The organism is Enterococcus sp. DIV0240d, from assembly GCF_051711245.1.
Lineage (GTDB): Bacteria > Bacillota > Bacilli > Lactobacillales > Enterococcaceae > Enterococcus_D > Enterococcus_D casseliflavus.
This window is the reverse complement of the sequence record NZ_JBIOMG010000001.1, coordinates 292,672-408,014: the sequence shown is the minus strand read 5'-3', so window position 1 is coordinate 408,014 and position 115,343 is coordinate 292,672. Positions and strand designations below refer to the sequence as shown.

Sequence of the window (115,343 nt, the reverse complement as noted above, 5' to 3'; positions counted from 1 at the left end):
TGCTTGCCCCTTTGCCATCGCCTTCAAATACACCTTCTGTTTGTGGGCCACTAGCGGCTGACCCCCACCAAAAGCCTGCTGGAAATTGATAATCCATCTTCATTCACTCCTCATTTTTTCTTTGCTGCCCTAATCATAAAGGAAGCAGTTACAAAAATCAATCTTTTTTAAAATAAATGTATAGACATTTAAAATAAAACATGATACATTATCAATGTAATCGATTGCAAAAAGAAATTTAAGGAGTGAACTAATAATGAATGGTTTTATGGACAAGTTATCTGAAAAGATTTTGCCCTTGGCGAATGCCTTAGGACAAAATCGCTACCTGACCGTCTTGCGGGACGCGTTTATGCTTTCGTTCCCAATCACTATGTTTGGATCGATCGTGGTCGTTTTAAACAACCTGCCCTTCTTCAGTGATGCCACTAAAGGAACATTAGGAACACTGTTTGGCAATGGGCAAAATGCAACAATGAGTATCATGACTGTTTTCGTTACTTTCGGTATTGGCTATTATTTATCAAAATCATATGATGTGGAAGGGATTTTTGGTGGTGCCGTTTCGTTTGCCAGCTTTTTGATCTTGACTCCTTTCTTTATGACCACTGAATCTGGCGAAACGATCTCCGGTGTGCTGTCTCTTGATCGTCTTGGCGCAAAAGGGATGTTTATCGGGATGATCGCAGCATTTTTGGCAGCTGAAATCTATTGCCGCATCACAAAACGCGGCTGGCAGATCAAAATGCCTGATGGGGTACCACCAGCAGTTTCTAAATCTTTTGCCGCTTTGATTCCAGCAATTATCACCTTAACGGTATTCTTAGTGATCAATGCCATCATGACGGGTGTCTTCAATGCCAACTTGCATGACCTGGTTTATGAATTGATCCAAAAACCATTGACTGGACTAGGCAGCAGCTTGCCAGCAACTCTATTGGCTTTGTTCTTTGTTCAATTCCTTTGGTTCTTCGGTCTACATGGTCAAATCATCGTCAACTCTGTGATGGACCCGATTTGGAATACATTGATGTTAGACAACTTAGAAGCGTATCAAAATGGGGATGCACTGCCGCATATCGTCACAAAACCATTTATGGAAACCTTTACTGTTGGATTAGGCGGTTCTGGTATGACGTTAGCCGTTGTTATCTTGATGGCTTTCGTATTGAAGAAAAAACAATACCGCGATGTGGGTCGTTTGGCTTTAGCACCAGGGATCTTTAACGTTAACGAACCAGCCATCTTCGGTATGCCGATCGTCTTGAATGCGACGATCCTGATTCCTTGGGTCGTGGCACCTCTTGTGGTAACGACCTTCAACTACTTAGTGATGGCGGCTGGACTTGTTCCTGCACCAACTGGTGTTTCTGTTCCTTGGACCGTTCCAGTGGTCTTCAGTGGTGTCTTAGCAACCAACTCTTGGTTAGGTGGTTTGCTGCAAGTCATTGACGTGGTGATCGTCGGCTTGATCTGGTATCCATTCTTACGTGTTTTAGATCGTCAAGCAGAACCATCGATCGATTAAGCGCAACGGCTGGCTGAATTTTTTCAGTCAGCCGTTCTTTTTATAAAAAAACCAAGGTTTGATTGTCGAAACCGCTTTTTTCAGCTATACTTCTTGCGAGGTGATCAGATGCCAAAATACCAAGAAATTGCCAATATTTTACGCACACGTATCAAAAACAAAACGTATCCGCCTGACAGCTTACTGCCGAACCAAACTGATTTAGTCGAGGAATTCGGAGTCAGCCGGATGACCGTCAAAAAAGCCATCGGTATTTTAGCCATGGAAGGACTGGTTTATTCTCAGCGGGGCGCTGGAACAAAAATATTGAACCACCCATTCTTAAAAAAAGACACCACTGCTTTAACGGTCTATGAAGGCTTGTCAACGGAAATGGGCAAAGCTGGCCGCAAGCTAGTCAGTCAAGTCATCGATTTTCAAGTCGAATTTCCTGACCAAACGATCCAAGAAAAGTTGATGTTAACGGAAGAACAGCCGATCTATAGTATTGTCCGCTTGCGGATTCTTGAAGACCAGCCGTTTATTTTAGAATATACCTATATGCCCGTCCATTTGGTGCCCAATTTAACTCGTGGCCATTTAGAAAGTTCTATCTACCGTTATGTCAAAGAGGAACTAGGGGTCCAGTTTGCTGGCGCCTACCGCACCCTCGCCGCTGATAAAAGTACCGCGTACGATCAACAGTATTTGGACTGTAAAGCCGATGATCCGGTCTTAGAGATCGAACAGATCGTCTATCAGAAAAATGGCTCACCCATCGAATTTTCCCGTAGTCGCAACCGTTATGACGTGCGGGCCTACTCTTATTTAGATGTCCAGCACTAAAAAGACCTACCCACGATTTTCTTCCATCAGAAACCGTGGGCAGGTCTTTTTGTTGGTGCATTCGTTGCTTCGTTTACTTTTTCGCTGAGGGTTGGAATCGTTTCAGCCGCAAGGCATTTAATAAAACGGATACCGAGCTGAAGCTCATAGCCGCCCCAGCGATCATTGGATTGAGCAAGGGACCACCGAAAAGATGCAGCACACCCATTGCGACAGGGATGCCTAAGACGTTATAAGCAAAGGCCCAGAAAAGATTTTCTTTGATGTTTTTGATGGTTGCCCGACTTAACTCGATCGCTGATGGGACGTCCATCAGATCGCTGCGCATCAGTACGATGTCTGCCGATTCGATGGCGACATCGGTACCGGAGCCGATCGCGATCCCTACATCGGCTTGGGCTAACGCGGGCGCATCATTGATCCCGTCACCTACCATCGCAACCTTTTGGCCTTTGGCTTGCAGGCCAGCTACTTTGGCGGCTTTATCTTCTGGCAAGACGTCACTGATCACTTCATCGATACCGACTTGTTTGGCGATGGCTTGGGCCGTTCGGGCATTGTCGCCCGTGATCATTGCTACGTACAAGCCCATTTGATGCAATCGGTCAATGGCTTTTCGACTGCTTTCTTTGATAGTATCTGCCACAGCGATGATCCCGATCGCTTCGCCGTCTTTGGCAACATACATCGGTGTTTTCCCTTCTTGAGCCAATTGTTGGGCTTGCTCGATCAGGCCATCGATGGCAACGTTTTGTTTTTCCAACCATTTCTGGTTGCCTAATAGGACTGGACTGCCAGCGATCATTCCTTGAATCCCATGCCCTGGGATCGCTTCAAACCCGTCAACTTCTTGTAGGGCGAGGGCTTGCGTGCGGGCTTCGATCACAATGGCTTCGCCTAATGGATGTTCTGAGCCTTTTTCAACAGAAGCCGCCAGCTGCAACAATTCCGTCGGCGTGTGATTGCCAGTAGGCAGGAGATCTGTTACGACTGGTTTGCCTTCTGTGATCGTGCCGGTTTTATCAAAGACGATCGTCGTCACGTTTCTAGCTGTTTCTAACGCATCGCCGCTTTTGATCAAGACGCCATTTTCTGCCCCTTTGCCCGCACCCACCATGATGGCGGTCGGTGTCGCTAATCCTAAAGCACACGGACAGGCAATCACTAATACAGAGATCGTAATGGTCAATGAGAAGATCCAGGTTTCTTGTCCTAAGAAAAACCAGGCAAGTCCTGCAAAAACCGCCAAGACCATGACGATCGGGACAAACACACCCGAAACTTTATCTGCCATGCGGGCAATCGGCGCTTTGGAGCCTTGGGCATTTTCTACTAACTGAATGATTTGCGCTAACGTTGAATCTTCTCCCACATTGGTGGCTTCGTATTGAAACGAGCCATTTTTGTTGATACTAGCGCCGATCACCCGATCACCGACTTGTTTTTCGATAGGTAAGCTTTCTCCGGTGATCATTGATTCATCGATGGCAGAGCGTCCTTGGGTAACGATCCCATCCACAGGAATCTTTTCACCAGGTCGTACGACTAAGATATCGCCGGCTGCGACTTCTTCAATACCCACTTCGACTTCTTCGGCTTGATGCCCGCTGCCGCGAAGCACGCGGGCTTTTTTCGGTGCGAGATCCAACAACTTCTTGATTGCTTCGGAGGTTTTGCCCTTCGAGACCGACTCAAGGTATTTTCCTAAGGTAACTAATGCCAAAATAACGGCGGCCGTTTCATAGTACAAGTGCATCGCATAGTGGGTCGTGCCCAGGTAGACCATCACGGTCCCATAAATACTATAAAAGAAGGCAGCACTGGTTCCCAATGCGACGAGGGAATCCATGTTGGGATGGCCTTTCCAAAGCGCTTTGAAACCAGCAATGTAAAAGGCGCGACCGAGGACCATCACCGGTAAGACCAAAAGCAATTGAGTGGTAACGAAATTGACTGGATAGGCCATCGGATCTAAAAAGCCAGGGATCGGCAAACCGATCATTCCCCCCATCGTCAAATAGAACAAGGGGATCGTAAAGAGCGCTGAAAGCCAAAACCGTTGCCATAAAGCACGAATCTCTGCCTGTTTTGAATCCGCCTTGTCGGCAGAAGCGGTCGGCAGCTGTGCATCATAGCCCGCCTCTTTCACGGCAGCTGCGATCTTCGCGGCGGTCACTTGATCTTGTTGATAGCTGACCGTCAGTTTTTCTGTTGCCAGATTGACGGAGGCTTGCTCCACACCCGCTAATTTTTGAACGGCTTTTTCTACTGTTTGGGCACAAGACGCACAGGTCATGCCCGAGATGGCAAAGGTCTCTTGTCTTTGGGAGCCTATCAGTTGATAGCCCGCTGCTTTGATGGCCGCAGCGAGTGTTTCTTCGGTGAGCTGCTGCTCATCATAACGAATATGTAATTTTTCAGAAGCCAAATTGACAGCTGCTTGGTCGACCCCCGTCAGCTTGCTGACTGTTTTTTCGACGGTCTGGGAACAAGACGCACAGGTCATCCCTTTTACCCCATAATTCTTTTCGATCATTGTTTCCTTCCTCCTTGCTTGCTATGCAAACCCATTAACCTTTTATGTTTACAGTTGTAATCTTCTTCTACTTTACAATTATCGTTTACACTTGTCAACGATAATACTCAAAAAAAGGACGTTCTCCTTTGAAGCGGCCCAAAACGCGAGACTTTTGGTCTACCTTTGGGCAGTCGCTACAGGTGGAACGTACTTTTTCTAAGAAACGATCACTGCCGTTGCAGGGGTCGTTTCGCTTATTCAGGTATTGGTTTTAGGAGGCTAGCACTCTTGCCCGTTGGTTTTGATCAGCTCTTGGTACCAGTAGAAGCTGTCTTTCTTGTAGCGTGCCAAAGATCCTTCTTGCGTTTCATCTTGGTCAACATAGACAAAACCATAGCGTTTTTGGTAGCCGTTCAACCAGCTTAGCAAATCAGTGAAGGACCAGGTGCAATAGCCAAGAACTTCCGCGCCGTCGCTGATCGCTTCTTTGATGGCATGGACATGCCCTGCTAAATAATCGATGCGGTATTGGTCATGGATTTGATGATCGTCGGTTAGTTTGTCGTATTCACCAAGTCCGTTTTCGGTAATGATCACAGGCACCCGATAACGGCTAGTGATTCGTCGTAAAGCGATCCGCAGCCCTTGAGGATCGATCTCCCAATCCCAATTCGTCCGTTCCACAAATGGATTTTCGGCTTTTTTGAACATTCCTGGTGTCCCGGTTTCTTCGGAGCTGCCTTTTTTCCCAGTGGTGTTCATTTTCCCCGCTCCGACACCATCTAATGGATTGTAGGCATTTGTTGCTGTTTGGTAATAGTTGATCCCTAAGAAATCTGGTTTTGCTGAACGCAGCAAGTCCATATCTCCTGGTTCGATCGTTGGTGCGATCCCTTGCTCTTTCAAGTAATTCATTGCAGCAATCGGGTATTCGCCCCATAGATAGACGTCTAACCAATAATGCGCCATCAAGTCTTCCGCGTTTTCAGCTGCCAAAATATTTTTCGGGTCGCTGTTGATTGGGTAGTTTGGTGAGTAGGCGAAACTTGGTCCGATTTTCCCTGGGATTTTCATCTCATGGAACTTGTTGATCACCGAAGCATTCGCCAAGTTAGCGATATGATTGACTTCATACATCCGTTTAGGATCGGTCACTCCTGGTGGATGGGCAGCTAAAAGATAACCTAAAGAAGTAAAGATATTTTGTTCATTCAAGCTGACCCAATAGTGGACTTTGCCGCGAAAGGCTTCAAACAATACGGCCGCATAGTTGGTGAAATCTTCAATGATTTTGCGAGATTCCCAGCCACCGTATTCTTCTTGCAAGGCTCGTGGCAGATCCCAATGGTACAAGGTCACCATCGGTTCGATCCCTGCTTTTATCAGTTCATCGATCAATGCTAAATAAAAGTCTAACCCTGCTTGATTGACTTCTCCTCGTCCTTCTGGAAAAATCCGTGTCCAAGCAATGGAAAAACGGTAGGTTTTCAATCCTTGTTCTTTCATCAAGGCAACATCTTCTTTGAAGCGGTGGTAATGGTCGACTGCGACATCTCCGTTAGTTGCTTTAAAGGTTTTTCCTGGAATGCGGACAAAATCGTCCCAAACCGAAGCGCCTTTGCCGTCTTCTTGCCATGCGCCTTCTACTTGATAGGCTGCTGATGCTGAACCCCATAAGAAATCGTTGGGGAATTCTTTTAGTTGTTTATGATCCAATTGTTTCCCTTCTTTCTGTTTGATGATACCCCTTTCTTAAGTATACCGATAATTGCCTGATTTGTCATAAGAAGATTTTGTACCTATGCCAAGAAAGCCGATGGCACGCAAAAAATATCCTTGCAAGCAGTGGCGTTCTCCTTGCAAGGATGTGGACTAGCTATGGATCATGCATCAAATTGTGCCTGATAGAGTGCGGCGTAACGCCTCTCTTTGGCTAATAACTCTTCGTGGGTCCCTTGCTCTACGATATTCCCCTGTTCCACCACGAGGATCGTATCGGCATGTCGAATCGTGGACAAGCGATGAGCGATCACAAAGGAAGTTTTGCCTTTCATCAATTTGGTCATCGCTGCTTGGATCAGCAGCTCTGTTTGCGTGTCGACATTCGATGTGGCTTCATCAAGAATCAACAGATCGGCATCCAACAGCATTGCTCGTGCAATCGTCAACAGCTGTTTTTGCCCTTGTGAGATACCGGTTCCGTCTTCAGAGATCAAAGTATCATAGCCTTTTGGCAGGCTCATAATAAAGTCATGGATATGGGCGGCTTGTGCAGCAGCTTGGACTTCTGCCAACGTCGCATTCGCCTTGCCGTAGGCCAAATTGTCGAAAACCGTTCCCGTGAACAACCAGGTATCTTGCAGCACCATCGCATAGCTTTGCCGTAAGCTGCGGCGTGTCGCTTGGCGGATATTTTTACCGTCTAACCGAATCGCTCCTTGGTCAGGGTCATAAAACCGCATCAAGAGGTTCACGATGGTGGTTTTCCCCGCTCCGGTCGGTCCGACGATCGCGACCAAGCTGCCAGCTGGTACTTGTAGCGAAAGGTCTTTGATGATGGGCTGCTGTGCTTGATAGCCGAAGGTCACATGGTCAAAGGCGACATCACCAGACACCTCGTGGTATTCGTAGGCTCCAGGAACATCAGAAACTTCAGGTTCTTCATCCAGCAAACGGAAGATCCGTTCTGCCGCCGCCAATGCCGATTGCAAATCACTGAAGATGTTGGCTAACTCATTGATTGGTCCTGAAAATTTTCTGGAGTAAAGAACAAAGGAAGAAACATTCCCTAATGTCAGATGACCGAACAAAAACAGCAAGGCGCCAAACATACTGATCAAGGACAACGACAGATTGTTGATAAAGTTGATGGAAGGACCAGTCATACTGCCGTAGTACTCGGCATTGTAATAGGCATCCACCGCTTCTTGGTTTTTTTCGTCAAAACGGCTGATGATCGCTTCTTCTTGGTTATACAGCTTGATCGTTTGCTGACCAGAAATAATCTCTTCCACAAAGCCGTTCAATTCGCCTAATTTGCGGGAACGACGGCGAAACAATGGTTGAAATTTGCTCATCAAAAAGCGGGTCAAAAAGATCGAAGCGGGAACCGTTACGACAAAAATCAGCACCAGCAGCGGCGAAATCAAAACCATCATCACAAACGAACCAATGATCGTCACAAGACTGCTGAGGACTTGAATGGCATCGCTGGCCAATGACGTATTGATGGTATCGACATCATAACTGATGCGACTGATGATATCCCCAGTGGCGACTCGGTCAAAATACCCCACTGGCAGTTCGGTGATTTTATCAAAAATCGCCTTGCGCATCGCTGCTACCACCCGCTGACTCAAGCGGATCATCATGAGCGAAATCAGATAACTAAGAAGGGAAGACGCAAGATAAAACAGCAGCATCAGCCCACAATAAAAGAAGACTCGGTCAAAAATGACCTTGCCGGGACCCGGTTGAATGGCATCAATGGCGTATCCTGAAAGCAACGGGCCCACCAAGGCGAAGATGTTGCTGGCCATCATCAATACAGCGGCTGCCAGCAGGAGACCTTTGTACTCGTAGAGATAGCCCCACAAACGCCGTAGTGTTTTCTTACTATCCTGCGGTTTTTCCGTTTTTTTCTTCGGCATCGTCGGCACCTCCTGTCTGACCTTGATAAATGGCTTGGTAGATCGCATTTTCTGCTAGTAATTCTTGGTGACTGCCAAAGCCGTTCATTTGCCCGTTTTCCAGCACCAAAATTTTGTCGGCATGCTGGATCGAGCTGATCCGCTGCGCGATCAAGACCGTCGTCGTCTGTTGAAACTGCTGTCTCAGGACCTTGCGCAACTGAGCGTCGGTCCGATAATCCAGCGCACTGGCAGAATCATCCAAAATCAAAATCTCTGGATCCCCCGCCAAGGCCCGCGATAACAAGACCCGCTGCTTTTGACCCCCGCTTAAATTGCTGCCTTTGGCATGCAATGGATGAGCTAAGCGCTTGGGTAGTTGATTGATAAACTCCTTGGCTTGGGCGCGAGCCGCCGCTTCTTCGATCTGTTCTTTGGAAAACCGCCGACCAAAAGCGATATTTTCTTCGATCGTTTCCGCAAAAAGCACGTCTTTTTGTAAGACGACACCGAATAACTGATGCAGCTCCGTCGGATCGATGGAGCGAATGTCGCGACCAGCGATGCGAATCATGCCCTTCGTTGGGTCATAGAGACGCAGCAGTAGTTTGACGATCGTTGATTTTCCACTACCAGTCGCACCGATGATCCCTAAGGTTTCTCCCGGCTGCAAGGAAAAATCGATGTCTTTCAGCACCTGGGTACCGTTAGGATAGGTGAAGGAAACTTTTTCAAAAACGATATGCGCAGACTCTTCTTTGACAGGCGCCTCAATGACTTGCATATTTTGCGGCAGGCGCAAGACGGATTGGATTCGATCGGCAGAAGCCAGCCCCTTCGACACGATCACAAAGATGCGCGTGATACTGAGCATGGCATTCAAAATGATCGTAAAATAAGTCAAAAAGGCGATGATGACGCCTGGTTGGGTCAATCCTTGATTGACGCGAAAGGCACTGACGACGATCACTAGCGTCAGTCCGATATTCAAAAATAGGTCCATCAGGGGTGGTGTCGCAGCCATCGTTCGATTAGCGGTAGTTTCCGCAGCTACTACGTCTTGGTTGACGTGGTCAAAGCGCTTTTTCTCGTAATCTGCTTTGGACAAGGCCTTGATCACCCGAGCCCCAGTCACATTTTCACGGACAGTTCGCACCAACACATCCACTTGCTTTTGTAATGAAGCAAACAAGGGGATCCCCCGTTTCGAGATCGTGACTGCCGCCACTAAAGTGAAGGGCAAGACGCCTACTAAGACCAGCGTCAACACGGGATCTAATGTGGCAGTGATCATGATCCCCCCTAATAACAGAATCGGGGCACGAATCCCCATCCGTTGGATCATGCCTACCGTTTGATGGATGTTGTAAGTGTCTGTCGTCAAGCGAGACACCAAGGAAGGGATCCCGACTTCTTCGACTTGCGGAATCGACAGATAGGAAACTTTTTCAAATAAATCATGGCGTATACTGCCGGTGGTATCGCGAGCAACACTGGAGGCCATCCGATTGGCGATGATATTGGTGACGACTGCGATGATGGAGCAGACCACCATCGCCCCACCCCAAGCAAAAATCGCAGATACCTGCTTCGTGGGAATCACAGAATCGATGATATACGCCAAAATCCAAGGCAATAGCAAGTCCATCAGGGAGCCGAAGAATTTGATACTGACGCCAAGGGAGATGCGGCCGATATAGGGTTTTAAATATTGAGTCAAAAGATTCATTCCATCGCCTCATCTTTCGCTAAAAGCCGCTGGGAATTTTCTTTGACGATTTCCAGATCGGCGATCAACTGCTGCTGTTGGGCAGCAGAAAAACCTGCTACGACTTGTTCATTCCAGCTTTGAAGCAGCTGTTGGATTGCTGGTTGGACGGCGAGTGCTTTTTCGGTTGGATAAACCAGTAATTGTCGTTTGTCGGTGGGACTGCTGGTTCTAGTGACAAATCCTCGTTCTTCTAGGATTGCTAGTTGACGGGCAACATTGCTTTTATTCACAAAAATCTTCTTGGCTAAGGCTTCTTGACTGATCCCCGGTTGGCGGCAAATGTTTAAGATATAGGTATGATGCATCCCGCCTAAACCAAATTTTTTCAGTTCTTTTTCCCGATAAAGGGTGGCGAGACGGGCAATATGATTGATTGAGCGGATAATGGCTTCCATGAGCACTCCTGCCTTTCTTAGTTCTTCAAAGTGTCTAATCTATTATAAGGAATAATCGTTGCGTGCGCAACGATTATTGTTTCTGACGAAAAGCAACAGGTACACTGTTGTTGATCAGCAAAAAAAGAACTTCAGCCCTCTCGCTGAAGTTCTTTTCTGATTCATTTTATTCAGATTCTTTCAATAAAGCTTGTACGACCTTACGACGACGGTACAGCTGTCTGGTTTTCCAGCTGATAAAGCCGATGAGTAAAGCGAGCCAAGAAATGATCGTCAGCCATAAAGCTCCGTCGAAAAACCAAGGCGCGTCGTAATCAACGACTAAGACATTCTCCCCTGCTTGCTGTTGGACAGAAACGGCACCAATGGCACTCAAAGAGACATCTTTTTCAGTTAGCGGCTGCTGATTGAGGGTCAATTCAGTATATCGGTAATTGATGATCGGTAACGCCTTCCACGTCTCTTTATCACCTTGCCAACGTAAAGTAAGCTTCCCGTTTTCTACGGTTTTTGCCACGGTATCATTCTTTTCAATGATTTCTTCCCCGTACAAATTGTATTTGTTCTTCTTGGTCTCTTGATAGAGGGGCAGATAATCTGGCGTAGAACGTTGATACAGCGCTAAGGCTAAGGACTTGTCGTTACTAAAATAGGCTTCCTTCAATTGCGCTTCAGATTCCGCCGACAGATAGGTGTGGTTTCGCAGTGAAACCGCCGCTTCATCAGAGTGCCAATCCTGCATTTTGACCGTGTTTTGGATCAGGATTTGACCAACACTCAAGACTAAAACGAGGACGAACCAACGCGGATTTGCCAATGGCTTGCCCCGATAATAAGGAACTAGCAGGCACAAACCGACTAAGATCAAAATCGTGGCAGGAACAAAGAACCGAAAAGGAAATTGCAGTAAATTGATCACACCATTGTCCAGACTGCCTAGCCATTGCCAAGGAACAGCGTTCGATGATAAAACGAAAAAGACTGCTGCAGCTGCCGTCATTAATTTGAAGCCGCCAGATAGACGCGGCCATACACGGATCGCACCGCAAAAGAACAAAGCACATAAGATGGGCAGCAGGTACGGAGTCGTCCACCAATAGCTGCTGGTTCCAGTAATGGTATTGTTCTGCATGTTGCGATTCACAAAAGGCGCGATCAACGTGTTACTCGTATAGAGATCCAACATCCCTAACCAAATATTGGCGGTTAACAGTAAGAAGATCCCGATCGCTCCTGCTAAGCGCAGCTCCAATTGTCGTTTTTCTTCGCCGGAAGTTCCAACAAAAAAGGCGCGTAAGAAAAAGGGCACATATAAGAGCACTAACAAGATGCTTGAAAACACATGGATTTGAAATAAGACCGCCACGGAAACCCCTACCGCAAAAGGCCGCAACCGTTTATGTTCCCCTAGTGCGATCAGTGGAATCAGACACAGCGGTAACACGGCCGCTCCCCAAGCAGAAAAGCCCTGCCGCTCAATCCAATACTGGACAGAATAGGTCGCCATAAACAGGATGCTCATCCCCACTGACAGCCAGCCATTGACTCGTAGTTTCTTTAATAAGCCAAACATCGAAAACCCTGCTAGCAGATAGAGCAGCCCATTGGCGAGCAGTTGGTAAGAAAACCACGAAGGACTCAGCAAGACCAGCAATCCTTGGAAATAGGCAAAAAAGGGCCCGTATAATGCATTGACGATACGAGCAGATTGCTGAAACCCGTAGATAGAAAGAAAATATTGAAAATTGCCCTCTTTGATCTGCTGGCTGGTCTCATAAAAACGATTGAAGTGAAAGACCACATCAGAGCCCAAAATCATGCCTTGGCCTAGGATCTGCGGTAATAAAAAAACACCACTCATTGCAATCAGAATCACCACTTGCCAGAAAAGCGGCTTTTGTACTATTTTTTGTTTCAAAAAAAAACCTCCTTGCACCTTTTCGGTACGCTCATAAAAAGAGTACCAGATAGGGACGAGGAGGGGAAAAAGAAAGCTTAGTGAAAAGGGATACATGGTAAAAATTTAACCAATTACTAAACTTTTCTAGGTTTTAGGTGGTCGTTTCTTTGCTTTTTCTCAAATTTATTGGGTGATCGTTTGCCAGCTTTCCAGTAGTTCGCTTAAAAGCGGGACGACCGTTTCTGCAGGGGCTGCCTCTTTTTGGACATTGGCACTGACTAGCTGATCGTACATATAGCCATACAGCTGATCGAGATCTTCAGCGATAGCGCCGCCTTGCTCACGGTCTAAAGAGACCCGTAATTCCAATAAAATATTCTGCGCCTTGACAAATTGCTGATGAGCTTGGCTCAAATCTTCTTTTTCCAATGCGATCACTGCTAATTTGATATTTTTGATCGCTGCTTGCAACAGCATTTCAATCAGTTTGTTGGGGGAGGCACTCATTACTTGGTTCTGCAAATAGTTGTTTTGCATTTTTTGATAATTCATCTTTTTTTCCTCACTATAAATCAAATTCGACGAAGGCGGCACTGTCTTCTTGCTGCAAATACGTTTTGACAAGATTGTTTTTGCGGTTCAAACGCCCCAATTCTTGTTTGATCTCTTGCTGCTGGGCTTTGACCTGGTCTAAGAACGCTTGATACGCTTGGATCACTTGTTGCGCCAATGCACTGGTTTGTGGACTATGGCTCTGTGCTTCTGCTTGCATGGCTGCTATGACCGCTGCATTGGCTGCCATCAAACGACTGGCTTCTTCGCTGTCGCCGCGCCATTGGGCAAAACCAGTTAAAATCTGATTCAAACGTTCATCTAATGATACGTGTGGCTCCATAGGTTGTTTCCTTTCATGTTGACGAGGGTTTCTTATGCGAATGAAAAAATGACTGCTTTAATCGGCTATCTAGCCTAGTTTGACGTATTGGCAAACTGATTGCTTAGGTAGCTCAGCTGATTTTCAGCCTCCATCATCACGGAGTCTAACTTGGTAAACATTGTGATGTAACGCTCTTTTTTCATTGCCAAAATATCATCAAACCGTGTGATCTGCTTGTTTAAATCCTTGATGGTACTGTCATAGGTCGCAGATTTGGTGGCAATGATCCCTTTATTGGCTGAAGTATTGACGACATAGCTGTTGGCTAATTCTTTTAGGGCTAGTGTATAGCCAGTCTCTTTCGTGCTCGCAGTGCCATCGGCTTCTTTGGTTTTCGTACTTGCATAAAAGAAAGACTTCACAGCAGCGGGATCTTCCGCTAAGGCTTCTTTTAACTTTGTCGTATCCTGTCCCAATGTACCATCATTATCAACGGTGGAGATGCCTAGCTTATTGGCGGTCAGCTTTGAGCCGCTGACGGCTGGAATGGTGATCAAATTTCGCAATTGGGTCTGTAGACGGGTCAACGCACTGTCTCCCACCAAGGTCCCCGTCTTGTTGTTTTCACTACTAGGATCTCCCACGGTCAAATTGTCGCCGATAAAACTCATCAAGCCATTGTATTGATCCACTAATCCTTGCACTGCATCAACGACTTTCGAGGTATCATTGGCTAAAGAAAGCGTCACATGCTCCTCGCTTTTTTTCGCTAACGTCAGCGTGACACCATCGATAACATCCGTCACACTGTTGCTGTCGCGAGTGATCTTCATGCCGTCTAGCTCAAAAATAGCCGGTTGGCCTTGCGTCGTTGTCGCAGTTGAACCGATCCCTAACCCTTCGGCAGCATTGCCGTCGATCAAGAAATTTTTGTCGCCCATTTTGGTGTTCGTTAAAATCAAACGGTTATCCACGATGCTCGCCGCGACGAAGGTCGTCTTGCTTTGGCTATTGATCTTGGCTGCCACATCTTTTAAGCTGTCTTCGGCCGTGATCTCGATCGAAGCGGTGATCGGTTTGCCATCTTCATCGACTTCCGAACTGGTCAATGACAGCTGACCACTGACATTTAGGGCCGCTTTGCTGCTTTGAGCTACTTGACTCCCGGTCACCTTCGTGGCTGTTGCTAGTTGGTTGACTTTTAGATCATAGGTGCCTTCTGGAGCTTCCGTTGTTCCTGCAATTGAAGCGATGCTGCTATTGGTGGTCGTCGCTTTTTTCGTTTGATAAGCATCATCTTTTTGTAATGCATCGACTTTTGACAAAAAGTTAGTCAAGCGAGTGCTGATATCACTCCACGCCGTTTTTTGTGCTTTTAGCGACGTGATTTTATTCTCAGCGCGGGTCTTGTTGATCGCATCTGCCGCCAATAATTTTTCAATATCCTCTGAAGTCACGCCAGAATAACTCCCTAGCGTTGTACTGATTCCTTAACTGCTGGTTACACTTGCCATGTTTTCATCCCTTTCGATCGACCGCGATGCCCATGTCATCCCATATTTTCCCAATCACGTCTAGCATGTTGGCGGGCGGGATCTCTTTGATCACTTCGTTGGTCTGCATATCCACTAAACGCACCATGGTACGCCCTGTGCGCTCATGTACTTCATAAGCCAATTTCATATCTTTGCCAAGTAGTCGCTGATTCACTTCCTCCACGGAGGCTGCGATCTTGTGCTGATCGGCTACTGAAAAATAGTGGATCGGCGGTTCAGTTGCCGCTGTCTGTTCCTTTTTCTCCGCCAGTTTCCCCTCTTGGTGTTGCGGCTGAAGGTTGGCGGTCTCTTGATCTAGGGATTCGATCGGACGTGCTTTAGCGACCGACGCAACGGCTTCGATCGGGTGTATTCCTGACATTGGCTGAATATCCATCAGAGCTTCCTCATTTCTAAGCGTTTTTGTGCTGCTATGTAAAACACAAGAACTGCGCTTCCCCTAGGCAGTCCTTGTGTCAGTGGTTCACTTGATCAAAAATTATCCTTGTAACAAGCTCAATACGCTGTTAGGCATTGAGTTTGCTTGTGCCAACATTGAAGTTGCTGCTTGAGAAAGGATGTTGCTCTTCGTAAAGCTCATCATTTCTTGGGCCATATCAACGTCACGGATACGTGAGTTTGCTTCAGATAGGTTTTCTTGCGTTGTACCTAAGTTGTTGATTGTGTGTTCTAGACGGTTTTGCGCCGCACCAAGATCCGCACGTTGTGCAGAAACTGCTTTGATCGCTTCATCGATTTTCGTGATTGGGTTGTTTTCAACGCTGACAGTTGCCGCTGCTGCTTTGCCTTCATCAGAAGCGGTAAATGTTGCTAAAGCATCATCGTATGTTTTTTGAGCTGTTGCTTTTGCTGTATCATCCGCTGCTGTATCGATGGCTGTTTGTAATTCAGCAACTGTTTTACCAGCTGCCGCATCAACTGTGCCGTCCGCTGCATATTTTGTTGTAGCATCTGCTTTGAAGGCAGTCGCTACTGCTTTATCTTTTGCTGCAGCAACAGCTTTGGCATCGCTTGTGTCAATGGCTTGTGTTAAATCTAAGCCTTTTACTTTCAAGGCAGATGAGCTCATGTTGTTGATTGAAACGCTCATTGTTTGGTTTGCATTGGCACCGATTTGGAAAGTGAATGATTTCGCATCATCGCCTTCACCAGTTAACAAGCTTTTTGTATTGAATTCAGTGGTATTGCTGATACGGTCGATTTCATCAGACAATGCAGTGTATTCTTTGTTGATCGCACTGCGGTCGTCATCACTTAACGTACCATTTGAACTTTGTACCGCAAGATCACGCATACGGCCTAAGATGCTGTGGGTTTCATTTAATGCACCTTCTGCTGTTTGGATCAATGAAATACCATCTTGTGCGTTGCTTTTTGCTTGTGACAAACCGCCGATTTGGCCTTTCATTTTTTCAGAAATTGCTAAGCCAGCTGCGTCGTCCCCAGCTTTGTTGATGCGTAAGCCTGAAGATAATTTAGACAAAGAATTGCTTTTAGAAGCATTTGCTGCCGTTAGGCGTGAGTAAGTATTCAATGCTGAAACGTTTGTATTGATTCTCATGTGTAGTTCCTCCTAATTTTTATTCGCTAAGGTTTCCCTCTGCTACTATTTATCGGAAGAAACCGTTCAGGGTTAAGCCTTTTTTCTAAAAAAAATAAAAAACTTTTGCTCTCAGCAAAGAACAAAAGTTTTTGGGTTAATTTAAATAATCTAGAATGGACATCTGCATGATCTTTGTTCCCTTCGCTAGTGTTGAACGGTAGGCAGTCATTTGATTTTGATATTCCATATACTTTTCCGCAATATCGACGTCTTGTTTGTTGGACAGTGTTTCGGTCAAGTTCAGCTTTTCCGTCTCATTTCGATCAGCTGCCGCTTCCAAGCGATTGTAGAGGGTGCCGATCTGCGCCCGTACATTCACCACATTAGTGGCATGCTGGTCATGAGCGGTTAAAAGCTCGCCCCCTAAGGCATCTTTATCATCACTGCGCAACGCAGACAACAAATCATTGAAATAGGTGCTTAAATTTTGGGGATCCTCAGCTGTGCCCGTCTCGTTCATCAGACGATCACCGCTGGCTAACAGATCCACCGAGACCCCATTTGCGATTTCTCGCGGCAAGTCTTCGCTGGTGCCATTGTATTTGATACCGACGATGGCGTCATTTTCTTTTACGATCTCAAAAGGCGCCGTCGTCGTATTCGTTCCGCTAAATAGATAGCGGCCATCAAAGTTGGTGTTTAATGATTCAACGATGCCTTCGATCTCTTGCTCGATCTCTGAACGATTTGCCCCTAATTCCTCACTGCCAGCTGTCGCATTGGCAGAAGATTGAACCAACGAGCGAATCCGCAGCATCGAAGTACTGACGCTTTCTAAAGCAGAATCTTGGGCTTTTGTCCAAGAAATACTGTCTTTGATCGTATTGTTGTAAGTTTTGTTTTGATTTAACGACACATTGAGATCCATGATTTTTGAAACCAGCAGCGGATTATCCGAGGACTTGCTGACTTCTTTTAAGCTCGATAGCTGATTCAACGTGGATTGGACTTTGGAGGCGTTGGTTCCTAGATTTCGTAAAAAATCATTGTAGGTGATTGAATTGGAAATACGCATGGTCTACACTCCTGTTCGATTGATCAATGTGTCTAACATTTCAGAAACGACCGATAATATGCGGGCATTGGCCTGAAATCCTTGTTGGAAACGAATCACATCTGACATTTCTTCATTTAATGAAACCCCAGACACCGATTGATTTTTGTATTCTAGTTGATTCAGCAGCGACAATTGGGCACTGACTGTATTGTCGGCTTGCTGTTTTGAGATCCCGTTTTTGGTGACGATGCTGTTAAAGTAGCTGCTGACACTCATGCCAGATGCTGCATTGGCAAACGTCAATGTCTCAGAATCAAAAGAAGCGATCGTCTTTTCTGACAACGGGAAGTCCAATTTGGCACTGCTGAGTTTCGCCATTGCAGCAGCTCTTGAACCATCTCCTGCTGCATTGCTCGTTCCGCCGGTCACCAGACTTGGGTTATCTAACAGTGCTTGGCTGACCCGAATCGTCGTCGCTGTACCAGTATCATCTTGGCCGATCTCAAATAGTCCGCTAGTAGGAGAAGCGCCGCCAGTAAAGACCATGTTCATGGCTTGCGCGATCGTCGACGTAAAGTTGTTCAATTCCGTCAAGCGGCTGCCGATCTCCCCAGATGATGCTTGCAGGCCACCGATCGCGCCTTCTTTGATTGGCAATTCTGTATAGGCGGTTTCGCCATTGTCGGTGGTTTTCGTCAACAAGACGGTTCCAGCTGGATAAGACCCTGTAATGGTTTCGGCAGGATTCAAGGCGTTGCCGTCTTTGGAAACCAAGGCGCCTGTGTCGCTTTGTCCCACCACCACACTAAGGGTATTGCGTTCCTCCGCACTTAAGATCGTCTGTCCGCTCATGGATACAAACCCACGGCCATACTGATCGGTCTTGGTTTCGATCCCTGCTAGACCCGAGAGATCTTTCAACAGACTGTCTCGACGATCCAAAAGATCATTCGGTGTCTCACCACTCGTCGTCAACCCATAGATCTGTTCATTCAAGGATTGCAGCTGTTTGACCTTCTCATTGAAGTCCAGCGCGGATTTTTCGATGGTATCCAGCGTGTCGCTTTGCAGCTGCGTCATTTGTTTGCCCATTTGGTTGATGGTATCGGCAAACGTACTGCTGTTTTCCAGCACAAGGGTCTTAGACGTATCCAGTTCAGGATTGTTGGCTAATGCGGTCCAAGAATCAAACATCGTTGCCAGCTGTTTGGACAGTCCATTGTCAGAAGGCTCATTCATTAAACTTTCCAGCTGTCCTAATATGTCTGCTTTTTGTTCATAATATGTATAGGTAGAATTGGCATTGCGTACTTGTCCAATGACAAAATCATCGACGATCCGTTCGACACTGCCGACTTTCACACCCATACCGATGCTGCCAACACCCGCTAGATGGTAAGACGCTTCGGCTTGCAAGTTGACTCGTTGTCTTGAGTAGCCATCTGTATTGGTATTTGCAATGTTGTGGCTGCTGGTTTGCAACGCTGCTTGATTGGCGGTCATGCCCCGGGTTGCGGTGCCTAATGAACCAAATAGTCCTGTCATAGAAGTACTCCTTACATTTTTTGATCGATGATCGCTGTTGAGACAGCTTGTTTTTCTTGGTATTTCGAATACGTATTTGCCGGTGTCTTGATATTTTCTTTGACTGCATCCATCAAAACAGTTTGGAAACTAATGGCTTGCTCCGTCAGCAGGAGATTTTCGGCTTGCTGCACTTGGATCTGGCGGATGAGTTCTTTGATCGTCACTGAAAGAGTTCCTTCATACGTGGAAAAAACGGGTACGAAGGCGGTTTTTTTCTCGACGAGTTCTGGTAATTTTTCTGCTTGATTTTTGATCAAGCAGGTCTTTTCTTTTTGCAGCAACCGCAAGAACTGCTGAAGCTGACGCTCAAATTCCCGTTCTGTCATCTAGTCGACCTGCTTTTCATCTTGTTGCAGCATTTTATCTGCGATCGTTTCGGCAGATACTTGGTAGGTGCCTTCTTTGATCGCTCGTTTCAATTCTGCCACTCGCTCACTACGACTGGCTGTTTGATTGGCACTCTTTTGAATGGCTTGAGCTGTTTCGGATAATTGAACATCGACGGTTTTTTCTGTCTGAGCAGCAGTTGGCTTTTCTTGTTTGACCGCTTCACGTTTGATGGCCTTGTCGCTGTATTCTGCGTAACCTCTTTCGATTTTCATAGGTTCTCCTCCGTTCTCATTCTTCTACCCTCTACTATCGGTCAAATCACAAAAAAGTTAAACCCATATGTTTAACTTTTTGCGATTTCTTCAAATTAATGCAAATTGTGGATGCGTTGTTTTTGCGAAAGAATGTTGGTGATCCGCACACCGAAGTTTTCATTGATGACCACGACTTCCCCAGTGGCGATCAGCTTGCCGTTCAACAAAATCTCTAGCGGTTCATCCGTCAGTTTTTCCAGCTCGATGACGGACCCCGTATTGAAAGATAAAATGTCCTTAATGGTTTTTTTGCTGCGGCCTAACACGACACTTAGATCCAATGGCACATCAAGAATCAAGTCCAAATTATCCCCATCGCTCACTCCGCTGGAGGCCAATGTTTGAAACGCCGGTTTGCTGACTTCCACGGGCTTTGATGCAGCCGCTGGTTCTGGCGTAGGTGCAGCAACGGGTGCCGTTGGCTGCGGTGTTGGTGTTTCTCGAGTAACGACAGTCGCTTCATCGGACAGCATCGCACTGGCGATATCGTTGACCACCGGATCCGTAAAGATCTGCATGATTTTGCTTTCGATCAGACCTTCGACGCGCAAAGAAAATGAGATACAATAAATCTCTTCCTCTGCCTCGATCCCGCTATACTCAATGTTTTCTGGTGTCTCCCATAGTTTGACGATCGGCGGTAAGATATCCACTTTACGGCTGATCATCGTCGCCATCGAAGTCGAGGCAGTCCCAATCATTTGGTTCATGGCTTCTGCCACAGCACTTAGCTCTAATTCCGTAAATTGGGTGTTGCTGGTTTCACCGGTTCCCCCCATCATCAAATCAGCGATCACGATGGCATCTTTGACTTCTAACAGCATCAAATTACTGCCTAAAAGGCCTTCTTTAAATTCAACTGTCGTTGCTACTTTTGGTGCAACGAGGTCGTTTAAGATCTCACCAAATTTGATTTTAGACACCCGGGGAGTTGTGATGCTGACCCGACGATCAAGAATGGAAGACAACGTCGTCGCCGCTTGCGACATGGAGATATTGCCAACTTCGCCGATAATGTCGACTTTGACTTGCTCTTCTAATCCTTGCGGCTGGGTTGGGGCACTTTGATTCAACAATGCATCGATTTCTGCTTGGGATAAACGTTCACTCATAGTTCTTGCTCCTCTTCTAACTTGTCTAATAATTCAATGGCTAAATGGTCCTCTTGCTTCCCAGGTTTTGCTCGGAAGTAAGGTTTTCCATCGATGAAGGTCTCTAATGGTTCAGTAATTTTTTTGTCTAGTTTGATGACATCGCCTTCTTCTAAGTGGAGAAACTCAGAAAGACTCATTTGAGCATGGCCCAACAGAACTTCTAGATTCAATCCGACCCCATTCAAACTTTTTTGCAACTCGCGGCTATCGTCTTGGTTGACTGGCTGATTGCTATCAAACCAATTGCGGAAACTTAATTTATCAATGATCCCTTCAAAAAAGACATACGGGATACATAGATTGATAAAATGTTTCACTTCAAAAATTTTGATAGTAAAGGTCACTAATACGACGGGTTCGTTGGGCGACATGTTTTGCATCAATTGCGGATTCGTATCGATTCCATCCAAAACCGAATCCAAGGCAACGATGTCCTTCCAAACATTTTGGTAGACCCGTACAAATTGTGCTACTACTTCTTCCAAGATCGCTGTTTCAATATCAGTAAAACTTTTTTTCTCGCTAAAATCCATTTCGATCGGCTTGTTTTGATAGACATCCAAGCCGCCGCACAACAACTCCACCAACATCATACACAGTTGTGGGTTCATCTCGATCATTTGAATCCCGCTCAAAGGCTGCGAATGAAAGAGCCCCAACAAAGTAAATTTTGGTATCGAATGGATAAATTCGTCATAACTGACTTGTTCGATAGCTGCCAACTGCAAAGAAACATTGGTCCGCAGTTGGGTAGAAAGCATGCTGCTGCTCATCTTCGAGAAATCCTCGAAGATCATGTGCAGGGTATTGACGTATTCTTTCGACAGCTTTGTTGGTCGGCGAAAATCGTAGGCTTTCACTTTGGCTTGTTTGTCTTCTATCTCAATAATTTCTTGATCGATCTCTCCGCTGCTCATCGCATTCAACAATAAATCAATCTCTTGCTGCGTCAATACCTGATCCACACTAATCCCCCATTTTTTTAAAAAATCATGTGATCGATTTGAATCACACTGGCTACTTTTTCACCGATCGTCACGACCCCAACGGCATGTTCTGTCTCTTGATTGCTCAGTTGGATATCGTCTTCGGTGATATCAAGAACTTCAATTACTTCTTCTACGAGGACCCCTTTGGTCTCCTCTTGCTTCTTCATGATCAATATGTTTTTTTCGTAGGCTGGTTCCATGATGGGAATCAATTTTGCCAAACGAATCACCGTTACGACAGACCCCCGCAGATTGATCAACCCTTCCACCCACTCTGGTGCTAAGGGCACCTTCGTAAAGGAAGGGGCATCAATGACCTCGTCCACCGAGTCCGCCGAGATCAAATAGTACTGCTGAGCCATTTTGAAAAGAATCATCTGCATGTCGCTATCCTCCTAGGCATTAGGCAAAGGCTTTGTCGATGGCAGTGATTACGCGGTCCGTGTCAAAGGGCTTCACGATAAAGTCCACCGCACCGGCGCGAATCGCATCCATCACCATTCCTTGTTGTCCCATGGCACTGCACATTACGACTTTGGCCTGCGCATCAAACGTGCGGATCATTTTTAATGCCTCTAAGCCGTCCACTTCTGGCATCGTGATATCCATAGTCACTAAGTCTGGTGTCGTTGCTTGGTATTTTTCAAAAGCCTCTTGGCCATTTTGGGCTTCCCCCACGACTTCATAGCCGTTTTTTTCTAAAATATCCTTTAATTTCATGCGCATAAATACCGCATCATCCACGATCAATACTTTTTTTGACATTGTATTTGCCCCTTTCAAATTCCTAATGAATCAAATATGTTTTCTAGTACACCGATTTCTGGAATCAAAAATAACGATGCCTCTAATGTTTCTTTGGCGTAGACGAACTCATTACGAATCACCATCACCTGCTCATCATACTGGGCCATCGCCAGATAGATGGAGCTGATCGCTGCGCCAAAGAAATCATAGCTGGCGCTTGGTAAAGACGCACTCAGCTGGGTTTCCAACAGTTGCCCGATCGCGATCAAAAAAGAATTGGTAAGAATGTTGGTCAACTCGTTGATGACCGATTGCTTCAATTCTTCAGACGGATCGCTTTCTTGGATCATCAACTGACGCAATTTTGCGGCGGATTCATCCGTTAAGACAAACAAGAAGATCCCCCGAAACGCCCCTTCGATTTGGCTCATCACCACATGAACTTCTTTGTCTTCCGCCATGATCTGCTGATACAGGTCCTCATAAGCTAGAATCTCGACTTCCGGTACCCGCATATCGATCGGTTGTTGGACGAGCTTTGATAAACTAGTCGCAGCGTGACCACCGCCGATATTGATCAGTTCTTTTAGGCCATCGATCTGCAGCGCTGTATAGCTCATAAGCGGTCATCCTTTTTTTCCTGACAGATGGCATGAATGTCTAGGATCAGTGCGATCGAGCCGTTGCCCATAATCGTTGCTCCTTGATAGCGATTCAGCTTTTGCAGCAGCGGATCGATTTTCTTGATGACGATTTCTTGCTGGCCGATCAGCTCATCTGCCAAAATGCCGTGAAATTGTTGGTCATTGTTGACGATGATGGCGAATTTTTTCTCAGATGGATCGCCTTCGATCGCTAAGAGTTGATCGGTCCGAACCAAGGGAATCAACTCCTCTTGAAAACGATAGACCTCATCTGAGACCGTCTGGATGATCTCTTCTTCTTTGACCATCACCACGCGTTCGACGAGATTTAGTGGGATCGCAAAGGTTTCTGCTCCGACGCGAACCATCAACGCTTGAATGATCGATAGAGTCAATGGCAATTTGATCACAAACTGCGTGCCTTTATTTGGCTGGCTCTTCATTTCGATCGTGCCCCCTAGTTGGGTGATCTTGGATTGCACGGCATCCATCCCGACACCGCGCCCAGAAATGTTAGTCACTTCTTGCGCAGTTGAAAAACCAGGATGGAAAATCAGCTGCTGCAACGCTTCATCGGAAAGACCTTCCGTTGCTAAGCCTTTCTTTTCAGCACTTGCTTTGATTACTTGCGGATCAAGGCCTTTGCCATCATCCTCTAAAGTAATGATCACGCGATTGCCTTCTTGATAGGCCGCCAAGCGAATCGTGCCCTTGCGCGGTTTGCCCAGTTTTTCCCGAACATCGGGTGCTTCGATGCCGTGATCGACAGAATTACGTAACAGATGGACCAGAGGTTCGCTCAACTCAGAAACCACTGTTTTATCCAATTCCGTTTCTTCCCCAAAAATGACAAGTTCCATTTCCTTTTGCAGTTCATTGGATAAGTCCCGAACCATTCGTGGAAAGCGACTAAAGACGACATTGACTTGCTGCATGCGGATCCGCAAGACCAAATCTTGCAGCTCAGAGGTCAATCGTGAGACTTGCTCTAAGGGGTCTTTGACTGCTTCGATGTTTTCCCGCTCACTGACATCTTCCAATTGATTGCGATAGACCACCAATTCGGACACGAGATCCAAGAATGAATCTAAGCGATTCAAGTCGACTCGGATCGATTGATTTTGGGCGGACGCATGATGCACGGGCGTCGGCGATTTTTCTTTCGTTTCTGTTGTCGCTTGCTGAAGAGCAGAAGTCTCTGACTCTGGGGTCGGCACTGGTTGGAGCAGCTCTTCTGCCTCCTCCAACACAGCCGCTGAAGGATCAAACGGTGCCACCACGAAGGCTTCGATCTCACTGTTGCTGGCGATGTTTTGCTCGACATCAGCCAGTGTTTGCTGCGTCAAATACAGCAGTGAAAAATCTGATTCAAAGGTGCCTTCTTCGAGTGTTTGGGCATCTGGTTCTGTATAAAGAACTTCCCCTGCTTGGCCAAGCTTTTCCATGATCAAGAAGGCACGAGCACCTTTTAACATAGATTGGGCATCTAAGCGAACAGCAATTTGGACCGCTTGATAGCCATCTCCAGCCGCTTGCTCGATCACATACAGATCAGAAGGATCGATCTGTTGAAGCTGTGGGGTTAACGCGCCCACTGCGGTGGGGTTTTGGCTTGCTTCTGTCTCGGTTGATATACCGCCAGAATGTTCCGTTTGGTCAAGTTCGGCCAATAAATCGGCAATTTGAGCTGGCTGCAGGTCGCGTTCTTCCCGCAAGTCCTCCACAAGTTCTGACAGGCGATCCAGACATTTGAAAATCAATGAGATCGATTGCTGGGTCACTTGCAAGGTCCCAGTTTTAAATAACTCAAAAATATTTTCCATTTTATGGGTCAGCTGCGTCATGACGTCATAGCCCATCGTTGCCGCCATCCCTTTAAGGGTATGGGCAGAACGGAAAATATCATTCAGCAAGGCGCTATCTTTTGGATCGTTTTCCAATTGCAAGACATGATCATTCAACTGCGCTAAATGATCGTCTGTTTCTTCAAAGAAAAGGGTACGATAGACACTATTGTCATCCAAATGGGTCCCTCCTTTACAAAATTATACTTTTTGATAGATAAACGAATCGATTTTCTTGAGACCGAATTGTTCCGCAAAATTGATCGTTTCTGTCGCTCCCGTAAACAAAATGCCCCCTGGGACCAATGCATCGCTGAATTTTTGATAGACGGCATCCCGAGCATCGCTTTTGAAATAAATCGTCACATTGCGGCAAACGATCACATCAAAAGGCCCATTGTACGGGTCTTTCAAAAGATCGTGTTGCTTAAAATGAACCCGCCGTTTGATTTCCGGTTTGATCTGAAACTGGTTCTTTTCTTTTGCATCAAAAAAACGGGCACGTTCTGCCGCTGAGACATTCCGCAATTCGTGGTCTCGATAGAGTCCTTGCTTGGCTTTTGCCAAAATTTGCGTATCGATATCGGTAGCCAAGACATTGGCTGCGGCAATTTGGTTTTTTTCTAGCAGCATCGCGATCGTATAGGGTTCTGCCCCAATCGAACATGCGGCACTCCAAATTTTGGGCAGCGTGGTTTTCGGGAGAACAATGGTTGTCAAGACGCGTTCAAAGGCGTCAAACAGTTCTTTGTTGCGATAAAATTCCGTTACGTTAATGGTGATATGGGCTAAAAAAGCCGCCCGCACCCCGTCATCGCCTTCGATCAATTGCTGGTACTCCCTCAACGTTTTTGCCCCGCTGTTTTCCATGATCGTAAGGATGCGGCGCTGCATTTGATTTTCTTTGTATGCGGCTAAGGGAATCCCTAATCGGCGATCCACCCACGCATTAAATAAGGCAAATTCTTCTTCCATCTTCTTCACCTGACCATCTGTGCAATTTTTGCTTCAATGCCCTGCAATGGCAGGACTTCATCCACGACTCCTTGTTCAATGGCATACCGCGGCATCCCAAAGACTGTACACGTTTCTTTGTCTTGAACGATCGTATAGCCCCCAGCCGCTTGGATCTGTCGTAAGCCAGCGGTGCCGTCTTTTCCCATCCCCGTCAAAACCACTGCCGCTAGTTGCGGGCCATAGTAGTCAGCTGCTGAGGAAAAAAGATAATCGACGGTTGGCCGCGTCCCATGCCGTTTTTCTCGCTGGTCCAACTGCAGGTGCCCTTGTTGGACCGTCATGTGGTAATCCCCTGGACAAAGATACACTTGATTTTCGATCCGCATGCCGTCGACTGCTTCTTGTACTCGGACGGTTGTCTCTGTGTCTAAGCGTTTTGCAAAGGAAGCCGTGAAGCCCGCTGGCATATGCTGAACGATCAAAATCGGGCAACGCAAACGTGCAGGCAAACGGCGAATAATTCCCAGTAAGGCACGTGGTCCGCCTGTTGAAGCACCAATGACTAGCGCATCAAGTGATACCGGCAAGCTGTTTTGTGTCAGCTTAGTGGGCTGGGCAATCGTTGGCACTGGCGGGTGAACCGTACCGACTTCATGATCCATCGCCAAAATCTTTTGATGAAATTCAGCGATCTATTCTTTTTCGATCATCGATAGACTGACGGGTTTTTCCACAAAATCTCGGGCGCCAAGCGCCAATGCCTCAATCGTGGTTTCTTGATTGGTTAATGAACTAAGCATGATGACGGGAATGGCTGATTGCTGTTTCATCCTCCGCAAGGTCTCTAATCCGTTCATCACTGGCATCTCCACATCCATTACTACCAAATCGATCGCTTCTTTGGTCAGATAGTCCAATGCTTGTTTGCCATTGCGGGCAGCGACGGTCACCTCGATATCAGGCAGCTGATTCAATAAATCTGTCACTACTTTCCGCATGAATGCCGAATCATCGACGATCATTACTTTTTTCATGTCCCTGTACTCCTTTTACAAATAAACGATTTCTTGTTTGACTTGCCGAACCATGGTCTTGAAATCCTGAAGATCCACGATCATCGTTCGACCAGCGCTGCCGCCAACATGTTTGGCTACGATCGGAATGTTTAGCCGAGCCAAGACTTCCTCGACGGCTTCAATATTGCGCTGACCAATATTGCTGGCAGCGTTAAGCGTCTGGAACTGAAACATATTGGCGCCGCCAACGATTTTCGCTTGAAAGCGAGGCCGACGGATCTTTTGTTCCAGCTCAGCCACCATCGCTGGCAATGCCAAGTCCGCAAACTTCTCGGGCTTGATTTCCCGCTTGTGCAAAAAAGGCTGACTATCTGGCAGCATAATATGACTCAAGCCGCCGATATGACTGGCTTCATCGTAAATGATCGTGCCGATGCAAGAACCTAAACCCACCGTGATCAAACGCGTCGGCGCTTGGGCGATCTTATACTCCGAGATCCCCACATGCAGTTCCTCATTCACGGTCATCATTGTCATGGTCATTGGCGGCTGCCAATTCCTCTGTCTGATAGGCGTCTAACTCCGCCGTCATCTCAGCGGCTTGTTCATAGCTGAAGAGAAACGGCAGCTCCAATGCCAGCACAAGTTCATCGTCTTTTTTCAGAAAGGCTTCGATATAGTTTTGCTTGAGTCCTGATGTATTTAGTTCCGCATTGCTAGGACTTTCAACGAGCGGTAAAATGCCGACGATCTCTTCCACGTAAAGGCCGATCGCCTGCTCTTGCCAGTGACACAACAAGACCACATTTTGCCCAGTTTCCGGTGTAAATTCATCAAGCAGCTTTTTGCGGATGTCAATGATCGGCACCATCGCCTCTTCAAAAGGCTGGATCCCCAGCACGAAATCCGCCACTTCTGGCAGCTGGGTAAAAGGAGCAGCCTCAATGACCCGTACCACATAGTCGATTCGCAAGGCAAAGAGTTGTTGATGACTTTTAAATACAACGTATTGTTCCATTGGCGTCACTGCTCCTTTTTAGAATTTGAAACTATCCACTTGGAATTTAAGGATAGTGGCGATCGTTTCGATCTCTTGCACATTCCGTTCAAAGTCTTCGATGACTAAGTAGAAGTCTTCTAAGTTTGCCGTTACTTCTTGGGTGCCGGCAGAGGTTTCCGAAACAGCAGCCGAAATGTTGCTGACGGAAACTTGAACCATGTCTTTTTTCTCAACGATCCCGGTAATATGGGCTTCCACGGCTTGAATACTTGAAACCAATTTTTCAACAATATCAGAGATCTCATTGGCTGATTCGATCGCTTTGTTGATATTGTTGGTTTGTTTTTCGCCGCTTTCAAAGGAATCCGTCACTGCAGAGACCACTTTTTCCGATTTTTTGCGGATCGTTTCAATGATCGAACGAATGCTTTTCGTTGATTGACTGCTTTGTTCCGCCAAGCTGCGGACTTCTTCCGTAACGATGGCAAACCCTCGGCCTGCTTCTCCAGCTCGAGCTGCTTCGATGGATGCATTCAATGCCAGTAAGTTGGTCTGATCAGAAATGTCATTGATCAGCTGAACGATCTTACCGATGCTTTGGACATCTTCGTTCATGTCGTTCATGCTTTCTACTAATTCTGCTTGGTTTTGCCGTTCGATCTCCCAGCTTTCAAATACATGGAACATCATTTCCGAATTGTGGACATTGCTGCTTTGGGATTGACCGACATAGCCATTCATCAATTCGATCTCTTTGTGGATCTCTTCGATACTTAAGGCTAGCTCGTCCATATCAAAGGAGGTTTGTTCCGCTTCGGAGGCTTGTGAACTAGTGGCATCTGCGATGGCATTCATCGTCTGACGCACATTTTCAATTGAATTTTTGGCATTTTTTGAGGTTGTCGTTAGGCCGCCTACCATTTTTTCCATTCGGCTGCTTTCTTCGTGCATGCCAACGATCACCGCTTTGAAGGTGTTTAAACCCCCTTGAAAACGATTTTGAACTTGCCCAAAAAGAGAAGTCTGGTCACTGCTGCCGATCTCATCGATATGCGACAGATCGCCAGAACCAACTGCTTCTAGTTCTGTCAATAACGTATCCATGCCCGAGTGGGTCTCTTTTTTTACCAAATAGGTCATTCCTACTAACACTGCGATTTCTAGCAGCAGTACGATTACTGAAAAAATAAAGAAACTTTTTGCTGCTTGTCCGTCTCCGTGGGTGCGGATCACGAAGAAATAGCATCCTAATAATACGATCAGGGTAAATCCTAGCGGAATCAACGCCGCCAAGCGGATTTTTTTGATGATAGCTTGTACCTTCTTCTTCATAACAGTATCCTTTCCTATGCAAAATGATCAGTCGTGCTGTTTATCAAGATTCGCTCTTCACTTGATAATCGTTGAGTCACTCCTTCTTTATCCGATTATGAAAACAATCTTCTAGTTCTTTAATCGGATCTTTTGCTAGAAAAGTTAAGCATCTTCACCAGACATATGTGTCTTTTGGATCAGCAAAGCGCGTATAGCCGCCTTGGTATTCATCACGAACCAAACGACCGTTTTGCAGCTCGACTACTCGATTACGGACCGTATTGACCATCGTACTGTCGTGGGTCGCCAAGAGGATCGTGGCACCGACTTGATTGATCCGCAAGAGCAGTTTCATGACTTCGACGGCTGATTTGGCATCCAGATTGGCGGTGGGCTCATCGGCGATCAAGACTGCTGGCTCTGTGACGATCGCCCGCGCGATCGCTACTTTTTTGCGCTGTCCCACGGAAAGCTCCTCAGGATAGTGATCCTTTTGAGAAAACATGCCCACCAGTTGCAGCGCTTTGGCGGTTTTTTCCTGACGCAGCTTGCGGGGAGTGCCTAGTACTTGCAGCGCATAATCGACGTTTTTAGCAACCGTCAGATAAGGAAGCAAAAGGTCCTCTTGTCCGACGATACCGACTTGTCGTCGAACCATATAGAGATGACGGTCTTTGAGTTGTTCCAACAAGACATTGCCGACTTGGATAGAACCAGCCGAAAGCTCTTCTTCTTTCAAGAGCAATTTGAATAAGGTCGATTTGCCCGCACCGCTGGGACCCACCACATAGATAAATTCTCCTTGAGGGATCGCAACAGAAATATCGGCCAATGCCAACGTGCCATTGCTGAATTTTTTACTGACCTTGGTTAAGCGAATCATGTTCTTTCTCCTCTAATCTGTAAAACGATTGATCACGGACCACATCTCATCGGCTGTCTGCATGGCTTTCGTGTTCAATCCATACGCACGCTGGGTCGTTAACAAGTCTGTCATGGACGTCGCTAGATCCACCGTCGACTGTTCTAACTGTCCTTGCAAGACGCTGCCAAAGGCTGCTGGATTGGTTTGCGAAGTAAGCAACGCTTGATCACCGGCACGGTACAGTTGGTTGCCCACTGGCGTGATGTTTTCTGTATTCGTCGGCTGATAAAGGGTCAGCTGTCCCAACACGCGAGTCTGACCATTTTCTTCCGTCGTCAGCTGACCGCTGGCATCTATTGCGATTTGCTGCGCATCTGGCCACTGAGGGGTCGGTACGTTTGTGGTCATTGCCACAGGGTACCCTTCACTATTGACTAATTGCTTGTTCTCACTTAAATGAAAATTGCCTGCTCGACTCAGCAGCAATTGACCAGTTTGGTCCCGGACCCCGAAAAAGCCGTTGCCTTGGATCGCGAGATCTAATGGCTGAGCGTTGCCCGCCAGATTGCCTTGGGCAAAACTGGTAGTCGTAGTCGCTTTTGCCCCCATTGACGCACCATATTGGGCGGCGTTGCCATTAAATAGCGTTTCTTCTGCACCGATGGCATTTTCCATCAATGCTTGAAAATGGGTCGTTTGTGCTTGATAGCCATTGGTATTGACGTTGGCGATGTTGTTGGCTGTCGTGTCTAAGTTTGTCTGCAAATGATTCAACCCAGAACGGCTGATTCCTAATAATCCACTGATATTCATTGACTCATCCTCAAATCTTTCCTAATTCGTTGACCGCTTTTTGCAATGTCTGATTCGTTGAACTCAAGGCTTTCTGATTGGCTTCAAATTCGCGAGAAGTCTGGATCATCGCTACCATTTCATCGGCAACCGCTACGTTGGCTTGTTCTAAGGCACCTTGCTGGATCACGGGTGCATTCACCGTGGTTCCTGCTGCGTTGCTAGTCACATAGTTTTGACCAGCTGTAGTCAATGCTTCTGGGGGGAATGTTTGGATCTGAAAGTTCGCTGATCCCAAGGCGCTGACTGCTTGTCCATTGGCACTTAAGACAAGATAGCCTTCTTGTGTCACGTATTGATTCTGCTGATTGACGGTAAAGTCGCCATTTCTCGTATACAACCGCTGCCCCACATTGTTTTGAACGACAAAGTAGCCTTCGGAAAGCAGTGCAAAATCGCTGGCTTGTCCCATCTGTTTGACAGCGCCTTGGTCTTGACTGATGGTACTGCCTGCCAATTGGGTTCCTAAAGACAATCCACCGATATCACGGCGGGTATCCGCATTGGGCCCGCTTTGGTAATTATGCAGCGCCACTTCATCTAGCGCCGACTGGAACAAAGTTTTTGCTTGATACCCTGTTGTATTGACATTGGCAATATTGCCGCTCGTCGTCTCTTGTCGCTTTTGTAATAATGAAATGTTCCGTGATAAGACATCCAATCCTCGAATCATGCCAGTTCCTCCTCAATCAATGTGCGCAATTTGGCAATCGTTTTGCCGTGAATTTGTGAAACTCGTGGAATCGAGACTTCTAAGATTTCAGCGATTTCTTTTAACGTCAGTTCCTCGGTATAGTACAAACTTAAAATCAATTGTTCTCGTTCCCCTAATTTTTTGATGCACGCCACCAAGGCGGTGCGTTTTTCTTCAGCGACCAAGGTATCTTCGACATTTTCGGCTGGATCCCGAACCATATCTTTTAAGGTCATGCCTTCTTCTTGGTAAGCAAACAAGGTATCTTCCAAAGAAACGCTGGCTAAGTAGTGCAGACTCTCATAAATATCCGCTAGTTGACTTTGGTTGATTCCCAGCTGTTTGCAGATCTCGGTGTCGGTCGCTTCTCTTTTGAGGCTTTGCTCCAACTCTTGCCGTGCTTGATAAAACTGATTGACTGCCGCCATTTTGTATCGGGAGATTTTGGCGTGCTTGCGTACTTCATCAATAATTGCCCCTTTGATACGAATCGCTGCATAGCTTTCAAAAGGAACTTTTTTTGAGGGATCGAATTTCCGCAAGGCATCCATCAGCCCAATCACCCCAATATTATAGAGATCGCCTGATTCATAATCGGCGGTTTTGATAGACAGGCGCTGAACCACCCGTTCCACTAGCGGCAGATACTTGATGATCTCCGCTTCTCGATCGACTTCATACATCGGCGATGCCCCTTCCTAAGAAAATTCTGCTTAAATGTCAATACTGCCCACCGTTTCGATCGCAATTTCATTGGGAATCTCATTTAGAGAAAGAACGGCGATATCTGGAAAATTAAAAACGATCATTTTTTTGAATGCTAACCGGATCTTAGGCGATGCCAGAATCACGAAATTGATATTTTGAGCGATCGCCGCATGTTGGATCCCACTGATGGAATCCAACAGCTTGGTCACGGTATCTGGTTTTAAGACTGGGTACGAGCCAGTTGCGGTTTTTTGGATACTTTGAGCGATGATTTCTTCTAGTTTCGGCTGGATCACCGCCACTTGCAGCTCGTGGTTCTCATTGGCATACTTGGCAGCAATCGTCCGTTTCAATGCTTGGCGGACATATTCTGTCAAAACTTCTACGTCTTTCGTGACAACGCCGTAATCGGCTAAAGTTTCTAAGATCGTTGCTAAGTCATTGATGGGAATTTGCTCATCCAATAAATTTTGTAAAACTTTTTGGACCTCGCCGAGCCGTAAAATATCGGGGATCAATTCATCGATCACGACATTGTACTGCTCTTTGATGCCCTCCAATAATTTCTTGACTTCTTGGCGACCTAACAGCTCTGGTGCATGGGCATAGATGATTTCTTTTAAGTGTGTTGCGATCACGGTCAACGGCTCGATAATCGTAAACCCTTGCAGATCCGCCATCTCCTTATCGGATTCATCGATCCACATAGCATCCAGATGAAAGGCTGGTTCTTTTGTTGCGATTCCTTGAAAAGGAAACGGCTCTTCATTCGGACTGATCACCATGACTTTATTCGGGTAAATATCGCCGCGGCCGACTTCGTTGCCGCGGATCTTGATCACGTAATCGTTGGCATCCAAATAGAGATTGTCGCAAATACGAACGGGACTGACTAAGATCCCTAATTCTCTAGCACTCTGTTTACGGATCGCCACGATGCGGTTCATCAAGCTGTTGTCGATCGAACGATCCACGATAGGGATCAGACCATAACCAATTTCCACTGAGATTGGTTCCACTTGGAAGGAAGCCACGGAATCGTCTTCTTCCTGTGCTTCTTTTTTGCGTTCCAGTGCCAATTTTTGTTCCCATTGTTTTTGTTCCACTCGCTGCTTTTCTTCTTTTTGCGTCACCAGAAAGCTGGCTGCGAAAAGGCCTAAACCAATCAACACAAAAGGGACAAAAGGAAACCCAGGAACTAAGGCTAAGACGAAGAGAATCGCCCCCACGATCCGAAACAGTTGGGGATTACGCATCACATCTGCCGCAATATCTAAACCAAAGGAACTATCGTTATCAGAACGAGTCACGATCACCCCAGAAGCAATCGAAATCAATAAAGAGGGAATCGAGCTGACCAAGCCATCCCCGATTGCCAGTTTCCCGAATTGGGCGAAGGCTTCCATGACGGTCATTTGTTCCCCCATGGAGAAAATGATCGCCCCGCCGACTAAATTGATGACAGTGATCAAGATCCCTGCGATCGCATCCCCTTTGACAAACTTGCTGGCACCATCCATCGAACCAAAGAAATCAGCTTCTCGCTGCAGATCTTTTCGTCGTTTGCGGGCATCCGCTTCCGTGATCAAACCGGCATTTAGGTCGGAATCGATCGCCATTTGCTTGCCGGGCATCGCATCCAATGTGAAGCGAGCAGTCACTTCTGAGACACGCCCTGCACCATTGGTCACGACGACTAGCTGAACCACCATGATGATCACGAACAAAATGATCCCCACGATGTAATTGCTGCCGGCAACGACATTGGCGAAGGCATCGATCACGTGTCCGCCATTTCCTTGGGTCAAGATCAACCGTGTGGAAGATAGGTTCAAACCTAAACGAAACATCGTTGTGATCAGCAGCAAGGTTGGAAACGTAGTGAATTCCAACACTGATTTGGTAAACAGGGTGATCAGTAAAATGTTGATCGCGATCGTCAAATTGATAATGATCAGAATATCTAATAGTGCACTCGGTAATGGAATAATAATCAAACCAATAATAGCTAGGACGATCACCGAGATTAAGATATCCGCCAGACCAATGCCTTTTTTCGGTTTTGAGGCAGCCTCATTCATTTTTGTTCCTCCTGTTTCCTTAAATCTTGCCGCGTTGGCTTTCTTCTAACTGATAGACCAAAGCGATGATTTCGGCAATGGCTTCATACATCTCAACAGGGATCAGATCCCCGGGTTCTACTTGGCGATAAAGGGCTCGTGCCACTTCACGGTTTTCGATCTGTGGAATATTTTCTTTCAGTGCTTCTGCTTTCATCCGCTGCGCCAGCTGATCTGCCCCTTTGGCCAAGACCCGCGGCACCCCTTCACTACTGGCATCGTAACGAATCGCAATGGCGAAATGGGTCGGATTGGTGATCAAAACCGTCGCTTCTTTGACGTTGGCGATGGCATTTTGGGTCATCGCACGGTACTTCGCTTTGCGCTGTGCTTTGACTTGCGGATCACCTTCCATTTGCTTGAACTCTTCTTTGACTTCCTGCTTGCTCATCATCATGAAAAGCCAAGACGACCAATATCCGTCTTGGCTTTATTGCAGTCTCCTATTCACTAAACAAAAATCACCCACGAGCCATTCTTGCGAATAGCTGATGAGTGATTTTTTTGCTTGGTTTATTTTTCCACTTCAAAACGATTGGTCAATCGCTTCAACTCTTCTGCAATGTCTCTGAGGTCTGCCACATGGTTGGTAAATTCATCCATGGTTGCCAAGACTTCTTCTGCATTTGCGGAAACTTCTTGTGTACCAGCGGCATTTTCTTCCGTTGATGCGGAAATGTTTTCTAAGTTTTCCAGTACACTGTTTTGAATGTTTTCGATACGGGCACTGGCTGCTTCAATATGATGGATGCCTTCGATCATATAGCTGCTGCGTTGGAAAACTTCTTTTGAAGACGAGATCGCTTCTTTGATCAAGTTGGTTTGGCGAACGCCGCCTTTGACAGATGCCGACGTTTGTTTGACCATTTGACTAGACTGCTCACGAATTTCTTCAATGATCGCTTCGATCTCTTTGGTAGAAGCCTTGCTTTGTTCCGCCAATTTACGGATCTCAGCTGCCACGACGGCAAAGCCTTTGCCCGACTCACCTGCACTTGCGGCTTCGATCGATGCATTCAAGGCTAGCAAGTTGGTTTGGTAAGAAATATCGTTGATGACCCCAATGATCGAGTTGATGTTTTGGATACTATCATTCATTCCCGTCATGTTCGACATCAAACGCTCCATCTGTGCCAACTCTTGTCGCCAGCTGTCATCGACTTGATCCATGATCGTTAAGTTTTCTTGATTGATCTTCGTAGATTCTTGCGACTTGCTGCTCATGCCGCCAACATTTTCTCGTAATTCTTTCACGACCTGCGACAGGTTTTGCATTTGTGACACGCTGTATTCTGTTTCTTGGGCTTGCGCACCGGTCACTTCAGCAATCCCCGTAATGGTTTGAGAGACTTCTTCTGTCGCAATATTGGTTTGTTTTGACAATTCTAATAAAGAATCTGACATTCCTGCGACACTGTTGCTTTCTTTTTGTACTTTTTGGATCAATGCACCCGTGCCTTCGATCATCACATTGTAATTGTCCGCCATTTGCTGGATCTCATTGCCTGCTTTGTCTGGATATACAACTCGGCGTGCCAATTGCTCCCATGTCCATTTTTCGCCTTTGGCTCTTTTGGTTTTGCTCATCTTCTCTAGTTTGCCTTCACCGACTTTTCTAAAGTAACGATTGAAGCAATCGATGATCGCTGCGACTACTTTGATCGCGGCATAAGAAACCAGTCCTACAAAGAGCAGCATCAAGATCGTAACGATAATGGTGGTGCGGACTAACGCTCCTAGCTCTTTGTCTAGATCACTAGCTTTGACTTCGGAGTACGCCCAAACATTGGAATCAGCAGACTTGTCATACAACACATCGTTGACTTTATTCGAGTCGCCTAAACCAACCATGCCTGTCGGGTTTTTAGCTTCTTTGATTTTTTGGAATACTTCTTCTTCTTTGATATTCTTACCGATTTGTTTGGTGTTTTTTGAGGTCACGATGACCCCAGATTCTGAAACTAAGGTGACATTCCCAGTCCGCCCTACGGTAAAGGAAGACAAGATGTTTTGAATGCTTTCATAGGAAACATCGACGCTTAAAACCCCCACTTGATTATGGGAGTTTTTGACCCTGATCGAAGCCGACGTCACAAATTGATTCGACACTGTATCTAAATAAGGTGCTGTCCAATACACTTCTCCTTCGGCTTTTACGGCCCCTTTGTACCATGGCCGAATCGTAGGCTTATAATCATCTGGTAAGGGATTGAAGGTCACATACTCATCATCTTCTGTCCCAAAAGTCACCGCTAAGAAGCTGTTGCTCCCAGCAATCGCTAAAGAAAGATCTGAACGGATGCGCCCCATGCTGAATTCTGTTTTCATCGCTGGCAGTTCAGCCATTGATTTCAATTTGCTTTCCGTCGATCGGCGCAAACTCTTTTCTTCCGCCAAGATCAAATTGACGGCACTTTCTTTGTTCAAATCATTTCGTTCAATCAATAAGTTCTTGGTGGTTAAATAGGAACTTGTCAGCATGACAATGATCGGGATCCCCGCAACCAGCATCAAGGTGATCATCACATAAATTCCTATCGTCTTTTTTCTTTTTTTCACAACTGTGCCACTCCTTCATTTCCAATTTCACACGATCCAATGAAGACTCGTCCGTAGACGACCCTTAGTAAGGATAATCGGTTATTTCTTTGAATGATTAAGAGGGTTCATTGGCAGAAACGGCTGCCAGCGCATTTTCTTTTTTGCTAAGGCTTACGGTTGCTGATCTAACGAATAGAAAAGCTCCTCAGTCATGAAGGAGCGTTGCGACTGCATAAAAATAGCCAGCACGGAAGTTTCCGCACTGGCTGTAGGTTCCCTTTAATGGGACTACTTTTTATTGCCTATAATTCTTTGATGACGGCTTTTTCTTCCGCAGTCAAAGCGAAATCAAAGAGCGCTAAATTTTCGGCTTGATGTTTTTCTGAATGGGATTTCGGAATCACGATCACCCCACGCTCGATTTGGTAACGCAAGACCACTTGGCTCCAGGTTTTTTGATACGCTTCACCGATTTGGGTCAAGGTTTCCCGAGCCGCTTCTGAAATTCGTGAAAGTGGCCCCCAGGCTTCTGGAACTACCTGATTGGCTAAGGAATAGGCGATGATCGCGTCGTTCCACTTGCCTGGATGCGATTCGATTTGATTGACCGCTGGTTTGATGCGACTGTTTGCCAATAAATAGCTAAGTTCTTCTTCTTGGAAATTGGACACCCCGATCGCTTTTAAGACTCCTTTATCGACATAAGCCTCAAGAACCGCCCAGACAGCGGCGATCTCTGCCAAGTTGTCCCACGGATGATGGATCAAATAAAGATCGATCGATTCCGTCTGCAGGGCTGCTAAACTCGCTTCGACAGACGCTTTCACGGCAGCTGCATCTTGCGTATGCTCTGGTTTGCCAGGAATCTTAGAAGTCAGGAAAAATTCGCTGCGGTCGATCCCGCTCTCCTTGATGGCTTTGCCTACTACGGCTTCGTTGCGGTAAGAAATCGCCGTATCAAAATGCCGATACCCAAGCTTGATAGCAGTCAACAGCTCTGTCGTATCATCATTGATCGCACCTTGGTATTCTCGGTTTTCTTTCCCAAATGTATTCGTCCCACTGCCGATCACTGGAATCTGAATGCCGGTATTCAATTCAATCGTTTCCATGCTGCTTCCCCCTTTGTGTTGTTTCTAGTCTATCAAAAAAGCAGGAGTAAGGGGAAGAAAAACTCTTATTGCCGCTAAAAAACGGAGAAAAGCACAAAACGCATGTTCAAGCTGCCCCTCCTCCGTTATACTGAGGGTAAGACACGAAACACCCAAATAAGGAGGGTTACTTTTGAAAAAAACACTATTTTTTCTTTGTGGATCACTGACATTCGGTCTAGGTACTTTAGGAATCTTCTTGCCTTTCTTACCTACAACGGTCTTTTACTTGCTGACGGCTTATTTCTGGCTGCGGAGTTCCGATACCTATTATCAACGCTTGGTTCAATCAGAAAATTATCAAAAATACATTGAAAAACCACTCGTACAAAAACAGCTGAGTACCAAGGGAATGGTTCGGATGTTTGCCATGATGCTGGTAGTCTTTGCCATTCCTGCAGTATTGATCCCTAATCTGCTGGTACGTTTCGTCCTCGCTGCCATCTACCTCGCCCATGTCATTGGGATCACTTGGTATTTAAAAGGACGCAAACCCGTGCTCCAAAAAACGGATCAGCCCCTGTAAGGTGAAGCTGCACGAACACACCGTAATCCAGCAAGCAAGCGAACCTTGCTAGTGGACTGCGGTGTATTTTTTTCTCCTATTTTAGTGGGAGCCCACTGACGCCTCTTCGATGATGGGGGCGGATTGGGCGATCGCTAACCAGGCAGCAGGGATTCGGTATGGGGAGCAAGAAACATAGTCGATGCCGATCTCTCGCAAAAATGCAATGGAATAGGGATCACTACCGACTTCGCCACAAACACCGATCGAGTGCTCTGGCTGACGATCTCTTACGCCAGTGATCGCTTGGCGCATCAAGGTACCAACACCCGCCTGATCTAAGTGCTGGTAAGGATCTTCTTGTAAGATCCCCGACTGCAAATAGGCTTGAATAAAGCTGCCTGCATCATCCCGCGAAAAGCCAAAGGTCATTTGGGTCAAGTCATTGGTACCAAAACTAAAGAACGCAGCATCTTCAGCACACTCCCCAGCGATCAAGCACGCTCTAGGTGTCTCGATCATCATGCCGATCTCGATGTGCAATGGTTGCTGCAGGGTTGCTTCTGCTTGAGCGATCACCTGTGTCAACGTCGCTTTCAACACCTGCAGCTCTGCGGGCAAACTGATCAGGGGCAATAAGATCGCCGCCTCTACCTCGACTCCTTGCTGCCGCAATTCCACAGCCGCTTCACAAATCGCCGCTGTTTGCATTTCATAAATTTCTGGATAGCTCAGTCCTAAACGGCTGCCGCGATGCCCCATCATGGGATTGACCTCTTGCAGCTCGTCAATTCGCCGCTCGATCACTGCCAATGATTTTTGACTACGGCGAGCCATTTCAAGGCGTTCATGCTCATGGGGCAAAAATTCATGAAGTGGTGGATCTAATAAACGAATCGTGCACTTCTTTCCTTGCGCGGCCTGCAGCATTTCTTGGAAATCGGCTTTTTGATACGCCTTGATCTCAGCCAACGCCTTCAATCGTTCCGCCTTCGTTTCTGCCAAAATGACTTCCCGCATTTTCCACAAACGCTCTTCCCCAAAAAACATATGCTCCGTCCGTGCTAAGCCGATGCCCGCTGCCCCAAAGGCCAGCGCAGCCTCAATGTCATTTTTCGTTTCCGCATTTGCGTAAACCTTTAGATCTGCCTGGGCTTGTGCCCACGTCAAAAGCTGATCCAGCAAGACCCGCTCCTGGACACTGGTCATAGGCAGCTGCCCTTGATACAGTTTGCCAGTGCTGCCGTCTACCGAAAGCACGTCACCTTCTTCAATCAGCAGCTCGCCGCAGCGAGCCTGCTTCAAAAATACATCGACACTTAATGCCTCGCACCCTACCACACAGCAGACCCCCAGACCACGGGCGACCACCGCCGCATGCGAAGTCATCCCCCCACGAGCGGTAATGATCGCTTCACTCACCACCATGCCTTCAATATCTTCAGGTGAGGTTTCTTGTCGCAGCAGCAGGACTTTTTCTCCTGCGCGGTTGGCTTTTTCCGCCGCCTCTGCAGTGAAATAGACATGTCCTGAAGCTGCTCCTGGACTAGCCGGCAAGCCCTGCGTAAAGGCTTTGGCTTGCTGTAAGGCTTCGGGGGCAAATAACGGGTGCAGCAATTGATCGATCATTTCTGGTGTGATGCGATCTAGTGCCTGCCTGATAGTGATCCGACCTTCTGCGACCATATCCGTTGCGATTTGCGCTGCGGCAGCGGCGGTTCGTTTGCCGTTTCTTGTTTGCAAGACAAACAGCTGACCGTCATCGATGGTAAACTCAATGTCTTGCATGTCTTGATAGTGATCCTCCAAACGCTCAGCCAGTTGCTTTAATTCCTGATAGATCATGGGATGCTGCTGTGCCAACGCTTGGATCGGTTGCGGTGTACGAATCCCTGCAACCACATCTTCCCCTTGGGCACACACTAAAAATTCGCCGAAAAGTCCCAGTTCCCCGGTTGCTGGATTGCGGGTGAAGGCGACACCCGTCCCACTATTTATCCCGCTGTTACCAAACACCATTTCTTGAATCGTTACGGCAGTCCCTAGATCGTCAGGGATGCGATGGAGAGATCGGTAGGTCTTTGCCCGTGGGTTGTTCCATGAGCGAAAAACCGCCGTGATAGCTGCCAACAATTGCTGAAACGGGTCTTGCGGAAACGCTTCTTGAGTATGTTCCATATAAATACTTTGAAACACGCGGCAGATCATTTGCCAATCATTGCCGGTCATCATTTGGTCTGACGCATAATTCTGCTGTTTCTTATAATCTGTCAAGTAGGCTTCAAAGTGCTCTTTTGCTACACCTTTCACCACATCCCCATACATTTGGATCAAGCGGCGGTAACAATCATAAGCAAAAACGGGGTCCCCCGTCTGCTGAGCCAAGCCTTGGACGGTTTCATCATTCAACCCAAGGTTTAAGATCGTATCCATCATCCCTGGCATGGAAAACTTAGCCCCACTGCGGACAGAAACCAACAACGGCGATTGCAGTCCGCCAAATGTTTTGTTCCTGCGGACTGCCAATTCTTCGATGGCAGCTTTGACTTGCTTGATGATCGCCTCAGGAAGAACCTGTTCTTCTAAATAGGTCAGGCAAATAGTCGCAGGGACGATAAATCCCTGGGGAACAGGTAAACCCAAATTGGTCATCTCCGCAAGATTTGCCCCTTTCCCGCCTAATAGTGCTTTTTGCTCTTTTGTGCCTTCTGAAAACCATACGACTGCTTTTTCCATCATGTTCCTCCTTTTAAATGTTATATACTATTTCGATTAATTAGCAGTATATAGTATGACATATTTAATCGTCAAGCTGAAAAAGATAACTTTTAAGGGATTTATCCTTTTTAAAAGAGAAGGATTGCCTTTTTATTCGGAAAATCATATAATCAATAGCATAGCACATAAAAGAAAGAAGGTGACACATTGGAATTAAGCCAAAGACAAATGAAAATCATTGAGATCGTCAAAGAGCATCAGCCGATCAGTGGGGAGACCATTGCGAAGCAGTTGGGCTTGAGCCGCGCAACCTTGCGGAATGACTTATCGATTTTGACCATGACCGGTTTATTAGACGCCCGACCGAAAGTCGGCTATTTCTATACAGGACAAACCGTTGAGCCTTTGCTTTTCGAAAAACTCTATCATACCAAAGTTGCAGAAGTCATGATCCCGCCGTTGCTGATCTCACAAACGGTCTCCGTTTATGAAGCGGTCACGACTTTGTTTATGTACGATGTCGGTTCCCTCTATGTCAAAAATGACCAAGACGAGCTGATTGGGGTCCTCTCCCGCAAAGACCTACTGCGCTTTGCGATCAGCAATGCCGCACCAGAAAAAACACCTGTAGCGATGATCATGACTCGCATGCCAAACATCGTGACCATCACACCCGAAGAAACGATTTTGACGGCTGGTACGTTGTTAGGGCGACATGAAGTCGATACCTTGCCTGTGGTCGATCCGCAGGAACCAAAAAAAGTCATCGGCAAAATCACGAAGACACGGCTGATGAATTACTTTATTCAAGCAGGCAATGACAGTGACAACACACACTTTTAGGGGGCAAAAACAATGAAGAACGTTCGAATATATTTGATTTCAGATTCCGTAGGCGAAACGGCACAAAAGCTGATCGCAGCCGTTTCCGCGCAGTTTCCCACGATCGACCTTTCAGACATCCAGCTCTTTCCCTTTACTAATGATGAAGAGAGCTTAGGCGAGATCCTCAAAGATGCCTTGCTAGACAAATCGATCGTCGTTACCACCTTAGTCAATAAAGAGTTAGTCGCCTTTGTTGATGCCTTTGCCAAGCGGACTGGTTTGCAGTATGTCGACTTTATGTCGCCCTTGACCACGATGCTGGAAAAAACATTCGGTGTAGAAGCCGTCCAAGAGCCTGGTGCCTTGCATCGCTTGAACCAAGCATATTTCAGCCGGGTGGCAGCGATGGAATTTGCGGTGAAATACGACGACGGCAAAGACCCACGGGGATTTCTCGATGCTGACTTTGTCCTCTTAGGGGTTTCGCGAACCTCGAAGACACCATTGAGTTTATACATGGCAAACCGCGGCTACAAAGTGGCAAATCTGCCTTTGATTCCTGAAGTTGCTTTGCCAGCCGAAGTGCACCAAGTCGACCCGCGAAAAATGGTCGGTTTGACCACGAATCCAGAATCTCTGACCGAGATTCGGCGATCCCGAATGCATTCATTGGGCTTAAAAGAAGAGACCCATTACACCAATTGTGAACGAATCGAAGCAGAATTAGCTTACGCGAATGAATGGTTCAAAAAGCTGAACATTCCGGTGATCGATGTCAGCAAACGCTCCATTGAAGAAAGCGCGATGCTGATTGAAGAACAAGCCAAAGAACAGGCCCATGTTCAATAAAGACGCCTTGGCAAACCTGACCGAGATCATCAACTTGGAAGCCATCCAGCAGCTGCCGAAAGCCACCGAGCACTTTGTCAGCGATCTGCATGGCGAATACGATGCCTTTGACCATATTTTGCGGAATGGTTCTGGCAGTATCCGAGAAAAAGTCGAGATTTTGTTTACTGGCGTCTTGACGAAAGAAGAACAGACCGAACTTTGTTTTGTCATTTATTATCCAGAGGAGCTATTACAAGAACAGGCCTGGACCCCTGCCGATTGGCGCTTAAAGATGGCACAGCTAGTAAAAGTTGCCCGCTTTACTTCCAGTAAATACACACGCTCCAAGGTACGCAAAGCACTGCCGTCTTCTTTTGCTTATATCTTAGAAGAACTGTTGTACCAATATGATGCTGACTTCAATAAAGAAGCTTACTATCGGGCGATTTTTGATAAGATCATTGAATTAGAGGCAGCCCCGCTTTTTTGCCAAGAACTGGCGTACTTGATTCAGCGCTTCGTAGTGGATCATCTCCACGTCTTAGGCGATATTTATGATCGCGGACCAGCGCCAGACAAAATCGTCGATCGCTTGATGACTTTGCCCTCACTGGATATTCAGCTAGGCAACCATGATATCTTGTGGATCGGCAGCTTTTGCGGCTCGCTGCCCTGTTTGGCCAATACGATCCGCATCGCTGCTCGCTACGGCAATCTGGCATTATTACAAGATGGTTATGGGATCGATCTATCAAAAGCACTGGCTTTTAGCCAAAAATATTACACAGAAAATGAAGGCTTTTATCCGCAAAAAACAGTGGACCCTTTATCAAGCCAGCAAAAAAAAGCCGCCATGCTTTTGCAACAGGCGTTTGCCATCATCCAATTCAAAGTCGAAGCAGCCGTGATCCAGCGGCGACCAGCATTTGCGATGGCAGAGCGCTGCTTGTTGCATCGCTTGTCTCAAGATCGGCAACAAATCCAGCTAGACCAGACCTATCCTTTGATCAACGGCTGTTTTCAACTAGTAGATCCCGATGATCCTTACCGTTTGACAGCAGAAGAACATGAGGTACTGCAAGATTTGCTGAGCCAATTTCAACGCTCGCCCCGCTTAGCTGCGCATATGCGCTTTTTAGTTGAGCATGGCACCTTGTACCAGCGCTTCAACGACAACCTGCTGTATCACGGCTGCCTGCCTTGTCAGGAAAACGGCGATTTCCTGGCCTTTACTTTCCAGCAGCAGCCCTTAGCAGGCAAAGCGTTGATGGACTTTTTTCAGCAATGTTTGCAGGAAAGCTTTGCCCACCCAGAAAAGCAAACAGACCTTGCCACCGATATGATCTGGTATCTTTGGTGCGGCGAAGGCTCTTCCCTCTTCGGCAAAAAAGCCATGAAAACCTTTGAGCGCTACTTTATAGCAGATCGCAACACCCATATGGAACAAAAAAATGCCTATTATTCTTTAAGGGAAAACGAAGACTTCTGCTGCCGTGTCCTAGCTGCCTTCGGTCTGCCGCCGACAGGTCACATCATCAATGGCCATACCCCTGTCAAAGTGCGTAAAGGCGAGACGCCCATCAAGGCAAATGGTCGTTTATTGGTGATCGATGGCGGACTCTCTCGCTCCTATCAATCCGTCACAGGCATTGCCGGTTACACGCTGTTGTCAAATTCCTTCGGCATGACCTTAGCAGCCCATCAACCCTTTACAGATCGCCAGCAAGCCATCCAGCAGCGACGTGACATCGTCACTCAGAAAAAAATCGTCGTGCGGCAAACGGAAAGAACAACGGTAGGGCAAACAGATATCGGCAAGCGGCTGCAGCAAGAAAGCCGCGTGCTTTTTGAAGAATTAAAAAATCATCCGATCCCTTGACGAGTCATTCGTCAACCAATCGGATGATTTTTTTTACAGTCCTTTAGAACTATGAAAGGCTTTGAGTTTTTCCAACGCCTGCAGCACAATGATCAAGACCAAGATCGCTAAGGCCAAAAAGAGCGTTTCTAACCCTTTTCCTTGTGCCAAAAGCAGCTCTCTTAAAATTGCTGTAATACTGATCAAAATCAAGTAACGCACCGGAATATGGTGACCTTCTTTTACGTAACGCAATAACATCAAAATAATTTCCAGTAAAATAAACAATGTCGCGATCTCTTCGATCAATAAGGAAAGATCACTGACTTCATGCAGCGGGATCACATGGATGACGATTTTGTAGATCGCTTCCGCCATCACCACCAAAACCAACAGAACCAACAGTCCTAACATAATATCAACAATCACACTAATCATTTTTTCGAAGTGCTTAAAATACTTTCCCATAACACCCCTCCTCACACTTATTATAGCGAAACTGTTCAAAATCACTTTACGATATGCTTGCAAGTGCAGCTTTTTTTAGGAAGGAAGGAAATAAACACGCAGGACTGAGGGTAGTCGCTTTTTTCACTAGTCAAAAGGGATAGCTGCTTTATGGGGACGCAGCCACGAAAAAGCCTGTTTATGGCAATGGCCGGGCGTGACTCCTTCACACAAGCAAATAAAAAAGCTAGGCATAAAGCCTAGCTGAAATGGTGCCTTTGGATTGGACTGGTTTTCCTTATAAACTGGGATCAGTTGACCCCTTCGACTGTTAGATCAACGTTTTCACTCGTATCTTCCGCAGCTTCGTCATCGCTATTGGAGGTTTCCGAAGACGGTTCAGTCGTTTCACTGCTGGAGCTGCTTGTTGTAGTACTGGTCGAACTCGTAGACGAAGAGCTTGAAGAACTGCTGCTAGCGCTACTGCTGGAGGTATCGCTGGTGGTCGTTGAGCCGCCACTCGGCGCGGTACTCGAACTGCTTTCGTTACTTGCAGAAGTACTGACGCTAGGCTCTGTCTCTATTTCGCTTACAGAAACAGACGTGCCTTCATTTGTCGACGCTTCGATCGAGCGACTAGTCGTTGAAGACGGTGTATACGAACTAACACTGGCTTCATAAAAAATCTGACTGGAATCAGAGGTTTCTTCGATACTGCTGCTTGCGGTCTGGTAAGGTGGCTCGGAGGAACTACTGGAAGAATCTCGAACAAAGGGCGCGGCAACAAAGGCATTGGCATCTTGATTGATCGCCACACTCAAAAAAACCGCAACAAAACAACTGACTAATGCCGACTGCATATTGAACTTGAATTTCATCGCACTCCCCATCCTTTCCCAAAAATATGGTTGGACCTTCCGTCAATGATCTATCTCATTCTTATATTATACAAAAAAAAGCAATCGTCAACAAATTAAGTTTTATTTTCAAAGATGACAAAGACATGGATGCCCGTTGCGCAACAAAAAAAGCCCGAGGGCGACGGTCGATCACCTGCGGGCCCATCCCTTCACTAAGGGTTGGCAGGTGCGACGGATGCTCGTTCCTCTGGCTTTAATGGTTCCTTTACTTAAGAAATTCTTTTACTTATAAGTTTCGCAGATGATTCGGGTCATGGATCGGTGCTTCAATATCACTGTCTCCCATGCGCGGTGTTGGATGAACGGACTCATCGGGCATCGCTGTTTCACCTGGTAACGGTTGATCGATGATTGGCCCAGTATCTGCATCACGATCCGTTATTTTGTCCATCGGCTGATAATCGTAGACGCCGACAACGAGTTTGTCTCGTTCGATGTCATCTCGGTAGCCGTATAATGGATCATGTTCATCGTCTCTGTGATCTGAATCGCCAAAAGAAAACGCATCTTTGATTTTTTCCCAAAGCGAACGATCTTCGTCTTCACTAGCAGCATGCTCCACTTCCACATCATCGATGGATTCTAACCCAAATTGATCGATGACTGTTTGATTCGCATACAGCACGATATCGTCTTTGCCATAGCCTTCGTTTGTCAATTGCTCAATAACCGGTAATACTTCTGTTCGAGTGTCGTAACTGCCAATAATCGTTAGGTTTCTGTTGTGCATGTGAAATCCTCCTTATTTTGTGTACGCTTCGATTGTTCTGGTTCTGAAGCAATTCTTTTAAAACTAGCAATTTCTATTGCTTCTTTCATTCTAACGCAGGGTTCCCTGATTGACCAAATAGTTTGATTGCGCTTACGAAAAACAAGTAGTTTCTTGATAAACCGCTAGCAGCTTAGTGAACGCTTGATCCAGCATAAAAAACCGCGTGAGCCAATGGCATACACGCGGTTGCTTTTGCTTATTATTTAGAAACGATCAACTTTTGCCCGACATAGATCGTATAGCTGCTGTTGATCTTGTTCCATGATGCGATTTGGCTGATACTGGTGTTGTATTTTTGTGCCAGTGACCATAGGCTGTCACCTGATTTCACCGTGTGCGTCTTCGTTGAACTACTGCTGGTATTCGTATTAGAAGACCCACTGCTAGCAGCTGTCAAGTAGGCACCGCTGACCCAGCCTTTGCCAGAAACATAATACCATTTGTTCGTGACATTGACGGTCGTCCCGGTTTTTGTTGCGGTAACCGTGACGGTTGCCCCTTTACTTAAAGAACCAGTAATACTGCTGCTGGTAGAAGCGTCGGAACGAACATTTAAAATCTCGGTGGTTTTCATTTTCTGATTTGTCGTCGTTGAACCGCTGTTATTGGAAGAACTGCTGGTTGTTGTCAAGTAGGCACCACTGACCCAACCTTTGCCAGAAACGTAGTACCACGTTTTATTGCCTTCCACTGAAGTGCCGTTCTTTTTCGCTGTCACGGTAACGGTCACCCCTTGACCAAGCGTCGTCACGACACGGCTGCTGGTAGAAGCATCCGAGCGGACATTCAATGCGGCCGTCGTCTTCATTTTTTGATTGATGCTTGAACTGTTGTCTTCTTTTTCTGCTTCAGAAGCATTATTGTTGGTCACTTCAGTAAGGTAGGCACCGCTGACCCAACCTTTGCCAGAGACATAGTACCAATTTTTGTTGCCGTTGACTGATGTGCCGGTTTTCATAGAAGAGGCTGTAAAGGTCGTGCCTTTGCTAAGTGATCCTACCACTGATCCGCTAGTAGAAGCGCTGGAACGAATATTCATCGCTTCCGTCGTCTTCATTTTTTTGTTGATCGTCGTGCCAGAATTGCTATTGTCAGAACCGGTGTTGCCTGATCCGCTATTGTTATTTGAATCATCGGTCGAAACCTTCGTCAAATATGCACCGCTGACCCAGCCTTTGCCAGAAATTTTATACCACGTGGTGTTGCCGTTGACGCTGGTGCCCGTTTTGGTCGCCGTTGCCGTAAACGTCGTATTGGCTGCTAACGAACCAGTAATAGAGGCACTGGTGGAGGCATCCGAACGAATATTCATGGATGACGTGGTTTTCATTTGCTGATTGATCGCTGTTTCATCACTGACGATCGTTTCATTGCTATTGCCGCCGCCTGCATTTGAGCTGCCAGTGTCATATTGCGTTAAATTATACGTACTGATCAAATTGTTTAATTTGCTGGCATAAGAAGTATCGGTTGCATACCGCCCTTGCAGCCAAGCGGTCGCTTGCGTGTAAGAGGTCGTATTGCTTTTCCACGCACCGCTGTAATAGTAGTTGCCGCTAGAAAAACTCGTGTTGCGCAACACATACGCATTGTCTTCAAAAGACTCTTTTAATGATGGGTATTTCCGAAACTTGGCGCTGATCAAATAATAATTGCCTGAACCATCATCTTCATAGGTATCCATCGTCACGTATTGACCATTATAGCTACCTTTGATCCCAAACATATTGTTGGCCGTGGTCGTCAAAGTTGATGCGCCCCAGCCAGATTCCAAAATCGCTTGTGCCATCATGACAGAGGCATACAGATCGTTTGCTGCCGCTACTTCCGTTGCATAGCCGCAAATCTGACTGATAAAGGCAGCCGGATCGATCGTTGCCCGTGAAAATAATGCCCGACTGGTCAAATCCGAAAGGGCTGATGGTACTTCATCTGCTTCTAAGGCTTCATCACTAGCGACTGTTGTGCTTTCTGTCGTCGCTGTTTCTGATCCCTCAGTGACTGCGTTAGTCCCTGACTCCTCCGTCGTTTCCGAAGTTTCTTCGGTCACAACAGGTGCTGTCGTCGATTCTGTGGTTTCCTCAACCGGTGTGCTATCGGTTTCTGGTGTAGTGTTTGTTGTTTGTTCAACGACCTTGAGGTCATTGCTAGTTTCTGTCGTTGCCGTTTCAGCCGCATGCCCTAAGGTCGGGATAAACGTTGATCCCGCTACTAAAGTAGTAGCCATCGTAATACTTTTTTGGGTATATTGTGTGCGCTTCAAGCGCTTTTCTAAGCGGCGTCGTTCTTTACGAATTGTCATTTAATCCCTCCGTCGTATTAGCCTTTTTTTATTGTAACACGATTTATTAAAAAATGGGGGGTTAAGATGAAAAAACAGTGAAATCAACGAGATAATTTCTTGCTATGAAACAGTTTTCTCTTTTGCTTCATCCGCCAATCCTCTGTTTTAAAAAAAGAAAAAAGAGTGGTTTTGGCACCAAAAAAGCAGCCTTTATCAAAAAGACTACTTTGGGTGAATTGTTATTTAATAACAGGTGCAGGCTTTTTGGCTTTTTTCAGCATCGCATAGCCAATGTTGAGAATGAGCCCAAAAACCGCCAAGAAAATTGCCGTATAAAAGGCTTTTGTATAATCTCCTTGGTTGCTTTCAGCGATTGCTGCTGCCACTCTAGGCCCAAAGAATGCCGCCGTAGAATAACCAATAAAGACGATCCCATAGTTGACTCCTTGATTGATCGGTCCGTAATTTTCCATAACGATCGATGGGAAAACCCCCATCACGCCCCCGAAGCACAGTCCTAAACCGATGATCCCGACAGTGAAGATCACGGTTGTCTGACCAAGTGTCAATAGGAATAAGGACAATGCCACCACGCCATAGATGATCATCAACGTATTCGTCCGACCAATTTTATCAGAAACGGTGCCCCAAAGGACCCGACCAAAACAGTTGCTCAATGAGTACAAGCTGACATAAAAGGCAGCGGCGGCTGCCGTCAAACCGAACATACTTTGCCCGATCACCGATGCGTTAGAAGCAATCATCAAACCTGAGAAAGCCCCTGCCCCTAACATAACGATAATCAAGTAGAAGGTTGGTGTCTTTAGCATGTCCAACCAATTCAGATTGATTTGTGGGCCATTTTTTCCTTGCGCCGCTGGTTGCCAACCTGCTGGGCGATAATCTTCTGGTGCCTTGCGAATAAACAGACTAGCCACTAAGACGATCACGATATAGGCGATCCCTAAAATCCGAAACGCTGCTAGTACATCTTGTGATTCGATCAAACGATTTGCAATCGGTGCGGCAATAATCGCTGCCCCACCCATACCTGCTGTGATCAAGCCAGAAGCCAGTCCCCGTTTATCTGGGAATAGCCGAATCGTATTGCTTAAACAAGCCGAATAGGCAAAGCCTTGCCCTAAACCAGCAAAGACTCCATAAGTCAGGTACAGCATGGCGGGTGAGTTGACCAATCCCGTCAGGAAGAAGCCCGCTCCGAACAACACGCCTCCACCAGCGATGACCCATCTAGCGGCTCCTCGGTCTGTCAGCAAACCACCCAAAATCATGGTAATCGGGCCAACTGCGGCATTGATGGTAAAGGCTAACATGATCTCTTCCATGGACCAGCCTTTTAATTGACTAAGAGGTCCTGCAAAAACACTAAAGGCGTAAACAGCGCCTGTACACAGCAATACCGCGGTCGAAGCGATCAGAATCAGCCAGCGATTGATTTTTGTTTCCATTTTTTCTCTCCTTTGCTTTAAGCATGTTACTTTATTCACATGTTTTTTCAAAAGCTAGCGCGCGTGACGAGACACAACGCGCAAGGCTTTTTATTCGAGATGTTCTGCGACTGCTGTTTTTCCAGCAATCCGGCCAAAAGTAAAGATGTCTGTCAACGAGTTGCCGCCTAAGCGATTGCCAGCATGGATCCCTCCAGCAACTTCCCCTGCTGCATACAGCCCTTCAATGATTTGATCTTCCTTCGTCAACACATGGGTTTGCGGATCGATTTTCAATCCCCCCATCGTGTGGTGAACCGCTGGTTTTCTTGGTGTGGCATAGAAAGGTGCTTTTTCCACTTTCAAGTCGAAGACATCTTTGCCAAACTCTGGGTCCTTCCCAGCATCCACATAGCTGTTGTATTTCGCAACGGTCGCCTCTAAGACGGCTGGATCAACATTGATCTGCTCTGCCAGGCCAGCCAAGGTCTCACTGCGGAACAGCGTACCAGCAGCTACTTGCTTATCGATTTTTTCTTGGCTCGTGTTATAAGCGGTTTTCTTGATCTCTTCATCCGCGATCAAATAGAACAATCCGCCATTATCGATCGCCGCTTGGGTCAATACATCGCGACTTTCGTATTCATTGACAAAGCGTTCACCCTTTTGATTGACCATCACAAAGTTAGCAGGTGGCACTTGCAGGCCACTGAACAAAGCCCCTGTGTTTGGATCAGATACGGGCATCATTTGCGAAAAGCCCATGCCAACAAGGTCCGCGCCAGCACTTTCCCCTAGTTTGATCCCGTCACCAGTGATCGCTGGTGAATTTGACGTTTTGATATCGTCTTCGATCTCTGTCCAATAGGTATTGTATTGTTTCAACATTTTCGTATTCGCTCCGAACCCACCAGAAGCTAAAATCACTGCTTTGGCATGGATCGTTACTTTTTGACCGTTACGGCCTTCCCCGATGATTCCAGTAACCTTGCCATCTTCGATCAATAATTCTTTGACAGGCGTATCGGTTAAGATCGTTCCCCCATGTTCTTTCACGAATTGATGCAAAGCAGAGACAAAGGCATACCCTTCGTTTTTGACTGGTTTATGTCCTCGGCGCCATTTCGCTCCTACTGGCATATCGACATTGTTCATATCAAATTCTACGCCGATTTCTTCTAGCCATTTCACTGAGTCCAATGCTTGATCCGTCAAGATCTTCACTAGCTCGTATTTCCCATAGATCGGTTGACCATTCAAATCTTTGCGTTTTCCGCCTAAATAGGTTTGAATTCGATGCCACAAAGCAGAATCAAACAAGTATTCTTTTTCTGGCGTCGTTTCTGAAAGATACACAGTGATTTGTGCCTTCAAAGCTTTGAAGTCTGGTAAGTATTCTGCATCGATCTCTTGCTCATCGATCGTCAGCACTTCTTCTAAAGCACTGCGTTCGCCAGGCAATGCGGAAAAGCCGTTTTGCCATTTTGGATCCGCGGCATTCATCGGTCCGCCAGTACGTACGGTATTGCCACCGATCGCTGGGAATTTTTCTACTAAGATCACATCTTTATTGGCTTGTAGCACACTGGCAGCCGCACTCAGACCCGCGCCACCGCCACCTACGACAACGACATCGGTGGTATACGTTTCATCTTCTGTTTGCAACGCACTGGCGGCTTTTGGCCGTTTGCGCAAGACATCTGGGTTCGCACCAGCCATTTTCACAGCTTTTGCTACACCATCAACGACACCGTTACTAGTAACCGAAGCACCAGAGATCGCATCGACATTTAAGGTTTGCCCTTCAATGATCTCTTGAGGAATCCGTACGAAAACGACATCAGCGATCCCTTCGGATTCACCAGAAGTATCGATATCGATAGCTTCGATCCGTTCTTCACTCAATTTGACGACCATTGGTAGATCCCCGTTATGTCCTGGTGCTGTGACGGTGTATTCGCCAGGCTCATAAACGACTTCTTCTGGTACGTTCAACAAATTAGCGACTTCCGTAAACCGAACAAACTTGCGGAAACAGCTTTCCAAAAAATCGACCGTTCGTTGATCTTTTAAATTGCCTTGTTCATCAAAGGCTTGATGCGCACGTCCCAACAAGAACTCATTTCCTGGCATGACTGTCGCATTGACACCCGGTGCATCAAGGATTTGGCGCAAATGAAGCTGTGCTCGCGAAGAGCCTTGTACATCGTAGGATGCACCGACGATCATCACTGGTTTGCCATCAAAGGGATGGAGATTGAAGGAGAGCCATTCCAAGACGCTTTTCAATGCGGAAGGAATTGAATGGTTATGCTCTGGTGTCGCAATGATCACCCCATCGGCTGCTAAAATCTTGCTATTTAACCGTTGGATCACTTCACTATTGGTTTGATCTTGTGTTTCATTGAACATTGGGACATCCTTGATTTCCAGTAGTTCAATTTCTGCTAGGGCAGCAAATTCTCGCTGCATAAACGCCACTAATTGGCGATTGGTGGATTTTTTGGCGTTCGTTCCGATTAGGCCGACAAATTTCATGACTGGTTCCTCTCTTTCTTATGCTTGTTCCCACGAAAATTTCTTTGCTCGTTCTTTAGCCGTTGAATATTCACTGACCAGACGGTTCGTGATTTCGACAAACAAGACAAATTCATTGAAACAATCTTCTAGTTCGGCAACTTTTTCGCTATCGATCAAGTTTCCTTGTTCATCGAAGGCTTGCATGGAGTGCCCTAATAAAAATTCCGCACTCGGCATGATTCGAGCTTTTACTTCTGGTGCATCTAAGATCTGACGCAAGTGGGCTTGGGCTCTCGATGAACCTAATGCACCAAGAGAAGCACCCGTGATCATCACTGGTTTATCGATCAAAGGCCGCGTCGTATAAGAAAGCCATTCAATCATGCTTTTTAGCACCGCTGGGATCGAGTGATCGTATTCTGGTGTACTGATGATCACCCCATCGGCTGCTTCGATCTTCTCTGACAAGGCTTGGACTGCCGCTGGTGCCGTCCGATCTTCTGGTTCATTAAATGCTGGCAGATCACTGATTTCGCAAAGTTCGATCTCCGCTTGGTCACTAAAATGGCTTTGAATAAATTGCAGTAAGCGACGGTTGGTCGAACGCGTCGAGTTGGTTCCTACGATTCCAATCAATTTCATTATCATCTCTCCTAATTGTGAATAATTTAACATTTAACAATAAATAAAAAGTTTTTGACCATTGGCTTTGATTTCTTTTTTCAATCGTTTCTCAAGTTGGTTTTTAAGACCTACTGAGATGAAAGGCTTCTTCCTAAACAAAAAAATCTTCCCCAAGTACCCATTTAGTGTACGACTGAATTCTTTATTTGTGAAATATTTATTTAACTATCTATCGATAACAAATTTGTTATAATGAGAAAAATGACTAGGAGGACCACGCAATGGCACTTAAAGATTCCCATCTGATGCTGCAATACCTCGATACCTTGTTAAAGCATAGCAACTATACCAAAGCCGCCAAAGACCTCTACATCTCACAGCCTTACTTGACACAAACCGTGAAACGTGCCGAACAAGAGCTAGGGACCCCCATCATCAATCGGCAGCCGGGTCATTTTCAACTGACGGAAGCTGGTAAAATCTATTATCAATATCTGGAAACCTTGGAAACAGAGTCTGCCAAATTGAAAAGTCGGCTGTCTTGGTATACCGCGACCGAGAAGCGTTCTTTGCGCTTAGGCATCTTGCCCAGCCTTGGTTCCTATCTGCTGCCACTCTTTTTGCCTGCATATTATGAACACTATCCCAACGTGCACTTTTTCTTGCGGGAAGACCTGCCCAAACACAATGAAAAACGACTGTTGAATGGGCAGCTGGACTTTTTTATCGGACAAAATCCTGAGACGATCGCACCGAATCTAACAGTCCACAGTACCAATCAAGAACGGTATCTAGCGATCATTCCGCCTTGTTCTCCCCTGTATCAACCAGAGAAGCGGTATTTAGCACCTGATTCATTGGCCGTCAAAGACTTGTTGCAAAGTCCGTTGATTTTGACCGCTAGCGGCTCGGCGATTCGGCGTCAAATCGATCAATTGCTGCAAAAATACAAAGTAGAGGCGACCGTTCTCATAGAAAGCAGCAATATTTATACAGCAGCAGCATTGGCAGAAAACAACCTTGGGATTGCGATCGTACCAGAAAGCGTGCTGCAAGCAGCGACCGCGACTCCTTTTAATCTTTATCCGATGCCAGAGGAACTTTTGTCCCTCACCTATTTTATTGCCCATCAAGCCGAACGGGCATTGTCAAACAGCGAAGCGGACTTGATCGAGACCTTTTTGCAACACGTCTAGCTTTTTTTTACAAAAAAACAAGCAGCCACCACCTATATTCCTAGGTGATCGCTGCTTGTTTTCATTCTGCTGTTGGCGTTTCGATCAAACGGGCTAATTCTTGCGGATAGATCAGTTCTCCTTGTTTGGTAATGACTAACCCAGTGATCCCTTCTAACGGCGCCAGCTCCTGCAAGATGGCTTGTGGCTCTTTGCCGAATAAGCGGGTCGTCCAAATCTCTCCATCAACCGATTGGTCGGAGAGAATTGTGACACTGGCAATGGCTGACTCTAACGGATAGCCCGTTTCTCGATCAAAAATATGATGATAGGTCTTGCCCGCTACCTGATAGGTTCGTTCATAGATCCCTGATGTAACGACTGATTGATTATGCACCTTCAACGCTGCAACAAAATTCCCTCTTGGTAAGAAAGGGTTTTGGATCCCGATCCGCCAATAGCCATCTTGATGGCTCGGGGCATCGCCGTAAGTCACCACATTGCCCCCAAGATCGATCAAAGCGGCTGTGACACCAACCTGTTTGAAATAGGTCATCAACAAATCAGCAAAATATCCTTTTGCCACAGCCCCTAGATCAAGCTTCATGCCAGCAGCTAACCCGACGGTCTGCAGCGTTTCATCCAAAACGATTTTGGCAGGATCAGTCTTTGGCAGCAGCTCCGCGATTTTCTCAGGCGTTGGTAGATGAGCATCTTGGAACCCGATCCGCCATTCCTGCACCAAAGGACCGATGGCAATATTTAAGTAGCTATCTTTGGGTACGCTATGGGCTTTCCCTAGTGCGATCAATTCAAACAATTCCTGTGTGGCAGCGATCGCTCCTTGTCCTGCCTGCTGATTGATCTGCATCAACTCAGACGTCGGGTCATTGGCACTAAAACGCTGTTCAAAGGCCGCAGCTCTTTTGGCTGCTTCCTCTAAGATCACTTCTGGGGTTTCATGCTGCACCCAAATCGTGATCACCGTTCCCATTCCCTGTAACACTCGTTGGCCTTCTGGCATTGTCCTTGCTCCTTTGTTCTGTTCTTTTGGCTATCATAGCAGTTTCTGGGAGAAAAAAGTAGTCTGCGGGATACCGCTGCTGCTTTTTTTGAAAAAAAACTGCGAGGTCACCCTCGCAGTCTGCTGTTTCTATTGCTCAATGATAAAAGTCGAAGCGGCCTTTCGCCAATACTTCTTTGACCCCACCGGTTTGGTACAAGGAACGGTCCATAATGGCTTTTTTCACCACGGAAGCGGGATAGCCTTTGATGCCCATTTTCCCTACTAAGCCAAAGGCATGGGTATTGCCGATCGACGCCACTGAACCTAATGATTCAAAGTGGAAATCTGCTGGTTTTTCCCCGTTCATTTGACGTAAGATATTTTTACCCGCATGCTGCCCCATCTTCAAAGCGATTTGAGCCGTTGTTGGATACGGGCGATTGGTCGCTGGGTCCATGACTGCTGAAACATCACCGACAACATAGACGTTACTATGATCAGGGTCTGTTAGGTCTTGATTGACCATCACGCGACCACGACGAGCAGAAAAGTCTGATTCAGCCATCACATGGCTGCCGCTGACGCCTGTGGTCCAAACGATGGTTTTGGCTGATAATTCTGCTGTTGCTCCTGTATCGGCATCATTTTGATAGACAACGACACCTGGTTTGATTGCTTTGATGGGTTTACCAGTCAGGAAGTTTACGCCCCATTTAACGAGATTTTTGATACCGTAATCCGATAGTTTTTCATCAAACATCGGTAATAAACGAGTCACTGCTTCGACACAGTACAGTTTGATGTCTTCTGGTTTGACACCTGCTGCTTTCGCGAAGGTTTTACGGTTTTCCACCAATGAACCTAGCAATTCGATTCCAGTGAAACCAGCACCGCAGACAACGATTTTTAGGTAGTCAGGATTTTGTGTTTCTTTGTATGCCTTCATTTGTTTCAACAAATGATGATAGATGTTTTCTGCGGAGTCGACATCCACCATTTCCAACGCATGCTCCTCGACCCCAGGGATCCCAAATGATTCTGATTCAAAGCCTAACGCCACGATCAAATAATCATACGTGCACGTGGATTGATCTTTAAAAACGATCACTTGCTGGTTACGATCGATCGACGCCACTTCCTTTTGAACAAAGGTGGTCTTTTGGGGACGAACGACATCATTGATGGGATAGCAAATGCGGTCTCTTGGTTGCGTACCGGCCGCAACTTCATGAAGATCGGTTGCCTCATAATGATAATCGTTTTTGTCGATCAATGTGATGTGAAACGCTTCTTTTGCTCCTTGCAGTACGTGCAATGCTCGCAATCCAGCATACCCTGCTCCTAAAATGACAACTTCCTTCATGTTTCCTTACTTCCTTTCTTTGCTGTAAAAATTATAAAATCAAACCAATCGCAAAACTCAGCACTTGTACGCATGCTCCGACCGCAAGGATCCGAACGGCACAAATGAAGGTCTCTCTTTTGATTTGTTTTTGCATAAATCGTTTTGTCTGTTGCCAGACAAAGGGCGCCGCGAAAAAGGTCAGAACCAGTGACCAAGGCGCAATGTTGAGGGCAACTGAGGCAATGATCGCAACAAACGCCAAGACGTTCATCGTGATAAATAATTTCAACGCACGGGCTTTACCAAGGTAATGCACCAGCGTATAGCGCTCATTTTTTTCATCCTCTTCCAGATCACAAATGTTGTTTGCCAGCATCAAGTTGGCGATCCATAATGTGTTGGGTAATGAGATCAAGAAAATACTGCCGATCGTGGCAATGTTCCATTCAAAGGTTTGATAGGCATTAAGGTAGACACAGATCAATGAGATCATAAAGCCCATCGTAAAGCCAGAAAAGAACTCGCCTAAAGGCAAACTAGAAAGCGGCCGTGGACCAGAGGAATAAAAGATCCCGACTAGGTAACAATACAGCCCCATCCAAAAGAGCGGCCAACCAACTACCATTGCCAAGGCGATTCCCATGGCGGCGGAAACGATGATCATGGAGACCATCAACCAAAAAACCAATTTGACAGACAACTGTTCCCGACCAATGATATTGGTTTTTTCTTTGTAATCATGCCCTTCTGTGGCATGATGGTAATCGTTGTAGTTATCTAAAATATCCACCGCCATATTGAAGATCAGCATGGCAATGAAATACAATAGGACATAGCCAAGATGAATCGTTTGATAATTGTACCAGCTGTAGCAGACACCAATGAAAAATGGCAAGATACTGGCGGTTTTTGCTTTAAATTCGACAAGTTCTAAAAATACAGGTAGCGTCACAACTTCACCTCCTTTAGCGAGTGCATTAAACTAGTCAATCACGCCCCTTTACGCTAGAATAAGGGCTGAATGACTGTTAGAAAGGGTTATACTATGTTTGACTTTTGGATCGATTATCCGACGATCGAACAACGATTGAAAACCGTATGTTCCATCATTGAAGAACACGTTACTGTTCGTAACAAAGAGATACAAGATGTTTTGATCGACTTTACTTATTCAGGTGGAAAAATGCTGCGGCCAGCGCTCTTTTTTTTGTTTGCTGACTTAGGCGATCCCCATTATAAAAAAACCGACCAATTAACAAAAATTGCTGCTTCTCTAGAAATTTTACACATGGCCACTTTGATCCACGACGACATCATTGACGATTCGCCGCTGCGGCGCAGTCAAGTCACTGTTCAAGCCAAATACGGCAAGGATATCGCGGTCTACACGGGTGATCTTTTGTTCACCCAATTTTTTGAGCTTTTGATCGAAAGTATGAATGGCTCCCCGTTTTTAAAAACCAACGCACAAGCCATGAAACGACTCCTTTTAGGTGAACTTGATCAAATGCACACTCGCTACAACATCCATGAATCGATTGACGACTATCTGCAAAGCATCAACGGCAAAACCGCTGAACTGTTTTGGCTCGCTTGTCTCGAAGGCGCTCATTTTGGCGGCCTCGACACAGAAAACCAAGAGCGGGCGGGTGAGATCGGTCGCAACATCGGGATCGCCTTTCAAGTATTCGACGATATTCTCGACTACACCTCTGATAGTGGCACCTTGAAAAAACCGATTCTAGAAGATTTGGCACAAGGAGTCTATACCTTACCGCTGCTATTTGCCAAAGAACAGGCACCTGCAGCATTCGCTCCTTATTTGAATAAAAAAGCAGCCCTCTCCTTGGCAGAAGCCCAAGAAGTTGCGGATCTTGTCGTCCGTTACGGCGGTGTCGAAAAAGCGCGCGCTTTCGCGGTCACCTACACGCAAAAAGCCTTAGACGACATCGATCTGCTGCCCGAAGCACCTAGCAAAGCCAAAATTCGTTCATTAACTGAACTGCTCTTGCAGCGCAATTACTGAGCCATAGAGCAATGAGAAGAAAAGCGTCCATCACTGATTGATGGACGCTCTTTTTTATCGTCGTCCTTGGTCAATGGCCAATAAGTGTTGAAAATGTTTGTTTTCTGCTGCCAATTCGGCAGGTGTTCCGCTCATGGTCAACTGACCATCTTCAATAAAGAGCACACGGTCCATCATCGAAATTCCTTGCAAGTGGTGGGTGATCCAAATGATCGTTTTGTTCTCCAGCACTTGGAAAAAGGTTTCGAGCACGCCTTGCTCCGTGATCGGGTCTAAGCCGACGGTTGGCTCATCCAATAAGATGATCGGAGTGTCTTTTAGCAAGATCCGCGCCAATGCCAAACGATGCCGTTCTCCACCAGAAAAACGCAAGCCGGCTTCATCCACCATCGTGGCCAAGCCGTTAGGCAAAGCTGCCACCATTTCTTTCAACCCGACTTGCTCCAGTACGCGCCAGACTTCTTCTTCCGAAGCCGACTCATTGCCTAGCCGAATATTATTCAAGACGGTCGTATGGAAAAGATAGGGACTTTGATTGATGACACCGATCAAGTCACAGATCGACTCACTCAATGCCGTCACAGGTAGGTCGTTTAAGGTGATTGACCCTTGGGTCGGTTGCAGATCGCCTCGCAACAAGGAGGCAAATGTACTTTTCCCAGAACCGCTGCGACCAAGGATCGCTAGTTTTTGATGCGCAGGAATCGTTAGATCCAACCCATGAAGCACTTCTTTGCCTTCAGGATACTGAAAATGCAAGTCCTTGACTGTGATCGACACGAGGCCCGTCACTTCAGGTACTGACGGTTGCTCCATGGAGACCTCTTGGCGATTTTCTTCTGGCAATGCATTGAAGCGATCGATAGAGTCTTTGTAGCGATTGGTTTCTTGAGCAGCTGACGGTAATGGCGCAAATGCATCAACTAAAGGAAAGACACACAGGACAAAGGCAGCGATCCAGTTGGCTGCTCCTCCGTGGTTACCTGGAAAGCGAATGCTGGTCCAAAGCAGCAATGCGACAGCGATCACTCCAAAGATGCTTTGTAAAAGAAAATCACGCCGGCGATCAAAGGACAGCATCTGTTCATCCACCGCCCGCAACTGCGTTTCCAGTTCCTTATGGGCAGCCACGTACTCGCTGCCTCTTTGAGAGAAGACCCAATCAGAAACCCCTAATACATTATCCGTCAATGTCGTATACAAGTTGTTTTTCATGTGTTTTTGCTTTTCTTGCCGCGCGCCGTTGATGATCACCGACCAAAGTGGCAAGACAAAGACGATGATTCCTAATAGCAGCAGCATCACCAAAGCAAACCACCAAGAAAAATAGCCGAGTCCAATGATCAAGAACGCATACAAGATCCAAGCGATCACGGTAGGAAAGATCGTCCGCAAATACAGGTTTTGAATATGGTTGATATCTTCTGCCAATAAGCCCAAGATATCCCCCGTGCGATGTGCTTGCTTAAAGAAGATCGCATCTTTTTCTACTACGTTGTACAATTTCAATCGCAAATTAGAGGTCATGCGCAAGACCCAGCTATGACTGGTCAACCGTTCCAAATAGCGAAAGACTGGACGGCCGATCCCAAACGCTCGGGTCAGTACGATGGGGATGTAAACCAATAGAATGTTTTCTGGGATCGATGCCGAGCGGCTGATCAGGTACCCAGAATTAAACATCAGTGCCCCACCACAGAAAAAGGTCAAGAAGCCTAGGAATAAGGCCAGCGCCAAAACGTTTTTGTATTTTGACAAGAAAGGCTTGACCCACGTATCAGTTTTCAATGAGCGCAATAAGCCGATTTTATTCAAGCTGTTCCCTCCTCATTCCATTGACTAGTTCTGTAAAAGCACCTTGCTTTTGCTGCAGTTGTGCCAAGGTTCCTTGTTCCACGATTCTTCCTTGATCCATCACGATGATTTCATCCATTTCTTCCATCCAGTGCAAGCGATGGGTTGCAAAAAAGACTAAATGGTTTTCCATCAGCGGTAGCATCCGTTCTTTTAAGGCAACTTCGGTTTCAATATCCAAATGAGCCGTTGGTTCATCAAACAAAAGAATCTTTCGTCGCTGGTCTAAAAAGGCACGGGCTAGAGCGATCCGTTGGGCTTGTCCGCCACTTAGATGCCGTTCCCCTTCACCTAACATCGTGTCCAACCCTTGCGGCAGCTCCGCCAAAAGCTCAGTCAAGCCTGCCACTTCAATGGCTTTCAGTACGGCTTCTTTGGTAGCTGTCGGCTGATAAAACGCGACATTTTCCTGCAAGGTCAACCGATAGATATAAGGATTTTGCGGAATATAGATCAGCTGTTCTTGCCAGCTTGCTTGGCGAAAGGCCGTGGTCTTCGCCCCTCCAAGAGTGATCTCGCCACTGTCTGGCACGAGAAAGCCACTCAAAGTATTGATCAAGGTAGACTTGCCAGAACCGCTCAGACCGATGATCCCGATCTTTTTGAAGCCAGTCACGTTCAAGTTGATATCCGTCAAAGCCGCTTTTTCCTCGTAGGAAAACGCCAGCTGATCGATCGTTAACTGGGCGTCTTCCTGCCAACGAGGCACCGTTACTGCCGGTACTTGGGCTTCGGGCTGATGCAAGATCTCCGTCACCGCAGTCATCGCATTTTTCCCGTCTAAGGTTGCATGGTAATCACTGGAAAAGTCGCGGATCGGCAAGAAGTATTCTGGTGCTAAAATCAAGATGGTTAACGCTGGAAACAGCAAGATTCCTTCATTGATCAGCCGCAAGCCTAGCAAGACTGCCACGACGGCAATCGATAAGGTCGTGAAAAAGTCTAAGGCGAAGGTCGATAAAATACCGACTTTTAATGAAGCCATCGTCGCTTTCCGAAACCGTTCGCTGGAAGCAAAGATACTCTTGCCATATTTTTTACTGACCCCAAACAATTTCAGCGTGTCGATCCCTCGCAGGGAGTCGATGAAATGATTGGACAGTAATTGAAACGTTCGGTATTGTTTTTCCGCTTTGCTTTGCGCGGCATAGCCCAAGATGATCATAAAAATGATGATCAAGGGGAACACCAACAGCAAGACCAAGCCGGATTCCCAATCCAGATAAAAAACGAGTGCCAAAATGACCCAAGGAATGATCGACATATTCATGATTTTGGCAAGAATCAATTTCAAGTAGTTTTCGACTTGGTTGATTCCTTCCAAGACCATCGTTGTTACATTCCCCGTCCCTTGCTGTTGTGCGATCTGAGGACCGACCCGAAACAATTTCTCCAACAATTGATCCCGCAGATCGGCGGCTTGCTGGTAACTGTAATCATCAAGTCTTTTGGAACGGAAATAGATAACGGCTTGTCGGGCGATAAACGAACAAAAGAACAGCAGAATCCAGCCCCACTGTTCCTCTAATGGTCGTCCTTCCCATAAGCCAGTGATGGCTCGTGCCAATCCATACGCCTGCCCAATAATGAAGAGCGCCTGCAGGAACGAAAGTCCCGCAAGCAGCCCTAAAAGTTGTTTCATTCCTGGGAGCTTCATGATTTGTTTATCAATCATTTATACCCCTCCAACGCCTCCGTATGACTGATCCGTTTACGGAAGATATAGTAACTCCAAGCCGTATAGGCCAAGACGAAAGGCAAGATCGTCAGTGAGAGATAACTCATGATCTTCAATGTGTAGCGGCTTGAAGACGCATCAGCGATCAACAGGTCATAGCTTGAATCGATCGAACTGATCAAGACTCTTGGGAATAACCCTGTGAAGATCAATGCCACCAAAGCGATCAACGTCAAGCCGCTCGCAATGAAAGCCATCATTTCTTTGCCTTTAAAGACGCCGATATTTGCAATCAGTGTCAGTACAACGATCACGAGCAACAAACCAAGCGTTGTCGCAAAATGATTTTCGAAGAAATCCGTTTGGAAGTAAAGCATCACAGCAAAGACGACTAAGCCTGCATATAAGATGCCATAAAAAATACTTGCATAGTTGCGTGCCCGTGCCCGAATCGGACCTTCCGTTTTCAAAGCGATATAGTTTAATCCGTGCAAGTAGCACAACAAGGTCAACGCGATCCCGCCAACGATTGAAAAGGGATTGACGTAATCCGTAAAGGTTGCCGTCATGTTGCCATCTTCACCCAAAGGCATTCCTTGGATCATGCTGACAAACATCAGACCGAAGAAAAACGGTACGATCGTACTGCCGATCGTCAACGTCCAGTTCCAAATGTTTTTGTGTTCTTTCGGGAAGTTTGCTCGAAACTCAAAGGAAACACCGCGAATGATCAACCCGACTAAGATCAATAACAAAATCAAATAAAAACCGCTGAACAAAGAAGCATACCAGTATGGAAACGAGGCGAACATCGCTCCGCCAGCGGTCAATAGCCACACTTCATTGCCATCCCAGACAGGCCCGATCGTTTTAACGATCTGGTCTTTTTCCTCTTCATTGTGAGCCAATGTCTGCACAGACATCCCCACACCAAAGTCAAACCCTTCTAAAAAGAAGAAGCCAGAAAATAAAAGCCCAATCAACGTGAACCATAGTAATTGCAGACCGGTCATCCTTCAAACGCCTCCTTATCAAATGGGTCTTCGTACCCTTCTTGGTTGTCTCCTTGGCTGATTTCGCCGAAGGCTTCTTTTTCAGGTCCATGATCCATTTCCCGTTTCACCAGATAGACCATCGTTCCGCCTAAGCCAGAGAACAAGAGGAAGTAAACGATGTTTGAGATCAAGAGTGAGGTCACGGAAACGTTTGGTGACACACTATCTTCGATCGTAAACAAGCCGTAAACCGTCCATGGGTAACGTCCTAACTCCGTGATCAGCCAACCAGCTGTATTGGCAATAAATGGGGTGAACAAAGTGATCGCCACTACCCAAAGCAGCCAGCGTTTTTCAAAGAGCCACGGTTTCTTCTTACGCGTAAAATACAACCCCAGACCAGAAACCAACAGCATCAAGGCACCAAAACCAGCCATGATCCGGAAGCTCCAAAAGAGTGTGTTGACCGGCGGGTAGTAATTACGATCGCCGTAGGTTTCAATCAATTGCTGATTGACCGTATCCATCCCGTCGATGGAGCCGAAGGGTTCATTGAAGGCTAAGATACTCAACATATATGGAATCGAAACACCGAAGACTTGGTGATGTTCTGCTTCATTCGCCCAAGCAACGACGGTCCAAGCCGCAGGACTCCCAGTATCTTCATACGCCCCTTCCATTGCGGCAAATTTCATTGGTTGTTCTTCAACCAAGTATTTCATTTGTTCATCCCCAGCTAGCAAGACGGTGAATGAACCGAACAATGCCACCGCAAAACCGATCCGCATTGATTTTTTGAAGAAATCACGTTCAATGTCTTTGTCTTTCTTCAACAGACGAAAGGCTGATAAACCAGCAACAATGATCCCACCCATCGTGATGGCAGCGGTGATCACGTGTAAAAACTCATACCACACCTGTGGATTTGCCAATAATGCACCGAAGTCAGTCATTTCTGCCCGGCCATTGTTCAAGGTATACCCCACTGGATGCTGCATAAAACTATTGGCAGCTAAGATCCAAAACGCCGATAGCATCGAACCCAGCGTCACCAACCAGAAAAAGGTGGCGTGCAGCTTGGGACTGACCCGATCCCATGTAAAGATCCACAGTCCTAAGAACGTCGATTCTAAGAAGAACGCCAACAAAGCTTCTAAAGCCAAGGGCGCACCAAAAATATCCCCGACAAAACGAGAATAGTCTGACCAGTTCATCCCAAATTGAAATTCTTGAATGATCCCTGTCACGACCCCGACAGCAAAACTCAATAGAAAAATATTTCCCCAAAACTTCGTCATCCGGCGATATTTTTCATCTTTTTTGATCACATAAAGTGTCTCCATAATTGCAACGACGACACCAGTTCCGATCGAAAACGGTACAAAGAAAAAGTGAAAAATCGTCGTCATCGCAAACTGGATTCGCGCTAGTGTCACAATATCCATCCTACATCCTCCTATTTCATAAAAAGTACATTAAAATAATTCTAAATAAAGAAAAATTCCAACTTCGAATATACTCCTCTAATCAGTAAAAAAGAAGCAAATTGCTTGCATTTACTGATTTTTAATCACTTCCTCTCCGATTCTTAAACATAAGGCGCTTTCATCGGCGGGAAACAGCTTTTTCTAGCTACTCCCAGCCAAAGCGGGTTCCTTCAGAAAGCAATGGATCACTCAATAAAATCCCTGGAAACTCTTCTTTCAATACAGATGTGCTTAATAATTGATACATAGCAAACGTGTTCTTCATCCCTAATCTTTCCAGCTGATCTAACGTTTGCTGCATCAAGTCCGCTGCTTGTGCCTTATTTTGTTTTAATAGACATGTCCAGCCTTCAAAAAACGGCATAAAGATCGCTTGTTCAATGTGCTCTTTTTCATAAACATGATCTCGCCATAAATGAAAGGTCTTTTCCGCATAATTCGCCTCGTCGAAAACAGCAAAGACAGAAAATACCGTCTCAAACGTGTTGTACAAAATATCTTCATTGCCAGGAATTTTTGCAAAGCGCTGACTCTTTTTGATGGCGATCGTCAAGCAGCGCCAAAGCAAAGCCGGCTCCATCGAAATTGCTACGCGGGCAAACAGCCGCAGCTCATAAACACCCCATGTATCGGTATTCAGCAAGTAATGCTTGGCAGAGTCCAAACAGTAATTGTGTTTCAGGTAAGCCTCCTCGATGGGCACCCCTTTAAAAAGCTCCTCTTTCATCAAGTAGTCAAAACGGATCAGTTGTAAGAAGTGGTCCAGCTCCAAGGAGTAATGCTGTTGAAAGTACGTGGTCAGCTTTTGATATTTCTTTTTTAATTTAGGTACTTCATCAATGGATTCGATCCCCATCGAACGGACATAGTCGACCATTAGCTTTTGAGCCTCCGAATGATGCTCCCCCGTATGCAGCAGCTGAAATTCGGCAAAACTCACTTCTAGTTTATCTAGCAAACGATGAAATCGTTCGCAGGAAATCGTCGTTTTGCCATTTTCAAATTGCGATAACAAAGACATCGACAATTGTTCATCCACTAATTCCTTCAACAACAAGCCTTTGCTTTTGCGAAGCTCTTTCACTGTCGCACCATAATTGTTCATTTTTTCACCTTCTTTTTCAATATATTGAAATAAGCAGTTGCTTTTCCCGAAGAGCCTTTATAGTTGAATTATCTTATAGAAACGAGGGAAAAGCTATGGATACCCATATAAAAAAGAAAATGCTTCACGTGAAACATTTACAAAAAAGCTTCAAAGACAAAACCGTTTTGAAAGAGGTCACTTTTGACGTCACTCCTGGCGAAGTATTTGTCTTACTAGGATCAAACGGCGCTGGAAAAACCACTTTAGTCAAAATTTTGTCCACTATCCTACCTTTTGACCAAGGAACCGCGCTAATCGACGGGATCGACTTGACCAAAGATCCAGCAGCGATTCGCGAGAAAATCAGTCTGACGGGGCAATTTTCCGCCGTCGATCAAGAACTGACCGGACGAGAAAACTTGCTGATGATTGCTGCCTTGCGCCATGTCAAAAACAAACAATTTATCGTCCAACATTTGTTAGAGCGTTTTGATTTGGTGGATGCCAGCAACCGACTAGTCAAAAATTATTCTGGTGGCATGCGACGACGCTTAGACATCGCCATGAGTTTTATCGGCGAACCTGACCTGCTCTTTTTGGATGAACCGACGACCGGGTTAGACCCGCAAAACCGCTTAGCCACATGGCACATGATCAAAGAGATCGCCGCTCAAGGACGAACGATTTTCCTGACGACCCAATACCTCGAAGAAGCAGAATTTTTAGCAGACCAAGTCGCCATCTTGCATGAAGGGAAAATCATCTTGCAAGGAACACCAACGGAAGTCAAAGCACTACACCCTTCACAAACGATGGAAATCAGCGTATTGACGAAAGAACACTTGCAGACCGTGCGTCAGCATCTGTCTGATTTTCCGCTGCAAGTCAATGAGTCCAGTCTCTCTCTGGCATTTCCCGTCAGTCAAGACTTCCAGCATTCCTTCACGCTGTTGCAGGAACTCAATCAACTACCGATCACTATAACCAGTTTTAATCAAAAGAATGCTTCGTTAGAAGATATTTTTCTAACACTTGTCCAAGGAGGAAACCAATGAAAGCAATTATAGAAACCAACACCTTATTCAAACGCAATCTCTTGCTATCGATTCGCAGTATGGAGACTTTGCTAAGTGGGATTTTGACCCCAGCGATTTTAATGATCCTCTTCGTCTATGTCTTCGGGGGAGCCATGAACGTCGGCGATACCTCTTATGTCGATTTTGTCGTTCCTGGTGTTCTCGTCCAATGTATCGCCCAAAGCGCCTCCTCCGTTGGGGTAACGGTGACGGAAGATTTGAAATCCGGCATGGTGGAACGGCTGATGACCTTGAACATCTCTAACTCAGCCTTTTTAAACGGGCATGTCTTCGCCGCGACCCTTCGGAGCTTGATCAGCACCTTGGTCGTGTTGATCGTCGCCATGATCATCGGTTTTCGCCCCCAAGCCACAGTTACTGGCTGGGGACTCGCCTTCCTATTGATCTTTTGCTTCACCTTCGCTTTTACTTGGGTCTCCGTTCTAGTTGGTCTCATCGCCAAAAGCCCCGAGACAGCGACCTTGTTTACTGTCTTGATCACCCTTTTGCCCTACTTAAGCTCTGGTTTCGTCCCTACGGAAACCATGCCGCGTCCGTTAGCCATTTTTGCTGAATACCAACCAATGTCGCCGATCATCCATTCTTTGCGAGGGCTTTTGTTAAACTTAAAAGATACCACCTTGATCAGTGCCTTTAGCTGGTGCGGCGGTATCGTAGTGGTGAGCTGGTTCTTGGCACGAATGCTTTATCAGAAACGGTTACGCTGATGGCGCTGGCTCCCTTTTTTGACTCTCTTATAAAAAAACGGCAACGACTAAGCTCCTGCTTCGTCGTTGCCGCTTTTTTTAATCGAGGACTTCTCCGTTAGAAGCCGTCACTTTCTTATACCAGTCAAAGCTGGCTTTTTTGTACCGTTTTCCTGAACCATTGCCCCAATCATCTAGATCTACGTAAATGAACCCATACCGCTTGCTCATTTCTGATGAGGAGCAGCTGACAAGATCGATCGGTCCCCAAGGATAGTAGCCGATCAGTTCTACGCCATCATAGATTGCTTCTTTCATTTGTTCAATGTGCTGTTTCAGAAAATCAATGCGATACGTATCATCGATCGTCCCTTCTTCATTCAATGTCTCATAAAAGCCCATACCATTTTCTGTGATCATGATCGGCAATTGGTACCGATCATAATACTCATTCAAAGCGATCCGCAGCCCAATCGGATCAATTGCCCAGCCCCAATCATTTGCTTCTAAATAAGGGTTAGGCGAAGCTGCATCTTCTTTCCCGTAGTTTTCACTATGAATGATTCGCGTGTAGTAATAGGAGAAAGAAACAAAATCAACCGTATGCTTAAAGTCCGCTTCATCGTTTTCCCCAAATTGAATCTCGATGCCGTTTTCTTCAAAAAATCGATAAGCATAATTCGGATAAGTTCCCCGCGCAAGTACATCTGAATAATAATATTCCATTTGATTATTTTTGAGAGCACTCAAAACATCCAACGGTTTACAAGTAGCTGGATAAACATTGCCATAATAAGACATCATACCAATTTGAAAAGAAGGATCAATTTCTTTGCCTACTTTGATCGCTCTCGCACATGCTACCAACTCATTGTGAACCCCTTGGTACTTAGCTTGCTTCAGATTGTCGACGCGGTCAGCGGGAATACCAAGGTGGTTAAACGATTCGTGGGTAATCAAGTTCATTTGATTGACTAAGATCCAATATTTGACCTTCCCTTGATACCGTTTGAATACGACTTGCGCAAAATGAACAAAGAAATCAATCAGTTTACGATTTGACCAGCCGTCATAAGCCATCGCTAAATGGATCGGCATTTCATAATGAGACAAGGTGATCAAGGGTTCCATGCCGTTTTCAAGGATACAATCGATCAATTCGTCATAAAAGCGCAACCCTTCTTCGTTAGGCGTTTGCTCGTCTCCCTTTGGAAAAATCCTCGCCCAGCTAATAGATGTTCGAAACGAATTCATGCCTGTTTCTGCCAAGAGTGCCAGATCCTCACGAAATGTATGGTAAAAATCGATCCCATCCCGTTTCGGGTAACGCCCTTCTTGATCATTTAAAGCAAATTCTACGTCTGCCGTCGTTATTTCTTTGTTGCTTTTCTTTTTTATATCGATATCATCACGAAAGCGATTGATGTCTGCCACGCTCCAGCCTTTTCCCCCTTCAAGATAGGCCCCTTCTAATTGATTTGCGGCAACTGCACCTCCCCAATAAAAATCGGCAGGAAATTGCTTCTTATTTTTCTTCATGTCATTGCTCCTCTTCTCAAAATTTGATTGCTCGCCTCTTAGACTGATGCTTCGGTTTGACCTTCTTCAAGCACTAATTTGCGCTCATAGGCCTTGAAGAAAGGATAATAAATGCCCAAATAAATCAAGAAATTCACCACTACTAAGACAGCACCACGAATGCTGGCTGTTGCGATCACTGCCGAAAAAATACTCGGAACCGTCCACACAGCCGCTAATGGATACGCCATTCCGGGAACAAGGTTGGACACAAAAGCGAAATAGGTCACGAAAGTGGTCACGATTGGTGCCACGACAAAGGGAATCGCCAGTGCTGGATTCAAAACGATCGGCAACCCAAACAACAACGGCTCATTGATGTTGAAGACCCCAGGAATAAAGCTGAGACGACCAAGCTGTTTTAAAAATTTTGATTTGGAGAAACACATCATTGCGCAAAGTGCTAAGGTTCCTCCGCCACCGCCGATCCATAAGAAAGTAAAGATAAACGGCTGTACCCCCAGATTGGGAATCGCTTGTCCGGCTTGTGCTGCTGCCATGTTTGCTTCAGAATTGACTAGCCAGATCGGCAACATCACCGTCGCTAATATTTGCGGATGAATTCCGAATAGCCACATGATACAAGTCAATCCTACATAGACCAAAGGTGCTGCTAACGAGTTGGAAGAAACACTTAACAATGGTGTGATCAAACTTGCAATCAGGGCATTGATGTCAAAGCCGATCAAGTGAACAATGATCCAAACGATCGTCATTGAAAAAAACACGGGAATAATCACTTCAAAACTGCTGCTGACATTCGTAGGGACTTGCTCTGGCAGTTTAAACCCAATATTGTATTTTTTACAAAGGCGCATGCACTCGACTGCTAATATAGCTGTCAAAATACTAGCAAACATGCCTTCTCCTCCAAGATATTGCGTAGAGATAAACGTTCCTTCATCTAAAGAAGTGAAGGTCAATGTAGTAAAAAAGGTAAAAATTGCAGAAACGCCCCCTGCCAAACTATCTAGTTGGTAGCTTTGCGCTAATCGTGCGCCAATGCCAAAAGCTGCATAGATCGAAAGCAGTCCCATTCTCATATTGAAGGGAATGATCAGTTTTGCCACTAAGTCGGGATGATTGCCCATAAATGATACATACGATTGAGGCCATGGAATATACGGAATCAATAAAAAGATCGATCCGATCACTGTGATTGGAATCGTTGCGATCAACCCATCGCGAACAGCACTCAAGTGACGTTGATTAGAAAGTTTCATCATTGGCGGCATCACTTTGGTTTCAATAAATTGCATTAATTTATCCATCAGTAAATCCTCCTAAATTTTTTAAGATATATCTTAACTTGAATATAAGCGCTTTCTCATAAGGAAACAATAAAAGCTATTTTCCAAAAACGGAAAATAGCTTTTTACGTTTACTCTTTTCTCATATTCATAATCATAAAAATCATCCATAGATGAAGCACTTTTTGCGAGTAATAATTCGACGACATCAATGGAACGACCTCTTTAAACAAGACACGCTCTTCAAAGAGACTGCTTTGAGCGGCTTGCTCGCTGAACGTCAATAAAACTTTCTGACAGGTATTTTTTTCAAGCAAGTAGGCCTTTTTGTCGATCCAGCTGCCTGTTAGATTGATCACAAAACAGATATCTGTTTCCCGCAATACTTGATCAATCAACTGGTCTTCCGCATTACGGTTCACTTCAAAAACGATATAGCCCATTTGACTAAGCAGTTCCCGCAGGAGATTAACAACCGAAAAAGAATAGCTGTTACCCAAGATCGCCACTCGTTTTTTTCGTTTCATTTCTTCTGCGATCCGTGTGCATTGGTGTTGATCAAATTGGTCAAAAATCTGTTTTTGGACCATGTACTCTCGGGCTAAAAATTGGTCAACCATTTCAGATACTTCACTCTTTGTATCGAGATTCGCAAGCATCCCTTCAAACATCGTATTCGCCAAATGGTACTCTTGTTCAAAATAAATCGTGAGGTCATTACGCATTTCTTTAAAACTAGCATAACCAAGTTTCTTACAAAATTTAGTGATACTGGCAGGCGTCGTCTGTGCCGCATAGGCGATTTCTTCAATATAGATCGCAGGAAATTCATCGATCCGCTCAATTAAAAGTTTTGTTATCAAAAAATTCAAATCGTATTTTTTGCATTTAAATAGATGTTCATTTAAACGAATGTATACTTGACTTGTCGTTTTCATAGCGACCACCTCACTTGCTTATTTACGCTGCTGGTTTCTTCTATCTTAGCATAGGCATCCATTTCTTAGAACCTTTCACTTATCGTACCTTTTAATAGAAAGCAAAAAAAGAGTCCGCCTACGCGCAACTCTTCGATTCAGGTCCCCAGTTATTTCATTAACTGCTTTAACTGTCCATAAAAATTCTCATGGGTGCCACATAACAAGTCTGGAATCACTTAGTCATCGATCACATCATAAGCAATACGATAGGTTGTCCCTGCATACTTAAAACTCTTCGACCAGATTCCAGCTAAATCGCCAGTTTTTTGATCGCCGCTATACGGTTCGACAGCTATTTCATCATAAATGACATGAAGAAACTTTTGTTTCAGCGGTTTCTCCTTCAACTTTTTTAAATAGTTCACTACTTGTCTAGATGGAATCACCTCATAAGCCAATTTCAGTTGCCAACTCCTCTTTGGTCATTGCTTTCCCGTCGGTAGCAGTCTCCTTTGCAATTGTCTTAAATGAAGAAATCAGCTTACTCTTACGCGCTTTAAATTCGGATAAAATATCTTCGTGTTCGTATCCCTCATTAATAATATCAGTCAAGATATCTTCACTGAAATCATCGAATGGCTTTACCGGTTCAATAAATTCATACAAGATCCCATTTTCTACTAGCTTTGCTTCTACTTCCACACCATTGGGAATACCAAAGTCTTTGGGCACCGTCAACATAATGGAATTCCCTTGTTTTCTTGTTTTCGTAATCATCGTTGCATCCCTCCCTCTGCTTTAGTAATTACTCTGTAAGAACATTATATCATAATCGAATGTAATGATAAGTAATGCCGAAAGCTGTGTGTCAGATTGAGAAAATAAACCGCCTGCTACTTTGCCTTATTTATGACTATCGATAAAGCAGGTGATACGGCTCATTAAACCAAAGAGCCCAATCTCCTTTTCCAGCGAAATTTCAACAAAAATACGGTATACTGGATATGATTGAATAAAAAGGCAGGGATACCCATGGATCTTAAAAACCGGCTGATCGCCTTCGCTCAGACCTTCAATGATGTTCAGATCGACCATCCATTTGCAAAGTTTCCCGAGTACCAAGTCTTGCGGCACCGCAAAAGCGGCAAATGGTTTGGCTTGCTGATGACTGTAGAAAAGCAAAAATTAGGCTTGGAAGGAACGGAAATGATCGAAATTTTAGATGTCAAAGCAGCGCCCGAAATGGTTTCGATCATCAATCAAAGTCGCGGCTATTTACCCGCTTATCACATGAATAAAAACCATTGGCTCACCGCATTACTAGATGGCTCTGTATCAGAAAAACAACTCCAATCTTTGTTACGAGACAGCTATGAACGTACCCGTTAAACCCAAATATCACCAAAAAACCGATCAACGATGCGCCTATATAGGAGCACCGTCGATCGGTTTTCTTTTATAACGGATCCTGTATTATCCGTGAGTCTAACGAAACACTTAGGCCAACTCTTCTCCGTTTGTTGCAATGACTTGTTTGTACCAATCGAAGGATTTTTTCTTAGAACGATCCATCGTGCCGTTGCCTTCGTCATCAAAGTCAACATAGATAAAGCCATAGCGTTTGCTCATTTCGCCTGTTGAAGCACTGACAAGGTCGATACAGCCCCATGGGGTGTAACCGATCAAGTCTACGCCATCAGCGATCGCTTCGCCCATTGCTTCAATGTGGCGGCGCAAGTAATCGATACGATAATCATCTTCGATCTTACCTTCTTCGTTAAAGGTATCAATGGCTCCTAAGCCGTTTTCCACGATAAACAACGGTTTTTGGTAACGATCATATAGTTCATTCAACGCGATGCGCAGCCCTTCTGGGTCGATTTGCCAGCCCCATTCACTTGCTTCTAAGAATGGATTGCGGACGCCGCCCAACAAGTTTCCTTGCACTTCATCGGCTTCTTCTGTGGTGATATCCACGGCAGAAGACATGTAATAGCTGAAGCCAACATAGTCAACAGTATGTTCAGCGATCAAGGCTAAGTCTTCTTCGGTAATCTCAAGATCCTTTTTATTGACGCCGTGTTCTTTGTACAAACGATCCGTAAAGGATGGGTATTTTCCACGTACTTGCACGTCGGCACAGTAGTAGTTGAAGGCTTGATTATGGATCATCGTCGCCACTTGGTTGACTGGGTTCGCATCAATGCTGTAAGTCGTTGCATAAATGATCATACAACCGATCTGTAGCTCTGGGTTTAATTCATGGCCGATTTTGACTGCTTTACTGCTGGCAACAAATTGGTTGTGCCACGCTTGGATCACGTTTGTAAAGTCGCTGGCACCCGTGCTGTTGACCATTCCTTGACTCAATGCGGAGAAATGGAAAGCAGAGTTGATCTCATTGAAGGTCATCCAGTATTTGACTTTGCTGTGGAACCGTTCCAAGACAACTTTTGCAAAACGTTCATAGAAATCGATCAATGCTCGATTTTTCCAGCCACCGTATTCTTTGGCTAAATGCAAAGGCATTTCATAGTGAGAGATCGTAACCACTGGCTCGATCCCGTATTTCAAACATTCATCGATCAGCGCATCGTAAAATGCTAGCCCAGCTTCGTTTGGTGTCGTTTCATCGCCTTTTGGAAAAATACGTGTCCATGCGATAGAAAAACGATAGCTCTTGAAGCCCATTTCTGCAAACAACGCAATGTCTTCTTTGAAACGGTCATAATGGTCGATCCCGCGATGATTTGGGTAGGTGTATTTGTCCTCATCGATCGTCCAATCAAACGTATCACTGCCTAAAATCGCTAAACGCTGTTTGCCGCCAGGCATTGCATCCGCCACTGACAAGCCTTTGCCATCGCGATCGAACGCCCCTTCTAATTGATTCGCTGCGGTCGCGCCGCCCCATAAGAAATTTTCTGGAAATTTTGCCATTTGCTCGTTCTCCTTTTGTTTTCTTTTGATAAACCTACCTAGCTGATTACTGAAAAATCCCCGATAAAAAACAAAAAACCTAAATAAGAGCCGCTGCTAAAACGAGAAGAGCGCTTTCTTATTTAGGTCTTGCCTGATCGAGTCAGTAACAATCCACGTGGGTTTTCTTTCTTTAACTATAGCACTAACTCGTTGGCTTGTCATCATAAAATCGGTTTCTTTTAAACCGTTTCCCCCGTTGAAGGTCCTTGTATTCATTTAACACTTGAACCAACGGTGTAAGAATAAACATAATCACCCTAATCGAATTCATACTCTTCTCAATCGTTGTTTCTATATTTTGTAAGGCTCTTCTATCTAGATGTCAGGACATAAGTCGGTTGTCCTTCTCGTATGGCAAATACAATTGCTTTGTCTGCTCTTTTTTTTAAAGAGCCTCCTTCCCCCTCCTGAGAAATGGCGTGATTGCACCTAGAAGATTCGCTTCACTTTGAAACTTACAACCTTTGATCTTCAGTGGGGCTAACATCAAATCGATCAAATCCACTCGGTCACGCAACTCCTGATACTTCGATTGAACTTGATCGATCAAAATACTTTGTCGACTGATCCCTCCCCCAATCACGACGGTTTCTATATCGATGACTGCTTGCAGATTGATGATCAGCGTTGCAATACGTTCACAATAGTTTTCAAAAAGCAGTGTTAATTCGCAATTAGTTTCTTGTTGGATTGCTTCAAAAACAGCTGGTCCGTCATTTTCATCTTCAAGCCCTAACAATGCGGTACCTTGCTTCACAAATTCAACCGCCGAATGCGTAAAACCAGTCACATCTGAGACATTCATCAATGAAGGAGCCTGAATCATGAAGCTTAATTCACCGGCTTGAAAATGACTGCCTTCGAATAGTGTATGATTTAAAATCAAACCACCGCCAACCCCAGTCCCTAAAATGATCGCTGCACCATTTTTTACACCTTGCAAATTTCCCAGCCACTGCTCAGCAAGCGCAGCTGCTTTCCCATCATTTGTCAGCTCACACTGAATGCCACAAGCTTTTTCGATCAATGCTTTTATCGGGACCTCATGGAGATAACCCAAGGAACCCCCAAAATAGACGATTCCTTTTTCTGCATCCACTTTCCCTGGTAGACTAAGACCTACACCTGCAATTTCGGTTTTGAATCGTTTAATAATTGCTAGGATTTCTTCGAGAAAATCCGCCAAGTTTTGAGGCGTTTTTTGTTTGTCACAAGCAGTTAATTGCCCTGAAACATCTACAACGCCATATTTAATAAACGTGCCCCCAACATCTATACTTAAATATTTCATTACGTTCCTCTAATTTCTGTTTTAATCGCGACTCATTAATCTAATGTCAACCGTTTGCCAATCAGCAAATAAATCACCGCAAAAACCAGCATGACAGTTCCAGCAAAGATAAAAGCAAAAGCAGCACGCTCATTGCCAAACATGATCGTCGGTAACGAACCGAAATATGGGGCTAGAAAAGAACCCAGATTTGTGCCGACCATTGCTATTGAAATCGCCAAATTGATCGATCCTTTTGGTGCTTTACTCATGATCAATCCCCATGAATAAGGCAGTAGCAAGGATCCGCCAAAGCCTAAGAAAACAACGATCAGAGTAAATGTAACAAAATTCGTAGTCTGACTCAGAAAGATAAACCCAAGTCCCAGAAATAGATAGCTAATTGGTAAAGAAAAATGTTTTGTATGTTTGACGAGTTTACTGTAAAACAGATTGGCAATGATCGAAACAAACGTGTAGATCGACATGACGATACCAATGAACGAGGGATTGGCAAAGTTTTCTTCTGCGACGAAGATACTTGATTTTAGGAAAAAGACCATCAAAAATGCAAAACTGATCAGTAATGCGATTGCTTGTAAAATAACTGGTAAATTGACGGATTGCTTTGTTTTGTTCCCAATTTCTTCCTCTGACGCGACGATATCAGTAAGTTTTGGTTCATCATCTCGAGGTCCCCAGATAAAATAAAGCACTAAAGGAATGATTCCGACAAAGTTGGCAGCAAAAGCAATTTGCCAACCGCTAAACATCAGGATACCGATCAAAAAGGTAACTGCTGTTTGTCCAGCACTCTGAACGGCACTTTGTAAGCCGATCAGGCGCGCTTTTTCTTCACCTTCATAATATTCACCAATCAAGCTAACGGCTAGGGAATTGAACAAACCAAAGCCCGCACCTAGGACCAAACGGGAGATATAGATCAATGAATAGCTGCTGGAAAAGACAGGAAATATTCCTGCAAGAAAAGATAAAATCAATCCCAATAACACTGTTTTTCGTGTCCCAATCATTCGAACAAAAAAGGAACTAAGCAACACGAAAATCATTACTGTGAAGTTGGAGGCAGTTACTAATGCTTCTACCGCCGTTGCACTTTGATCGACAAACGATTCTTGCATCAAGCTAACAGTTGCTGCAATTGCGCCACTCGTTGTCAACATCAATGATAAGGAAAGAAGGGCTACTTTGAACATGAAGTGTTCAGATTTTCTATTTGTTTGCATAATTATCACTCCATCATTTTATTTTGCGATTAAAATAACTCGCTGATACGTTGTCAAAGTGCCATTCGTTACCTCTAAAATCAAATGAATTGTTTGACCAGATTGGATATTTTCTGGAATTTTCACTTCGACGGTTTCTGTGTTTTCTCGAACAAGCTTAATTGGATCAACGGGTGGTTTAGCAAGCTTTTCAGATACTTTGCCAAACAATAAGCCCATTGATTCAAATTCAGCGCCTGTGGGAACAGGTGCCGTTTGATAGGTTGATGCCTCAAAGTAATGCCACCATTTAAACGCTAAATCTCGCTGATTTGGATCAAATGCTTTTGCTTGAATCTGGACGGTTTCTCCGGGAGTAACTTGTTGATCGTTCCCCTTTTTAATAGATACAATCGGATAGTGGGCCGCTTCATCATACGTTTCGGCAACACACCAGGCTGCCCGACCTTTAAAATCATCTTGAATGTCATCGAACCATCTCGTTAAGGTATATTGTGCTTCATACCTTTGGTTATAAGGATTATAGTCCATTGCACTATTGATGTACTTACGGGCACCAGCCACTTTTTCAAATCGGCCGCCCCAACCGCCATAGCTGGGATCATCACTATTTCGCAGCCCATTGTTTAAGAAATAGAAGTAAGAAGGGGAATCTCCTTCTGAGATAAAATCAAAGCGCGCATAGTCTGGATTTTTTTCTAAATAGCGATCGATCCCACGCTGTTCTTCTTCAAGCTCGCCTTCTAAAACATTGCCATCTCCGATCAATGCATATTTTTTTAATAGCGGACCGTGATTGTCTCTTAGATTCAATTGCCATTTAGGCTGTAACCGTGTAGCTAACTGAGACTCCACCATTTTCCAAGCATAGGCAAAATACCAGAAATTGAAACGATCATTAATGACTTCAATCGACCAATTTTTCTCAATGTATTCGCTATAGGTGACATCCTGGTCTAAAATGATATAAATAATCACCTTTTTTTCAATTCGCTCTTTGATTGCCTGCCAATCTGGCTGATGGGCATATTTTTCCTCAATTGACTTCAATGCCCTAGCCGTTGTATTCGTTCCTCCCCACGTTTGAATGTATAGTTTCCGTGGATCCTCATCATTCATCAAATAATCCTCAATGAATTTGGAGCCCTCGGTTTCTTTGGTCATTTCTCCCGGTGAATCAATGTTCCCGATATAGTAAATACTTTTCAAGTATTCGGGAGAAGGATAATCCTCAGCGTGTATTTTCAAGTTCGGATATACCTTAGCATAAAGATCAATAAATTCATTGATCCACTCAGTTCCTGTCCACCGATACGGTTCAATGTCTTTAGCTAGATCGCCCGCATAATGATAAACTGAACTTGTCAGGACAATCCCCTCGGTATCAAAACAGTCGCTATAAAGTAAATAGCGTAAAAATGAATTCATATCATCGACTTCACCGTCGGTTGTTATAATTGTTCTGGCTTTGTTATTCATTGTTATCATCTCCTTTTCTTACAAAAATAGTGTCTTGCTTTATTAAAAATTCAGCCATCCTGTTCATTTCGAAAAAGCAAAACGAGGCATCCTGTTCCTATAATTTTCCTTTATCCTTCACTAAAAGTAGCTGATTTCTCAATGAACCGTTTCCATTTTTCATATTTCAAACGGATCACGGCCTGTTCGGCTTGCGGAACGATCGTGGTTTGATGAATAGCTGGTTCATTCATGGTTGGATTGGCAACAAGCATCGTGCCGATGGCTGAAAATTCTTCGACTTCGCTGACGATGACGGGTTTATTGATCAAAGTCGCCAATAAGCTCATCAAGGCGCGGTTTTTCGAAACACCGCCATCGATCATTACCTGATTGATCAGTCGTTCAGCGACTTCTTCCATCACATCGATCACTGCTTTGATTTGAAAAATGATGCTTTCTAAAACGGCTTTCAACAGCTCATGGGTCGTCGTTGTGCGTTTCATGCCGACAAAGCTGGCAGTCATCGTATTATCCCAAAAAGGGGCGCCCATTCCTTGCAATGCTGGGATAAAATAGATGTCTTCTTGACTGTCATTGGTCAGCACTTCTTGACAGATTTCAGCTACATCTGGTAGCGGAGCCACTTGCTCACTGAACCAGTTGATGGCGTCACCACAGGAACGGATGATGCCTTCTAGCGCAAACGCTGTTTCCTGGCTAGTTTGCCAGCCGACCGTCGTCAAAATGCGGCGATCTCGCAACGTCTGCTCCTGCTGCACTTGCATCATGATCGAACAACCGGTACCCATCGTGATTTTTACATCCCCAAGGCTTTGACAACCTTCCCCGAATAATGCCGCTTGTGAATCGGCTAAGATTCCTTTGATAGGGATTCCGTGATAGTTACCGAAAACCGTATCAGCAGGTTTGATCGCTGGCAAGTCTGCTAAATGGATGCCAAAAAGTTTGACGAGTTCTGCATCCCAACGGCCCTCTTCAATATTGTAAAACAATGTTCGGCAAGCGTTGCTGGCTTCTGTCGCAAATACCTTCCCTTGCGTTAAATTCCATAACAGCCAGCTGTCCATCGTACCGATCGCCAACTCGCCAGTTCCCGACTTTTCCTTGATAGCCGATAATTCTTGTGCCAGCCATTTCACTTTGGTGCCAGAAAAATACGGGTCTAAGCGTAAACCGGTCTTTTGATTGATCGTCCTTTCCCAGCCTTGTGCCGTCAATTCTTCACAAATCGCGGCGCTGCGGTTGCATTGCCACACGATCGCATTGTACAAGGGATTACCAGTCAATCGGTCCCATGCAACGATCGTTTCTCGCTGATTGGTCAAGGACAAGGAAACGATTTGACCTGCAATGATCGCTTGTTCTTGAAACACTTGTGCCAGCAATTCTTGGACATTTTGCCAAATCTCGAGGGGATCATGTTCGACCCACCCGACTTTTGGATAAATTTGGCGGTGTTTTTTATCGTAACGCTGCAGGATTTTCCCTTCTTGAAACAGTAAGAGCTTGGTACCGGATGTACTCTGATCTAAAACCAGCTGATAGGTCTTGTCCATCTTAAGCTCCTAGAAACGCAACCGCTGTTTTCGCTATGGAGGCACCGTCTAAGCCATAATGGGCAAACAGTTCTGACGAAGAACCAGTAATCAAGGCTTCATCCGGAAAAGCAATGATTTTTTGTCGAATGTCCGTTTCTTCTGTCAGTGTTTCCGCCACGGCAGCTCCTAAGCCGTTGTATTGGCTGTGTTCTTCCACAGTGATCACGGTGCCTGTTTCTTTCGCCACTCGTTTGACCGTTTCTGAATCAAAGGGCTTCAAGGAATGAACATTTAAAACGGTAGCAGTGATACCTTGTTTTTCCAATAGCTCAGCAGCATCCAACGCTTGGCGCACGGTTTCGCCGGTGGCGATCAATGCGACATCTTGGCCGCTTCTCAGCTCAATGGCTTTGCCGATCTCAAAAGGATAATCTGCAGAATCATAACAATCTTCAACAGGATTGCGACCGAGACGGATATAGGCCGGTTGATTTGATGCCGCTAAGGCTTTAAACATTTGGATCGTTTCAAAGCGATCTGCTGGCAACAGCACTTGCAAATTAGGGATCGCTCGTGCCACTGCGATGTCTTGCAAGGAATGATGACTCATGCCTAATGCCCCATAACTGACACCGCCGCTGATGCCTACGAGTTTGACATTCTTATTCGAATACGCGACATCGACTTTGATCTGCTCGATACTGCGCATGCTGAGAAAACAAGCTGGAGAGGCAACGAAAGGGCGTTTGCCCATATGGGCCAAACCGGCCGCAATACTGACGATGTTTTGCTCTGCGATCCCTACTTCCACCAATTGTGTCGGTAATTCCTTGGCAAAAGCTGCTAACGAAGCGGAACCACGAGAATCACTGGTCAACACCGTGATCGCAGGATTCTTTTTTCCTTCTTCAATCAATACGTCGCACATCGCTTGGCGATTGGCAATATTATTTTTTCCCATGAGTCAAAACCTCCATTTGCTGATCAAGTTCGGCAATAGCTTGTGCAAGCTCTTCTGCCGTTGGCACTTTATGATGCCATTGCGCTTGATTTTCGGCTGCAGAATAGCCTTTGCCTTTGATGGTTTTAGCAATGATCAGCTTCGGTTGATTGGGCTGATGCGGTTTTTCTAATGCAGCCACCAAGGCAGCCATATCATTGCCATCAACGATATGCACATCCCAACCAAAGGCACGCCATTTTTCATCTAGCGGCTCCACTGCCATCACATCTTCCGAGGCGCCCGTGATCTGCAAGCCGTTGCGATCAATGATGGCGGTCAAATTGTCCAGCTGGTAGTTGGCAGCCGCCATGGCTCCTTCCCATACCGAGCCTTCTGCTAATTCGCCATCTCCCAACAACGTATAGGTTTGATACGTGCGGTGATCCAGTTTGCCTGCCAAGGCGATCCCTACTGCGACAGGTAAGCCGTGGCCTAGCGAACCAGTATTCATTTCAACACCAGCTACTTTATTGTTTGGATGACCGATCAGTCGTGAACCAAATTGTGAAAAGGTGGCTAATTCTTCTTTCGGCAAAAAACCTTTGTCCGCTAAAACGGCCCATAGTACTTCTGCCGCATGTCCTTTACTTTGGATATACTGGTCACGATCTTGCTTTTGAGGATCTTTCGCATCGACATTCATTATCCGATAATACAAGGCCACTAAAATATCGGTACAAGAAAGATCCGAACCAGTATGACCCGTTTTTGCTTGATAGATCAGCTCTAACACGGATTTTCGAATCGTTAAAGCCTTCATCTCCAGCTCGTTTATTTCCATGATTGATCCCCTCTCAAGTATGCTTTGACGTCTTCTTCGATTGGATCATAAAAATCTGGCTGCACACCGATGTATTTGCACGCTTCATACAAGATCGGCACCACATTTTTTCTGACCGCCGCAACGTGATGAATATAAGGGCCCTCAACGAGTTTGAATTCCAAGCGATTCAAATTCGCAAATTCCAGATAGAGATAGGTCCCTTGATTGTATGGGCCATCGATCCCTTTACCAGTACCCATCAGCAGTGAGTACTCGCCGTTGTCCCCATCAAAGCGACACAGCGTATACTCGTCTTTGATTGCCCGAAAAGCGACTGATCCTGGATAGTCAAAAACAAAATGTCGTTGCGGCAAGATCGGTTTGGTCTCTGCGGTGGAATAAGCAAAAACTCCTAAGTGCTGCAGCAATTCGCCATTCTCATTTTCTGGATGGCGGCAGTTGACATCCGCAAAGATTGCTCGGTGTTCCCCCAACGAAGCGGCTTCGACCAACAGTTCCGAGATCGCCCCATGGACATCCGTCTCACAGACAAAAGGCAAACCTTTTTCTTGTAACAGCGACAAGGAGGCATACGGTAAAATACCGATTTCGTCTTGTAAGGCCGTCCAACACTGGATGACCCCTGCATTGCAGCCGTAGCTTTCACATAAGTTTTGCAAGGCCACTTTAAGGGCTGCCACCATCTCCAAATCTTTCGCCGAAATTTGGACTTCCGTATTGGTTTCGAAATAATCAATGACTGCTTGCACTTTATCTGGCTGCTGTTCTTTGACTTTCTTGATTTCTTGCACCACTTCTTGGATCGGTACTGGTGATAGCGAAATATTGAAACGCTCCAATAGTTCGCCTTCGTTGCAGATCACAGTCCAAAAATCAAAGGGGCGTGGGCCAACTTGCAAGATTCGTGTTTGTTTGAAGGTCTTGACGACATTGCAGACTTTGATAAAGTCTTGCAAGCCGCGGGCAAATTCTGGTGAATCAATATCAGAATTTTTGACATAGGTGAAAGGTACCTTGAAACGGCGCAAGACTTTCCCAATAGCGAAAAGACCGCATTGCGTATCCCGCAAACGTGAACCGTCGGCGGCTGGCGTCTCATCTTTAGGTCCCCACAGTAAGACGGGGACATCTAGTTTTTTGGCTAGACGAGCACAGGCATATTCCGTACCAAAGTTTTCATTGGCTAGAAAAAGACCGTCGATCTTCGCTGCTTTGAATTTTTCGGCGATTTTTTCAACCCCTTCATCATCGTATAGTAAGCCGTCTTCGTTGATATCTAAAATATCTACATAATCAATGGCGAGTTCGTCCATTTTTTGTCGTGTCAGATTGGCGTACTCAATGGCTGCTTCTGCACTAAACAAATTTCTTCTAGTCGGGGCGAACCCGATGGTTACTTTATCCATAAAACCACCCTTTGCGTTTTAGTATATTTAGCTAAATTTTTATTTCTTCGACGATTCGTGCTACATTTTTGCTCAGAAATTCCTCATCCGTCAGTAAAACGATTTTTTTATCAGGAAAGGCTGCGGCGACTTTCGCTTGATTGAAGCGGGTTTGAGGAGCTAAAATCAAAAAATCATAGTCATTCCCCACCATAAATATTTCTGAAAAAGGCGCGGAATTGACTTGGTAATGCTGTTCATCCGCTAGTTGCTCTTTGAGCGCTTTGACGAGCAGTGCACTGGAGAGCCCAGTGGCACAAAAGAGACCGATCTGTGTCATCTATTCACTTCCTCAAAATGTAATCCCTTACTTTTTACACCTTAAATATAGCACAAGCTAAATATTTTGCAATATTTTTAGATAAATATTTTTGTTTAATAACTAAAAAAGGACAAAACGCTTGCTAAACGTTTTGTCCTTCTTCTTATTTTTCATATTATTTTTACTCTTAATTGATGCTTTCGCGTTCGACGATCGTCGTGGCGACCAGCATTTTCAGATGGTTTTCATCTTCACTCGTGATTTTCTCGATCAAGCGTCGCACGGCTTGGCGACCAAGGTACACTTTATCTACTTTGACGGTGGTCAGTGGTGGGTTGCAAAATTCCGCCAAAGGAATATCATCGAACCCAACAATGGTCAACGGATGATCGGGAAACACTTCGCGAATGGCTTTCATGGCACCGATGGCGATATTGTCATTGACCGCAAAAAAGGCGCTTGGCAACGGTCGCTGATCGGCACGCAAGGATTCCAAATAGACCTTCATGTCTTGATAGGAGCCCTCCAAGGTGGGTTCTACTAAGGCTTCCGTCTCTTCATAATGGATCAGATCATGCTCTTGGATCGCTTGGATGAACCCTTGCTTGCGTTCACGGAAGTTGTTGATTTGAAAGGTTGAATTGATGATGCCGATGTCACGGTGGCCTTTTTCGATCATCTTTTCAACGATCTCATAGGCACTGTCACGATTATTGATGGCGACAAAATCAAAGTCCTGCGAATTAAATACCGTATCTAAAATCACTAACGGTACTTCCAAATGGCGAAAGACTGCTAAATCTTGTTTTTCCAATTCCGTTCCTAACAATAGCAAACCATCTGCTAATTCTGGACGGATCTTTTCGATCGGGTCTTCTTCTGGTGCCAGTGTGATATGGGAAATGACCAGTTCATAGCCTAACGCACTGCACTCCATTTCGATTCCTCGGATCAATTCAGAAAAGAAAGGCGTATCCCCTACGACATTTCCTTGTTTGTTCATTACGACAAATTTGATTTTTTGACTTTCCGTTTTTTTAATTTCTCGCTGATCAAAATACCCCATCTCACGAGCGATCTTCAAGATCGCTTGCCGTTTTTGTTCACTGATCCCCTTACGATTGTTGATCGCATTAGAGACTGTTCCGCTGGAAACGCCAGCTTTTCGGGCAATATCAGAGATCACAACTTTCATCTGCTCACCGCTTTCTGCTTCTCATTCTGTTAAAAGTATAGCAAAAGAATTGTTTTTTTACTACCAAAAAAGCTAAAACAAACTAAAATTTTTAGTTTGTTTTAGCTTCTACTTTGATTAGTTACTTTGTTCCGCCAAAATGCAGAAGGACAATGGGTCGATGGTTATCCTTGGCGCTGCTACGCCGCGAGAAGCGATCCCAGCTCCATTGGGGTCAGCAACGAGGTGCCAAGAAGTATTTTCTGTTGCCGTCGGTAAGTCAAAGGACCAGCTTTCTTCCGTGCTGTTGAGTAAAACGAACAAGGAACGCCATGGATGCTGTTCGTCACGATTGGGTACTTGATACGCCAAGCGATTTTCATCCTTTGTCTCATAAAAGACCATGCTTTCAGCCGCTTGGGTCGTGGCATCTCTCAATGGTGCATAGGACTGCCGCAATGCCCACAAGCCCCGATACAGCTCGCGCAATTCTTTGAAGGTTTTGGCACGTGCCCAATCCAGCTGATTGACTGCCAGTGGCGAACGGAAGGAATTTTCATCGCCTTCTTTGGTACGGCCAAATTCTTCCCCAGCTTGAGTCAACACGGCTCCTTGGCTAGTAAACAAAATGGCTGCTGCTAGTTTGTTACGGGCTAAAAGCTCAGGTTCAAAATCATAATTTCTTTCCTTCGCTGAAGCCTGCATGGTTGCCACCAGTTTGTCCCACAAGGTCAAATTATCATGGACTGAAGCATAGACGATCACTTGACGGGGCGATTTTGCCCAGCGCTCGGGGCCTTCTTGTCCAGCAACTTTCGTATTTCCTTGAATCGCCGTTGCCAAATTTGCCGCATAAAAGGTTTGCTTGACTTGCGGTTGACCATTCATTCCTTGAATAAACGCGCCGTCTGTTTCTTCAAAGACATCGCCTTTGATACTGTCTCTTAAATCATTGCTAAAAACCGCAACGCCTTCTGACAGTGCCCAAACATTGCTTTTATTCGCTGGGATATTCGGCTGAATAATTTGATTGCTGCCGGCATCCCATGGTTCGCCGTATAAAATCACATGGCTGAAGCCGGCAGCATCTAGGCGTTGCCGCAATTGGTTCATGGTTTCCACATCGATCAAGCCCATCAAATCAAAACGAAAGCCGTCGATTTTGTATTCTTGCGCCCAATATAAAACTGAATCAATGATAAATTTGCGCATCATTTTCCGTTCAGAAGCCACTTCATTGCCGCAAGCAGAACCGTCTGCAAAATTCCCCGCATCATCTTGGCGGTAGTAATAATCAGGCACCGTTAAATTAAACCACGATTCTTCTGTGATCGCAGTGTGATTGAAGACCACATCCATTACAACGCCGATGGCTTCTTCATGCAGCGATTGGATCATTTGCTTGCATTCACGAATCCGCGCCTTGGGATCACTAGGATCAGAAGCGTATCGTCCTTCAGGTACATTGTAATTTTTCGGATCATAGCCCCAGTTGTAGGCAGACGAAGTTTCATCATTGTCAAAATCGAAGATCGGCAGCAGATGAACATAATTGATCCCCAGCTCTTTTAAATAAGCCATACCAGTTGGTTGACTTTCATCCCCTGTCAGATGGGTCTTTTTTTCAGTAAAGGCTAAATATTTCCCGCGATTTTCTGGTGAAATCCCGCTGTTTTCGGCGCCGCTGAAATCTTCGACATGCAATTCCCAAATATAGGCATCTGTGATCGATTGCTGACTGACGCCGTGAGTCTCCTGCCAGCCTTCAGGATCTGTTTCCTTTAAATCAATGATGGCCCCACGGTTTCCGTTGATCCCTACTGCTTTGGCATAAAGATCCACCGCTTCGACTTTTTGACCGTCTCGTTGAAATTCAAACGTATAAAACAGCTCTTTGACGGTTTCTTCCGTCGTGACTTGCCAACAGTTGTCTTCTTGGACCATTGGCAGCGTCAGCAGGCGATCATCAGCCCCAGCGACACCGCTTTGATAAATCAATACTGAAACGGCCTCTGCTTCTGGTGACCAGCATTTGAACGTGGTTTGCTGTCCTTGAAAAGTCACACCAAGATCATTCCCGTGATACGTATGTTCTTCTAAAAAACCGATCCTGCGATCGATCGCAATCTTTTTTTCTCCATACTGCGTGTTTTGTCCCATCAAAATTCCTCCATTCAACGTTGCTAACTATAAAACCCAGTTACTTTTCTGCTATTTCTACCTTCTCATATTTCTTGAAAATTGCCAACAATAAGCCGCCTTTTCTTTGACCTAAAAATAAGCTTTAACACTACAGACAAGCCCTTTTCTTATTTTGCTAAACGACTCCACACCTCTTTTTATCAAAAGAAAAACCCCCACTCGTTGAACGGCTCTTAAAGAATAGCTATTGCTTCTAATCTTTAAGATCACTGCTCCGATGGGGATTGTTGAAAAAGAAGAAATCAATAATGGCAATGATAGCTGTCACAATATTCTGAAATCTCTTCCTCTCTTTCTCGCTATCTAGTGATCACTTACAGCTAGACCTGATTCAAGTAAGGTTTTAGGTAAATCACCTTGATAAAAATCGACTGGTTCATGAAGGACTCGCTGCCAATAATTTTGTGTCTCTTTCAAAAAATTAGCATTATCTTGCGTATTTCCTTCACGAATAAACAGCAATACCAACCCACTAAAAAAGATCAAGGCTTCTTCATGATATTTTCTCAGATCGCTTTTATGCGCACATTGAAAAACAGCTGATTCAGCAATTGCTTCTTGAAAATAAGCAAAAGAACGCTCTTTTATGTAAGGACCACAGCCAATATCATTTAAAAAAAGTGCGAAAAAGAGGTTGCGATTGCGGCTGGCAAATACGTAATAGTCCTGCCAAAAGCTGTATAAGGAATCGAGTGTCTCTTCTGACTCTTTTTTTGTTTCGTGAATGTCGCGAAACACATCATCAACCATCGCCTGTTTATAATTTTGCATGTTTGAAAAATTTAAATAGATCGGTTGGGTCGATGTTCGTGCATATTTAGCAATGTCGCGGACAGTGATTGGTCGATAAAGATATTCCACCAGATATTTTTTTAAGCAATTGATCAAATATTTTTTCGTAATCGTTGCTTTTCTCATAATACCCCTTCCTTTCTGGACGTCACCAATTCTTGCTGATGTTCGTCTCATTCACTTTGACTACTTGCAGCTTTTAGAAGCACAACCAACGCCCATTTTCTTACTGAAAGTAATCTTTATACTTCTACTTTAACAAAAAAGAGCACGTTAACCTATACTTTACGCCAATTTTCTTAATTTTATTTTTCATTTTTGACCATTTTATTAAAGAAACTCTTGTTGTCTTATGGTGCTCAGACTTAAGGCTGATTTTGACTGGTGCTGCTTGTGGAATGATGCTATGTAATGTATAGTATGAATATGAACAGGAGGAGAGCCTTTGGATGCCCAATTAAAAAAAGGATTATTGGAAATTTGTGTTTTGGCTTATTTGCAGCATGGTGACTCTTATGGCTATGAATTAGTCAAAAACATATCTTCTTTACTGCCAATCTCAGAATCAACGCTCTATCCTATCTTGAAGCGCTTAGAAGCCAGCCGAGCGGTTGAGACTTATACTAAAAGCCATCAAGGACGGACCCGAAAATATTACCGCTTGACCAAAATCGGAAAACAGCGGATCGACGATTTTTTAACCAACGACTGGCCCCAATTGACATTGATCCAGCGATTTATTAAAGGAGGAACATTAGATGAACAGAGTTGATTTTATCAAGGCATTGGCTGCGGAATTATCTGAAAAAGTCAGACCTAGCGAGATTCATCAGCTGATCAACTATTATGACGAGATGATCGAAGATTTGATGGAAGAAGGATACACCGAAGAAGAAGCCGTGGCACGCCTTGGCTCCCCAAAAGAACTGATCCAAGCAGTCACCGAAACGGAAGAGGTCGTAGTAGAGATTCCCCGCCGCTTTCATCCCTTCTTGCTCTTGATTTTAGTACTGGGCTTCCCATTGTGGGGCAGCCTCTTGTTAAGTGCCGCTTTGCTGATCCTAAGCTTTTTAATAATCATCTGGTGTGTGCCTTTCACCACTGGCATGATTGGTGTCACTACGTTTATCGGTGGGATCGCCAGCGTTGTCTTAAGTCCCATGCTGATGGCGGATGGTTTCTATCTCTTTTTAAGTCAGTTAGGCGTGGGGATTTTCTTATTTGGTTTAGGGCTGCTTTGCCTGATCGCCACTTATAGTATGAGCCGACCTTTTTCACGTCTTACCCACTCCCTTGTCGTTTGGCCGAAATCATTTGTTCAAAACTATCGAAAGAAGGCAGTCCTATGATCAAAATCAATAAGCGCTTTTTCGTTTTTCTCAGTCTGTTGTTTATTATTCTCGGACTGGTCATCACCTTTATCGGTTTTTCAATGTCAGGCTACTCACCTGATGCCTACCATATTGAGCATCGTCGCTGGTATCAACTCGTTGGTTTCTATACGGAATAACAGACGGAAAATAATTATAAGTTGATTTTTTCGTCAGAAAAACTAGCAATTTGCATTAATTTCATGCATCGGTGAAAAAATTGAACTTCTCTTTTTGACGGAACCATATTACTATATAGGTACATCCTGTATCCTATTTCATAGGGTAACCAGAAAAACCCATACCATCCTATGGGTTTTTTTGCTGTCTATAAAAGCAAAAAAACGTGCCGCAAGTCCAGGTATCGCCAAGCCAGCTGTTTTAGCTAACCTTGGCAGAACCTGTCTGCAGTACGTTTTTTCTAATGATCGATTATTCCCCTAGTACTGGCTGTTCTTGCACAGTGCCAATAGGAAACAAGGCGCGAAACACTCGGCGAACGATTGGACCTGCAATGAACAATTGCAACGGCAATGCGACGATCACATTTTTCCCAATGTTGCTTAGCCAATTGACCAACACTGATTGATCAGGGTTTGGGTGCATCAACGCACCAAAGAATGACATACAGATCACCATGCCGGCGATCATCAATGAAGAAATCAACCCGATTTTTTTCCAAGTAGCTGATTGATGGTCCAAAAATCGAAACGCCAAACCTTTTGCCGGACCCGAAACAATGAACCAATCCAAAATAAAGGCGACACAAAGGGCTAAGGGCAATTCATTCCACGCCAATTGGAATGCCAATGCCGAAACACCGACTTGAAACATGAGGTTATAAACACTCATAAAATACACCATGAAAATACACATAAGTGTCGTATAGATCAAACTTTCTTTTTTATTGATAGGCATGCAACAACTTCCTTTCTCTTTTTCGTACTCGACTATTCTAGCAGAAGAAAATTTTTCGTGTAAGTAAAAGTTTGAAAACTTTCAAAAAAGTTTTTTGCTATTTTTTTATCCACTTCTCTTGACACTTTCTTATGAAGTCAGTAGAATAGCGATAGATTAAATCGTACAGATAACAAGCGGGTTCGCTTGTCGAGAGAGAGGCGGTTTCTATGAGAATAGAAACGGTCTCTTTTTTTGCGAATTTTTAGAGGTGAGAATATGGAAAACAACAAAAAACTCGTGGGGGCGATCCTCGCAACCGGATTGATGTCATTTGCAGGTGTGCTGATTGAAACAGCCATGAATGTAACGTTTCCGACATTGATCGATCAATTTACGCTTTCAACATCCGATGTTCAATGGGTGACGACCATCTACTTACTGGTCATCTCCATCATTGTCCCAATATCGACCTACCTTTTGAAACGCTTCTCATTGAGAACCTTGTTTCTAACTGCCAACGCCTTTTTCCTTGTTGGCTTGGTGATCGACTTTTTATCGCCGACGTTTGCCATTTTGCTGATTGGCCGCTTTTTCCAAGGTGCCAGCACAGGGATCGCACTGCCTTTGATGTTCCACATCATTTTGACTTACTCCCCCTTTGAAAAACGGGGAGCGGCAATCGGCTTAGGGAATTTGACCACTTCCATCGCTCCAGCGATCGGACCGACATATGGGGGCTTATTGACCGCCCATTGGTCTTGGAATGCGATCTTTCTTTTCTTGATCCCAGTCTTGCTGATCTCCCTAGTACTCGGCCTTTACTCGATCCCTAAAACGGCTGGGGCAAAAGACACTTCCCTGGATTTACTGAGTGTATTAGGAATCGTCTTGATGTTCAGCGGCTTCTTATTGTTCTTGAATCAAGTAGGCACCTTAGCGAGTCTACTGCCGCTGCTTTTCGGTTTCATTGGTGCTGGCTTGTTTTATCAACGCTCAAAAGGCCCGAACCCTTTGATTCGTTTGGCTGTTTTGAAAAACCGTAGCTTCAGTTTGTTTCTGTTTGGCTTTCTTGTTTGTCAGTTCCTTTTACTGGGCATTTCCTTTGTCTTGCCGAACTTTGTCCAACTCGTCTTGGGAAAAGATGCCTTTACTGCAGGATTAGTTATGCTTCCTGGGGCGGCGATCGGGGCGATCCTTGCGCCGATCTCTGGTCGGTTGCTGGATAAAGTTGGACCGAAAAAACCGATCCTGTCTGGTTTGACGTTGATTGCCATCGGTTGGCTTGCCTTAGCCCTCGTTTTGCGTTCGCCTTTCATTTGGAGCCTAGTTGCTGGACATGTCTTTTACATGATCGGGATCGGCTTAGCCTACAGCAATATGATGACCACCGGCTTAAACAAGCTGACTCCTGCATTGTACGCGGACGGTAATGCGATCTTTAATACGCTACAGCAATTTTCTGGTGCAGTGGCGACGGCTGTGGTGGCGACCATTATCAATTTGGCACAAAATGCGGCGACCGATTACACCCAAGGGACGGTCATCGGCTCTCAAATCGCCTTATTCTTTTTGTGGGCCCTGGTCTTACTGACTTTCCTATTAACGATCAACTACTTCCGCAAAAGCACCGACAAAAAAGCCGTCAGCTAACTGCGGCTTTACCCATTGAAAACCAAGAAAAAGCCGCTCTCCCTTGAGGGCGGCCATAAAAAAATCCGCTTCCGATCCCCCTTCTTAGTCAAAGGGTGCTCTCGGAAACGGATTATTTTTTTAGTTTAATTCAGCGGAACCAACCGCTGTTTTGGCTGTCACTGTGCCTGTGGTCGTCAATGAAAGCTGACGCACTTTTTCGGCATTCGTGATGACTGTTAAAACATCTGTCTGTTTGCCAGCTGCGGTCACAGCCTCTAGATCCATCACTGCAATCTTCGTTTCTGGTGTGACCGTGTCACCTTCAGAAACAAGGACCTCAAATGGCGCACCTTTTAATTCCACAGTATCTAAGCCCATATGAACAAGAACTTCCGCGCCACCAGGCGTTAAAATCCCAATTGCATGCTTTGTTTCAAAAATGCTAGAGATCGTGCCTGCAACAGGAGCATAAATCGTTCCATTCGTTGGCTGAACAGCAAAGCCGTCACCCATCATTTTTTGAGAAAAGACAGGATCAGAAACTTCAGTGATGGCAACTACTTTCCCATCAGCTGGAGCATAAAGGGTTTCTTCTGAAACTTGTGCTGCTTCTGGGGCTGCAGGTGTCGGTACAGCCGTCGTTGGTGCAACAGCCGCTGCTGCAGCTGTATCAGCAGCCAATTGCGGTTCTAATTTATTTAAGAAGGTAACTTTTCTAAAGATGATGGTGCAAACAAACGTGATCGCAATCGTCACCGCCATTGAGATGAAGACCATTGGATAGTTTTCAATTTTAAATGATAAGAAACCAGGCAGTCCCCCTACACCAATACCTAATGCACGGGTATTCGTTGCAGTGATCAGCATTCCACCAAAGGCAGAACCTACCATTGCTGCGACAAATGGGTAAACATATTTCAAATTAATCCCGAACATCGCTGGTTCAGTAACCCCCATGTAAGCAGAAATCGTTGCTGGAACAGAGACTTGTTCTTCTTTTTTATTGCCACGGTGAAGGAACCAAATCGCCAATACTGCCGTACCTTGTGCAATATTTGACAGCATGATCATTGGCCAAAGGTTGGTTGTCCCAAAATCTGCTACTAATTGAGAGTCGATCGCTAGCGTTGTATGATGCAATCCGGTAATAACCAAAGGCGCATACAAGCCACCGAAAATGAAACCAAATAACCAGTTTAATGGTGAGGTCAAGCCAGCATTTACGACCCAAGAAATGCCTGATCCGATTTGCCAACCGATTGGACCTAACACCATGTGGGCTGCTAAAATAGTTGGCAGCAATGAGAACAATGGAACGAAGATCATTGAAACCGCTTCTGGAATCCATTTCCGGAAGAATCTTTCAAGATAAACCAATAAGAAACCTGCCAGCATTGCTGGGATCACTTGTGCTTGATACCCAATTTTATCAATAGTGAAGAACCCGAAGTCCCACGTATAATTTTGAGCAATTTCTGCAGCAGAAGTTGAACTTACTGAATAAGCATTTAATAATTGCGGTGAAACCAATGTAATCCCTAAAACAATCCCTAATATTTGCGTGGTTCCCATCTTACGTGTAATACTCCAAGTAATCCCTACTGGTAGAAAGTGAAAGATCGCTTCACAGGGCAGCCATAAAAAGCCGTTGACACCGTTCCAAAAAGTAGAAGCTTGCGTAATGGTTTGTCCACCTAGAGCTTCTAGCGGTACACCTTCTAAGAAATTTCTCAGCCCTAGCATCAAACCACCGACAATAATCGCTGGTAATAACGGGGTAAAGATCTCAGCTAACGTAGCGATCGCTCGTTGCACGATATTTTGATTGTTTTTTGCAATCGCTTTACTTTGTTCTTTAGAAACACCTTCTATTCCTGATACATCGGTAAAATCATTGTAAAACGTTGAGACATCATTGCCGATAATGACTTGGAATTGTCCCGCATTGGTAAACATTCCTTTGACACTTGGAATTTCTTCAATTGCCTTTTCGTTTGCTTTTGACTGATCGTTCAAAACAAAACGCATCCGTGTCGCGCAATGTGTTACTGCGGCGATATTTTCTTTGCCGCCAACATATTCCAGCAGCTTCTCAGCATCATCACGATACTTTCCCATAATTAATAAACCCCTTTCATCTCCACTTGTATATATATGTTTTGATTACGCACTAATCATAACTTGATAATTTTGATATTGCAAGCGTTTCAAACCAATTTTTTTCACTTTTTCTATAAACAATACAAGCAAATAGCAAAGGTACCATATGAAAACCTTGATAAATAAACGTTTTTTAAAATGTTTCATTAATATAAAATAATATTGCCAACAACTTTATTTACTGTTTATTTGACAAAAAAGAATAAAAAAACAGGATAGATAAATTGAAATAGCTTACAATTTACGTTATAATCATTTTGCATGTATAGACAAGTTTAAAGGAGGACAACTACTGTGAATACGATTATATTGTCTAAGGAACAATGGCTGTTAACGGATCAAACTGGTACGACCTATCCGTTTTCTGGGACTGACAGTGAGCGCGTTGCCGCACTGACCGCGCAGCTGCAGCAAATGGAAGGTGGCGGGATCGTCTCTGAATCGCTGGTGTTTACGAATGAAGAAGGGACTTTTTCATTGGACCAATGGTTGACAGAAAAATTGAATCGTCCCTTTGTTTGCACTACGAAAGAACAGTATGAAGAAAAAAGTGCTGAAATTCCTTGGCGCCTCGAATACTATGGCTACACCCCTGGTAAAGATGAATACTCGGTGGAGTCACTTTTAACCGTCGGTAACGGCTATTTAGGGCTGCGAGGCACAACGCCTGAGATGACCATTTGTGAAGCGAACTATCCAGGACTGTATTTAGCAAGTCTTTACAATACGGTGGAATCGGATGTTTCTGGTCATACCATCAGCAATGAAGACTTCGTCAATGCACCGAATCTGCAAAAAATGTACGTAAAGATCGATGATGAAGTGATCGATATCGCCAACAATCAGCTCCTTTCCTTTAAACGGACATTGGATCTGAAGACCGGCTTGTTCCAATCAGTGGCAGAAATTGAAACCAAAAAACAAAAGCGTCTGCGAATCGAAACGAAGAAGATCGCCAATATGCAAGACGTTCACCAATACAGCTTGGTCTATCAGTTTACCCCGCTCAACTTTTCTGGCACCGTTACCTTCGTCAGTGAAGCCGACGGATCGGTCTATAACTATAACGTCGCTCGTTACCGTAGTTTAACTAACCAGCATTTGACCGTGAAAGAGGCAGCAGCTGAACAAAACAAAGCGCATTTAGTGGTCACCACTAACCAATCACAGATTACCGTTGTCCAATCCTCTCAACTGTTTTCACAGGACCTGCCATTGGCTGAGCTGCAAGCTGAAACAAATGACCAGGTCGTCCGTCAGCAAGTAACCCTTGAGGTGACGGAAGGACAAACTTATCGGGTCGAAAAATCAGTCACTGTTGCCGCTTATCGCCAAGAAGAGCCGCAACCGGCATTTACGTTTTCTTCCTTAGCATTACCTGATTTTGCGACGATGTATACCGCCTCAAAACAAGCCTGGGCTGAATTATGGGCAAAAGCGGCCATCGAAGTCACTGGTGACTTAATGTCGCAAAAAATGCTGAATCTGCATACGTATCATCTGCTGGTCTCCGCAGCACCGAATGCTTATCAGGAGTCCTTAGATGCCAGTATCACTGCCCGTGGCCTACATGGTGAAGCCTATCGCGGTCATATTTTCTGGGATGAACTGTTTATCTTACCGTTTTACATTCTACATTTTCCTGACACCGCCAAAGAAATTCTGCTGTATCGCTACCGCCGCTTAGCTGCTGCCAAAAAAGATGCCCAAAAAGCTGGCTACCAAGGCGCCATGTTCCCATGGCAATCAGGATTGGATGGCAGTGAGCAATCCCAAGAACTGCATTTAAACCCTATCAGCGGCGAATGGAAAGAAGATCACAGTCGCTTGCAACGCCATGTCTCCTTAGCGATCGCTTATAACATTTGGCAATACTGGCACAACACGCAAGATCGAGTCTTCATGGAACAATATGGGTTAGAATTGATGTTAGAAGTCGCTCATTTCTGGCAAAGTGCTGCCACCTGGGATGATGCTGCTCAACGTTACTTTATCGATAAAGTTATGGGACCAGATGAATTTCATGAAAGCTACCCAAATAGTGAACAAGGCGGCTTGAAAAACAACGCCTATACCAATATGATGGTAGTATGGTTGTTTGAAGAGATCGAGAACCTTCAACAACAACTTTCAGCAGAGAGCTTCCAAGCGGTATTAGAGAAAACGGCTTTAACCCCTGCAGATATTGCTGCTATGGCAGATATTCGTACCAAGCTGGGCTTAGAGATCGATCCAGAAGGCATCATTGCACAATTTGAAGGGTACTTCCAGCTGGAAGATCTGGATTGGGCTCACTACAAAGAGAAATATGGCAACATCTATCGGATGGACCGCATCTTGAACGCTGAAGGCAAGAGTGCTGACAGCTACAAAGTCGCGAAACAAGCGGATAGTTTGATGATTTTCTACAATTTCTCAAAAGAGCAAGTCAATCAGATTTTGGCAGATCTTTCTTACCAGCTGCCAACAGACTATATTGAAAAAAATCTCCATTATTACTTGGCTCGTACCTCCCACGGCTCGACGTTGTCACGCATCGTTCATGCCCAGTTGGCGGCAATGGTAGATGATCAGGAGTTGGCTTGGTCATTATACCAAGAAGCCCTCTCTTCTGATTACCGTGATATCCAAGGCGGGACTACAGCAGAAGGCATTCACGCCGGTGTCATGGCTGCTACGTTGTTTATTCCATTAACCACTTTTGCTGGGATCGATATTCGAGAAGAGCAGCTGCAGATCACGCCAAACTTGCCGAAAGCTTGGGACAGCTTAGCCTTTCAGCTAGAAGTTCGCGGCACCCGCTTTGCAATGAATGTTACACATGAAACATTGACGATTACCGCTGATCAGCCAGTCACGATCTTAGTGAATGGGCAACAAGTTTCTCTAGAAGCAAAGAAAGAAGCAACGATTACTTACTAAAAGGAGTGTTACACATGAAAAAAGGATTTGTTTTTGATTTAGACGGCGTTATCACGGATACGGCCAAATACCACTACATTGCATGGAAAGAATTAGCTGCGGAGATCGGGATCGAGATCGATTTGAAGTTCAACGAGCAGTTAAAAGGCATCAGCCGCATGGATTCTTTAGAGCGAATCTTAACCCTAGGCAACAAAAATGATGCCTACACAGAAGTCGAAAAAGAAGCGTTAGCGACGAAGAAAAATACCCACTATGTACAATTGTTACAAAGCTTGACTCCTGATGATCTATTGCCAGGGGTGAAGACATTCCTTGATGAAGCCAAAGCAAAAAACATTCCTTGTGCGATCGCTTCGGCATCCAAAAATGCACCGTTTATTTTGGACAAACTTGGGGTCATGCAAGACTTTGATACGATCGTTGACCCAGCAACCTTGAAAAAAGGCAAACCAGATCCAGAAATCTTTATCCAAGCAGCGCTGGCACTAGGCATTGAACCGGCAGAAGCAGTTGGCTTTGAAGATGCTCAAGCAGGGATCGACGGCATCAATGCTGCTGGTATGTATGCGGTAGGTGTTTATTCAGGAGAAGAATTACACGGTGCAGATGTGATCGTTGAAAAATTAACGGACCTAAACATTGACGAACTTTTGGCGAAATAGTCGATTGCATTTCCAAATTGGCCTCGCTATAATAGCCAAAGAGGGGGCAATCCGATGAACAAGTTCAAAGAAATATTTTTAGATTTAGAACAAAAAATTCTAGCAAACGAATACCCTCCGCATTCTTTGCTGCCTAGCGAAAACCAATTGATCAAAACTTATGGTGTCTCCCGCGAGACTGTCCGTAAGGCATTGAATTTATTGCGGGATGCTGGTTATATCCAAAAGAAACAAGGGAAAGGTTCGATCGTTTTAGACTTGAATCGCTTTGATTTCCCGATTTCTGGCTTGACGAGTTTTCGAGAGCTGCAAGATACCCAACGCATTCCTAGTGAAACTAAGGTTGTCGAGATCCGCAAGATCGCCGTTTCGCCAAAGCTGCACGAGACCACTGGTTGGCCTGTTGCTTCTGAGGCATGGAAACTGATCCGTCAGCGGAGAATCGATGGAGAAGTGGTGATTTTGGATAAAGATTACCTTGATGCTTCTATCATCGAAGAGTTGCCAGAAAACCGAGCGAAAGTATCGATTTTTGATTACTTTGAAAATGATCTTGGCCTTGAGATCGCTTATGCACAAAAAGAAATCACTGTTGACCCCGTCAACAAAGAATTGCGGGATCTAATGGATCTGCGTCCTGAAGATCAGCATGTCGTTACGGTTCGCAGCCTCGTGTATCTAGAAGACACGCGCTGTTTTGAATACACCGAATCGATCCACCGACTGGATAAATTCCGCTTTGTGGACTTTGCCCGCCGACGCAAGATTTGATGGACGTATAGACGTGAAACACATGAAACAGACCTGGACTTCCCCGAGAAGCCTGGGTCTGTTTTGTTTTTCACTAGCCCCCCACTCGATAATACTGGATCGATCCTCCCATTTTTCGCCTCTGTCGCTATCGAGCCATCCTTTTGCTTGTTCGTTGTTCTGTTGCCGACGAATAAAAAAGGCACGATCATTTATGGGACTGATGAAATAGAGTCGATTTTGCACAACTCAGCCGTCCTTATTGACAATCAGCTACACAAAAAAGCAGTATCCTCTGAGAGGATACTGCTTTTGCTTGCTATTTGGCGTAATCCGTTGCGCGGGTCTCGCGAATAACGGTTACTTTGATATGACCTGGGTAATCCAAATCGTCTTCGATCTTCTTGCGGATGTCGCGAACCAATCGTACAGCATCCAAATCAGAAATCTCTTCTGGTTTGACCATTACACGGACTTCACGTCCGGCTTGGACTGCAAAACTGGAATCGACCCCTTTGAAGCCGTTGGCGATATTTTCTAGGTTTTGCAAGCGGCGAATATAATTTTCCAATGATTCGCTGCGGGCACCTGGACGGGCTGCTGACAAGGCATCTGCGGCTGCAACTAAAACAGAGATAACCGATGTTGCTTCAACATCTCCATGGTGAGAAGCGATCGCATTGATCACCACACCATTTTCTTTGTATTTGGCAGCTAACTCAGCCCCGATCTCAACGTGAGAGCCTTCAATTTCATGGTCAAGGGCTTTCCCGATATCATGCAAGAGTCCAGCACGTTTGGCTAACTGGATATCTTCGCCTAATTCTGCGGCAAGAACACCGGTTAGTTTTGCGACTTCGATCGAGTGGTTCAAGACGTTTTGTCCGTAGCTGGTACGGAAACGCAAACGACCTAAAATCTTGATCAAGTCTGGATGAAGGGTGTGGGCGCCGACTTCAAAGGCTGCTTGTTCCCCATATTCACGAATATGCTCATCCATTTCTTTCCGAGATTTTTCGACCATTTCTTCAATTCGAGCTGGATGGATCCGGCCGTCTTGAATCAGTTTTTCAAGGGTCATACGAGCAATTTCACGGCGAATCGGATCAAATCCTGATAAGACGACTGCTTCTGGCGTGTCATCAATGATCAAATCGATCCCTGTCAATGTTTCAAGGGTGCGAATGTTCCGACCTTCTCTTCCGATGATTCGACCTTTCATCTCATCGTTTGGTAATGATACGACCGATACCGTGGTTTCAGACACTTGGTCTGCGGCACAACGTTGGATTGCTAGGGACAAGAGATTTTTTGCTTTTCGATCTGCTTCTTCCTTTGCACGCTGTTCAGATTCTTTGACCATGATCGTTAATTCATGGTTCAATTCCTCTTCCGTTGATTTCATGATCAACTCTTTTGCTTCATCTCTAGACAGCGCAGCGATGCGCTCTAATTCTTTCTGTTGTCCATCGATTAAGTTTTCTACTTCTTTTTCTCGCTCGTCAATTAATTGTTGTTTCTCACTAAGTCTGCCTTCTTTATCTTCAAGTGAGCGTTCTCGTTTTTCCAAAGAATCGTCCTTACGATCAAGAACTTGTTCTCTTTGGAGTAAACGATTTTCTTGTGATTTTAAATCAAGTTTGCTTTCTTTCAACTCACTTTCAATCTCTGACCGATACTTCTGATTTTCTTCCTTAGCTTCTAACAATGCTTCTTTTTTAAGAGTTTCTGCTTCTTTCTTAGCGCTTTCGATAATTCCAGCTGCAGAATTTTGGGCGCCGTTGATTTCTTTCTCATGACGAGATTTCGTCACATAAACTCCTAATCCAAGACCGACAATTAAACCGATGATAGCGAGGAGAATGTAAAGTAGTTCCAATGAATCCACCTCCATACTATCTTTTTAAATATTTTGTAATTTTGATTAACAAAGGATAACAAAATTATCAATTCGCTACTTCTTATGTGGAAATCCACATACGTTTATTGTAATGTTTGAACCCAAGAGTGTCAACTTTAAATAATAAAGTAAACTTTCGCAACCCTTCCTTTTTACGGATGTTTTTTCAACAATGGACGAATCTGGCAAAAACCACAAAAAAGCCAAACAACGAGGTTGTTTGGCTTTTTCAAGACTTAGTCGTCTAATGGTAATTCTTCTTGCGCTTCCTCAAGGGTTACGGTCTCTCCTGTTCCAATCCCGTAAGCATCGCGGACGCGAGCAGAAACTTCTAGCATCATTTCTTGGTGTTCACGCATATAGTTTTTGGCGTTTTCACGACCTTGACCGATACGATCCCCTTTATAGGCATACCACGCACCGCTTTTATCGACGATGTCTTGTTCCACGGCCATATCCAGCAGTTCGCCTTCTTGGGAAATCCCTTGACCATACATCATGTCGACTTCTGCTACTTTAAATGGTGGCGCTACTTTGTTTTTGACTACTTTGATCTTCGTGCGGTTCCCGATGATATCTGTACCGGATTTCAATTGCTCAGCACGACGTACTTCCAAACGGATGGTTGAATAGAATTTCAACGCACGGCCACCAGGCGTCGTTTCTGGATTCCCGAACATGATCCCAACTTTTTCCCGAATTTGGTTGATAAAGATCGCGATCGTTTTCGTTTTGTTGATGGAACCAGAAAGTTTCCGTAATGCTTGTGACATCAAACGAGCTTGCAAACCAACGTGGGTATCACCCATTTCACCGTCGATCTCCGCCCGTGGGACTAAAGCTGCTACCGAGTCAATGACCACGATATCAACCGCACCACTTGAAACTAAGGCGTCAGCGATCTCTAATCCTTGTTCTCCTGTATCTGGTTGTGATAACAAAAGATCATCGATATTTACGCCTAATTTTTGCGCATATTGAGGATCTAACGCATGTTCGGCATCGATAAATGCTGCTGTTCCGCCATTTTTTTGGACTTCCGCAATGGCATGTAAAGCAACTGTCGTTTTACCAGAACTTTCTGGGCCGTAAACTTCTACGATCCGTCCTCGTGGGTAACCACCTACACCTAATGCAACATCCAAGGCCAATGAACCACTTGGGATCGTTGAAATTTGTTGATCAACTTTTTCGCCAAGCTTCATGATGGCACCTTTACCATAGTTCTTTTCAATCTTCTTTAGTGCAGCATCTAAGGCTGCTTTACGATCATCTGCCAAACGGATAATCCTCCTTATATTCATCACTTTCGTGTGTCGTTCATAAGATAATAATAGTCCTTCTGACGGGAAATTGCAAGAAAAAACGAACAAACATTCGCATTAATTTAATAATTCCTTACGTATTTGATTTAAGCCCGCCATGACGGCACTATGCCGAATATAGGCGCGGTCGCGGTTGAAGTGATACAGCTGGCTCGAGACGCCTTTGTCAGAAGCTAAGGCGATCCAAACGGTGCCTTTAGGCTGACCTTCTAACTCGTCTGGACCAGCAACACCCGTAAACGCCACCGCATAATCAGTCTCGGCTTGTTTGCGGGCATAGACGGCCATTGCTTCTGCACATTCCTGACTAACAGTCCCATAGCTTTCCAAAAGCTCTGGATCGATGCCTAAGAGCTTGCTTTTTGTTGCAGCAGAATATGTCACGAACCCACCGGGAAACACCTCAGAGACGCCAGGAATCCCTCCTAGGGTCGCTTGGAACAAACCAGCGGTCAAACTTTCCGCTGCGGTGACGGTTTTCTTATTCTCGATCAGTAGCCCGACGACTGTTTCTGCCAGCGAATTTTGTTCCCCATACCCATAGAAATACGCACCGACCCGTGCTTGGACGGTTTCTTCTAAGGCATCCAATTGTTTGATTCCTTGCGCCTCGTCTGCAGTTTTGACCGTCAGACGCAGCGTGACCTCATTGGGTTTGGCATAAGGAGCGATGGTGGGATTGACTTGATTCTCGATCAAATCGGCCAATTCTGTGACCAACGCCGATTCCCCGATCCCGTAATAGCGCAAAACGCGAGAAAGCAAGACTTCTTCTTGGGGAAACTGCTCTAATAGAAGTGGTTTTGCGTGGGTAAGAAACATCGCCTGCAGTTCACTTGGTGGTCCCGGCAGCAGCAAATAACTGGTAGCGGCTGTCTGATAAAAGATCCCGATCGCTAGTCCATTGGGATTTGGCAAAGACACACCATCTTTAAAAACGAGGGTCTGCCGTAAATTGTTTTCCGTCATTCTCCGTTGACTGTTTTCAAAGAAGGCTTTCAATTGGTGATAACCTGGTTCATCTCTGACTAACTCTTGTCCCACATGACGGGCAGTGACTTGTTTCGTCAAGTCATCGTCGGTGGGCCCTAGGCCGCCGCACAGCACGATCAAGTCGCTGCGTTTGTCGGCGATCGTCAGCAATTCTTCTAAGCGATTGGGGTTGTCCCCGACAACACTATGATAAAAAACATCGATCCCAAGACTTGCCAGTTCTTCTGACAAGAAGGTCGCGTTCGTATTCACCACCTGTCCTAAAAGTAATTCGGTCCCGACTGCAATAATTTCTGCTTTCATTCGTTTACTCCTTCATTTATCAGATACGTAAAAGTCTTTCATATTGACAAAAAAAGTCCAGAAAACTTCTGAACTTTCGTGACTTGTATCCTTGTTTTTATCGCTTCTTTATCTAGATCTAGAAATTTTACATAGAATCTTTAAAAACATTCGTATTTTTTATGAAATAATCGACCCCGGAATAGATCGTGAAGATCAAACATAGATACAACATGATTTGATCGATAGGCAAACCGATCATTGAAAAGGGAATGTTGTTCAAGAACAAGAAAATGATCGCAACCATTTGTGTCGCGGTTTTGATTTTCCCTGGCCATGCAGCAGCCATGACTTCCCCGCTTTGTTCCACTAACAACAAGCGTAAACCCGTCACTGCCAACTCGCGGCAAACGATGATCGAAACTACCCAGCCTGGGGCTTTGTCTAATTCAACCAGCATGATAAAAGCCGTCATGACGAGCATTTTATCTGCTAACGGGTCAGCAAACTTCCCGAAGTTGGTAACAAGGCCTCTGGAACGAGCGATCTTGCCATCTAGCCAGTCTGTAATGCTGGCTGCCGCAAAAAGGATCGCTGCAATAAGGTGCGTGTTTTCTAATTGTGTCGTACCAACGGTCAGCGTGCCAAGATCGATTGGCAAAACCAAGACCAAAATAAAGATGGGGATCATAATGATCCGTAATACAGTTAATTGATTGGGTAAATTCACGAAATAGACTCCTCTCTGCCGACTATTGTACGAAATAACGGCAAATCATGCCACTACTTCTGCTTTTCAATGGTCGGATGCAACAGATAACTTTTTAGCTAATGATACCTCAATGAGGCACATTTGTCAGATTTAAGCCGCATCGTCTTGGTATTCAATCACGAGACGGACCGTCTTTTGTAACAATTCAAATTGCGGATCAGAAAAGTCCACGTCCTGACCATTGGCAGTGATGGAGATATTTTGACTTGCGCCCAGGGTCAAAGTCGCATTCGTGGCGCCTTCTGGCAGCGTCATCGATTGCGTTTCTCCCGCTTGAACAGTGTATTGGTACACATAAGCGTTGTCGACTTGTACACCGACCCAACAAGAAGCATCTAGCCCAGTAAATGCTAATTCAATAGGATTTTCCGCATCTTTCATCGTGATCGTGATCGACGATTGCGTCGAATCACTGGCAGTCATCGTCATTTTCGCTTCGCTGGATTCCGTCGTACTTGAAGACTCCGTCGCTTCACTCGAAGTACTGGTTTCTTCCGTACTTGACGTGGTGGAAGCGGTAGACGCTGAATTTTCTACCACAAGAGAAGAGCTTCCTTGGATCATCGGCGTTGTATTCCGGTCTTGCCAAGCCATGTAGCCCACGATACTCACGATCGTAATGGCCACCAGACCTAATAGAATCATCGGCAAATAGCGGACGACAAATGAGCCGCTTTTTTCTTCTACGTGCTGTGCTTTTCGTGAGCCGCTGACGGTTTCAGGCTGCGGTCTTTTTGGTAAGAGGGCGTCTAACGTATCTTTGCCATCAAAAACGGCTACCAATTTGTCGCCGTCTTCTCCAACCGCTGCTGCATATTGGCGAATAAACGCACGGACATAAAAAGTGCCTGGCAATTGATCAAAACGCTCTGCTTCAATTGCTTCTAAATAGCGTTTTTGGATCTTTGTCATTTGTTGTAATTCAATCAATGAAATGTTTTTATCTAAACGGGCTTGCCGTAATTTTGCTCCAATCGTTGTTTCGTTGGCCACTCGATCATCTACTCCAGTCTTTTATTCATCTTTAAAAAAAAGCCCTAAAATCGCTTCGCTGCTTGTCGTAAGGTCAGCAAAGCTGCTCTATCATTTTAAAACAGGGGTTCCCTGTATACGTCAATAAAAAAGTTCCGTCGCGCCGATTTCCACTTGGACACGCCGTCTACTAAATATAACATTTTTTCCGTGATTTTTTGCAAAAAAACAAAAAAAGATTTTGCTCCAATAATTAAAGAATACCATAAAAGAAAAAGTCTGAGGATAGCCTAACGACAACTCGCAAACAAATTTTAATACTTTTCGCCAAATTGGCATCAAATTGCAAGAAAAAACCACCCTTTGACGCAAAAAGAAAACACTGAATGACTCAGGAGTTGGCCAGCCCTTGTTCTGTTGGGCATTCCTCCTTGAATCAGTCAGTGTCGCTTAGATGATAGCTGTTTGACAAAACCAGCCTTCGCTTAGGCTTTTTCCGTTGGATACATGTAAAAACGACTAAACGCTTTGGGATCGATAAAGGAACGAGCCGCTTGCTGGACATCTTCCAAAGTAATCGATTGGATCACTTCTGGCAGATCAAAGAGCGTCGTTTCACCGAATAAACTTTGGGTAAACTGGTTTGCGATAAACTCCAGTGAGTTCAGTGATTGGAAATATTTTCCTAGCATTTTCTTCTTCAATAACGTCAAGTTTTCTTCATTTATCTCTGGATCTTGCTGGAAATTCATTACGATCGCTTCGATCTCTGCCAACATTTTTTCTGGCTCTTCAGAATCCCCCGAGAAGTCGGCAAAGTAAAAGCCGCGATCCAAGTTCACTTCAAACCCAAATGTGTCGTCGATGATGCCTTGATCATACAAACGCAAATAATTGGCGGACGTATTGCCTAACACCAATTGGCAGAAAAGATTCAACGCATTTTTGAAGCGTAAGAGCTCTCTTCCTGATTTCGGCAGTTTGTTCAAGTCCCCTTTGATCCCTAATACGCCTTTGGCACGTGTCACTGGCATGGTAAGACTTGATTCTGCTTGAATATCGGCAAAGGTTTCTTCAGGAAACTGGCGAATGATCGCCTGCGTTTCTGGAAAGGTCTTGGCCGCTTGATTGGTCCGAATCCACGCCATCGTTTCTTCAGGATCGATATTGCCTACCACAAAAAGCGTCATGTTGCTTGGGTGATAGAAGGTATTGTAGCAAAGATACAAGTCTTCTGCGGTGATCTGCGCAATGCTTTCCACCGTACCAGCGATATCGATATGCAAGGGGTGCTTCGGATACAGATTTTTGATGATGCCGAAAAACTGCTGCCAGTTCGGATCGTCATCATACATTTGGATTTCTTGACCAATGATCCCTTTTTCTTTTTCGACGGTTTCTTCTGTGAAATACGGGGCTTGAACGAAATCGATCAACGTTTCAAGGTTCAGCTTGATTTGATCGGTTGCCGAAAAAAGGTAGCTGGTTTTCGTGAAACTGGTAAAGGCATTGGCAGAAGCCCCCTGCTGACCAAAGGTTTGAAAGACATCGCCGTCTTCTTTTTCAAACAGTTTGTGCTCTAGAAAATGGGCAATGCCGTCAGGGACTTGATGCAATGCTTCGGGTGAAAACCCGAAATGATTGTCGACAGAGCCATAGTTCGTACTGAAAAGTCCGTAAGTTTTATGGAAATCGGCTTTTGGCAGCAAATAAACTTTCAAGCCGTTTGGCAATACTTCTTCATAAAGGGTCTCATTGATTTGCTGATAGACTTTTTTATTCATGGGTCGTCTCCTTATCCAGGAAGAATACAGCTTGCAAGGACACGTTTTGAGCCAATGCTTGGACATCTGCCACGGTCACTTGTGCCAATTTCTGCATAAATTCATCTTCCGTCATTTTCGTATTCGGTACCCACTGATTCAGATAGGCTGTTTCGATCAGTGCTTGTGGGTTATCCAATGAAAGCAAGTACTGGTTTTTCAACATCGCTTTTGTTTGTGCCAGTTCTTCCGCGGTGACTTCGCCACGCTGCAAGCTTTGCAGCTGCTGTTCGATCAATTTGAAAACCTTGTCGCGGTTTTTGCCATCGATCCCTGTTTGGACCGACAAATACCCCCGAAACGTATCGATACTGCTGGAAGCATAATACGCCAAACTTTCTTTCTCTCGGACATTCATAAACAGTTTTGAATGAGGGAATCCGCCAAACAACCCGTTGAAGACCATAAAGGCGATCCGCTCGGCTTGGTCATAATACACGCCAGTATGATAGCCTAAGTTCAATTTGGCTTGGATGATTGGTTCCCGCAAGATTTTCTCGCGAATGATATTTTCCGCCGCTTGCTGATAAAAGACCGGCATTGCTTGGTCTGGCCGATCGGTAAAGGCCATGTTTTGGAAGAGCGCCGCAACTTCTGCTTCAACCACATCGCCGATCACGAAAATATCGATTTGATCATTGTCCATCATTGAGCGATAGGTTTGGTAAAGCTCTTTTGCGGTCACAGCTTCTAAGTCTTGGGGACGGCCAAAGCTCGGATACTTCTGATTCTGATCGTTTTCGAAATACAACTCTTGCAGCCCTAAAGAAGCCAATGCTTGCTTATCTTCTGCCACGCTGTTCATATAGGCGATCAAGTTGTGCTTTTCGATGGTGAAGTTCTTTTCTTCAAACTGTTCCTCGTGGGCATTCGGATGGAACAAAACTTCTGCTAAAAAAGCGGCTGCTTGCGGCAATACTGCTTCATCTGACACGTACTTCCCGTTGACAAAGGACATCGCTGCATTGATTTGATGCAGATTGCCCCGTTTGTTGACATTCATACCAAAGCTGGCACCGTAAAGCTCTGCCAGCTGACTGCTAAATGCGGTCTGTGTCGGATAAGCCAAACTAGTCGTTTCTAATAAACTGGTCAATAAGGTCCGTTTGGCGGTCATTCCAGCCTGCAATGGTGCAGTAAACCGAACGAAAAAACGGATCGTTTTATACTTTTTGGTCGGTAGCACCGTTAACCGAACACCTTTTTTTAATTCAATAGACATGTGACACCCCTTCTAGAAGCAAAATTATCTCTTCAATTATAGCATAGCTGACAAACTTTCTCCTCGGCTCGCTGATCAAACCTGTTGCAGCGAGCGTTTTTTTTTATAAATCCCGCGTTTTTCGCTATACTGTCAGTAAGATTTAGAAGGGAGGATACAGGATGATTAAAGAATTTAAAGAATTTATTTTACGAGGAAACGTCATTGACTTGGCGATCGGGGTCGTGATCGGGAGTGCCTTCACCGCAATCGTCACTAGTTTAGTTGAAGGATTGCTGACACCATTGGTTTCATGGATCTTATCACTCTTTGGTAACGCAGATGCCTTTTCTGGCTTGGTCTTTGAACCAGCCAAAAATGTGGTCTTTGATTTCGGCCGCGTAATTACTGCCATTATTACGTTCTTGATTACCGCATTTGTCTTGTTCTTGATTGTCAAAGCAGTCAACAAACTACGCAATCTGAAACAACAACCTGAGGAAGAAGAAGTACCAGAAGTCACTGCAGAGGATTATTTAGAAGAGATTCGTGACCTTCTAAAAGCGCAAACGCCTCCTGCCAACACTGTGGATCCACGTCCAACATCATTGGATGATACGATCCGATAAAAAAACGGCTCTTAGTCAATAAGGTCGAAAGAAGCGATTCGGATTCATCCGATCCATCAATCATAGCGCTAAAAGAAGCAAGCACGCGAACCTCGCTAGAGAGTCGCTGTGCTTGCTTCTTTTTTCATCCCGACATGCAGGATCCCGTCTTCATAAAAAGGCGGTGTAATGGTTTTAAAGCCATACTGGCCGTAGAATTTTTCTAAGTGGGCTTGTGCTTCGATCTCAATAGGCAAAGCTGGATAACACTGCTCAATGCGATGCAAAACTTCTTTGATTAGACGATGGCCTTCTTTTTGCCCCCGTTATGCTGGTGCCACAATGACCCGACCAAAATGCACCGTTTGTTCCTGCTGGAAAATACGGGCGTACGAAACGATCTGCCCTTCCTCATCAAGGGCCCATAAATGTTTGGCTTGTGCATCGATCGCATCGATCTCTTGATACGCACACGCTTGTTCCACCACAAAAACCGCTGTACGCAAACGGGCAAGCTGATAAAACTCCACCCCAGTCATTTCCCCTAACTCTTTTAGAAAAAACGCCATCCCATCACTCCTTATCTTATTGAACCAAAAAAGAGTCAACAAAGTGTCAACTCTTCTTGTTTCAAACAGCTTCTGATAAAAATTCAATCTCAACAGTTCTAGTTAAAATATCTGAATAACTATAAGAAACCCGCTCGAATGAATTCTCATTTGGATCCAAATCTACAACAAAAACTGAAGGATAAGTTTCTGTCAAAACGCCGCGACGTTCAGTTTGACGCTTACGTCCAGTCTGAGCAACTAGCATAATCTCACTACCGATACGGCCTTCTAAATCTTTCTTGATCGTAGCTAAAGTTGTTGGCATCGCATTCACCTCGAGCATCATCATACCACGAAAAGCAGAAAATTTCAAGTTTACCATAAAATAATTCTACTTTCAATAAGATTTTTGTTAAACACCCTTGATAAGCGCTATCAACTTTGTCCGACCGCGACTGAAAGCGCTTTTATTTTTTCGTAAGGCAGCTTTTCTTGAGCGGCAATCTGATCAAGTTCTAATCCTTTTAAATAATTCATTATAACCATTCGTTCTAAAGACGATAAACTTTTCGGATACTCTGCCAACGATTCATTAACGAACAAGTAGGTCTCTGCAGTTTCCGCACAGCGATTATGATCGGTCAAAAACCGATTGCCTTCTTGTAAAAGCTTTTCTTCCAGCGAGCAGGCATCGACTTGGGCTTTGCGTTTTTGGGCATGCTGCGCCCGCAACAGGCTGCAGATACGGTTCTCAAAGGAACGCTTAAACAAGATACCGATGGTCGTTCCTTTGTCCTTATCGTAAGTCTTTAGACACTTATTAAAAACGATCCTGCCTTCTTGCAGCCAATCGTCTAAGTCATAATCCCGCAGATAATATTTTTTATGCAAAATCTCAACGATCGGTCGATATTTTCTGAACAACTCTTCAAATCTATCTGAACGGTGCGATACTTGTCTTTCCTTTGTGCGCATCGAGATCACTCCTTTTGTTTTTGCTTCATTTGCTACAAAAGGAGCGTATCATAAATGGCTGGGACATCTTCTAATTTACCAGACCAACTTTGTCCCTAACTAAGGTCGCGCAATTTCTTTTCAAGTTCGGCTAATTGTTCAGGTGACCAAGGGGAATTGCGGCGGAAATTTTCAAATCGCAAGTCGGTTTGATGCTCGTGGATGTCTTTTTCCGTTTTTTCCACGCTTTTGTACAATTCCCGTGCCGAAGTTCGCAAAGCACCTTGAGAGAAGATCACCCACTGTTCGGCTAAATCGCTGGTAGCGACGGTGACTTGGGTCAATCGATTGTTTAATTCACCAGCGATTCGTTCGATGTAGCTGTCGGCGGTCTCTCCTTCTTCAGTAAAAATAACTTCTAGCTGATATTTGGTGTAACTTTGGGTCACACCAGGCACCAGTTGGGCATCAAAAACAACGATGATTTTCAACCCTTCATATTTTGCATAATTCGACAGCCGATTCAGTAAGGCTTCTCGGGCATCTTCTAAACGGTCTTGATTTTTCAAAAGAACCAGCTCCGGCCAAGCGCCAATCATATTGTAGCCATCCACGATCAGCAAAGGGGTTTTCATTGGGACGCCCCATTTCGGCTAGTAAAGGCCTGATACATCAACAAGCCCGCCGCCACACTGGCATTTAAGCTCTGCACGTGCCCAGTCATTGGGATCGTCAGCATTTGATCCACTTCTTTTTTCAAACCTTCCCCCATGCCACGACCTTCGTTGCCGATGATCAAACCGACCGCCCCTTTGGCATTCCATGTGCGGTAATCACTGCCACTCATATCAGTACCGAAGATCCAAAAACCAGCTTTTTTCAGCTGCTGGACTGCTTGGGTCAAGTTGGTCACGCGGGCCACAGGGATATGTTCCACTGCGCCGGTCGACGTTTTCACCACTATCGGCGTGATCCCCACCGCACGGTGTTTTGGAATGATGATCCCGTCTACGCCGCTGGCATCAGCGGTTCGCATGATGGAGCCGAAATTATGGGGATCTTCTAGATTATCTAAAATCAGATACAGCGGCTGTTCTTTCGTTTGGGCCAACAATTCATCCAAGGTCAAATACTGATAAGGGGTGATCGCCAAGATCATGCCTTGATGGACCCCTTGGTCACTCATCGTATCCAGCTTTTGTTTTGGCACCCATTTGACTGGAACTGCCTGTTCCCGCGCCATTTCTTTCAAACGATCGATTTTTTCTCCCCGTGCTTCTTCGGAAAGAAACAGCTTGTTGCCTCGCCCTTCTTTCAAGGCTTCAGCAACCGCATGATAGCCGAAGACAAAATTATCTTCGATGGCTTCTCCAGCGGCTTCTTTGCGGCGATCCGGTCTATTTTCTTGTCTGGCTTCTGATCGGCCAGCTGTTTTTTTATTTGGACGCTTTCTTTGCGGTTTTTCTCGCATCTTCTTCTCCTACTTTCTTTATACACCAGTCTATTAGCTCGTCTAAGCGTTCTTTTTGTTGCGTGAGGTGCAAATACCCGATCAGCGATTCAAAGCCAGTAGCGATACGATACGTCGTGACATCGGCATTTTTGGCGCCCGTATGGCTTTTACTATTGCGGCCGCGGCGGTAAAAATCATGTTCTTCTTCGGTCAGGATCTCTTCATCCAACATCTTTTGGATCAATGCCGCTTGGGCTTTGGCCGACACATAGTGGGTCGCCATATGGTGCAGTTGGTTCGGGCGGGTTTGGCCTTGGGCGACTAAATAATCGCGAATATAGACTTCATAGACCGCATCCCCCACATAGGCCAATGCCAAACCATTCAATTGTTTATAATCTCTCATGCTTCTCGTCTCCATCGGGTTCCTTGCGGGGTATCTTCTAAGATGATCCCTTGTTCTTTCAACTCATCACGGATTTGGTCGCTGCGGGCAAAATCTTTGGCTTTGCGGGCGGCGATCCGTTCATTGATCAGCTGTTCGATTTCTTCATCCAGCAATTCTTCGGATACAAAATAAATCCCGAAAATCGTCAGCCATTCGCTGAATTTGGCTAATCCAGCCGCTAATAAAGCCAAATCTGTTTCTGGGTCTTCGCTAGCTAAGTTCAGCCACTTCGCCAATTCATAGACCACAGTGATCCCGTTAGCCGCATTGAAATCGTCGTCCATTTCTTTGACGAAACGTTCTTCAAATTCTTCCAGAACCGCTGCATTGACTTCCTCATCGCTAGCTTGATAATGACTGCTATTCAAGCGGAATTTGGCATTTTCATAGGTCGTCCGCAATTTTTGCAGGTTGGTTTGTGCTTCATGCAAGGTAGTCTCACTGTATTTGATTGGTCGGCGGTACTGGGTCGTTGCCAAAAAGAAACGCAGCACCTGCGGATCAACTTTTTTGACCATCTCATGCACTGTGACGAAGTTGCCCAGTGACTTACTCATTTTTTCTTCGTCTTCACCGATCGTCACATAGCCGTTATGCATCCAATAGTTGGCAAAGGTCTTGCCAGTTTTCGCCTCGCTTTGGGCGATCTCATTTTCATGATGCGGGAAGGTCAAGTCTTGTCCGCCTCCATGAATATCGATGGTCTCGCCTAGGTGTTTGGTCGCCATCACCGAGCATTCGATATGCCAGCCAGGACGACCGGCTCCCCAAGGAGATTCCCAAGCAATCTCATCGCCTTTTGCCGCTTTCCACAAAGCAAAATCCAACGGATCTTCCTTGATTTTTTGTTCTTCACCGGTCCGCTGGCTTGCGCCGACTTCCAGCTCATCGATGGATTGGTCGCTTAATTGCCCATAGTGAGCAAATTTACGGGTACGGTAATAAACATCGCCATTGACTGGATAGGCATAGCCTTTTTCTACAAGAGCAGCAATAAAGGCAATGATGTCTTCGATATGATCCATCACACGAGGATTCATCGTAGCAGGTTTGACGTTCAGCGCTGCGGTATCTTCATTGAAGGCGTTGATAAAACGCTCTGCCACTTCTGGGGCCGTCGTGCCTAATTCTTTTGCCGCACGAATGATTTTATCATCGACATCGGTAAAATTCATCAAATAGTCCACTGTATAGCCGCGGTATTCAAAATAACGGCGTACGGTATCAAACGACACAGTACTGCGGCCATTCCCGATATGGATGTAGTTATAGACGGTGGGTCCGCAAACATACATTTTTACTTTTTTTTCTTCTAATGGCTGAAACACTTCTTTTTCCCGTGTCAGCGTATTATAGATTTTAATCATCGTGGGTAACCTTCTTTCCTTTGATTCGAACGATCTTTGCTGGGATTCCGACAGCAGTTGCTTCTGCGGGGATATCCTTCAAAACCACTGCATTGGCGCCGATCTTTGCACGCTCACCGATCGTGACAGGGCCTAAGATCTGCGCATGGGCTGAGAGAAACGCACCGGTTTTAACCGTGGGATGACGCTTGCCCCGCTCTTTACCGGTTCCCCCTAAGGTGACCCCGTGAAACAAGACGACATCATCTTCAATGATCGCCGTTTCTCCGATCACGACGCCCATCCCATGATCGATAAAGACCCCTTGGCCGATCTGCGCACCAGGATGAATCTCGATCCCAGTCAAGAAACGCCAAAACTGGGCCGTCAGTTTTGCCAAAAAATACCAGCGATGCTGAAACAAAAAATGCGACCAACGATGCCAAAACAAGGCATGAAATCCTGGGTATGTGATGATGATCTCCAACGTTGATCGTACCGATGGATCATGTTTTTTTGTTGCCGCAATTGCTTTTTTGAACCAAGTCATCTTCTCACCTACTTTATCCAAACTTCTTGATACGAAAAAAGCGTCTTTCAAATAAGTTTCCTTATTCAAAAGACGCTTTTTTGCGTGGTCCCACTTTTGTTCGCAGTTCGGCACTGCCTTCAAGCGGGTAACGTCCGCTGCTTCGTCTTTGACTTGCGCCAAAGCCACTCCTAGGTGCATTTCCTAGCCTTTTTTGACCACTCTCACCTTCCGTGGTCTCTCTGAAAAAAATCGGCTAGTACTTCGTCTATTCGCTGTGTTTATAACACGTTATTCAAATGATCAAGGGCTTTTTCTTTCCCTAATAATTCAACGGTATCTGGTAGTTCTGGTCCGTGGGTTTGGCCTGAGACCGCCACGCGGATCGGCATGAATAAATTCTTGCCTTTGATGCCTGTTTCTTTTTGGATCTCTTTGATGGCTGCTTTGACTGCCGCAGCCTCAACGACTGGCATCGCCTGTAATTTTTCTTTAAAGGCTGTCAAAACCGTCGGTACAGTTTCTCCTGCTAAGACTTCTTTGGCTGCATCATCTAATTCAGGGTGTTCTTCGAAGAACAATTCCGAAAGGTCGACGATTTGTGCCGCAAAACTCATTTGCGGTTGATACAGGGAAACGATTTTTTTCAACCAGGCAGCTTTTTCTTCGGTCAATGTTTCTTCGATGCGACCGGCTTTTACCAAGTAAGGGACGCACATTGCCGTCAATTCATCCAGATCCATTTGTTTCATGTATTGGTTATTGACCCATTCCAACTTCTTGGCATCGAAGGCAGCTGGTGATTTGCTCAACCGTTCAGGATCAAAGATTTTGATCAATTCTTCTTGAGAGAAGATTTCTTCTTCCCCTACTGGTGACCAGCCTAAAAGTGCAATGAAGTTGAACATAGCGTCTGGTAGATAACCCAACTCACGGTATTGCTCGATGAATTGGAGAATCGATTCGTCCCGTTTGCTTAATTTTTTCCCGGTTTCGCTATTGATGATCAACGTCATATGCCCGAATTCTGGTGCTTGCCAGCCAAATGCTTCATAGATCATCAACTGTTTTGGTGTGTTGGCGATGTGGTCATCTCCACGCAGCACATGGGTGATTTTCATATGATGGTCATCGACTGCTACTGCAAAGTTGTAAGTCGGCATACCGTCACGTTTTTGGATGACAAAATCGCCACCGACATTATCTGATTCAAAAACGATCTCGCCTTTGACCATGTCGTGGAA

General features: G+C 45.3%; 101 protein-coding genes, 5 pseudogenes and 1 other annotated feature (2 of these 107 only partly in view). Of the genes and pseudogenes, 19 read left to right on the top strand and 87 right to left on the bottom strand.

Annotated elements, in window-relative coordinates:
• Positions 1–97, bottom strand: partial view of a glycoside hydrolase family 1 protein gene (locus tag IGJ25_RS01910; protein ID WP_010748556.1) — the start only. Its footprint begins 1,292 nt before the window's first position; only the first 97 of its 1,389 coding nucleotides appear in the window; the start codon lies at positions 95–97; the stop codon falls past the left edge of the window.
• Positions 98–256: 159 nt separating this feature from the next.
• Here IGJ25_RS01910 and celB point away from each other — a divergent pair, with 159 nt between their 5' ends.
• Together celB and IGJ25_RS01900 are read left to right on the top strand one after the other, a co-directional pair.
• Positions 257–1,528, top strand: coding sequence for a PTS cellobiose transporter subunit IIC (gene celB / locus IGJ25_RS01905; protein WP_005226670.1), 1,272 nt, complete (start codon positions 257–259; stop codon positions 1,526–1,528).
• A gap of 108 nt (positions 1,529–1,636) precedes the next feature.
• The gene (locus tag IGJ25_RS01900; protein WP_225000653.1) at positions 1,637–2,353 is read left to right on the top strand and encodes a GntR family transcriptional regulator; all 717 of its coding nucleotides are present in this window, start codon (positions 1,637–1,639) and stop codon (positions 2,351–2,353) included.
• A 73-nt stretch (positions 2,354–2,426) separates the two neighbouring features.
• Here the strand turns inward: IGJ25_RS01900 and IGJ25_RS01895 are convergent, their stop codons facing one another.
• The 34 genes and pseudogenes from IGJ25_RS01895 to IGJ25_RS01730 form a co-directional block, all read right to left on the bottom strand.
• The gene (locus IGJ25_RS01895; protein WP_438779080.1) at positions 2,427–4,889 is read right to left on the bottom strand and encodes a heavy metal translocating P-type ATPase; all 2,463 of its coding nucleotides are present in this window, start codon (positions 4,887–4,889) and stop codon (positions 2,427–2,429) included.
• Between the two features lie 261 nt (positions 4,890–5,150).
• Positions 5,151–6,587: a glycoside hydrolase family 1 protein gene (locus IGJ25_RS01890; RefSeq protein WP_005226667.1), complete on the bottom strand. Its 1,437-nt coding sequence runs from the start codon at positions 6,585–6,587 to the stop codon at positions 5,151–5,153.
• A 167-nt stretch (positions 6,588–6,754) separates the two neighbouring features.
• The gene (locus tag IGJ25_RS01885; RefSeq protein ID WP_010748553.1) at positions 6,755–8,521 is read right to left on the bottom strand and encodes an ABC transporter ATP-binding protein; all 1,767 of its coding nucleotides are present in this window, start codon (positions 8,519–8,521) and stop codon (positions 6,755–6,757) included.
• A complete protein-coding gene (locus IGJ25_RS01880; protein ID WP_005226665.1) occupies positions 8,487–10,229 on the bottom strand; it encodes an ABC transporter ATP-binding protein in 1,743 nt (580 codons plus the stop codon). Before IGJ25_RS01880 ends, IGJ25_RS01885 begins: the two co-directional genes overlap by 35 nt.
• Entirely contained in the window at positions 10,226–10,666 is a 441-nt protein-coding gene (locus tag IGJ25_RS01875; protein ID WP_010748552.1) for a MarR family winged helix-turn-helix transcriptional regulator, read from the bottom strand. Before IGJ25_RS01875 ends, IGJ25_RS01880 begins: the two co-directional genes overlap by 4 nt.
• 166 nt (positions 10,667–10,832) lie before the next feature.
• Positions 10,833–12,584: a hypothetical protein gene (locus IGJ25_RS01870; protein ID WP_225000654.1), complete on the bottom strand. Its 1,752-nt coding sequence runs from the start codon at positions 12,582–12,584 to the stop codon at positions 10,833–10,835.
• Positions 12,585–12,749: 165 nt separating this feature from the next.
• The gene (gene fliS, locus IGJ25_RS01865; protein WP_010748550.1) at positions 12,750–13,118 is read right to left on the bottom strand and encodes a flagellar export chaperone FliS; all 369 of its coding nucleotides are present in this window, start codon (positions 13,116–13,118) and stop codon (positions 12,750–12,752) included.
• Between the two features lie 13 nt (positions 13,119–13,131).
• Positions 13,132–13,461: a hypothetical protein gene (locus tag IGJ25_RS01860; protein WP_005232745.1), complete on the bottom strand. Its 330-nt coding sequence runs from the start codon at positions 13,459–13,461 to the stop codon at positions 13,132–13,134.
• A gap of 74 nt (positions 13,462–13,535) precedes the next feature.
• Positions 13,536–14,930 (bottom strand): flagellar filament capping protein FliD, encoded by a 1,395-nt coding sequence (fliD, locus tag IGJ25_RS01855; RefSeq protein ID WP_438779439.1) that lies wholly within the window; start codon positions 14,928–14,930, stop codon positions 13,536–13,538.
• A 31-nt stretch (positions 14,931–14,961) separates the two neighbouring features.
• A complete protein-coding gene (locus IGJ25_RS01850; RefSeq protein WP_010748548.1) occupies positions 14,962–15,375 on the bottom strand; it encodes a flagellar protein FlaG in 414 nt (137 codons plus the stop codon).
• 102 nt (positions 15,376–15,477) lie between these two features.
• Positions 15,478–16,560: a flagellin gene (locus IGJ25_RS01845; RefSeq protein WP_005226642.1), complete on the bottom strand. Its 1,083-nt coding sequence runs from the start codon at positions 16,558–16,560 to the stop codon at positions 15,478–15,480.
• A gap of 136 nt (positions 16,561–16,696) precedes the next feature.
• A complete protein-coding gene (gene flgL / locus IGJ25_RS01840; protein ID WP_413118760.1) occupies positions 16,697–17,617 on the bottom strand; it encodes a flagellar hook-associated protein FlgL in 921 nt (306 codons plus the stop codon).
• Positions 17,618–17,620: 3 nt separating this feature from the next.
• On the bottom strand, positions 17,621–19,144 hold the full coding sequence (gene flgK, locus IGJ25_RS01835; protein WP_005232751.1) for a flagellar hook-associated protein FlgK: 1,524 nt from the start codon (positions 19,142–19,144) through the stop codon (positions 17,621–17,623).
• An 11-nt stretch (positions 19,145–19,155) separates the two neighbouring features.
• Entirely contained in the window at positions 19,156–19,512 is a 357-nt protein-coding gene (locus tag IGJ25_RS01830; protein WP_005232752.1) for a hypothetical protein, read from the bottom strand.
• A complete protein-coding gene (gene flgM, locus IGJ25_RS01825) occupies positions 19,513–19,788 on the bottom strand; it encodes a flagellar biosynthesis anti-sigma factor FlgM (RefSeq protein WP_005232754.1) in 276 nt (91 codons plus the stop codon).
• Positions 19,789–19,883: 95 nt separating this feature from the next.
• A complete protein-coding gene (gene fliY, locus IGJ25_RS01820) occupies positions 19,884–20,942 on the bottom strand; it encodes a flagellar motor switch phosphatase FliY (protein WP_081116145.1) in 1,059 nt (352 codons plus the stop codon).
• The gene (fliM, locus tag IGJ25_RS01815) at positions 20,939–21,949 is read right to left on the bottom strand and encodes a flagellar motor switch protein FliM (RefSeq protein ID WP_008376586.1); all 1,011 of its coding nucleotides are present in this window, start codon (positions 21,947–21,949) and stop codon (positions 20,939–20,941) included. Before fliM ends, fliY begins: the two co-directional genes overlap by 4 nt.
• Before the next feature lie 17 nt (positions 21,950–21,966).
• The gene (locus IGJ25_RS01810; RefSeq protein ID WP_005226635.1) at positions 21,967–22,356 is read right to left on the bottom strand and encodes a chemotaxis protein CheW; all 390 of its coding nucleotides are present in this window, start codon (positions 22,354–22,356) and stop codon (positions 21,967–21,969) included.
• Positions 22,357–22,375: 19 nt separating this feature from the next.
• The gene (locus IGJ25_RS01805) at positions 22,376–22,738 is read right to left on the bottom strand and encodes a response regulator (protein ID WP_003129084.1); all 363 of its coding nucleotides are present in this window, start codon (positions 22,736–22,738) and stop codon (positions 22,376–22,378) included.
• Between the two features lie 14 nt (positions 22,739–22,752).
• Entirely contained in the window at positions 22,753–23,340 is a 588-nt protein-coding gene (locus IGJ25_RS01800; RefSeq protein WP_005226634.1) for a chemotaxis protein CheC, read from the bottom strand.
• Positions 23,337–25,388, bottom strand: coding sequence for a chemotaxis protein CheA (locus IGJ25_RS01795; protein ID WP_225000657.1), 2,052 nt, complete (start codon positions 25,386–25,388; stop codon positions 23,337–23,339). Before IGJ25_RS01795 ends, IGJ25_RS01800 begins: the two co-directional genes overlap by 4 nt.
• A 21-nt stretch (positions 25,389–25,409) precedes the next feature.
• Complete coding sequence (locus tag IGJ25_RS01790; protein WP_225000658.1) at positions 25,410–26,183, bottom strand: CheR family methyltransferase; 774 nt, start codon at positions 26,181–26,183, stop codon at positions 25,410–25,412.
• 5 nt (positions 26,184–26,188) lie between these two features.
• A pseudogene (locus tag IGJ25_RS01785) lies at positions 26,189–27,199 on the bottom strand (protein-glutamate methylesterase/protein-glutamine glutaminase).
• 15 nt (positions 27,200–27,214) lie between these two features.
• The gene (locus tag IGJ25_RS01780) at positions 27,215–27,724 is read right to left on the bottom strand and encodes a chemotaxis protein CheD (protein ID WP_005226629.1); all 510 of its coding nucleotides are present in this window, start codon (positions 27,722–27,724) and stop codon (positions 27,215–27,217) included.
• Positions 27,696–28,199 carry a chemotaxis protein CheW gene (locus tag IGJ25_RS01775; protein ID WP_438779079.1) on the bottom strand — a complete coding sequence of 168 codons (504 nt, stop codon included), beginning with the start codon at positions 28,197–28,199 and terminating at the stop codon, positions 27,696–27,698. Before IGJ25_RS01775 ends, IGJ25_RS01780 begins: the two co-directional genes overlap by 29 nt.
• A gap of 18 nt (positions 28,200–28,217) precedes the next feature.
• Positions 28,218–29,513 (bottom strand): methyl-accepting chemotaxis protein, encoded by a 1,296-nt coding sequence (locus tag IGJ25_RS01770; RefSeq protein WP_438779078.1) that lies wholly within the window; start codon positions 29,511–29,513, stop codon positions 28,218–28,220.
• 154 nt (positions 29,514–29,667) lie between these two features.
• Positions 29,668–30,378 (bottom strand): cell division ATP-binding protein FtsE, encoded by a 711-nt coding sequence (locus tag IGJ25_RS01765; protein ID WP_225000660.1) that lies wholly within the window; start codon positions 30,376–30,378, stop codon positions 29,668–29,670.
• Positions 30,379–30,390: 12 nt separating this feature from the next.
• Complete coding sequence (locus IGJ25_RS01760) at positions 30,391–31,173, bottom strand: flagellar hook-basal body protein (RefSeq protein WP_438779077.1); 783 nt, start codon at positions 31,171–31,173, stop codon at positions 30,391–30,393.
• A 10-nt stretch (positions 31,174–31,183) separates the two neighbouring features.
• The gene (locus IGJ25_RS01755; protein WP_225000661.1) at positions 31,184–31,885 is read right to left on the bottom strand and encodes a flagellar hook-basal body protein; all 702 of its coding nucleotides are present in this window, start codon (positions 31,883–31,885) and stop codon (positions 31,184–31,186) included.
• On the bottom strand, positions 31,882–32,589 hold the full coding sequence (locus IGJ25_RS01750; RefSeq protein WP_015508736.1) for a sigma-70 family RNA polymerase sigma factor: 708 nt from the start codon (positions 32,587–32,589) through the stop codon (positions 31,882–31,884). The genes IGJ25_RS01755 and IGJ25_RS01750 overlap by 4 nt, the downstream gene beginning before the upstream one ends.
• A 30-nt stretch (positions 32,590–32,619) precedes the next feature.
• Entirely contained in the window at positions 32,620–34,695 is a 2,076-nt protein-coding gene (gene flhA, locus IGJ25_RS01745; RefSeq protein ID WP_225000662.1) for a flagellar biosynthesis protein FlhA, read from the bottom strand.
• Between the two features lie 19 nt (positions 34,696–34,714).
• Positions 34,715–35,131, bottom strand: a pseudogene (locus IGJ25_RS01740) (EscU/YscU/HrcU family type III secretion system export apparatus switch protein); the annotation flags it as partial.
• Positions 35,132–35,247: 116 nt separating this feature from the next.
• Positions 35,248–37,293 carry a methyl-accepting chemotaxis protein gene (locus IGJ25_RS01735; protein ID WP_115231519.1) on the bottom strand — a complete coding sequence of 682 codons (2,046 nt, stop codon included), beginning with the start codon at positions 37,291–37,293 and terminating at the stop codon, positions 35,248–35,250.
• A gap of 284 nt (positions 37,294–37,577) precedes the next feature.
• On the bottom strand, positions 37,578–38,387 hold the full coding sequence (locus tag IGJ25_RS01730) for an aldo/keto reductase family protein (RefSeq protein ID WP_005226570.1): 810 nt from the start codon (positions 38,385–38,387) through the stop codon (positions 37,578–37,580).
• 172 nt (positions 38,388–38,559) lie between these two features.
• Between IGJ25_RS01730 and IGJ25_RS01725 the strand changes: the two genes are divergently transcribed.
• Positions 38,560–38,952: a YbaN family protein gene (locus tag IGJ25_RS01725; RefSeq protein ID WP_438779076.1), complete on the top strand. Its 393-nt coding sequence runs from the start codon at positions 38,560–38,562 to the stop codon at positions 38,950–38,952.
• 81 nt (positions 38,953–39,033) lie between these two features.
• Here the strand turns inward: IGJ25_RS01725 and ppdK are convergent, their stop codons facing one another.
• Positions 39,034–41,667, bottom strand: coding sequence for a pyruvate, phosphate dikinase (gene ppdK, locus IGJ25_RS01720; protein WP_266166275.1), 2,634 nt, complete (start codon positions 41,665–41,667; stop codon positions 39,034–39,036).
• Positions 41,668–41,856: 189 nt separating this feature from the next.
• Here ppdK and IGJ25_RS01715 point away from each other — a divergent pair, with 189 nt between their 5' ends.
• From IGJ25_RS01715 to IGJ25_RS01705, 3 genes are read left to right on the top strand one after another with little or no spacing between them, the layout of a single operon-like run.
• Positions 41,857–42,492, top strand: a complete 636-nt coding sequence (locus IGJ25_RS01715) for a helix-turn-helix transcriptional regulator (RefSeq protein WP_005232817.1) — start codon at positions 41,857–41,859, stop codon at positions 42,490–42,492.
• 12 nt (positions 42,493–42,504) lie between these two features.
• Complete coding sequence (locus tag IGJ25_RS01710) at positions 42,505–43,323, top strand: pyruvate, water dikinase regulatory protein (protein WP_005226564.1); 819 nt, start codon at positions 42,505–42,507, stop codon at positions 43,321–43,323.
• Positions 43,313–45,184, top strand: coding sequence for a fructose-1,6-bisphosphatase (locus IGJ25_RS01705; RefSeq protein ID WP_213356306.1), 1,872 nt, complete (start codon positions 43,313–43,315; stop codon positions 45,182–45,184). Before IGJ25_RS01710 ends, IGJ25_RS01705 begins: the two co-directional genes overlap by 11 nt.
• Before the next feature lie 33 nt (positions 45,185–45,217).
• On the opposite strand, the gene IGJ25_RS01700 is transcribed toward IGJ25_RS01705, so the two are convergent.
• The 7 genes from IGJ25_RS01700 to IGJ25_RS01670 all read right to left on the bottom strand — a co-directional run bounded on the left by IGJ25_RS01700 (position 45,218) and on the right by IGJ25_RS01670 (position 54,196).
• Positions 45,218–45,631, bottom strand: coding sequence for a phosphate-starvation-inducible PsiE family protein (locus IGJ25_RS01700; protein ID WP_195265596.1), 414 nt, complete (start codon positions 45,629–45,631; stop codon positions 45,218–45,220).
• 290 nt (positions 45,632–45,921) lie between these two features.
• Positions 45,922–46,488, bottom strand: a complete 567-nt coding sequence (locus IGJ25_RS01695) for a hypothetical protein (protein WP_225000665.1) — start codon at positions 46,486–46,488, stop codon at positions 45,922–45,924.
• 268 nt (positions 46,489–46,756) lie between these two features.
• A complete protein-coding gene (locus tag IGJ25_RS01690; RefSeq protein WP_128489212.1) occupies positions 46,757–47,260 on the bottom strand; it encodes a general stress protein in 504 nt (167 codons plus the stop codon).
• A gap of 241 nt (positions 47,261–47,501) precedes the next feature.
• Positions 47,502–49,604 (bottom strand): SH3 domain-containing protein, encoded by a 2,103-nt coding sequence (locus IGJ25_RS01685; RefSeq protein WP_225000666.1) that lies wholly within the window; start codon positions 49,602–49,604, stop codon positions 47,502–47,504.
• Between the two features lie 221 nt (positions 49,605–49,825).
• Positions 49,826–51,055 (bottom strand): L-lactate MFS transporter, encoded by a 1,230-nt coding sequence (locus tag IGJ25_RS01680; protein WP_225000667.1) that lies wholly within the window; start codon positions 51,053–51,055, stop codon positions 49,826–49,828.
• A 90-nt stretch (positions 51,056–51,145) separates the two neighbouring features.
• A complete protein-coding gene (locus IGJ25_RS01675; RefSeq protein WP_225000668.1) occupies positions 51,146–53,572 on the bottom strand; it encodes a flavocytochrome c in 2,427 nt (808 codons plus the stop codon).
• 18 nt (positions 53,573–53,590) lie between these two features.
• On the bottom strand, positions 53,591–54,196 hold the full coding sequence (locus tag IGJ25_RS01670) for an NADPH-dependent FMN reductase (RefSeq protein ID WP_005226550.1): 606 nt from the start codon (positions 54,194–54,196) through the stop codon (positions 53,591–53,593).
• A 263-nt stretch (positions 54,197–54,459) separates the two neighbouring features.
• Here IGJ25_RS01670 and IGJ25_RS01665 point away from each other — a divergent pair, with 263 nt between their 5' ends.
• Positions 54,460–55,374, top strand: a complete 915-nt coding sequence (locus IGJ25_RS01665) for a LysR family transcriptional regulator (protein ID WP_010748521.1) — start codon at positions 54,460–54,462, stop codon at positions 55,372–55,374.
• A gap of 61 nt (positions 55,375–55,435) precedes the next feature.
• On the opposite strand, the gene IGJ25_RS01660 is transcribed toward IGJ25_RS01665, so the two are convergent.
• The 3 genes from IGJ25_RS01660 to IGJ25_RS01650 all read right to left on the bottom strand — a co-directional run bounded on the left by IGJ25_RS01660 (position 55,436) and on the right by IGJ25_RS01650 (position 58,656).
• Positions 55,436–56,377 carry an FAD:protein FMN transferase gene (locus tag IGJ25_RS01660; RefSeq protein WP_225000669.1) on the bottom strand — a complete coding sequence of 314 codons (942 nt, stop codon included), beginning with the start codon at positions 56,375–56,377 and terminating at the stop codon, positions 55,436–55,438.
• Positions 56,378–56,513: 136 nt separating this feature from the next.
• The gene (locus IGJ25_RS01655; protein ID WP_005226547.1) at positions 56,514–57,722 is read right to left on the bottom strand and encodes an NAD(P)/FAD-dependent oxidoreductase; all 1,209 of its coding nucleotides are present in this window, start codon (positions 57,720–57,722) and stop codon (positions 56,514–56,516) included.
• Between the two features lie 31 nt (positions 57,723–57,753).
• Positions 57,754–58,656, bottom strand: a complete 903-nt coding sequence (locus tag IGJ25_RS01650) for a prenyltransferase (protein WP_005226546.1) — start codon at positions 58,654–58,656, stop codon at positions 57,754–57,756.
• Positions 58,657–58,749: 93 nt separating this feature from the next.
• Here IGJ25_RS01650 and IGJ25_RS01645 point away from each other — a divergent pair, with 93 nt between their 5' ends.
• Positions 58,750–59,730, top strand: a complete 981-nt coding sequence (locus IGJ25_RS01645) for a polyprenyl synthetase family protein (protein WP_005226544.1) — start codon at positions 58,750–58,752, stop codon at positions 59,728–59,730.
• 54 nt (positions 59,731–59,784) lie between these two features.
• On the opposite strand, the gene cydC is transcribed toward IGJ25_RS01645, so the two are convergent.
• The 5 genes from cydC to IGJ25_RS01620 form a co-directional block, all read right to left on the bottom strand.
• Positions 59,785–61,545 (bottom strand): thiol reductant ABC exporter subunit CydC, encoded by a 1,761-nt coding sequence (gene cydC, locus IGJ25_RS01640; RefSeq protein WP_225000670.1) that lies wholly within the window; start codon positions 61,543–61,545, stop codon positions 59,785–59,787.
• On the bottom strand, positions 61,538–63,259 hold the full coding sequence (cydD, locus tag IGJ25_RS01635) for a thiol reductant ABC exporter subunit CydD (RefSeq protein WP_225000671.1): 1,722 nt from the start codon (positions 63,257–63,259) through the stop codon (positions 61,538–61,540). The genes cydC and cydD overlap by 8 nt, the downstream gene beginning before the upstream one ends.
• A complete protein-coding gene (cydB, locus tag IGJ25_RS01630; RefSeq protein WP_005226530.1) occupies positions 63,256–64,275 on the bottom strand; it encodes a cytochrome d ubiquinol oxidase subunit II in 1,020 nt (339 codons plus the stop codon). Before cydB ends, cydD begins: the two co-directional genes overlap by 4 nt.
• Positions 64,272–65,702, bottom strand: a complete 1,431-nt coding sequence (locus IGJ25_RS01625; protein WP_015508715.1) for a cytochrome ubiquinol oxidase subunit I — start codon at positions 65,700–65,702, stop codon at positions 64,272–64,274. Before IGJ25_RS01625 ends, cydB begins: the two co-directional genes overlap by 4 nt.
• A 187-nt stretch (positions 65,703–65,889) precedes the next feature.
• Complete coding sequence (locus IGJ25_RS01620; protein WP_086294331.1) at positions 65,890–66,849, bottom strand: helix-turn-helix domain-containing protein; 960 nt, start codon at positions 66,847–66,849, stop codon at positions 65,890–65,892.
• A 95-nt stretch (positions 66,850–66,944) separates the two neighbouring features.
• Here IGJ25_RS01620 and IGJ25_RS01615 point away from each other — a divergent pair, with 95 nt between their 5' ends.
• Both IGJ25_RS01615 and IGJ25_RS01610 read left to right on the top strand, forming a co-directional pair.
• Positions 66,945–67,886 carry an ABC transporter ATP-binding protein gene (locus IGJ25_RS01615; protein WP_015508713.1) on the top strand — a complete coding sequence of 314 codons (942 nt, stop codon included), beginning with the start codon at positions 66,945–66,947 and terminating at the stop codon, positions 67,884–67,886.
• Positions 67,883–68,635 carry an ABC transporter permease gene (locus tag IGJ25_RS01610; RefSeq protein ID WP_086338870.1) on the top strand — a complete coding sequence of 251 codons (753 nt, stop codon included), beginning with the start codon at positions 67,883–67,885 and terminating at the stop codon, positions 68,633–68,635. Before IGJ25_RS01615 ends, IGJ25_RS01610 begins: the two co-directional genes overlap by 4 nt.
• 78 nt (positions 68,636–68,713) lie before the next feature.
• Here the strand turns inward: IGJ25_RS01610 and IGJ25_RS01605 are convergent, their stop codons facing one another.
• The 5 genes and pseudogenes from IGJ25_RS01605 to IGJ25_RS01585 form a co-directional block, all read right to left on the bottom strand.
• A complete protein-coding gene (locus IGJ25_RS01605; protein ID WP_081116684.1) occupies positions 68,714–70,153 on the bottom strand; it encodes a glycoside hydrolase family 1 protein in 1,440 nt (479 codons plus the stop codon).
• A gap of 38 nt (positions 70,154–70,191) precedes the next feature.
• Positions 70,192–71,463, bottom strand: a complete 1,272-nt coding sequence (locus IGJ25_RS01600; RefSeq protein ID WP_225000672.1) for a PTS sugar transporter subunit IIC — start codon at positions 71,461–71,463, stop codon at positions 70,192–70,194.
• A gap of 110 nt (positions 71,464–71,573) precedes the next feature.
• Positions 71,574–72,380 carry a MurR/RpiR family transcriptional regulator gene (locus IGJ25_RS01595; RefSeq protein ID WP_061053535.1) on the bottom strand — a complete coding sequence of 269 codons (807 nt, stop codon included), beginning with the start codon at positions 72,378–72,380 and terminating at the stop codon, positions 71,574–71,576.
• 149 nt (positions 72,381–72,529) lie between these two features.
• A pseudogene (locus IGJ25_RS01590) lies at positions 72,530–72,820 on the bottom strand (type II toxin-antitoxin system RelE/ParE family toxin).
• The gene (locus tag IGJ25_RS01585; protein ID WP_081116686.1) at positions 72,810–73,139 is read right to left on the bottom strand and encodes an AbrB/MazE/SpoVT family DNA-binding domain-containing protein; all 330 of its coding nucleotides are present in this window, start codon (positions 73,137–73,139) and stop codon (positions 72,810–72,812) included. The pseudogene IGJ25_RS01590 and the gene IGJ25_RS01585 overlap by 11 nt, the downstream one beginning before the upstream one ends.
• Positions 73,140–73,394: 255 nt before the next feature.
• Here IGJ25_RS01585 and IGJ25_RS01580 point away from each other — a divergent pair, with 255 nt between their 5' ends.
• The gene (locus IGJ25_RS01580) at positions 73,395–73,751 is read left to right on the top strand and encodes an MmcQ/YjbR family DNA-binding protein (RefSeq protein ID WP_010748512.1); all 357 of its coding nucleotides are present in this window, start codon (positions 73,395–73,397) and stop codon (positions 73,749–73,751) included.
• Between the two features lie 108 nt (positions 73,752–73,859).
• Here the strand turns inward: IGJ25_RS01580 and IGJ25_RS01575 are convergent, their stop codons facing one another.
• The 12 genes from IGJ25_RS01575 to IGJ25_RS01520 all read right to left on the bottom strand — a co-directional run bounded on the left by IGJ25_RS01575 (position 73,860) and on the right by IGJ25_RS01520 (position 88,669).
• On the bottom strand, positions 73,860–75,302 hold the full coding sequence (locus IGJ25_RS01575) for a glycoside hydrolase family 1 protein (RefSeq protein WP_208788334.1): 1,443 nt from the start codon (positions 75,300–75,302) through the stop codon (positions 73,860–73,862).
• Positions 75,303–75,729: 427 nt separating this feature from the next.
• Positions 75,730–76,635: an ROK family protein gene (locus IGJ25_RS01570; protein WP_159161167.1), complete on the bottom strand. Its 906-nt coding sequence runs from the start codon at positions 76,633–76,635 to the stop codon at positions 75,730–75,732.
• A 35-nt stretch (positions 76,636–76,670) separates the two neighbouring features.
• On the bottom strand, positions 76,671–77,861 hold the full coding sequence (locus IGJ25_RS01565; RefSeq protein WP_081116689.1) for an MFS transporter: 1,191 nt from the start codon (positions 77,859–77,861) through the stop codon (positions 76,671–76,673).
• 18 nt (positions 77,862–77,879) lie between these two features.
• Positions 77,880–79,340: a DUF1593 domain-containing protein gene (locus IGJ25_RS01560; RefSeq protein WP_081116690.1), complete on the bottom strand. Its 1,461-nt coding sequence runs from the start codon at positions 79,338–79,340 to the stop codon at positions 77,880–77,882.
• A 110-nt stretch (positions 79,341–79,450) separates the two neighbouring features.
• Positions 79,451–80,899, bottom strand: coding sequence for an FGGY-family carbohydrate kinase (locus tag IGJ25_RS01555; protein WP_081116691.1), 1,449 nt, complete (start codon positions 80,897–80,899; stop codon positions 79,451–79,453).
• A 1-nt stretch (position 80,900) separates the two neighbouring features.
• Positions 80,901–81,842 (bottom strand): transketolase family protein, encoded by a 942-nt coding sequence (locus IGJ25_RS01550; RefSeq protein WP_208788336.1) that lies wholly within the window; start codon positions 81,840–81,842, stop codon positions 80,901–80,903.
• Positions 81,829–82,665, bottom strand: coding sequence for a transketolase (locus IGJ25_RS01545; RefSeq protein ID WP_005231740.1), 837 nt, complete (start codon positions 82,663–82,665; stop codon positions 81,829–81,831). The genes IGJ25_RS01550 and IGJ25_RS01545 overlap by 14 nt, the downstream gene beginning before the upstream one ends.
• The gene (locus IGJ25_RS01540) at positions 82,656–84,074 is read right to left on the bottom strand and encodes an L-fucose/L-arabinose isomerase family protein (RefSeq protein WP_081116693.1); all 1,419 of its coding nucleotides are present in this window, start codon (positions 84,072–84,074) and stop codon (positions 82,656–82,658) included. Before IGJ25_RS01540 ends, IGJ25_RS01545 begins: the two co-directional genes overlap by 10 nt.
• 31 nt (positions 84,075–84,105) lie before the next feature.
• Positions 84,106–84,393 carry a hypothetical protein gene (locus tag IGJ25_RS01535; protein WP_010748502.1) on the bottom strand — a complete coding sequence of 96 codons (288 nt, stop codon included), beginning with the start codon at positions 84,391–84,393 and terminating at the stop codon, positions 84,106–84,108.
• A 169-nt stretch (positions 84,394–84,562) separates the two neighbouring features.
• Complete coding sequence (locus IGJ25_RS01530) at positions 84,563–85,570, bottom strand: LacI family DNA-binding transcriptional regulator (RefSeq protein WP_016608965.1); 1,008 nt, start codon at positions 85,568–85,570, stop codon at positions 84,563–84,565.
• A gap of 117 nt (positions 85,571–85,687) precedes the next feature.
• The gene (gene pulA / locus IGJ25_RS01525; protein ID WP_225000673.1) at positions 85,688–87,709 is read right to left on the bottom strand and encodes a type I pullulanase; all 2,022 of its coding nucleotides are present in this window, start codon (positions 87,707–87,709) and stop codon (positions 85,688–85,690) included.
• Between the two features lie 345 nt (positions 87,710–88,054).
• Entirely contained in the window at positions 88,055–88,669 is a 615-nt protein-coding gene (locus IGJ25_RS01520; protein WP_179135460.1) for a TetR/AcrR family transcriptional regulator, read from the bottom strand.
• A 319-nt stretch (positions 88,670–88,988) separates the two neighbouring features.
• Between IGJ25_RS01520 and IGJ25_RS01515 the strand changes: the two genes are divergently transcribed.
• From IGJ25_RS01515 to IGJ25_RS01505, 3 genes are read left to right on the top strand one after another with little or no spacing between them, the layout of a single operon-like run.
• On the top strand, positions 88,989–89,315 hold the full coding sequence (locus IGJ25_RS01515) for a PadR family transcriptional regulator (protein WP_081116697.1): 327 nt from the start codon (positions 88,989–88,991) through the stop codon (positions 89,313–89,315).
• Positions 89,302–89,892: a DUF1700 domain-containing protein gene (locus tag IGJ25_RS01510; RefSeq protein ID WP_081117611.1), complete on the top strand. Its 591-nt coding sequence runs from the start codon at positions 89,302–89,304 to the stop codon at positions 89,890–89,892. The genes IGJ25_RS01515 and IGJ25_RS01510 overlap by 14 nt, the downstream gene beginning before the upstream one ends.
• On the top strand, positions 89,889–90,053 hold the full coding sequence (locus IGJ25_RS01505; protein WP_005226470.1) for a hypothetical protein: 165 nt from the start codon (positions 89,889–89,891) through the stop codon (positions 90,051–90,053). The genes IGJ25_RS01510 and IGJ25_RS01505 overlap by 4 nt, the downstream gene beginning before the upstream one ends.
• 292 nt (positions 90,054–90,345) lie before the next feature.
• Here IGJ25_RS01505 and IGJ25_RS01500 read toward each other — a convergent pair whose 3' ends face one another.
• Positions 90,346–90,831, bottom strand: a complete 486-nt coding sequence (locus IGJ25_RS01500; protein WP_225000674.1) for a DUF2798 domain-containing protein — start codon at positions 90,829–90,831, stop codon at positions 90,346–90,348.
• A 258-nt stretch (positions 90,832–91,089) separates the two neighbouring features.
• On the opposite strand from IGJ25_RS01500, the gene IGJ25_RS01495 reads away from it, so the two are divergent.
• The gene (locus IGJ25_RS01495) at positions 91,090–92,463 is read left to right on the top strand and encodes an MFS transporter (RefSeq protein ID WP_208788337.1); all 1,374 of its coding nucleotides are present in this window, start codon (positions 91,090–91,092) and stop codon (positions 92,461–92,463) included.
• A gap of 120 nt (positions 92,464–92,583) precedes the next feature.
• On the opposite strand, the gene treP is transcribed toward IGJ25_RS01495, so the two are convergent.
• Positions 92,584–94,563: a PTS system trehalose-specific EIIBC component gene (gene treP / locus IGJ25_RS01490; RefSeq protein WP_081116701.1), complete on the bottom strand. Its 1,980-nt coding sequence runs from the start codon at positions 94,561–94,563 to the stop codon at positions 92,584–92,586.
• 336 nt (positions 94,564–94,899) lie between these two features.
• On the opposite strand from treP, the gene IGJ25_RS01485 reads away from it, so the two are divergent.
• The 3 genes from IGJ25_RS01485 to treR are packed head-to-tail and all read left to right on the top strand — an operon-like array spanning position 94,900 to position 98,963.
• Complete coding sequence (locus tag IGJ25_RS01485) at positions 94,900–97,527, top strand: glycoside hydrolase family 65 protein (RefSeq protein WP_081116702.1); 2,628 nt, start codon at positions 94,900–94,902, stop codon at positions 97,525–97,527.
• 14 nt (positions 97,528–97,541) lie between these two features.
• Entirely contained in the window at positions 97,542–98,192 is a 651-nt protein-coding gene (gene pgmB / locus IGJ25_RS01480; RefSeq protein ID WP_015508694.1) for a beta-phosphoglucomutase, read from the top strand.
• Positions 98,193–98,246: 54 nt separating this feature from the next.
• Positions 98,247–98,963, top strand: a complete 717-nt coding sequence (treR, locus tag IGJ25_RS01475; RefSeq protein ID WP_005226457.1) for a trehalose operon repressor — start codon at positions 98,247–98,249, stop codon at positions 98,961–98,963.
• A 298-nt stretch (positions 98,964–99,261) separates the two neighbouring features.
• On the opposite strand, the gene rny is transcribed toward treR, so the two are convergent.
• The 7 genes from rny to yfmF all read right to left on the bottom strand — a co-directional run bounded on the left by rny (position 99,262) and on the right by yfmF (position 108,231).
• On the bottom strand, positions 99,262–100,836 hold the full coding sequence (gene rny / locus IGJ25_RS01470) for a ribonuclease Y (protein ID WP_005232891.1): 1,575 nt from the start codon (positions 100,834–100,836) through the stop codon (positions 99,262–99,264).
• Between the two features lie 242 nt (positions 100,837–101,078).
• On the bottom strand, positions 101,079–102,122 hold the full coding sequence (recA, locus tag IGJ25_RS01465; protein ID WP_005226448.1) for a recombinase RecA: 1,044 nt from the start codon (positions 102,120–102,122) through the stop codon (positions 101,079–101,081).
• A 102-nt stretch (positions 102,123–102,224) separates the two neighbouring features.
• Positions 102,225–103,463, bottom strand: a complete 1,239-nt coding sequence (locus IGJ25_RS01460; RefSeq protein ID WP_081116703.1) for a competence/damage-inducible protein A — start codon at positions 103,461–103,463, stop codon at positions 102,225–102,227.
• 127 nt (positions 103,464–103,590) lie between these two features.
• Positions 103,591–104,172: a CDP-diacylglycerol--glycerol-3-phosphate 3-phosphatidyltransferase gene (pgsA, locus tag IGJ25_RS01455; protein ID WP_005226440.1), complete on the bottom strand. Its 582-nt coding sequence runs from the start codon at positions 104,170–104,172 to the stop codon at positions 103,591–103,593.
• 132 nt (positions 104,173–104,304) lie between these two features.
• On the bottom strand, positions 104,305–105,207 hold the full coding sequence (locus IGJ25_RS01450) for a helix-turn-helix domain-containing protein (RefSeq protein WP_438779075.1): 903 nt from the start codon (positions 105,205–105,207) through the stop codon (positions 104,305–104,307).
• A gap of 464 nt (positions 105,208–105,671) precedes the next feature.
• Complete coding sequence (gene yfmH / locus IGJ25_RS01445; RefSeq protein WP_074934338.1) at positions 105,672–106,970, bottom strand: EF-P 5-aminopentanol modification-associated protein YfmH; 1,299 nt, start codon at positions 106,968–106,970, stop codon at positions 105,672–105,674.
• Complete coding sequence (yfmF, locus tag IGJ25_RS01440; protein WP_081116705.1) at positions 106,963–108,231, bottom strand: EF-P 5-aminopentanol modification-associated protein YfmF; 1,269 nt, start codon at positions 108,229–108,231, stop codon at positions 106,963–106,965. Before yfmF ends, yfmH begins: the two co-directional genes overlap by 8 nt.
• Before the next feature lie 161 nt (positions 108,232–108,392).
• On the opposite strand from yfmF, the gene mscL reads away from it, so the two are divergent.
• A complete protein-coding gene (gene mscL, locus IGJ25_RS01435) occupies positions 108,393–108,839 on the top strand; it encodes a large conductance mechanosensitive channel protein MscL (protein WP_005226421.1) in 447 nt (148 codons plus the stop codon).
• Between the two features lie 95 nt (positions 108,840–108,934).
• Here the strand turns inward: mscL and IGJ25_RS01430 are convergent.
• The 10 genes and pseudogenes from IGJ25_RS01430 to gltX all read right to left on the bottom strand — a co-directional run.
• Positions 108,935–109,132 (bottom strand): annotated as a pseudogene (locus IGJ25_RS01430) (GNAT family N-acetyltransferase); the annotation flags it as partial.
• A gap of 12 nt (positions 109,133–109,144) precedes the next feature.
• The gene (locus IGJ25_RS01425; RefSeq protein WP_225000675.1) at positions 109,145–109,387 is read right to left on the bottom strand and encodes a GNAT family N-acetyltransferase; all 243 of its coding nucleotides are present in this window, start codon (positions 109,385–109,387) and stop codon (positions 109,145–109,147) included.
• Between the two features lie 61 nt (positions 109,388–109,448).
• Positions 109,449–109,694 (bottom strand): Veg family protein, encoded by a 246-nt coding sequence (locus IGJ25_RS01420; protein WP_005226417.1) that lies wholly within the window; start codon positions 109,692–109,694, stop codon positions 109,449–109,451.
• Between the two features lie 87 nt (positions 109,695–109,781).
• A pseudogene (locus IGJ25_RS01415) lies at positions 109,782–110,344 on the bottom strand (sigma-70 family RNA polymerase sigma factor).
• A gap of 95 nt (positions 110,345–110,439) precedes the next feature.
• Positions 110,440–110,958 (bottom strand): NYN domain-containing protein, encoded by a 519-nt coding sequence (locus IGJ25_RS01410; protein ID WP_005226413.1) that lies wholly within the window; start codon positions 110,956–110,958, stop codon positions 110,440–110,442.
• Complete coding sequence (gene rlmB, locus IGJ25_RS01405) at positions 110,955–111,794, bottom strand: 23S rRNA (guanosine(2251)-2'-O)-methyltransferase RlmB (protein ID WP_081116706.1); 840 nt, start codon at positions 111,792–111,794, stop codon at positions 110,955–110,957. Before rlmB ends, IGJ25_RS01410 begins: the two co-directional genes overlap by 4 nt.
• Positions 111,760–112,182, bottom strand: coding sequence for a Mini-ribonuclease 3 (locus IGJ25_RS01400; RefSeq protein ID WP_015508687.1), 423 nt, complete (start codon positions 112,180–112,182; stop codon positions 111,760–111,762). The genes rlmB and IGJ25_RS01400 overlap by 35 nt, the downstream gene beginning before the upstream one ends.
• Positions 112,179–113,591: a cysteine--tRNA ligase gene (gene cysS / locus IGJ25_RS01395; protein ID WP_015508686.1), complete on the bottom strand. Its 1,413-nt coding sequence runs from the start codon at positions 113,589–113,591 to the stop codon at positions 112,179–112,181. Before cysS ends, IGJ25_RS01400 begins: the two co-directional genes overlap by 4 nt.
• Positions 113,584–114,120 carry a serine O-acetyltransferase EpsC gene (gene epsC, locus IGJ25_RS01390; RefSeq protein ID WP_026008130.1) on the bottom strand — a complete coding sequence of 179 codons (537 nt, stop codon included), beginning with the start codon at positions 114,118–114,120 and terminating at the stop codon, positions 113,584–113,586. Before epsC ends, cysS begins: the two co-directional genes overlap by 8 nt.
• Before the next feature lie 65 nt (positions 114,121–114,185).
• Positions 114,186–114,384 (bottom strand) — a binding site (T-box leader).
• A protein-coding gene (gene gltX / locus IGJ25_RS01385; RefSeq protein WP_016608945.1) for a glutamate--tRNA ligase crosses the window boundary here: on the bottom strand, positions 114,381–115,343 show its 3' portion. 495 nt of this gene lie beyond the right edge of the window; 963 of the gene's 1,458 nt are visible here — the last part of the coding sequence; the start codon falls outside the window, past its right edge; the stop codon is at positions 114,381–114,383. (Overlaps the previous feature by 4 nt.)

Coding starts and splice junctions, on each gene's coding strand:
- celB (WP_005226670.1), top strand. CDS start 257: ATGAATGGTTTTATGGACAAGTTATCTGAAAAGATTTTGCCCTTGGCG.
- IGJ25_RS01900 (WP_225000653.1), top strand. CDS start 1,637: ATGCCAAAATACCAAGAAATTGCCAATATTTTACGCACACGTATCAAA.
- IGJ25_RS01895 (WP_438779080.1), bottom strand. CDS start 4,889: ATGATCGAAAAGAATTATGGGGTAAAAGGGATGACCTGTGCGTCTTGT.
- IGJ25_RS01885 (WP_010748553.1), bottom strand. CDS start 8,521: ATGCCGAAGAAAAAAACGGAAAAACCGCAGGATAGTAAGAAAACACTA.
- IGJ25_RS01880 (WP_005226665.1), bottom strand. CDS start 10,229: ATGAATCTTTTGACTCAATATTTAAAACCCTATATCGGCCGCATCTCC.
- IGJ25_RS01875 (WP_010748552.1), bottom strand. CDS start 10,666: ATGGAAGCCATTATCCGCTCAATCAATCATATTGCCCGTCTCGCCACC.
- fliS (WP_010748550.1), bottom strand. CDS start 13,118: ATGAATTATCAAAAAATGCAAAACAACTATTTGCAGAACCAAGTAATG.
- IGJ25_RS01860 (WP_005232745.1), bottom strand. CDS start 13,461: ATGGAGCCACACGTATCATTAGATGAACGTTTGAATCAGATTTTAACT.
- IGJ25_RS01850 (WP_010748548.1), bottom strand. CDS start 15,375: ATGGATATTCAGCCAATGTCAGGAATACACCCGATCGAAGCCGTTGCG.
- IGJ25_RS01845 (WP_005226642.1), bottom strand. CDS start 16,560: ATGAGAATCAATACAAACGTTTCAGCATTGAATACTTACTCACGCCTA.
- flgL (WP_413118760.1), bottom strand. CDS start 17,617: ATGCGTATTTCCAATTCAATCACCTACAATGATTTTTTACGAAATCTA.
- flgK (WP_005232751.1), bottom strand. CDS start 19,144: ATGACAGGACTATTTGGTTCATTAGGCACCGCAACCCGGGGCATGACC.
- IGJ25_RS01830 (WP_005232752.1), bottom strand. CDS start 19,512: ATGACAGAACGGGAATTTGAGCGTCAGCTTCAGCAGTTCTTGCGGTTG.
- flgM (WP_005232754.1), bottom strand. CDS start 19,788: ATGAAAATCGAAAGAGGTTACGCAGAATACAGCGACAAGGCCATCAAA.
- fliY (WP_081116145.1), bottom strand. CDS start 20,942: ATGAGTGAACGTTTATCCCAAGCAGAAATCGATGCATTGTTGAATCAA.
- IGJ25_RS01810 (WP_005226635.1), bottom strand. CDS start 22,356: ATGCAGATGATTCTTTTCAAAATGGCTCAGCAGTACTATTTGATCTCG.
- IGJ25_RS01805 (WP_003129084.1), bottom strand. CDS start 22,738: ATGTCAAAAAAAGTATTGATCGTGGATGATGCGGTATTTATGCGCATG.
- IGJ25_RS01800 (WP_005226634.1), bottom strand. CDS start 23,340: ATGAGCTATACAGCGCTGCAGATCGATGGCCTAAAAGAACTGATCAAT.
- IGJ25_RS01790 (WP_225000658.1), bottom strand. CDS start 26,183: ATGGAAGAAGAATTTGCCTTATTTAATGCGTGGGTGGATCGCCGATTA.
- IGJ25_RS01780 (WP_005226629.1), bottom strand. CDS start 27,724: ATGACCATGACAATGATGACCGTGAATGAGGAACTGCATGTGGGGATC.
- IGJ25_RS01775 (WP_438779079.1), bottom strand. CDS start 28,199: ATGGAACAATACGTTGTATTTAAAAGTCATCAACAACTCTTTGCCTTG.
- IGJ25_RS01770 (WP_438779078.1), bottom strand. CDS start 29,513: ATGAAGAAGAAGGTACAAGCTATCATCAAAAAAATCCGCTTGGCGGCG.
- IGJ25_RS01765 (WP_225000660.1), bottom strand. CDS start 30,378: ATGATTCGCTTAACCAAGGTCAGTAAAAAATTCAGCAATGGCACGTTG.
- IGJ25_RS01760 (WP_438779077.1), bottom strand. CDS start 31,173: ATGAATATCAGTGGATTATTAGGAATCAGCCGTTCTGGGTTGAATCAT.
- IGJ25_RS01755 (WP_225000661.1), bottom strand. CDS start 31,885: ATGATTCGAGGATTGGATGTCTTATCACGGAACATTTCATTATTACAA.
- IGJ25_RS01750 (WP_015508736.1), bottom strand. CDS start 32,589: ATGTATGAAGTCGATCGAGAAGCGGAGATCATCAAGTATCTGCCGCTA.
- flhA (WP_225000662.1), bottom strand. CDS start 34,695: ATGAATGAGGCTGCCTCAAAACCGAAAAAAGGCATTGGTCTGGCGGAT.
- IGJ25_RS01730 (WP_005226570.1), bottom strand. CDS start 38,387: ATGGAAACGATTGAATTGAATACCGGCATTCAGATTCCAGTGATCGGC.
- ppdK (WP_266166275.1), bottom strand. CDS start 41,667: ATGGAAAAAGCAGTCGTATGGTTTTCAGAAGGCACAAAAGAGCAAAAA.
- IGJ25_RS01710 (WP_005226564.1), top strand. CDS start 42,505: ATGAAGAACGTTCGAATATATTTGATTTCAGATTCCGTAGGCGAAACG.
- IGJ25_RS01705 (WP_213356306.1), top strand. CDS start 43,313: ATGTTCAATAAAGACGCCTTGGCAAACCTGACCGAGATCATCAACTTG.
- IGJ25_RS01700 (WP_195265596.1), bottom strand. CDS start 45,631: ATGGGAAAGTATTTTAAGCACTTCGAAAAAATGATTAGTGTGATTGTT.
- IGJ25_RS01695 (WP_225000665.1), bottom strand. CDS start 46,488: ATGAAATTCAAGTTCAATATGCAGTCGGCATTAGTCAGTTGTTTTGTT.
- IGJ25_RS01690 (WP_128489212.1), bottom strand. CDS start 47,260: ATGCACAACAGAAACCTAACGATTATTGGCAGTTACGACACTCGAACA.
- IGJ25_RS01685 (WP_225000666.1), bottom strand. CDS start 49,604: ATGACAATTCGTAAAGAACGACGCCGCTTAGAAAAGCGCTTGAAGCGC.
- IGJ25_RS01680 (WP_225000667.1), bottom strand. CDS start 51,055: ATGGAAACAAAAATCAATCGCTGGCTGATTCTGATCGCTTCGACCGCG.
- IGJ25_RS01675 (WP_225000668.1), bottom strand. CDS start 53,572: ATGAAATTTGTCGGCCTAATCGGAACGAACGCCAAAAAATCCACCAAT.
- IGJ25_RS01670 (WP_005226550.1), bottom strand. CDS start 54,196: ATGAAATTGATTGGAATCGTAGGAACCAACTCGACGCGTTCGACCAAC.
- IGJ25_RS01665 (WP_010748521.1), top strand. CDS start 54,460: ATGGCACTTAAAGATTCCCATCTGATGCTGCAATACCTCGATACCTTG.
- IGJ25_RS01660 (WP_225000669.1), bottom strand. CDS start 56,377: ATGCCAGAAGGCCAACGAGTGTTACAGGGAATGGGAACGGTGATCACG.
- IGJ25_RS01655 (WP_005226547.1), bottom strand. CDS start 57,722: ATGAAGGAAGTTGTCATTTTAGGAGCAGGGTATGCTGGATTGCGAGCA.
- IGJ25_RS01645 (WP_005226544.1), top strand. CDS start 58,750: ATGTTTGACTTTTGGATCGATTATCCGACGATCGAACAACGATTGAAA.
- cydD (WP_225000671.1), bottom strand. CDS start 63,259: ATGATTGATAAACAAATCATGAAGCTCCCAGGAATGAAACAACTTTTA.
- cydB (WP_005226530.1), bottom strand. CDS start 64,275: ATGACCGGTCTGCAATTACTATGGTTCACGTTGATTGGGCTTTTATTT.
- IGJ25_RS01625 (WP_015508715.1), bottom strand. CDS start 65,702: ATGGATATTGTGACACTAGCGCGAATCCAGTTTGCGATGACGACGATT.
- IGJ25_RS01620 (WP_086294331.1), bottom strand. CDS start 66,849: ATGAACAATTATGGTGCGACAGTGAAAGAGCTTCGCAAAAGCAAAGGC.
- IGJ25_RS01615 (WP_015508713.1), top strand. CDS start 66,945: ATGGATACCCATATAAAAAAGAAAATGCTTCACGTGAAACATTTACAA.
- IGJ25_RS01610 (WP_086338870.1), top strand. CDS start 67,883: ATGAAAGCAATTATAGAAACCAACACCTTATTCAAACGCAATCTCTTG.
- IGJ25_RS01605 (WP_081116684.1), bottom strand. CDS start 70,153: ATGAAGAAAAATAAGAAGCAATTTCCTGCCGATTTTTATTGGGGAGGT.
- IGJ25_RS01600 (WP_225000672.1), bottom strand. CDS start 71,463: ATGGATAAATTAATGCAATTTATTGAAACCAAAGTGATGCCGCCAATG.
- IGJ25_RS01595 (WP_061053535.1), bottom strand. CDS start 72,380: ATGAAAACGACAAGTCAAGTATACATTCGTTTAAATGAACATCTATTT.
- IGJ25_RS01585 (WP_081116686.1), bottom strand. CDS start 73,139: ATGATTACGAAAACAAGAAAACAAGGGAATTCCATTATGTTGACGGTG.
- IGJ25_RS01580 (WP_010748512.1), top strand. CDS start 73,395: ATGGATCTTAAAAACCGGCTGATCGCCTTCGCTCAGACCTTCAATGAT.
- IGJ25_RS01575 (WP_208788334.1), bottom strand. CDS start 75,302: ATGGCAAAATTTCCAGAAAATTTCTTATGGGGCGGCGCGACCGCAGCG.
- IGJ25_RS01570 (WP_159161167.1), bottom strand. CDS start 76,635: ATGAAATATTTAAGTATAGATGTTGGGGGCACGTTTATTAAATATGGC.
- IGJ25_RS01565 (WP_081116689.1), bottom strand. CDS start 77,861: ATGCAAACAAATAGAAAATCTGAACACTTCATGTTCAAAGTAGCCCTT.
- IGJ25_RS01560 (WP_081116690.1), bottom strand. CDS start 79,340: ATGAATAACAAAGCCAGAACAATTATAACAACCGACGGTGAAGTCGAT.
- IGJ25_RS01555 (WP_081116691.1), bottom strand. CDS start 80,899: ATGGACAAGACCTATCAGCTGGTTTTAGATCAGAGTACATCCGGTACC.
- IGJ25_RS01550 (WP_208788336.1), bottom strand. CDS start 81,842: ATGGGAAAAAATAATATTGCCAATCGCCAAGCGATGTGCGACGTATTG.
- IGJ25_RS01545 (WP_005231740.1), bottom strand. CDS start 82,665: ATGGAAATAAACGAGCTGGAGATGAAGGCTTTAACGATTCGAAAATCC.
- IGJ25_RS01540 (WP_081116693.1), bottom strand. CDS start 84,074: ATGGATAAAGTAACCATCGGGTTCGCCCCGACTAGAAGAAATTTGTTT.
- IGJ25_RS01535 (WP_010748502.1), bottom strand. CDS start 84,393: ATGACACAGATCGGTCTCTTTTGTGCCACTGGGCTCTCCAGTGCACTG.
- IGJ25_RS01530 (WP_016608965.1), bottom strand. CDS start 85,570: ATGAAAGTTGTGATCTCTGATATTGCCCGAAAAGCTGGCGTTTCCAGC.
- pulA (WP_225000673.1), bottom strand. CDS start 87,709: ATGGGACAAAACACGCAGTATGGAGAAAAAAAGATTGCGATCGATCGC.
- IGJ25_RS01520 (WP_179135460.1), bottom strand. CDS start 88,669: ATGAGAAAAGCAACGATTACGAAAAAATATTTGATCAATTGCTTAAAA.
- IGJ25_RS01510 (WP_081117611.1), top strand. CDS start 89,302: ATGAACAGAGTTGATTTTATCAAGGCATTGGCTGCGGAATTATCTGAA.
- IGJ25_RS01505 (WP_005226470.1), top strand. CDS start 89,889: ATGATCAAAATCAATAAGCGCTTTTTCGTTTTTCTCAGTCTGTTGTTT.
- IGJ25_RS01500 (WP_225000674.1), bottom strand. CDS start 90,831: ATGCCTATCAATAAAAAAGAAAGTTTGATCTATACGACACTTATGTGT.
- IGJ25_RS01495 (WP_208788337.1), top strand. CDS start 91,090: ATGGAAAACAACAAAAAACTCGTGGGGGCGATCCTCGCAACCGGATTG.
- treP (WP_081116701.1), bottom strand. CDS start 94,563: ATGGGAAAGTATCGTGATGATGCTGAGAAGCTGCTGGAATATGTTGGC.
- pgmB (WP_015508694.1), top strand. CDS start 97,542: ATGAAAAAAGGATTTGTTTTTGATTTAGACGGCGTTATCACGGATACG.
- treR (WP_005226457.1), top strand. CDS start 98,247: ATGAACAAGTTCAAAGAAATATTTTTAGATTTAGAACAAAAAATTCTA.
- rny (WP_005232891.1), bottom strand. CDS start 100,836: ATGGAGGTGGATTCATTGGAACTACTTTACATTCTCCTCGCTATCATC.
- IGJ25_RS01460 (WP_081116703.1), bottom strand. CDS start 103,463: ATGAAAGCAGAAATTATTGCAGTCGGGACCGAATTACTTTTAGGACAG.
- yfmH (WP_074934338.1), bottom strand. CDS start 106,970: ATGAATAAAAAAGTCTATCAGCAAATCAATGAGACCCTTTATGAAGAA.
- yfmF (WP_081116705.1), bottom strand. CDS start 108,231: ATGTCTATTGAATTAAAAAAAGGTGTTCGGTTAACGGTGCTACCGACC.
- mscL (WP_005226421.1), top strand. CDS start 108,393: ATGATTAAAGAATTTAAAGAATTTATTTTACGAGGAAACGTCATTGAC.
- IGJ25_RS01425 (WP_225000675.1), bottom strand. CDS start 109,387: ATGGCGTTTTTTCTAAAAGAGTTAGGGGAAATGACTGGGGTGGAGTTT.
- IGJ25_RS01420 (WP_005226417.1), bottom strand. CDS start 109,694: ATGCCAACAACTTTAGCTACGATCAAGAAAGATTTAGAAGGCCGTATC.
- IGJ25_RS01410 (WP_005226413.1), bottom strand. CDS start 110,958: ATGAAAACCCCTTTGCTGATCGTGGATGGCTACAATATGATTGGCGCT.
- rlmB (WP_081116706.1), bottom strand. CDS start 111,794: ATGCGAGAAAAACCGCAAAGAAAGCGTCCAAATAAAAAAACAGCTGGC.
- IGJ25_RS01400 (WP_015508687.1), bottom strand. CDS start 112,182: ATGAGAGATTATAAACAATTGAATGGTTTGGCATTGGCCTATGTGGGG.
- cysS (WP_015508686.1), bottom strand. CDS start 113,591: ATGATTAAAATCTATAATACGCTGACACGGGAAAAAGAAGTGTTTCAG.
- epsC (WP_026008130.1), bottom strand. CDS start 114,120: ATGACTTGGTTCAAAAAAGCAATTGCGGCAACAAAAAAACATGATCCA.